This window comes from Pseudoalteromonas sp. SCSIO_11900, assembly GCF_000576475.1.
GTDB lineage: Bacteria > Pseudomonadota > Gammaproteobacteria > Enterobacterales > Alteromonadaceae > Pseudoalteromonas > Pseudoalteromonas tetraodonis.
The window spans coordinates 226,289-341,631 of record NZ_KK070025.1 but is presented as its reverse complement, the minus strand read 5'-3'; the positions used below and the strand labels follow the sequence as shown (position 1 = coordinate 341,631).

94 protein-coding genes and 5 pseudogenes (1 of these 99 cut by a window edge) are annotated in these 115,343 nt (G+C 39.5%); 50 read left to right on the top strand and 49 right to left on the bottom strand.

The genetic code is table 11. The features are described 5' to 3' along the window. Positions 1-1,267 carry the 3' portion of an IS1182 family transposase gene (locus BG00_RS15745; protein ID WP_036981679.1) on the top strand. The gene continues 176 nt to the left of window position 1, outside the view, so only the last 1,267 of its 1,443 coding nucleotides appear in the window; the start codon falls outside the window, past its left edge; the stop codon is at positions 1,265-1,267. Between the two features lie 730 nt (positions 1,268-1,997). Here the strand turns inward: BG00_RS15745 and arsJ are convergent. From arsJ to BG00_RS15720, 5 genes are read right to left on the bottom strand one after another with little or no spacing between them, the layout of a single operon-like run. Then, positions 1,998-3,224 carry an organoarsenical effux MFS transporter ArsJ gene (gene arsJ / locus BG00_RS15740; RefSeq protein WP_036983849.1) on the bottom strand — a complete coding sequence of 409 codons (1,227 nt, stop codon included), beginning with the start codon at positions 3,222-3,224 and terminating at the stop codon, positions 1,998-2,000. A gap of 9 nt (positions 3,225-3,233) precedes the next feature. Beyond that, the gene (locus tag BG00_RS15735) at positions 3,234-4,244 is read right to left on the bottom strand and encodes an ArsJ-associated glyceraldehyde-3-phosphate dehydrogenase (protein ID WP_036983848.1); all 1,011 of its coding nucleotides are present in this window, start codon (positions 4,242-4,244) and stop codon (positions 3,234-3,236) included. Between the two features lie 2 nt (positions 4,245-4,246). Beyond that, positions 4,247-4,750 (bottom strand): phosphatase domain-containing protein, encoded by a 504-nt coding sequence (locus BG00_RS15730; RefSeq protein ID WP_036983847.1) that lies wholly within the window; start codon positions 4,748-4,750, stop codon positions 4,247-4,249. Between the two features lie 16 nt (positions 4,751-4,766). Then, positions 4,767-5,786, bottom strand: coding sequence for an ACR3 family arsenite efflux transporter (arsB, locus tag BG00_RS15725; RefSeq protein WP_036983846.1), 1,020 nt, complete (start codon positions 5,784-5,786; stop codon positions 4,767-4,769). Positions 5,787-5,797: 11 nt separating this feature from the next. Further along, the gene (locus BG00_RS15720) at positions 5,798-6,559 is read right to left on the bottom strand and encodes a metalloregulator ArsR/SmtB family transcription factor (RefSeq protein WP_036983845.1); all 762 of its coding nucleotides are present in this window, start codon (positions 6,557-6,559) and stop codon (positions 5,798-5,800) included. Between the two features lie 410 nt (positions 6,560-6,969). Here BG00_RS15720 and BG00_RS15715 point away from each other — a divergent pair, with 410 nt between their 5' ends. Continuing rightward, the gene (locus BG00_RS15715; protein ID WP_253861421.1) at positions 6,970-8,508 is read left to right on the top strand and encodes a methyl-accepting chemotaxis protein; all 1,539 of its coding nucleotides are present in this window, start codon (positions 6,970-6,972) and stop codon (positions 8,506-8,508) included. A 102-nt stretch (positions 8,509-8,610) separates the two neighbouring features. On the opposite strand, the gene BG00_RS15710 is transcribed toward BG00_RS15715, so the two are convergent. Further along, positions 8,611-8,922: a hypothetical protein gene (locus BG00_RS15710; RefSeq protein WP_013463090.1), complete on the bottom strand. Its 312-nt coding sequence runs from the start codon at positions 8,920-8,922 to the stop codon at positions 8,611-8,613. Between the two features lie 364 nt (positions 8,923-9,286). On the opposite strand from BG00_RS15710, the gene BG00_RS15705 reads away from it, so the two are divergent. Further along, entirely contained in the window at positions 9,287-9,844 is a 558-nt protein-coding gene (locus tag BG00_RS15705) for a TMEM165/GDT1 family protein (RefSeq protein ID WP_036983842.1), read from the top strand. Positions 9,845-9,950: 106 nt separating this feature from the next. Here the strand turns inward: BG00_RS15705 and BG00_RS15700 are convergent, their stop codons facing one another. The 3 genes from BG00_RS15700 to BG00_RS15690 all read right to left on the bottom strand — a co-directional run bounded on the left by BG00_RS15700 (position 9,951) and on the right by BG00_RS15690 (position 12,611). Continuing rightward, the gene (locus BG00_RS15700) at positions 9,951-10,475 is read right to left on the bottom strand and encodes a DUF6436 domain-containing protein (RefSeq protein ID WP_013463088.1); all 525 of its coding nucleotides are present in this window, start codon (positions 10,473-10,475) and stop codon (positions 9,951-9,953) included. Continuing rightward, positions 10,459-11,925 carry a methyl-accepting chemotaxis protein gene (locus BG00_RS15695; protein ID WP_036983840.1) on the bottom strand — a complete coding sequence of 489 codons (1,467 nt, stop codon included), beginning with the start codon at positions 11,923-11,925 and terminating at the stop codon, positions 10,459-10,461. Before BG00_RS15695 ends, BG00_RS15700 begins: the two co-directional genes overlap by 17 nt. Positions 11,926-12,056: 131 nt before the next feature. Then, the gene (locus tag BG00_RS15690; RefSeq protein WP_036983839.1) at positions 12,057-12,611 is read right to left on the bottom strand and encodes an isochorismatase family protein; all 555 of its coding nucleotides are present in this window, start codon (positions 12,609-12,611) and stop codon (positions 12,057-12,059) included. A gap of 159 nt (positions 12,612-12,770) precedes the next feature. Here BG00_RS15690 and BG00_RS15685 point away from each other — a divergent pair. Beyond that, positions 12,771-17,269, top strand: a pseudogene (locus tag BG00_RS15685) (EAL domain-containing protein). Positions 17,270-17,311: 42 nt separating this feature from the next. Here the strand turns inward: BG00_RS15685 and BG00_RS15680 are convergent. Continuing rightward, complete coding sequence (locus tag BG00_RS15680) at positions 17,312-18,205, bottom strand: cation diffusion facilitator family transporter (RefSeq protein WP_036983838.1); 894 nt, start codon at positions 18,203-18,205, stop codon at positions 17,312-17,314. Positions 18,206-18,428: 223 nt separating this feature from the next. On the opposite strand from BG00_RS15680, the gene BG00_RS15675 reads away from it, so the two are divergent. From BG00_RS15675 to BG00_RS15665, 3 genes are all read left to right on the top strand, one after another. Beyond that, on the top strand, positions 18,429-19,853 hold the full coding sequence (locus BG00_RS15675) for a diguanylate cyclase domain-containing protein (RefSeq protein ID WP_036983837.1): 1,425 nt from the start codon (positions 18,429-18,431) through the stop codon (positions 19,851-19,853). Positions 19,854-19,979: 126 nt separating this feature from the next. Then, positions 19,980-20,933 (top strand): SPFH domain-containing protein, encoded by a 954-nt coding sequence (locus BG00_RS15670; RefSeq protein WP_036983835.1) that lies wholly within the window; start codon positions 19,980-19,982, stop codon positions 20,931-20,933. A gap of 17 nt (positions 20,934-20,950) precedes the next feature. Next, on the top strand, positions 20,951-21,403 hold the full coding sequence (locus BG00_RS15665) for an NfeD family protein (protein ID WP_036983833.1): 453 nt from the start codon (positions 20,951-20,953) through the stop codon (positions 21,401-21,403). Between the two features lie 69 nt (positions 21,404-21,472). Here BG00_RS15665 and BG00_RS15660 read toward each other — a convergent pair whose 3' ends face one another. Beyond that, positions 21,473-21,667, bottom strand: a complete 195-nt coding sequence (locus tag BG00_RS15660; protein ID WP_253861420.1) for a cysteine hydrolase family protein — start codon at positions 21,665-21,667, stop codon at positions 21,473-21,475. A gap of 30 nt (positions 21,668-21,697) precedes the next feature. Here BG00_RS15660 and BG00_RS15655 point away from each other — a divergent pair. From BG00_RS15655 to BG00_RS15645, 3 genes and pseudogenes are all read left to right on the top strand, one after another. Next, a pseudogene (locus tag BG00_RS15655) lies at positions 21,698-22,378 on the top strand (patatin-like phospholipase family protein); the annotation flags it as partial. A gap of 189 nt (positions 22,379-22,567) precedes the next feature. Next, entirely contained in the window at positions 22,568-24,592 is a 2,025-nt protein-coding gene (locus tag BG00_RS15650; RefSeq protein WP_036983832.1) for a hybrid sensor histidine kinase/response regulator, read from the top strand. A 47-nt stretch (positions 24,593-24,639) separates the two neighbouring features. Next, a complete protein-coding gene (locus tag BG00_RS15645) occupies positions 24,640-24,831 on the top strand; it encodes a DUF3185 family protein (RefSeq protein WP_036983831.1) in 192 nt (63 codons plus the stop codon). Positions 24,832-24,926: 95 nt separating this feature from the next. Here the strand turns inward: BG00_RS15645 and ahpF are convergent, their stop codons facing one another. Then, the gene (ahpF, locus tag BG00_RS15640; RefSeq protein WP_036983830.1) at positions 24,927-26,504 is read right to left on the bottom strand and encodes an alkyl hydroperoxide reductase subunit F; all 1,578 of its coding nucleotides are present in this window, start codon (positions 26,502-26,504) and stop codon (positions 24,927-24,929) included. Positions 26,505-26,668: 164 nt separating this feature from the next. Further along, on the bottom strand, positions 26,669-27,238 hold the full coding sequence (gene ahpC / locus BG00_RS15635) for an alkyl hydroperoxide reductase subunit C (RefSeq protein WP_036983829.1): 570 nt from the start codon (positions 27,236-27,238) through the stop codon (positions 26,669-26,671). Between the two features lie 297 nt (positions 27,239-27,535). Here ahpC and BG00_RS15630 point away from each other — a divergent pair, with 297 nt between their 5' ends. From BG00_RS15630 to BG00_RS15620, 3 genes are all read left to right on the top strand, one after another. After that, positions 27,536-27,955 (top strand): DUF3429 domain-containing protein, encoded by a 420-nt coding sequence (locus tag BG00_RS15630; protein WP_016899606.1) that lies wholly within the window; start codon positions 27,536-27,538, stop codon positions 27,953-27,955. Between the two features lie 67 nt (positions 27,956-28,022). After that, positions 28,023-28,421 carry a hypothetical protein gene (locus BG00_RS15625; RefSeq protein WP_013463074.1) on the top strand — a complete coding sequence of 133 codons (399 nt, stop codon included), beginning with the start codon at positions 28,023-28,025 and terminating at the stop codon, positions 28,419-28,421. Between the two features lie 6 nt (positions 28,422-28,427). After that, positions 28,428-29,237, top strand: coding sequence for a class I SAM-dependent methyltransferase (locus BG00_RS15620; RefSeq protein WP_036983828.1), 810 nt, complete (start codon positions 28,428-28,430; stop codon positions 29,235-29,237). Here the strand turns inward: BG00_RS15620 and BG00_RS15615 are convergent. Continuing rightward, a complete protein-coding gene (locus tag BG00_RS15615) occupies positions 29,234-30,844 on the bottom strand; it encodes a GMC family oxidoreductase (RefSeq protein ID WP_036984065.1) in 1,611 nt (536 codons plus the stop codon). The two genes, BG00_RS15620 and BG00_RS15615, sit on opposite strands and share 4 nt — an antisense overlap. A gap of 89 nt (positions 30,845-30,933) precedes the next feature. Between BG00_RS15615 and BG00_RS15610 the strand changes: the two genes are divergently transcribed. The 3 genes from BG00_RS15610 to BG00_RS15600 all read left to right on the top strand — a co-directional run bounded on the left by BG00_RS15610 (position 30,934) and on the right by BG00_RS15600 (position 34,036). After that, positions 30,934-31,935 (top strand): AraC family transcriptional regulator ligand-binding domain-containing protein, encoded by a 1,002-nt coding sequence (locus BG00_RS15610; RefSeq protein WP_036983827.1) that lies wholly within the window; start codon positions 30,934-30,936, stop codon positions 31,933-31,935. Positions 31,936-31,972: 37 nt separating this feature from the next. Then, entirely contained in the window at positions 31,973-32,974 is a 1,002-nt protein-coding gene (locus BG00_RS15605; protein WP_036983826.1) for a Gfo/Idh/MocA family protein, read from the top strand. A 192-nt stretch (positions 32,975-33,166) separates the two neighbouring features. Continuing rightward, complete coding sequence (locus BG00_RS15600; protein ID WP_036983825.1) at positions 33,167-34,036, top strand: EamA family transporter; 870 nt, start codon at positions 33,167-33,169, stop codon at positions 34,034-34,036. Between the two features lie 74 nt (positions 34,037-34,110). Here BG00_RS15600 and BG00_RS15595 read toward each other — a convergent pair whose 3' ends face one another. Then, complete coding sequence (locus BG00_RS15595) at positions 34,111-35,205, bottom strand: NADH:flavin oxidoreductase/NADH oxidase (RefSeq protein WP_036983824.1); 1,095 nt, start codon at positions 35,203-35,205, stop codon at positions 34,111-34,113. Positions 35,206-35,578: 373 nt separating this feature from the next. On the opposite strand from BG00_RS15595, the gene BG00_RS15590 reads away from it, so the two are divergent. Together BG00_RS15590 and BG00_RS15585 are read left to right on the top strand one after the other, a co-directional pair. Beyond that, positions 35,579-37,993, top strand: coding sequence for a TonB-dependent receptor (locus BG00_RS15590; RefSeq protein ID WP_036983823.1), 2,415 nt, complete (start codon positions 35,579-35,581; stop codon positions 37,991-37,993). A 109-nt stretch (positions 37,994-38,102) separates the two neighbouring features. Then, positions 38,103-39,692 (top strand): tetratricopeptide repeat-containing sulfotransferase family protein, encoded by a 1,590-nt coding sequence (locus BG00_RS15585; protein WP_036983822.1) that lies wholly within the window; start codon positions 38,103-38,105, stop codon positions 39,690-39,692. A 388-nt stretch (positions 39,693-40,080) separates the two neighbouring features. Here the strand turns inward: BG00_RS15585 and BG00_RS15575 are convergent, their stop codons facing one another. From BG00_RS15575 to BG00_RS15535, 9 genes are all read right to left on the bottom strand, one after another. Then, entirely contained in the window at positions 40,081-40,446 is a 366-nt protein-coding gene (locus BG00_RS15575; RefSeq protein WP_036983818.1) for an energy transducer TonB, read from the bottom strand. Between the two features lie 865 nt (positions 40,447-41,311). After that, on the bottom strand, positions 41,312-41,641 hold the full coding sequence (locus BG00_RS15570; protein WP_138560769.1) for a hypothetical protein: 330 nt from the start codon (positions 41,639-41,641) through the stop codon (positions 41,312-41,314). A 140-nt stretch (positions 41,642-41,781) separates the two neighbouring features. Further along, positions 41,782-42,294, bottom strand: coding sequence for a hypothetical protein (locus BG00_RS15565; RefSeq protein ID WP_036983813.1), 513 nt, complete (start codon positions 42,292-42,294; stop codon positions 41,782-41,784). Between the two features lie 170 nt (positions 42,295-42,464). Next, positions 42,465-43,148: a GTPase family protein gene (locus BG00_RS15560; protein ID WP_036983811.1), complete on the bottom strand. Its 684-nt coding sequence runs from the start codon at positions 43,146-43,148 to the stop codon at positions 42,465-42,467. 1 nt (position 43,149) lies between these two features. Beyond that, positions 43,150-44,130 (bottom strand): GTPase family protein, encoded by a 981-nt coding sequence (locus BG00_RS18310; RefSeq protein WP_036983810.1) that lies wholly within the window; start codon positions 44,128-44,130, stop codon positions 43,150-43,152. Positions 44,131-44,473: 343 nt separating this feature from the next. After that, complete coding sequence (locus BG00_RS15550; protein WP_036983809.1) at positions 44,474-45,562, bottom strand: IS91 family transposase; 1,089 nt, start codon at positions 45,560-45,562, stop codon at positions 44,474-44,476. After that, positions 45,559-46,395 carry a tyrosine-type recombinase/integrase gene (locus BG00_RS15545; RefSeq protein ID WP_036983808.1) on the bottom strand — a complete coding sequence of 279 codons (837 nt, stop codon included), beginning with the start codon at positions 46,393-46,395 and terminating at the stop codon, positions 45,559-45,561. The genes BG00_RS15550 and BG00_RS15545 overlap by 4 nt, the downstream gene beginning before the upstream one ends. A 394-nt stretch (positions 46,396-46,789) precedes the next feature. Then, positions 46,790-47,644 (bottom strand): PA4780 family RIO1-like protein kinase, encoded by an 855-nt coding sequence (locus BG00_RS15540; RefSeq protein ID WP_036983807.1) that lies wholly within the window; start codon positions 47,642-47,644, stop codon positions 46,790-46,792. A gap of 269 nt (positions 47,645-47,913) precedes the next feature. Then, the gene (locus BG00_RS15535; RefSeq protein WP_036983806.1) at positions 47,914-49,899 is read right to left on the bottom strand and encodes a ligand-gated channel protein; all 1,986 of its coding nucleotides are present in this window, start codon (positions 49,897-49,899) and stop codon (positions 47,914-47,916) included. A 121-nt stretch (positions 49,900-50,020) separates the two neighbouring features. Here BG00_RS15535 and BG00_RS15530 point away from each other — a divergent pair, with 121 nt between their 5' ends. Continuing rightward, positions 50,021-50,905: a LysR family transcriptional regulator gene (locus BG00_RS15530; protein WP_036983805.1), complete on the top strand. Its 885-nt coding sequence runs from the start codon at positions 50,021-50,023 to the stop codon at positions 50,903-50,905. A gap of 266 nt (positions 50,906-51,171) precedes the next feature. Further along, entirely contained in the window at positions 51,172-53,730 is a 2,559-nt protein-coding gene (gene uvrA, locus BG00_RS15525) for an excinuclease ABC subunit UvrA (protein ID WP_036983804.1), read from the top strand. 120 nt (positions 53,731-53,850) lie between these two features. Here uvrA and BG00_RS15520 read toward each other — a convergent pair whose 3' ends face one another. Beyond that, a complete protein-coding gene (locus tag BG00_RS15520; RefSeq protein ID WP_036983802.1) occupies positions 53,851-54,738 on the bottom strand; it encodes a haloalkane dehalogenase in 888 nt (295 codons plus the stop codon). A gap of 180 nt (positions 54,739-54,918) precedes the next feature. On the opposite strand from BG00_RS15520, the gene BG00_RS15515 reads away from it, so the two are divergent. From BG00_RS15515 to BG00_RS15490, 6 genes are all read left to right on the top strand, one after another. Then, positions 54,919-55,431, top strand: a complete 513-nt coding sequence (locus BG00_RS15515) for a MarR family winged helix-turn-helix transcriptional regulator (protein ID WP_036983801.1) — start codon at positions 54,919-54,921, stop codon at positions 55,429-55,431. Positions 55,432-55,704: 273 nt separating this feature from the next. After that, positions 55,705-56,772, top strand: a complete 1,068-nt coding sequence (locus BG00_RS15510; protein WP_036983800.1) for a hypothetical protein — start codon at positions 55,705-55,707, stop codon at positions 56,770-56,772. 54 nt (positions 56,773-56,826) lie between these two features. After that, the gene (locus BG00_RS15505) at positions 56,827-57,663 is read left to right on the top strand and encodes a TonB-dependent receptor (protein WP_249929837.1); all 837 of its coding nucleotides are present in this window, start codon (positions 56,827-56,829) and stop codon (positions 57,661-57,663) included. Between the two features lie 67 nt (positions 57,664-57,730). Next, positions 57,731-58,516, top strand: a complete 786-nt coding sequence (locus tag BG00_RS15500) for an ETEC_3214 domain-containing protein (RefSeq protein ID WP_036983798.1) — start codon at positions 57,731-57,733, stop codon at positions 58,514-58,516. Between the two features lie 9 nt (positions 58,517-58,525). Next, on the top strand, positions 58,526-59,824 hold the full coding sequence (locus BG00_RS15495) for a transglycosylase SLT domain-containing protein (protein ID WP_036983796.1): 1,299 nt from the start codon (positions 58,526-58,528) through the stop codon (positions 59,822-59,824). Beyond that, entirely contained in the window at positions 59,814-60,374 is a 561-nt protein-coding gene (locus BG00_RS15490) for an LPP20 family lipoprotein (RefSeq protein WP_013463046.1), read from the top strand. Before BG00_RS15495 ends, BG00_RS15490 begins: the two co-directional genes overlap by 11 nt. Before the next feature lie 62 nt (positions 60,375-60,436). Here BG00_RS15490 and BG00_RS15485 read toward each other — a convergent pair whose 3' ends face one another. Together BG00_RS15485 and BG00_RS15480 are read right to left on the bottom strand one after the other, a co-directional pair. Then, positions 60,437-61,054 (bottom strand): LysE family translocator, encoded by a 618-nt coding sequence (locus BG00_RS15485; RefSeq protein ID WP_036983794.1) that lies wholly within the window; start codon positions 61,052-61,054, stop codon positions 60,437-60,439. Positions 61,055-61,122: 68 nt separating this feature from the next. After that, complete coding sequence (locus tag BG00_RS15480; protein WP_036983791.1) at positions 61,123-63,585, bottom strand: S9 family peptidase; 2,463 nt, start codon at positions 63,583-63,585, stop codon at positions 61,123-61,125. Between the two features lie 164 nt (positions 63,586-63,749). Here BG00_RS15480 and BG00_RS15475 point away from each other — a divergent pair, with 164 nt between their 5' ends. From BG00_RS15475 to BG00_RS15455, 6 genes are all read left to right on the top strand, one after another. Further along, positions 63,750-64,397 carry a LacI family DNA-binding transcriptional regulator gene (locus tag BG00_RS15475; RefSeq protein WP_253861419.1) on the top strand — a complete coding sequence of 216 codons (648 nt, stop codon included), beginning with the start codon at positions 63,750-63,752 and terminating at the stop codon, positions 64,395-64,397. Then, positions 64,364-64,726: a type 1 periplasmic-binding domain-containing protein gene (locus BG00_RS18305; RefSeq protein ID WP_248532542.1), complete on the top strand. Its 363-nt coding sequence runs from the start codon at positions 64,364-64,366 to the stop codon at positions 64,724-64,726. The genes BG00_RS15475 and BG00_RS18305 overlap by 34 nt, the downstream gene beginning before the upstream one ends. Beyond that, positions 64,726-65,964, top strand: coding sequence for a glycosyltransferase (locus tag BG00_RS15470; protein ID WP_036983790.1), 1,239 nt, complete (start codon positions 64,726-64,728; stop codon positions 65,962-65,964). Before BG00_RS18305 ends, BG00_RS15470 begins: the two co-directional genes overlap by 1 nt. A gap of 106 nt (positions 65,965-66,070) precedes the next feature. Further along, on the top strand, positions 66,071-67,297 hold the full coding sequence (locus BG00_RS15465) for a threonine/serine exporter family protein (protein WP_028834183.1): 1,227 nt from the start codon (positions 66,071-66,073) through the stop codon (positions 67,295-67,297). 128 nt (positions 67,298-67,425) lie between these two features. After that, the gene (locus BG00_RS15460) at positions 67,426-69,474 is read left to right on the top strand and encodes a S9 family peptidase (protein WP_036983789.1); all 2,049 of its coding nucleotides are present in this window, start codon (positions 67,426-67,428) and stop codon (positions 69,472-69,474) included. Positions 69,475-69,626: 152 nt separating this feature from the next. After that, positions 69,627-71,294: an RluA family pseudouridine synthase gene (locus BG00_RS15455; protein WP_036984064.1), complete on the top strand. Its 1,668-nt coding sequence runs from the start codon at positions 69,627-69,629 to the stop codon at positions 71,292-71,294. Positions 71,295-72,031: 737 nt separating this feature from the next. On the opposite strand, the gene exaC is transcribed toward BG00_RS15455, so the two are convergent. Further along, positions 72,032-73,552, bottom strand: coding sequence for an acetaldehyde dehydrogenase ExaC (gene exaC, locus BG00_RS15450; protein ID WP_036983788.1), 1,521 nt, complete (start codon positions 73,550-73,552; stop codon positions 72,032-72,034). 195 nt (positions 73,553-73,747) lie between these two features. Here exaC and BG00_RS15445 point away from each other — a divergent pair, with 195 nt between their 5' ends. Both BG00_RS15445 and BG00_RS15440 read left to right on the top strand, forming a co-directional pair. Beyond that, positions 73,748-74,641: an AraC family transcriptional regulator gene (locus BG00_RS15445; protein WP_036983787.1), complete on the top strand. Its 894-nt coding sequence runs from the start codon at positions 73,748-73,750 to the stop codon at positions 74,639-74,641. Positions 74,642-74,722: 81 nt separating this feature from the next. Beyond that, positions 74,723-75,754, top strand: a complete 1,032-nt coding sequence (locus tag BG00_RS15440) for a LacI family DNA-binding transcriptional regulator (protein ID WP_016900594.1) — start codon at positions 74,723-74,725, stop codon at positions 75,752-75,754. A gap of 72 nt (positions 75,755-75,826) precedes the next feature. Here BG00_RS15440 and gtfA read toward each other — a convergent pair whose 3' ends face one another. Next, entirely contained in the window at positions 75,827-77,299 is a 1,473-nt protein-coding gene (gene gtfA / locus BG00_RS15435) for a sucrose phosphorylase (protein WP_036983786.1), read from the bottom strand. Positions 77,300-77,474: 175 nt separating this feature from the next. Here gtfA and BG00_RS15430 point away from each other — a divergent pair, with 175 nt between their 5' ends. The 3 genes from BG00_RS15430 to BG00_RS15420 all read left to right on the top strand — a co-directional run bounded on the left by BG00_RS15430 (position 77,475) and on the right by BG00_RS15420 (position 82,334). After that, a complete protein-coding gene (locus tag BG00_RS15430; protein WP_036983784.1) occupies positions 77,475-78,704 on the top strand; it encodes an MFS transporter in 1,230 nt (409 codons plus the stop codon). Positions 78,705-78,870: 166 nt separating this feature from the next. Further along, entirely contained in the window at positions 78,871-81,264 is a 2,394-nt protein-coding gene (locus tag BG00_RS15425; protein ID WP_036983783.1) for a TonB-dependent siderophore receptor, read from the top strand. A gap of 125 nt (positions 81,265-81,389) precedes the next feature. Further along, a complete protein-coding gene (locus tag BG00_RS15420; protein ID WP_036983782.1) occupies positions 81,390-82,334 on the top strand; it encodes a carbohydrate kinase family protein in 945 nt (314 codons plus the stop codon). A gap of 198 nt (positions 82,335-82,532) precedes the next feature. On the opposite strand, the gene BG00_RS15415 is transcribed toward BG00_RS15420, so the two are convergent. The 3 genes and pseudogenes from BG00_RS15415 to BG00_RS15405 all read right to left on the bottom strand — a co-directional run bounded on the left by BG00_RS15415 (position 82,533) and on the right by BG00_RS15405 (position 84,397). Continuing rightward, positions 82,533-82,934 carry a SpoIIAA family protein gene (locus tag BG00_RS15415; RefSeq protein WP_036983781.1) on the bottom strand — a complete coding sequence of 134 codons (402 nt, stop codon included), beginning with the start codon at positions 82,932-82,934 and terminating at the stop codon, positions 82,533-82,535. 120 nt (positions 82,935-83,054) lie between these two features. Then, positions 83,055-83,747, bottom strand: a complete 693-nt coding sequence (locus BG00_RS15410; protein ID WP_036983779.1) for a cupin domain-containing protein — start codon at positions 83,745-83,747, stop codon at positions 83,055-83,057. Positions 83,748-83,779: 32 nt separating this feature from the next. After that, positions 83,780-84,397: pseudogene (locus tag BG00_RS15405) on the bottom strand (glutathione S-transferase). A 176-nt stretch (positions 84,398-84,573) separates the two neighbouring features. Here BG00_RS15405 and BG00_RS15400 point away from each other — a divergent pair. Continuing rightward, complete coding sequence (locus tag BG00_RS15400) at positions 84,574-85,092, top strand: TetR/AcrR family transcriptional regulator (RefSeq protein ID WP_036983777.1); 519 nt, start codon at positions 84,574-84,576, stop codon at positions 85,090-85,092. A gap of 72 nt (positions 85,093-85,164) precedes the next feature. Here the strand turns inward: BG00_RS15400 and BG00_RS15395 are convergent, their stop codons facing one another. Then, positions 85,165-86,628 carry a carbon starvation CstA family protein gene (locus tag BG00_RS15395; protein ID WP_013463008.1) on the bottom strand — a complete coding sequence of 488 codons (1,464 nt, stop codon included), beginning with the start codon at positions 86,626-86,628 and terminating at the stop codon, positions 85,165-85,167. 348 nt (positions 86,629-86,976) lie between these two features. On the opposite strand from BG00_RS15395, the gene BG00_RS15390 reads away from it, so the two are divergent. Next, complete coding sequence (locus tag BG00_RS15390; RefSeq protein ID WP_036983776.1) at positions 86,977-87,459, top strand: putative 4-hydroxy-4-methyl-2-oxoglutarate aldolase; 483 nt, start codon at positions 86,977-86,979, stop codon at positions 87,457-87,459. Between the two features lie 116 nt (positions 87,460-87,575). Here BG00_RS15390 and BG00_RS18300 read toward each other — a convergent pair. From BG00_RS18300 to BG00_RS15375, 3 genes and pseudogenes are all read right to left on the bottom strand, one after another. After that, positions 87,576-88,013: pseudogene (locus BG00_RS18300) on the bottom strand (glycosyl hydrolase family 18 protein); the annotation flags it as partial. A 92-nt stretch (positions 88,014-88,105) separates the two neighbouring features. After that, positions 88,106-88,378, bottom strand: a complete 273-nt coding sequence (locus BG00_RS18295; protein ID WP_069439123.1) for a hypothetical protein — start codon at positions 88,376-88,378, stop codon at positions 88,106-88,108. 218 nt (positions 88,379-88,596) lie between these two features. After that, positions 88,597-91,104 (bottom strand): S8 family serine peptidase, encoded by a 2,508-nt coding sequence (locus BG00_RS15375; protein WP_036983773.1) that lies wholly within the window; start codon positions 91,102-91,104, stop codon positions 88,597-88,599. A gap of 570 nt (positions 91,105-91,674) precedes the next feature. Between BG00_RS15375 and BG00_RS15370 the strand changes: the two genes are divergently transcribed. The 4 genes from BG00_RS15370 to BG00_RS15355 are packed head-to-tail and all read left to right on the top strand — an operon-like array spanning position 91,675 to position 94,734. Then, a complete protein-coding gene (locus tag BG00_RS15370; protein WP_036983771.1) occupies positions 91,675-93,111 on the top strand; it encodes a curlin in 1,437 nt (478 codons plus the stop codon). A 41-nt stretch (positions 93,112-93,152) separates the two neighbouring features. Then, positions 93,153-93,545, top strand: coding sequence for a curli production assembly/transport protein CsgE (locus tag BG00_RS15365; RefSeq protein WP_036983770.1), 393 nt, complete (start codon positions 93,153-93,155; stop codon positions 93,543-93,545). Next, positions 93,539-93,961 carry a curli assembly protein CsgF gene (locus BG00_RS15360; protein ID WP_036983769.1) on the top strand — a complete coding sequence of 141 codons (423 nt, stop codon included), beginning with the start codon at positions 93,539-93,541 and terminating at the stop codon, positions 93,959-93,961. Before BG00_RS15365 ends, BG00_RS15360 begins: the two co-directional genes overlap by 7 nt. After that, a complete protein-coding gene (locus BG00_RS15355) occupies positions 93,961-94,734 on the top strand; it encodes a CsgG/HfaB family protein (RefSeq protein WP_024602690.1) in 774 nt (257 codons plus the stop codon). The genes BG00_RS15360 and BG00_RS15355 overlap by 1 nt, the downstream gene beginning before the upstream one ends. A gap of 52 nt (positions 94,735-94,786) precedes the next feature. On the opposite strand, the gene BG00_RS15350 is transcribed toward BG00_RS15355, so the two are convergent. The 3 genes from BG00_RS15350 to BG00_RS18285 all read right to left on the bottom strand — a co-directional run bounded on the left by BG00_RS15350 (position 94,787) and on the right by BG00_RS18285 (position 96,048). Next, entirely contained in the window at positions 94,787-95,476 is a 690-nt protein-coding gene (locus tag BG00_RS15350) for a helix-turn-helix transcriptional regulator (RefSeq protein WP_036983767.1), read from the bottom strand. Between the two features lie 103 nt (positions 95,477-95,579). After that, positions 95,580-95,690 carry a trehalase family glycosidase gene (locus tag BG00_RS18290; protein WP_250654183.1) on the bottom strand — a complete coding sequence of 37 codons (111 nt, stop codon included), beginning with the start codon at positions 95,688-95,690 and terminating at the stop codon, positions 95,580-95,582. Continuing rightward, complete coding sequence (locus BG00_RS18285; RefSeq protein WP_051498258.1) at positions 95,647-96,048, bottom strand: trehalase family glycosidase; 402 nt, start codon at positions 96,046-96,048, stop codon at positions 95,647-95,649. The genes BG00_RS18290 and BG00_RS18285 overlap by 44 nt, the downstream gene beginning before the upstream one ends. A 115-nt stretch (positions 96,049-96,163) precedes the next feature. Between BG00_RS18285 and BG00_RS17535 the strand changes: the two genes are divergently transcribed. Then, the gene (locus tag BG00_RS17535; protein WP_202807727.1) at positions 96,164-96,550 is read left to right on the top strand and encodes a transposase; all 387 of its coding nucleotides are present in this window, start codon (positions 96,164-96,166) and stop codon (positions 96,548-96,550) included. Positions 96,551-96,745: 195 nt separating this feature from the next. Here BG00_RS17535 and BG00_RS15335 read toward each other — a convergent pair whose 3' ends face one another. The 3 genes from BG00_RS15335 to BG00_RS15325 all read right to left on the bottom strand — a co-directional run bounded on the left by BG00_RS15335 (position 96,746) and on the right by BG00_RS15325 (position 99,083). Beyond that, a complete protein-coding gene (locus BG00_RS15335) occupies positions 96,746-97,456 on the bottom strand; it encodes a VC0807 family protein (protein ID WP_016900505.1) in 711 nt (236 codons plus the stop codon). Between the two features lie 666 nt (positions 97,457-98,122). Next, the gene (locus BG00_RS15330) at positions 98,123-98,455 is read right to left on the bottom strand and encodes a metalloregulator ArsR/SmtB family transcription factor (RefSeq protein ID WP_036984063.1); all 333 of its coding nucleotides are present in this window, start codon (positions 98,453-98,455) and stop codon (positions 98,123-98,125) included. Between the two features lie 199 nt (positions 98,456-98,654). Continuing rightward, positions 98,655-99,083 carry an organic hydroperoxide resistance protein gene (locus tag BG00_RS15325; RefSeq protein ID WP_036983765.1) on the bottom strand — a complete coding sequence of 143 codons (429 nt, stop codon included), beginning with the start codon at positions 99,081-99,083 and terminating at the stop codon, positions 98,655-98,657. A 128-nt stretch (positions 99,084-99,211) separates the two neighbouring features. On the opposite strand from BG00_RS15325, the gene BG00_RS15320 reads away from it, so the two are divergent. Next, on the top strand, positions 99,212-99,670 hold the full coding sequence (locus BG00_RS15320) for a MarR family winged helix-turn-helix transcriptional regulator (protein WP_036983764.1): 459 nt from the start codon (positions 99,212-99,214) through the stop codon (positions 99,668-99,670). Here BG00_RS15320 and BG00_RS15315 read toward each other — a convergent pair. After that, a complete protein-coding gene (locus BG00_RS15315; RefSeq protein WP_036983763.1) occupies positions 99,659-100,558 on the bottom strand; it encodes a LysR family transcriptional regulator in 900 nt (299 codons plus the stop codon). The genes BG00_RS15320 and BG00_RS15315 overlap by 12 nt on opposite strands. Before the next feature lie 173 nt (positions 100,559-100,731). Between BG00_RS15315 and BG00_RS15310 the strand changes: the two genes are divergently transcribed. The 3 genes from BG00_RS15310 (at position 100,732) to astB (ending at position 104,607) form a co-directional block, all read left to right on the top strand. Next, the gene (locus BG00_RS15310) at positions 100,732-101,742 is read left to right on the top strand and encodes a zinc-binding alcohol dehydrogenase family protein (RefSeq protein WP_036983760.1); all 1,011 of its coding nucleotides are present in this window, start codon (positions 100,732-100,734) and stop codon (positions 101,740-101,742) included. A 2-nt stretch (positions 101,743-101,744) separates the two neighbouring features. Further along, entirely contained in the window at positions 101,745-102,848 is a 1,104-nt protein-coding gene (locus BG00_RS15305) for an L-dopachrome tautomerase-related protein (RefSeq protein WP_036983758.1), read from the top strand. A 412-nt stretch (positions 102,849-103,260) separates the two neighbouring features. Further along, positions 103,261-104,607 (top strand): N-succinylarginine dihydrolase, encoded by a 1,347-nt coding sequence (gene astB / locus BG00_RS15300; RefSeq protein ID WP_036983756.1) that lies wholly within the window; start codon positions 103,261-103,263, stop codon positions 104,605-104,607. Positions 104,608-104,845: 238 nt separating this feature from the next. Here the strand turns inward: astB and BG00_RS15295 are convergent, their stop codons facing one another. After that, positions 104,846-105,703, bottom strand: coding sequence for a mechanosensitive ion channel family protein (locus BG00_RS15295; protein ID WP_036983755.1), 858 nt, complete (start codon positions 105,701-105,703; stop codon positions 104,846-104,848). A gap of 283 nt (positions 105,704-105,986) precedes the next feature. Between BG00_RS15295 and BG00_RS15290 the strand changes: the two genes are divergently transcribed. Together BG00_RS15290 and BG00_RS15285 are read left to right on the top strand one after the other, a co-directional pair. Further along, positions 105,987-106,667, top strand: coding sequence for an SDR family oxidoreductase (locus BG00_RS15290; protein WP_036983754.1), 681 nt, complete (start codon positions 105,987-105,989; stop codon positions 106,665-106,667). 182 nt (positions 106,668-106,849) lie between these two features. Next, complete coding sequence (locus BG00_RS15285) at positions 106,850-108,937, top strand: bifunctional diguanylate cyclase/phosphodiesterase (protein ID WP_036983753.1); 2,088 nt, start codon at positions 106,850-106,852, stop codon at positions 108,935-108,937. Positions 108,938-108,963: 26 nt separating this feature from the next. Here the strand turns inward: BG00_RS15285 and BG00_RS15280 are convergent. The 5 genes and pseudogenes from BG00_RS15280 to BG00_RS15260 form a co-directional block, all read right to left on the bottom strand. After that, positions 108,964-109,610, bottom strand: a pseudogene (locus BG00_RS15280) (response regulator). Between the two features lie 120 nt (positions 109,611-109,730). Beyond that, the gene (locus BG00_RS15275; protein WP_036983752.1) at positions 109,731-112,658 is read right to left on the bottom strand and encodes a TonB-dependent receptor; all 2,928 of its coding nucleotides are present in this window, start codon (positions 112,656-112,658) and stop codon (positions 109,731-109,733) included. A gap of 255 nt (positions 112,659-112,913) precedes the next feature. Then, the gene (locus tag BG00_RS15270; protein ID WP_036983750.1) at positions 112,914-113,729 is read right to left on the bottom strand and encodes a TlpA disulfide reductase family protein; all 816 of its coding nucleotides are present in this window, start codon (positions 113,727-113,729) and stop codon (positions 112,914-112,916) included. Positions 113,730-114,084: 355 nt separating this feature from the next. After that, positions 114,085-114,801, bottom strand: coding sequence for an SIR2 family NAD-dependent protein deacylase (locus tag BG00_RS15265; protein ID WP_036983748.1), 717 nt, complete (start codon positions 114,799-114,801; stop codon positions 114,085-114,087). Between the two features lie 27 nt (positions 114,802-114,828). Beyond that, positions 114,829-115,155 carry a cyclic-phosphate processing receiver domain-containing protein gene (locus BG00_RS15260; protein ID WP_036983745.1) on the bottom strand — a complete coding sequence of 109 codons (327 nt, stop codon included), beginning with the start codon at positions 115,153-115,155 and terminating at the stop codon, positions 114,829-114,831. Positions 115,156-115,343: the final 188 nt, after the last annotated feature.

Sequence of the window (115,343 nt, the reverse complement as noted above, 5' to 3'; positions counted from 1 at the left end):
GTATCATCCAGCCACATTATTAAAACTGTATCTTTATGGTTACCTCAACCGTATTCAATCATCCCGCCGATTAGAAACCGAATGCCAACGCAATATTGAACTGATGTGGCTACTTGGTAAGTTGGCACCCGACTTTAAAACGATTGCTGATTTTAGAAAAGACAACGGAGATGGTATAAAAAATGTGTGCAAAACGTTTGTTGAAGTCTGCCGTCGTCTGAATATGTTTGAGAAACCAGTTGTTGCCATCGATGGTAGTAAGTTTAAAGCTAGCAACAACAAAGGCAATAATTTTACGCCAAGCAAAGTTAAATTCCACATCGACCGAGTCGAAAAGAACATTGAACGTTACCTTGAATTACTTGATGAAGCCGATAAAGAGCAAGCTAACGTCACAAAAATTAAAGCCACAAAAGATAGGCTAGCTGACTTTCGCAGCCAGTTAAAAAAACTACACGAGATTAAAGAACAAGTTGAAGCTCATCCTGACAAGCAAATATCCACTACTGATCCTGATTCACGTTTAATGAAAACTCAAGGTTTTACAAGAGTTGTGAGTTATAACGTGCAAAGTGCGGTTGATACCAAGCACCACCTTATAGTGGCGCATGAGGTGACCAACGTGCCAGATAGAGGCCAGCTTGCGTCAATGACAAAACTCGCACAAAAAGCATTGCGCAAGGAAGATATAAGGGTATTAGCAGATAAAGGTTACTTCAGTCAGCCCGATATAAAAGATACTATCGATTTGGGTGCAGAGCCAATCATGCCCAAGACGGATACATCGTCCTCTGAAAAGAAAGGGATATTTAACCGCTCACTCTTCAAATACGATGCAAATAAAGATATTTACTTATGCCCCGCTGGTAATGAACTTCAAAATCGAATGCAGGTATTTGAGCAAGGTAAATACCTTGATGTTTACTTCAATCACATTGCTTGTCGAGATTGTAAAATAAGAAGTCAGTGCACTAACTCTAAAAAAGACCCTAGGCGAATAAGGCGGTGGGTGCATGAGATTCTGACAGAAGAAATGCTTCAAAAGCTAAAGAATGAACCTGAATTGATGCTTCATCGCAAGCAAACTGTTGAGCACCCCTTTGGCACAATTAAACTCTGGATGGGAGCTACCCACTTACTAACACGAGGTTTAAAAAGCGTGAGTACAGAAATAAATCTTCATGTTCTGGCTTACAACTTCAGAAGAATGCTCACAATTATGGGAGTTAATGGTCTAAGTAAAGCGATTAGAGTAGCGTTGCTATAGCAGTTTCGCTCGCGCGGAGAAAATTGTGATACTGAGAAAAAATCGATCGCAACCATCCTAGATGGTTTTAAACTAAGAACATACCCAAGACAATTTATTAAAAATTAGTTTTTACACAGTCTGTGCCATAAGCAGACATTGGTAACGCCCACCACAGCCTCTTGTTAGGCATTCGTGATAACAAACTCGTGGTAGCCTTCTGTTTCAGGAGGGTCAACTTTATCAACACGCAAACATTTAATTTAGCAAACAAACTATTCCAAAATAGTGTCCATTTTATACCTATTTCCTTATATGTGGTCCGGCATTAGCTTTCATTAAAGGATGAAGATTCGCCAGTAGTTATCTTTAAAAAATATCATGTTATTAAACGAAACTACTCAAAAATAACAACAAAATAAATTTTAAGAATGGATTGAAAAAACGCCATTACGCTAATAGCTATACGGATAAAACTTCACGTCAAACAAAGAAACCCGACTGACTGCTTATCGCCAAACAGTCGAGGTTCGGCTCAGTGCCAATTTCAATCATGCGGTATACCTTCTCTCTGCCTCAAAACGCTTTAGGGTAAATACTTTATAGGTGCCTTTGAGCTAATTTATACGTTCACTTATTTTAGAAAAGCAGTAGTTTTGTGTCACAATGCAACCATTAAGCTAAAAGCTTATTACCATCATGGAGTGGTTAACTATCCCTGACGGATGAGTGCCATAGGATAGTTATTAAATCAGCTATATGCGTATTTAGTTGCTGTTGTTGGTAACTTTGTTGAGAAAAGCCCAGCCAGTGCAATAAATATAAACGATATCGCTAAACAAGCCGCTAATCCGTATAGCTGGAAAATCCAGCCTGACAATACTGTACCAATCAAACGCCCCATCGCATTAGCCATATAGTAAAAACCAACATCGAGAGAAACACCGTCGGCATCGGCCATGCTAACAATCAAATAACTGTGCAGCGATGAATTAATAGCGAACAGTACACCAAACAACATTAAACCAGCAATGAGCACTGTTTTTACTTGCCAATTAAAATACAGGGATAAGGCTATACCTAATGTAACCAGTGCCAGTAAACTCGCCCATTTGGTTGTTTCTATAGCAGGCGAAAACCCTTCTTTGAGATTCATTACCTTAGGTGCGATAGATTGTACGAAACCGTAACCAATCACCCATAGTGCCAAGAAGCCGCCTACCGTCCAATGATCCCAATTAAAGGCTTGCGACAAAAATACGGGCAGTGCAACCACAAACCAGACATCACGGGCACCAAATAAGAATAGTCGTGCAGCCGACAAGAGGTTAATTGAACGACTTTTTGAGAATATATCGGTGAACTTAGGTTTGCTCTTCGCTTTTCCTAAATCACTTTTTAAAGCGTAAAGGCTGTAACACCATACAAGTGCTAAACCACCCGTCATCAGCAGCATTGCACCTTTAAACGATAATAAGGTTAACAGTAAACCACCTAAGAAAAAGCCCACACCTTTTAAAGCATTTTTAGAGCCTGTTAATATTGCCACCCATTTGAAAAGCGTGCCTTCTTGCCCATCGGTAACCAACGACTTGATAGCACTTTTAGCACTCATTTTATTTAAGTCTTTGGCAATACCAGAAAGCGCTTGGGCAATCATCACATATACAACTGTTAACCATTCAGAGGGAACAGCTAGCATGAGCAAGGCAACAATTTGAATAGCCAAACCAATGTTCATGGTTTTATTTAGCCCTAAACGAGCACCTAAGAAGCCGCCAATCAAGTTGGTTACAACGCCAAAGATTTCATAAAACAAAAACAGCATAGCAATACTAAGCGGGCTATAACCTAAAGCATGGAAATGAAGCACTACTAACATACGTAGTGCGCCATCCGTTAAGGTAAATGCCCAATAATTGCCTGTGACCACGAGGTATTGTTTAATATCGTCTGATAATGATGCCAAGCGCTTCATAGTGTCACTTTACCCTTTTATTGATAGACCCACTTTACGAGTAAGCTCAGCTGTTCTATTGGCGTATCCCCACTCGTTGTCATACCATGTATACAGCTTAACCTGAGTGGTGTTGACGACCATTGTTGATAGCGCATCGATAATGCTTGAACGCGGGTCAGTTTTATAATCAATTGACACTAGCGGCTTTTCTTCATAGCCCAAAATACCTTTTAGCTCGCCTTCAGCCGCTTCTTTCAGCCAAGCGTTAATTTCAGCTTCAGTTGTTGGACGTTCCACTTCAAATACACAATCAGTTATTGATGCATTTGCCAGTGGTACGCGAACGGCATGACCATTTAGCTTGCCTTTTAGTTCAGGGAAAATATGGGTAATAGCCGTTGCTGAGCCTGTAGTGGTTGGAATAAGGCTCATGCCACAGGCACGCGCTCTACGTAAATCTTTATGCGGTGCATCTAAAATCGTTTGAGTATTAGTTATATCGTGGATGGTTGTCATTGAACCATGTTTGATACCGATTTTATCCTGTAATACTTTTATCACTGGTGCTAAGCAATTTGTGGTGCAAGACGCAGCTGTTACAATGGCATGTTGTTCAGCATTATAAAGGTGGTCGTTAACCCCCATCACCACATTGAGTACGCCTTCTTCTTTCACTGGTGCAGTGACCACTACTTTCTTAACACCCTGATCTAAGTAGGCTTGCAGCAGATCGATTTTTTTCATTTTACCTGATGCTTCAATGACGACATCACATTCAGACCAATCCGTATCATTAATTACTTTATTTTGAGTGACCCGAATAGCTTGACCGTTGATTATCACATTGTTGTCATCATTAGATACATCATGTGACCAAGTGCCATGCACTGAATCGTATTTTAATAGGTGTGCCAGTGTTTCTGCGTTGCCAGCAGGATCGTTGATTTGCACAAACTCAATATTTTGCCAACCAAAGGCTGCTCTAAGCGTTAATCGGCCCATGCGGCCAAAACCGTTAATACCAATTTTAATTGTCATGGTTAAACTCCTACTTTTTGATATTCATTAAAAAATGAAAGTTGCACAGGGTTAGAAAGCGCCTTAGGGCGTACTTTCTGTACTTGATTAATAATACTTGTCTTGTTGTAACCTAGCTCATACATCAGTATGCCAATCACTAAGCCCGTGCGACCTGAACCGCCTTTACAGTGCACAGCTATCGTGCCCTGATTACGCAAAATAGCTAACACATCATCAAGGTGAGATCTGAACGCCGTTGCAAAGTCATCATTAGGCGCATCATCATCTAAAATAGGTAACTGAAACCATTTTATGCCTTGTTCGTTACAAACTTGAGGAAGTGTTTCGGCCTCGTTTTTCTTTATTTCTATATCATACATTAAAGTGACAATCGCTTGCGCTCCTGCACCTTTCAATTGCTTTACTGATGTCGTTAAGTCTACGTCTTTCGTTCCTGGGCATGGCGTGAAAATAAAGCTAGCGCCGTTATCAAGTGTCAGTTTGTCAAATGGGTGAGTTTGCATAAAGATCCTCTAATAATTAGTTAAACCAATGTTTTGTTCTGTTAACTATGGCAACAAGAGATAGCATCACAGGCACCTCTACAAGTACACCAACGACTGTAGCCAGTGCTGCACCGGAATGGGGGCCAAAAAGAGAAATAGCTACAGCTACAGCTAACTCAAAGAAATTTGATGTACCAATTAAGCACGATGGAGCTGCAATGTTATGTTTAAGCTTGATTTTTAGCGCAATAAAATAGGCAATGATGAAAATGCCATAAGTTTGAATAACCAGCGGAATCGCGATTAGCAAAATATTGAGTGGTTGCTCTAAAATAGTGTTAGCTTGAAAGCCGAACAGCAGCATAACTGTGGCTAGTAAACCAATGACAGAAAATGGTTTTAACTTTTCTAACAAGGTTGTGATAGTTGTTTCATCACGACCTGAGGCATTTAGGTGCTTTCTGGTCAATATCCCTGCAATTAAAGGCAGTAATACGTACAATACAACAGAGGTAAACAAAGTTCCCCACGGTACATGAATATCCGATACCCCCAGCAGTAATCCTGCAAGTGGGGCGAAAGCAAAAATCATGATAATGTCGTTAACCGATACCTGAACCAAGGTGTAGTTTGCGTCACCTTTAGTAAGTTGGGACCAGACAAATACCATTGCTGTACATGGCGCTACGCCAAGTAAAATCATTCCTGCGATGTATTCTTGCGCGGTTTCTGGCGAAACAAAATCGGCAAACAATCCTTCGAAGAAAAGCCAACCCAATGCAGCCATAGAAAATGGTTTGATAAGCCAGTTAATCACTAAAGTTAACACCAGTCCTTGTGGATTTTTACCCACCTCTTTAATTGTTGAGAAATCTATTTGTACCATCATTGGGTAGATCATTACCCAAATGAAGATGGCAACGACGATATTAACATGCGCCACTTCGAGCTCTGCGATTGCTTCAAAAAACGGCGGGTAAATAACCCCCAATGAGACACCTGCAGCAATTGATATAGCGACCCAAACAGATAAATAGCGTTCAAAAATTCCCATAACAATACTCCCTAGTTACAGCAGCTTGCTACACGCGTGGGACGATCACCCATCGCATTTAATCTGGCTAGCTCTTGTTCAATGAAAATGGGATCATTCACTACCGTTGATGTAATAGTTTGCTTCATCCACTCTGGTAGTGTTGGATTTATCGAATAAAAAACCCATTGCTGGTGTTTTCTATCGGATAAAATGCCCGTTTTTCTGAGTTGTGCTAAGTGACGAGAAACTTTAGGTTGGCTCTCTTCACTCAGAGCAGTCATTAGCTCACAAACACATGCTTCACCCTCAACAGCAATAATTAATAGACTTTTCAAACGAATATCATCAGCTAGCGCTTTGTAAAAAGTAGTTGGTGTGATTGGCGCTAGTTTTTGCTTTTCTTTTGTTAGCAAAAACATTTTGAGCCGTTCATTTAGCTCTTGTAGTGTTTTTTCAAACGGATTGGCTTCTTTGCGGGAGCGAGGCTCAGGAAAATCCCATGCAAGGCAATTAGTGCCATTAACTCGGCTATCGCACTCTTTTGCCGCTTTATCACACAGGGTAATAACAAAATCAAAATGGATATTGCTAACTTCATCAAGGTGTTTTGAGCGTAAACCATCGGTACGCAACCCAAAGTGTTCAATAGCTGACAGCGTTCGGCTGTCCACATTATTTGGCTCAGTACCAGCACTGTAAACCTCGTACTCACCTTTACCATGATGTTTTAACAACGCCTCGGCCATGATAGATCTAGCCGAGTTTTCAGTGCATAAAAATAGAACTTTCATAACCACCCCATAACAAATTGGTTATATAATAAATTAATTATATAGTAAGTGCGATAGTAATCATTAAAAAAGAAATTAATAGGAATATTGTTTGAACGATACTGTCAGTCTGTGCTCAATCATTTTTTCATTAAAGTTTAATGAACGCCTTCTTTGAGTAAGTTTTTCATTATTAAATTGATGCTTAGAAACTCTGTTGGGTGGCGCCTTCGGCTTAACCAACCTCCCTTTTGACGTAGGTCAGATAAGTAGCGAAGCCATGCGATCCATAATCACCTTGGCAATGAGAGTTCACGAAAAATACTAGAATACGAAACACCTGCGCAGCGATTTAAGCTGTGTGTTGCATAGAATGGTTTAACTCACAGCGCTAAGCGGAACTTCAATCAAAACATAACTTGCTTGGCGTCTTGCAAACAATAGGAAGGTTAGTAGCAGGGATTGATAGTTTATACGACGATCGTGTCGTACCACTTAAGCAAATTAAACATGTGTCTGATGATTACGCTGTAAATATTGTTGACTTACTTCACAAGTATCGTGCTGAGTCTATTACCAAATCAGCGCTTTTAGCGAATATTAATTATGCTAGAAATACGGCTGATAATGAATGGAAAGCCTACCTGAGCACACAGCTAACAGCTGAAGAAAAGCGCTTAGTAGATAATGTTGAAAGTAAACTACAGCCTGTGCTTACGCACTTGAAAAATTTAATTGTAAGTATTAATAGTGGTGAGTTTTTATTAATCCCACAAAAGCAATTTGTTTATGAGCTTTACCAATTATTTGATCCGCTGAGTGCCAGCTACCAAGCTTTAATTGATTTACAACTTAAAGAAGCAAGTGATTTTAAAGTTAAAGCTGATGAGAATTATCAATTTATAAAATTGATAATGAGTGTGATAATCGCGATATTGATTTTACTGTTACTGATTGTTGCTTACTTTATTTATTCTTCGATACAAAACCCATTAATGTCATTACGCGATACCATAACGCACATTGCGACCAATGCTGATTTAACAGCTAGTGCTGAGGTTCAAGGTAAGGATGAGATTGCAGATACCGCATCTAACTTTAATGATATGCTACTTCGGATCCAAGGTTTAGTAAAAGATATGGCAGGCGCAACACTGACACTTGCCTCTGCAGCTGAAGAAATGAACTCTATTAGTATTCAGGTTGCCAGTTCAGCAACGCAGCAAGAGCAACAATCGGCTATGATTGCAACTGCAATTACTCAAATGAGCAGTGCAATAGAACAAGTTGCTCAAAACGCGCAAACAACCTCAGACAAGGCAACAAGTGCCGACATTAAGGCAGGTCAAGGGCAACAAACTGTTGCTGATAATATCGAGTCAATAAATACGCTTTCAACTTTGGTTAATACTAATACGCAGCTCATTACAGATCTAAATACACAAACCAATGATATAAACCAAGTTGTTATGATGATTCAAAGCGTTGCTGAGCAAACTAACTTGTTAGCTTTAAATGCAGCTATTGAAGCAGCAAGAGCTGGCGATTCTGGTCGTGGTTTTGCCGTTGTAGCCGATGAAGTAAGGCAACTTGCCCACAATACTCAAAAGGCAACTGCTAGCATTAATGAAATGATCACTAAACTACAAGGCATGGCTCAGCAAGCAGTTAATGCCATGGGTAACGCTGAAAGCAGCGCTAAAGAGAGTGTTGACCATGCTAATTATTCTTCGCAAGTGCTCAGCGAAATTAACCGTGAAGTTACTGAAATTGCAGATATGAATACTCAAATATCAACCGCAACACAGGAGCAAAAAATGGTCGCAAATGAACTAAGCAGTACTATTAATGAGTTTAGCGCGAGTATCACGTCGGTTAGCGAAAACTCACAGCAAAATGCACAGGCATCGCAGGAACTCGCACAGCTTGCGGCAATGCTACAAGGGCAAGTTAATGTATTTAAAGTTTAGGTACTTTCATTTTGCCGCATATTGCAGCTGATACCTAAATGAAAACATCATTTGCCATCATGCAATCATTTACAATGAGTAAATGATGGCATGCTTGTTACTTTAAGCACTAGTTTGATTTGACAATATATTTATCCAATCACTGGGGTTTGAGAGTATAAACTGATACGAGCTGCCATCTTGCGTGAAAACCTCTATCGCATCAGCTGTTATTGGAACAAGGCCTGCGCCTTTGCCTTTACATTCAACCACTTTTAAAATTGTATCACGGGCAATTGTATATGGTTCTAACCCTAATTTTTCATTAAAAGGTTCAAAATTTAAGTCGGTTTGCGTAATCCAAAACTTTCCGTCCGCTTTCATAACTCCATTTTGAATAGTTGCCATTGTTGATTTAACGACTGTTGATTGCATATTTAAATTCCTTTACACGTTCATATAATTTCAAATTGTTCAACTTCCTTCTGTTTATTATTACAGCTAACTTGATAGCCAAAAGCAAGTTTATTTGTGCACTAACGCCACAAAGCCACCTTTTAAATTTAAAAGTTACCCGAATATATTTACCTGCTTTAAACTTTGTGGAATAATCGCTTCCCTCTTAGGGGAGTAGCCCGCTCAGTAATGAGTAAACTTATCAACATAATTGCATCTCATATGCATGGTAAGTTTGTAATGTTGTAGCAAGCGTTATCGGCGAGACCTAGGTAGACACTATCCTCATGGCGGGAGATAGCTGTTTGCCTTGGTTTAGTATTCCCGCCTGAAGATTATATTAATGGATATTTTTTTAACCTCTACCGTCACTGTTGCCCTTGCTGAAATAGGCGATAAAACCCAGCTTTTATCTTTACTATTAGCTGCTCGCTTTCATAATAAAATTGCACTTATTTTAGGCATTCTCACTGCTACTATTATTAATCATGGTTTATCTGCATGGTTTGGTGATTGGCTAAGCGGGAACTTTGCCGTCGAATACTTACCTTGGATAGTCAATATAAGCTTTATTGTGGTAGGGCTGTGGCTACTTATTCCAGATAAAGATGAAGAAGTGAGCCATAAATACGACCGCTATGGTGCATTTTTAGTGGCCTTAATCTTATTTTTTATTGCTGAAATTGGGGACAAAACACAAATTGCAACCGTGTTGCTCGGTGCACAATATCAATCAGTACTTTGGGTTACGGTGGGTACTACAGTAGGCATGTTAATTGCCAATGTCCCTGTTATTTATGCCGGTAAGGCGTTACTAAAAAGAATTCCATTAAATACCGTAAGAGCGATAGCAGCCAGTGTTTTTGTACTGTTGGGTATTTATGGTTTAGTGGCTATATAATGATTAAATAACGTTTAAATCACTCTTTAATCTTTAAACAATAAAAAGCGCTTACCTACTTTTATACAAGTTAGTTGTAAGCGCTTTTTATATAAGGGTATATGATTTAGGCGTTATTTACACAATAGCAGCCTTTTGTATCCGCTATTAATAATGATGAGTTAAATCCGGCCTGTAAATTACTAATAACGGTTTCCACAAAGCCACTACCTTGAGAGCATGCCAGCCCTTCAGATAAAGGCCCTGCATAAACAAACTCACCATTTTTATCAATTAAAACGGCGGCAGGTGTGGCAGGGATCACTGACTTTAACTCATTATTTAATACAAAATTTTGCACTTCAACGCCTTGGTTTGTAGCAAAGCGTTGCAGGGCTGATAAATGAGGCTGTGCTTGAATTGTACAGCCGCAATTTTCTTGCGTAATAATCACAAGTTGAGCACTGTCTTTGTTTTGCCACAGTACTTGGTTTTTAAATTGCGAAAACCAGTTTTGTTGTTTAAGCATATTACCCTCATCAAAGGGCTTTAGCTGCCCTAGCTGAAAGTAAACAAGTGCCGACACAACAAAAGCAAGCCATATACAAATTAAGCTAATGGTGAAATAACGAGACTTACTTAAATTTTGCAATACTTTGCTCTAATACATCAATACTTACGTCTATCAGCTGTACTTTAGCCGTTAACTGCTCAACTATTTTAGTCTCTTGATACTGATTTTGGCGCATTTGATCTGTACTCATTGCTATTTGCTCTGTATTTCCAGCCTGCTCGGCAACCACTTGAGCGACTGAGTTAGTACTGGCAGATACCGCTTGAATTTGATCACTCATTGACGAAATTTTTTCTTTCATCGTTGCGCTTATTTTTGTTAAATCAACCACAAATTCTACACATTGATTCATAGATTGAGTTGACGTGCGACTATTATTTACCAGATCAGTAAGCGTAGACGCTATTTTGGTTGTTGTTGCTTGGCTGCTATTTGCAAGCGAGCGTACTTCATCGGCAACAACAGCAAACCCTTTGCCATGCTCCCCCGCTCGTGCGGCCTCTATTGCAGCATTAAGGGCTAATAAATTAGTTTGGTCGGCTATGCCTGAAATCTCATTGAGTAAGCTAGTAATAACATCGCCAGCGGCCACTAAATGGCTTAACTGCTCTTCAGTATTTGTTAACAAGGTGAGTAGCTCGGTGCTTTTTCTGTCGGTTTGTGATACTTCTTCCAGCGCAACATTGGCTGATTCAGTAATACTATTAACTTGTTGTTTTAAAGTATCGCTTTCTTGTTCAACTAACTTAAAACCATGCGCAACTTGTGAGCCTGAATTAGCAATATCATCTGTTTGCGCGTTTCGTTGCTGCGCGCTATTGGCTAACTCATCATGAACATGAATAAGTTCTTTAGAGTTATTTTTTAAAGAGTCAGACTGTACTTGAACTTGCTTAATCACATCTGATAAGTACCCAAGTAAAGTATTAAAACCAACTACCGCTTTGCTTGTTGTGTCATCTGCTCGCATAGAAAGCTTAACTTGATTTGGATCTTGCATTATTTGCTCTGTGGCATAGCTTAACGATAAACCAGCACGGCGTTCAAGCTGCAGTGTTTTAGCAATAAAACCGGCCACAAGCGCTTCCACAATGGCATACGCTGCGTGAATAAGCACAGTTGAAAAAGCGAGTCGGTCTGGATCAAATACGTAAAAACCAGTATTTTGTGTTTGCAGGTAGTAAAAAGATAAATGGTGTATAGCTACAAACACAATAGCGGTAATAAACACTCGCCACTGTATGAACATTATTAGCATGGCTAAGAAAATGAATATTTCGAAATGCACTTCAATAAGGCCATAGGCTTGTTGAATATGTAAAAATGAAAACATCATAATTGCAGCCGCAACAACATGCGGGGTCATTTTGCTATCAGGTTGGGTTTTTAAAAGCCAAATGGGGAGCAAACATAACGGTAAGCCGACAAGAAATGCTTCTGTCAGGGTGCCAAAATAAAGACCAATACCTATAGACTCAATAAACAAAAGACTAAAAATAATTGTAAATAACCGACTTACACTAGACATAAAAACCTTAAATTAATTGTGTTCTAAATTAAACACGTTCAGCCGTTACCTGAACTCAAAACAGCTCGCTGTTTATTATTTTAAATCAAACAAAAGTACAAATTATTTGATTTAAAACCGTTTTTAATGCGCTACTTAACAATTGGTAGTATTTGTTTAAAGGTAGACGTCCCTGCTTTTGTTGTCCATTGAAATATGATGGTCTCTACGCAAGACACTATAGCACCGGCTTGACGAAGCTGTTCTAGTGCAATAGCTTTGTGCTCTGTGTTTCTTGATGCTACTGCATCAGCTGCCACAGTGACCGCATAACCCTGCTGCAATAAATCTAAGCATGTTTGTAACACACAAACGTGCGCTTCAGTGCCAATAACAACTATGTGCGGGCGCTTTAACTGCGCAAGAGTATCTAAAAACCCCTCTTGCACACAGGCACTAAAGTTAATTTTTTCAAAATAGTGTGCATTAGGTAACGCAGATTTTATTTTCTCATCACTTTCACCTAGTCCTTTTTTATAATGTTCTGTAATTATTGAAGGAATTTGATGAATAGCACTTGCTTTTGCTAACTGCAGAGCACAATCTAGCGTGTCGTTAAACGAAGCAATCGCTGGTGCTAACTTACTTTGTAAGTCGATAACTAAAAGTAAACTGTGCTCTGCTTTAATATTTCCTGCGTAATTCATACTATGTCCTTACGTTATAATCAGATTAACTTTGTAACATACCAACAAAAATACAACAAACAGTTTACATTTAATGCTTTTTGTAATTTTTGAATTAAACTCAAGTTATATCACGCCAATATTTAATACCAACCTTGTTCATTGTAAGGGTAAGTGCTTTTGAGTAAGTTTTTCTTTATTGTTTATATGTTTTTATTTGTTTGCTCGCAGCATAGCTTTGCTTCACAAACTTATTCAGAACAATTACAACGTATCACTAACAACGAACAATTGTCGCAAAGCTTTATAGTGAAATCACTCCAAGATGACATCGGCTATGTATGGATTGCTACAACTGAAGGTTTATACCGATTCGACGGATACCAAGTCACGCCTTACGAGAGCGAATTGGGTTTAAAAAATAACTACATTAATAGTATTTATAAAGCAATTGACGGCCAAATTCTGGTTAATACTCAACTTGCAGGAAGTTATTTGATTAACCCTAATACCTTGCAAGCAGAGCTAATATATTCAGGGCACTTAAACCAAAATCAAGAAAAGTTCTCTCCTGTTCAGGCTGTTGCTGAACAACCGGCGCATTTTTATTTTTCTATTGATTCGCACATCTACCGATATGGTAAAACATCAAAAGATCTAACACTCATCTCATCTTTGCCCGATGAAAATATGTTTATTAGAGCATTATCATTATACCAAAACACATTGTATATTGGTGCCGAGCAGGGGCTATATGTTTATAACTTTGCCAATAACGACCTACAACAAATAACACTTAACGACATTCAAGAAGTTACAAACGATAGCAACAATGTTAAATTTTTATCCATAGATGATGAGCTCGGTTTGCTAATTGGTACGGTTGAAGGAATGTATCGGATTGCTTTTGATGAAATTAAAAATATAAACCCTTCAGCATTAACAACTTTGATAAGTGACTATAATATTTGGGATTATATAAACACACCGTATGGTGAGTTTATTGCCACAGAAAGTGGTTTATTTGAATTCGATAGAAAAAACACAAGCATTAGCCCTATTTTAAACTTCAAAGATAGTAACTACAACGTAACAGAGAACACGATAAACGATATTATGTTTGATGAGTCGGGCTTACTTTGGTTAGGCTCTAGAACACATGGAATATTTACTTGGGCAGCACAAACAAAAAAGTTTAAAAAAATAACCTTACCTGAAAATAATATTGTAAACACTATTTACCAAGATAATAGTAAATTACTGTGGATAGGCACTGACGATGGGCTTGTTCAGTATAACTTAGAAACCCAAAAGAGTGACTTATATCTACAATCTAAAGATAGCAAAGCGGTTTATGGCCTATCGGCTATAGGTGATATTTTCCCTGCATATGGCAAAGGCGATAACTACCTATGGCTAGCAACTTCTTCCGGGCTCGATCTCTTTAATAAAGAAACAACAACATTTGAAAAAAACAAATACATTACTCAGTACAAGTTAAATACCAACTATACGTTCGGCATTGCACAAGTTGCACCCGATACTTTTGCTTATATAAACAATGATAACTTTTATATATTTAATGGTAACACAGGCGAAAACCGAGTTATTAATGGACTAAAAGATCAGGTATCGCCCATGCTTGCATATACGTTTCATACCCCCTCTGAGGCTTTCCCTGGCGAATTACTGTTAAGTACCTCTGACACGCTTTATCGATACAACGAAGAAACAGCGACTCTAATTACTATTTTTAAATCTAAAACAGCAAAAAACAATCTTTACCATACAGTAGAGAATTATTATTACGATGCTCAGCGAGAGCTGCTGTGGTTAGCCACCACCCAAGAAGGCTTAATTGCAGTAAACGCTAAAACATATCAGCAAGTGCATGTATTTGATAAACACAACTCATTAAATACTAACTCTATTTTTAAACTTATTGCAGATAATAAAGACTTTTTATGGATAAGTACTGATAACGGTCTTTATCAACTTAATTTAGATACGCTTAACATCACCACGTACACAATAAAAGATGGCTTAAATAACAATCACTTTACAGCACTAGCAGCATTAAGGTTACACAACAACGAGTTAGCGTTTGGTAACCGTAGCGGCGTGCTAATGTTTGACCCAGAACAGTTTGATAATGAACAGCGAAAAATCAATAATAACTTAGCAATTACTAATATTAGTTTGTTTTCACAAGCCCTTAATTACTCCCCTTCAAAATACAGCACTGATCCATTAATGCTTAAGCACGACGATATGGGCTTAACGGTTCGGTTTTCAAATTTTGACTATAAAAATATTAATAAAACCTACTACAAAGTTGAGCTTACAGGCCCTTCATCTTTGAGCTACAACGATTTAAAATCTAACCAGGTGTTTTTTACTAAATTACAACCTGGTGATTATATTTTGTCTGTGTCTACTCAACAGCGAAATGGAGTGATCACAAGTGACCCCATTCAGTTAAAATTTAGTGTAGCTTACGCCCCTTGGCAGTCTCCTATTGCATATACTTTATATTTTATTGCTATTGTTGTTATTTTGTTTTTATTTTTCTGGCAATACCGAAGCCGTAAAATTGCAATTGAACAAGCTCACCGCGCCGCTGTGCACTCTAAAACACAAACTGAGCTGGCACTAAAAAGTAATAAAAGCGGTGTATGGAACTATAGCTTTGCAGATAACTCCGTAAATACAGATAGATGCGCAGAGCTTGGCTACGAGAACTTACCTGAACGCATCGATATAAGTAGTTTTTTTAATATTATGCATCCTGATGAGCGTCGCAGGCTACAAAGTAAATGGAATACTTTTACAAACCAAACAAAGCAAAAACACTGGCAAGCTACTTATCGTTTACGGCACAAGGATGGGCACTGGTTATGGTTTCATGATTTGGGGCAAACTATTCATAATGAAGACACTAAAGAGCCTCTTTATGTGTCGGGTATTTTTACTAATATTACCGAGCAGCTGGCAAACGAACAACAAGCCAAAATATTAGGCGAAGCATTTAGTCAAATAAATGACTTTTTACTAATTTTAGATGAAGACCTTGTGCCATTTTCAGCCAATAACAGCTTTATGGATGTGTTTTCTGATGAAGGCAGAGAGGGGATTATTACCTCAAAATTATTTATTAATGCCATTGGTCAAGCTAAGTGTAGAGAGTTTGCAACAATTTTAAAAGCACTTAAACCAAAAGAAAACTGGCAAACAAATGCTTATGTAAAGACCACAAAAGCTGAAAAACACCCTATTCATTTAAGTGCCACAGCCGTTGCTAATAAAAAAGATAAAGTCAGTTATTATGTTATTGTTATTACCGATTTAACAGAGCAGAAACGCGCTAAAATGAGTTACGCTATCTTGCTAATTACGATGCGTTAACGGGCTTACCTAATCGTAGTTTAATGAATCAAAAAATCGAAAATGCCATTACAAGCGCCGCTAAAGACGATTCGCAATGCGCTGTTATATTTATAGATTTAGATAAATTTAAACCCGTCAATGACTCTTTTGGCCATGCAGTGGGTGACAAACTATTGTGCAATATTACCGAGCGAGTGAGCCAATACTTAGGTGATGACGCTACACTTGGCCGCCAAAGTGGTGATGAATTTTTAGTGTTAGTTGAAAACGTTACCTCAATGGCCTCTTTACAACACACCCTCAACGAAATAAGCAAAGAGCTGGCTAACAAGGTTATTATTGAAGACTTCGCTATTAATATATCAGCCAGTATTGGTATTGCATTGTACCCATACGATGCAACATCGACCGATGCCCTCATACGTAACGCAGATATTGCCATGATGCATGCTAAACAAGCAGGCAGAAATGGATTTCAATTTTTTAATGAAAAAATGAATGAGCAAATTAAACAAAAGCTTATTCTTGAAAACGACTTAAAAGATGCTGCTAGGGATAATCTGTTTTTTAATCACTATCAACCTATTGTTAATACACTAGATAAAACAATAAGTGGGGTTGAATTACTCATGCGCTGGGAAAACCAAGGCAAACCGGTTTCTCCCGCTTTATTTATCCCTATTGCTGAAGAGACTGGCATAATTGATATGTTAACTGAGCAAGCTTTACAGCGTGCAATTACTGAGCTTGCTCCACTTTTGAACATTAACCCGTTGTTTTACATATCGTTAAATTTGTCTCCAAAACATATTTTAAAGGCCAACATAACGCAGCAGCTCAGCTCCATACTAGAAAAAGCACAGATAAAACCACAACAACTTCGTTTAGAAATTACAGAAAACACGCTATTAGAAGATAAATACAAAGCGGCTAAGCAACTAAAAAGCTTACAGGCTGCTGGGTTCAAACTGTTTCTTGATGATTTTGGCACTGGCTATTCATCGTTAACTTATTTGAGTCAATTTCCAATTAATGTGATAAAAATAGATCAAAGCTTTGTTAATAGTATTGGTATTGATAAAGGGGATGAATCTATTATTAAAACGATTTACTCACTCGCTGAAAACTTAGAGTTATATTGTATTGCAGAAGGGGTAGAGACGCGGGAGCAGCTAGAGTTTTTAAAAAATATAGGTTGTCATAAGCTACAGGGATACTACTTCGCTCGTCCTATGAGTGCTAACGATTTAATGAGCCCGGAGTGCTTCGAAAAAATTATTGATTTGATATGAAACTAAAAGCGACTTAGTTAAGTCGCTTTTAGGTTTAACGCATTAGTGTATGTGCTTGCATTCGTAGCTTTCTATTTGTAATACGCTGTTGCGCACATTAAATTTATCTGCAAGCAGTTTAATTACCTTTAAGCGGCACTCTTCATCATGCTTTTCTATAGTGCAATGTTGCTTTAACACCACATGAGCCCCCACTATCACCTTTTTATTTTTACGAACAACAGTCACATTGTGCACATTTTCAACATGTTCCATGGTGGCTATTTCTGTTTCAATATCGGCCACTTTAGGTAACTTAGCTTTATTTGAACGCAGCCCTTTGATACAGCTAACAATGACCTTAATACCGGTAAACAAGACAAAAGACGCAATTAACATGCTCGATAAAATATCAATTACATTCCAGCCTGTTAAGTATATAAGTACACCAGCAGCAAAAGTAGAAACCGTTGATATTAAATCAAAAAACGAGTGTAAAAACACGGCATACACATTAATGCTCGCCTTACGGCCTTTATAAAGCACCCATGCCGCTGCGCCATGAAATAAAAAACCAATAGCAGCAATTACCGACATTAAGTAACTATTAATAACCAGCTCATGTCCCCCTTTATGATGCATAAAGCGCTCAGTGCCCTCATATAAAATAAGTGAACTAATGGCTAGGTATAAAACGCCGTTGATCAACCCCCCTATTAGCTCTGCTTTTTGATGGCCATCGTTATAGGTTTTAGCTAAATGAATAGCAAAGCTAGACGCAATGAGAGCAATGAACAAAGAGCTATTATGAACAAACAAATGCCCTGCATCAGCAAGTACTGCAAGTGAGTTTGCGTAATACGCACCCACTAATTGAATCACCATAAATGAGCAGGTAATTGCAAGTGCAATTAACAAACGGCGACGAGAAGCGTGATGTGTGGTTATTTCTGTCATGAAATATAATAGACCTTCACTAAAAATAAAGTAAGCTTATGAAATAAAGCAAATTGGGAAATACGTAATGATATACAGTCACAATTGTAATACGTAGGCCAAATAAACGCACTAAAAACTTAGTAAAATACAAAAAACTGTACTAAAAGTAACTAAGCGGATACAAAAATAATAATTAATTCATAAATATGGGTAGTTTTCATATTTTAATGCGGAGAAACCAGTGAGCCATGACTCAAACAATACAATTTGGCAGATTTTTAATCTAATTAATTTAGCGGTGATTGTTTATGACAATAAAACACATAATTACATCTTAAACCAACATGCCAAAACGTTACTTAACATAAATAGTGACGACGCGCTTAGCAGCGATGTTTTTAACAATATTACGCTTCGCGACTTTAATGATGATACGGTGATAACCATTGAGCAATTATTTTCATCAAATATCACAGCTGTTTTATTAGAGTGTGAATTTTCGCCGCAGCTTCTAAATGTTAACCACTCAATAGTTAATGACTCTGTGTCTATGATCACTTTAGAGCAAGATCGTACACTTACAGAACAATATAACTTTGATCAAATTATCTCTAAAATTTCTACCAAACTCATTGATATACAAAATGACAATATAGACCAGCAAATTAACTTTGCCCTTAAAGCCATTGGCACTGTTTTGAAAGCAGACCGCAGTTATTTATTTGAATTCAACACCGACAACGAAACTATCACCAATACTCACGAATGGGTCAATACGGGCATTATCGCTTGCAAAGACAGACTACAAAATGTACCCAAAGTTGAGCTACCCTACTTTTTTGAAATAATGAATGAGAGCCATCTATTTCAAGTCAATGATATTGAACAACTACCAACAAAAGCCGACGCTGAAAAAGCTGAATTTAAAGAGCAAAATATTCAATCTGTTTTGTGCATAGGCCTACGTTTTGATGAAGAGCTAGTAGGGTTTATTGGTTGTGATTGTGTTAAAACAAAACGTCATTGGAGCAAAATAGATTTAATTAGAATAAAGCTCGTAGGCGAAATCATTAATAATGCACTTAAAAATATTAACTATAAAAAAAAGCTACAGTTAACCCAACAGCAATTAATTAACGCCAATATAAAGCTCAATAAATTAGCGAATACCGATGCGCTAACTAATATTGCTAATCGTCGTTTTTTTGATACTTCCCTAAAGAGCGAAATTAAACGCTCTGCAAAACAACACCAACCAATTAGTTTAATTATGTGTGATATCGACTTTTTTAAGCGCTATAACGACAATTATGGCCACCACAAAGGCGATGAAACGTTAAAACACGTTGCTCGTGCTTTAAAAAGTTTATGTAAGCGTGAGGGTGACATAGCAGCTCGCTATGGCGGTGAAGAATTCGCAATCATTTTACCTGCTACGAATATAGAGCAATGCCATAAATTTGCTTTGTTAATTGAGCAAAAAATAAAAGCACTTAATATTACGCATGAGTTCTCTCCTATTGCCCCTTACATAACACTTAGCTTTGGTTGCTTTTGTAGTTATCCAAATGCAGATACACACACAGAAAGCTTAATAAAAAGCGCTGACATCGCTTTATATAAAGCAAAGAAAGCTGGCAGAAATCAAATATGTATTTTTGAATAATCTATCTATAAAACCTACCTGCTGTTTTTATAGTACAAATTAAAAACTAATGATAATCTGTAGCTTGTTGAAATTATAAGCATCGTGCAGTTTTTGAACTGAACGTAATTAACAAGGAAAAACCCTATGGATCCCATCGCAGAAATTATAAATATTGTTTTTACTGTTGAAGCGTTTTTACTGATTTTTGTTTTAGTGCTGCTAAAGAGTAGCGTTAAATTTGTACCACAAAACCGTGCATGGCTGATTGAGCGTTTTGGTAAATACCAATCAACCAAAGAAGCGGGCTTAAATTTTATTGTTCCCTTTATTGATCGGATTGCTGCCGACCGTAGCTTAAAAGAGCAAGCCCAAGATGTCCCCTCACAGTCAGCTATTACCAAAGACAATATTTCGTTATCTGTTGATGGTGTACTGTACTTTCGTGTGCTTGACCCATACAAAGCCACTTATGGGGTTGACGATTACGTATTTGCAGTAACGCAGCTAGCACAAACCACCATGCGTTCTGAACTGGGTAAAATGGAGCTTGATAAAACCTTTGAAGAACGTGATGTCCTCAATACTAATATCGTAACCTCTATCAACCAAGCAGCTGAGCCCTGGGGTATCCAGGTTTTACGTTACGAAATAAAAGACATTGTACCACCACAATCCGTGATGGAAGCGATGGAAGCGCAAATGAAAGCCGAACGTGTTAAACGTGCGCAAATTTTAGAATCAGAGGGTGATCGTCAAGCAAACATCAATGTTGCCGAGGGTAAAAAACAGGCTCAAGTTTTAGGTGCTGAAGGTGAAAAAGCTGAACAAATCTTGCGCGCAGAGGGTGAAGCTAAAGCTATTATTGCTGTTGCAGAAGCGCAAGCTGATGCGCTGCGTAAAGTAGGTGAAGCTGCAGATACTGAGCAAGGCCAAAAAGCGATTCAACTCGATTTAGCAACCAAAGCCATTGCCGCTAAAGAAGCTATTGCGAAAGAGTCGTCTGTTGTTTTATTACCCGATAGCGCCACTGATGCAAGCTCATTAGTTGCACAAGGCATGTCAATTATTAACTCACTAAATCAAAAGCAAAAACTTTAATCTGTTGAGGATAAATAATGACGCTTATTACTAACAACTTACCTGAAGCACTGATGATTTTAGGTGTGCTTGCGCTCATTATCGAAGTGGCTGTGTTAGGTATGTCTACCTTTATATTATTATTTTTAGGTATGTCTTTGTTTACTAGTGGTTTAATGATGAACTTTAACTTGTTAGATGACTCTTTAACTACCGCATTGTGGAGTAACACACTTATTACAGCTGGGTTTGCGCTATTTTTATGGAAACCATTAAAGCGTATGCAAAACAATGTGGACAAAAAAGGTGTACAAAGCGACTTTGCTGAGCTTGATTTTGTCTTAGCTGACGATGTTGATGAAAACGGTCTCACAATGCATCTTTACTCTGGAATTAGTTGGAAGTTAAAAAGTAAACAGCCACTTTCTGCAGGTACACATGTTAAGGTCGTAAAAAAAGAAGTAGGCACTATGTGGGTTGAAGCCATTTAGCCAACTAGAATCACATTAGATTTTAAGGGCTGTAATATCACTATTACTGCCCTTAAAATTTTTTATTTGTTAGCTCAAGTCATCAGCACTTAGGATAACCACGCCATATAAGTCATTAATGGTTGCTAAAGCACTTTTATGTAGATCAGATGCCAACACATCACTTACTGAAGTTTGTAATGGTCTTGAAGCGCACGCGTCAGCGACTACCGTTTCGTGGTTACCTCTTAAAAATGCACCTTGCGCTGTAAATGTCACACACATGTGGGTTATAAACCCAACAATGATCAATTTATTATTACCGATTACTCCTGCAGGCCAGAATTTATCAATCTCGCACGTTTTATCAAAGGCGGTCATCTATTTGATTTAGATTGGCTATGGCAAGAAACAGTTCGTGAAATCCCCTTGAATACCGACGAATTCTCGCAATCTCTTTACGATTTTTATATTGTTGCAACGGGAATAGATTCAGGTAAAGCTCACTATTTGCAAGCAACGGGCAATGAAATGGTTGAGCAATTAAAAGCCTCTTGCGCCATCCCAATCGCTTATCGGGATTACCCAACAATAAACGGGATCGCCATGACCGATGGTGGCGTTGCCGATTCTATTCCGGTAAAAAAAGCCTATGAAATGGGTGTATCAGAAATAACAGTTATCCTTTCCTAACCTTTAGGCTATCGTAAAAAAGACAACAAAGTACCGTGGTTAACTAAACAACTCTATAAACAGAACCCAGCGCTTGCAGAGGCCGCCATACAGCGTTCTAAAAATTATAATGACAGTATTGATTTTTTGCACCATGCTCCGTCAGATTGCAAAATAAATATTATTGCACCACCAACAGGGTTTAAAGTCGGCCGCACCACCAAAAATCGAGCTATACTCAATTCAGGCTATCAAATGGGCATAAGTGAAGCTATAAGTTACTTGGATAACCCTAGATTTGGTAGCAATGGTTATGAGCGTTAAAACCATTACAAACAGATTGCTCGAAGTCAAAATTGCATTTACATCTAATTCAAGCTATTAATTTTTAAACCCGCGAGTTAATGTAATAAGGAGTTATGTGATAATGGCTTATTGTCAAAAAATAGATTATGTTTAGGCATAGTGTTTGCATTTGTTCTTGTGTACGTACTAAATAAAATAAGGTTTTTTGTGAATTTTCTTCGATGCTTTCATAATATAGTCTCTGATCAACAGCTTAGCTTTGATCAAAAAATTGCAGACTTACTTGCTTTTGGGCTCGATGTTTTTCAGCTCGATTTGGCTATTATCAGCCGCGTAAAAAATAATTCTTACACTGTTTTACATGCTATTACCCCTGACAATTCTCTTGCTATTGGTACTGAGTTTGAGTTAAGCGGCACCTATTGTACACATACTTTGTTAGCCAACTCTGCACTGGCATTTCATAATGCGTCGCAAAGTAGTATTGCAAATCATCCTTGCTATATTAATTTCCAATTGGAGGCGTATATTGGAGCGCCTATACGAATAGGTACAGATGTATTTGGAACTGTTAACTTTTCATCAGCTCAAGAATGCGCCCCTTTTAGCGATGAAGCTTATGATTATATTGAATTATTGGCTCAGTGGTTGGGCTCAGAATTTGCGCGCAATCAGGATAAAGTTAATCTCACTAAAAATAGTGACACCTTATTGAAACTTGAAAGCGTTGCAAATATAGGCACATGGGAAGTCGACCTAATAGACAATAGCATTTTTTGGAGCCAGCAAACTCGACGTATTCATCAAGCCGAAGAAGGCTATACTCCAAACATGGAAACAGCCATTGAATTTTATAAAGCGGGTAAAAGTCGAGATAGCATTAAAAAAGCGGTAGAAAATGCGGTATCTAAGGGTGAAAAATGGCATTTAGAGCTGGAAATAGTTACCGCAAAGCAGCAAAACATTTGGGTGTCGACTTTTGGTGAGGCCGAGTTTAACAACGGCAAATGTGTGCGATTATTTGGTACTTTTCAAGATATAACTGAAGCCGTTAAGTTACGCGAAGAGTTAAAACAAAAAAAAGCACTTGCAGAACAACTTCTCCAAGACCGAAGTATGCTGTTTGCCAAAATTAGTCATGAGCTTAGAACCCCGCTTAATGGTATTACGGGAATGTTAGCGACTCTCATTGATGAACACGATTATGACAAGCGAGCAGAAAAAATAAAAGTAGCCCTTCGAAGTGCTGACATTTTATTAAGCATTATTAATGAAGTACTCGATTTTTCAAAAATAAATCATGGTGAGTTAAAACTGGAGCCACACCACTCTCTACTTAAAACGGTATTTACCGATTTGGTTTCTTTATATTCGGTATTGTTTAGTAATAAAAACATTGAACTACTAACCACAAACAACATTCCTAATGATGTTTGGGTATACTGCGACACCTCTCGATTAAGTCAAATTGTATCTAATTTACTGAGTAACGCGCTAAAATTTACAGAGCATGGATCTGTTTCTCTTGAATCGCAGTTAACATTAGATACAAAGTCCCCTTTACTTACCATTAAAATAACCGACACAGGTCGCGGCATGAGTAAAGCGTATTTAAACTCATTATTTAAGCCTTTTACCCAAGAGGTTGATGCTAACAACAATAAAGATGGCACTGGGTTAGGCTTAGCCATTGTTAAAGAGCTCGTTGGTTTTATGAATGGCAAAATTAAGGTAACCAGTGAGATTAACGTGGGCACATGTTTTACCTTAACTATCCCGATTGAACTTGGTAAACAACAAAAACAAACACCTAGCCTTAAATCTATTAATAATCACAGTAATAAGTTATCTGTTCTGGTAGTTGATGATAACGAAATAAATCGCCTGGTATTAGAAGCGGCACTGGATAAGTTTAATATAAAATCAGACTTTGCTATAGACGGCCAAGATGCCTTGTTAAAATGCAAGCAAAAGCATTTTGACCTTATTTTTATGGACTGCATCATGCCTATCATGGATGGTTTCGAGGCCACTAGGCAACTAAAAGCACAAGGTATTTGTGACCCGCAACAAACCTATATTGTGGCGTTAACTGCTAATGCTTCCTCACAAGATAAACTAAACTGCCAGCAAGCGGGCATGGACATGTTTATAGCCAAACCGTTTAAGCTTCCAGCGATAGAAGAAGCAATTACAAATACACTAAAAAGACTGGGCGTAGCCACACCATAACAACAAATGTCGCTCAGATTAACTTGCATAAAAAACAAAGGATCATTATGACAAATAAAATCATTGGTATTGTACTTATTGTTATTGGCGTAGCGCTTGGTATGTGGGGTTATGATGTTTACGATTCTGCATCTTCACAAGTTACCCGCGCATTAAATGGCGAAACCCCTATAGAAGCATGGCTAGGCTTTATTGGCGGGGCAGTGTGTATTTTAGTGGGTATTACCCGACTTAAATAGCGCTCAAAAAAGCCGCCTTTGGAGAGGGCGGCTTGGGTGAACAAACAGCTATGGGTGAGAGCTGTTATATCAAGAGACTTTAAGCTAAAACACTATTAAGCAGCGCTTTGCTCTGCATCGGGCGTTTGACGAATTAAATAGTCAAACGCACCCAGACTTGCTGTTGCGCCCGCCCCCATCGCAATAATAATTTGCTTAAATGGTGTAGTGGTTGCATCACCTGCAGCATAAACGCCTTGTAACGATGTTGCGCCTTTGGCATCAATGAGTATTTCACCAAATTGGCTCAGCTCAAGGTCGCTGTCTTTCAACCATTCGGTATTAGGTATTAAACCAATTTGTACAAATATACCGGCTAAGTTCAACTGCCTACTCTCGCCGCTAAGGCGGTCGGTATAACTTAACCCCGTTACTTTTTTGCCATCACCAAGTACTTCCGTGGTTTGGGCATTTTTAATAATAGTGATGTTTTTTAAGCTATTAGCTTTACGAATGAGTACCTCATCGGCGCGTAACGTATCTGCAAATTCAAGTACAGTAACGTGTTCAACTATATTGGCTAAATCAATTGCCGCCTCAATACCTGAATTACCACCTCCAATAACTGCAACCGATTTACCTTTAAATAAAGGCCCATCACAGTGCGGGCAGTATGCAACGCCATGGCCTTTATACTGTTGCTCACCGGGTACATTCATTTCGCGCCAGCGTGCACCGGTTGCTAGTACGAGTGATTTTGCCTTTAACACAGCGCCATTTTCTAGCGTAATATCATACCCATTACTGCCTTTTTGCAGGTTTGCCGCGCGTTGGTTGTGCATAACATCAACATCGTATTCTTTAACGTGTTCTTCCAACTGAGCCACCATTTTTGGCCCTTGCGTTGCTTTAATTGAAATAAAATTTTCAATCGCTAATGTATCAGCAACTTGACCGCCAAATCGCTCTGCTACAACCCCAGTATTGAGCCCTTTACGTGCTGAATAAATAGCTGCCGAAGCACCAGCTGGCCCACCACCGACGACAAGTACATCAAACACCGACTTTTCATTGAGTGATGCTGCTTGGCGCTGTGCACCTTTGCTATCCACTTTATTTAAAATATCAGTGAGGCTCATAGCCCCTTGGCTAAAGGGTTCACCATTTAAATATACAGCGGGTACAGCCAGTATGTTTCTTTGCTCTACTTCATCTTGAAATAATGCCCCATCAATCATGGTGGCTTTAATATTGCTATTTGTTGCTGCCATAGTATTGAGTGCCTGCACAACTTGCGGGCAGGTTTGGCAACTCAAGCTAATGTACACTTCAAAATTAAGTGTTTGCTCAAGTGTTTGTATTTGTTCAATGTCATCTTTACTTGCTTTACTAGGGTGACCACCCGTATGTAATAGCGCTAACACTAAACTAGTAAATTCGTGTCCCATAGGAACACCTGCAAAGGTAATATGAGTGTTTTTTTCTGGTGAATACACCACCATAGAAGGCCTGCGGGCGTTAGTATCGGGATTATTTATTACACTGAACTTATCACTTAGTGACGCTAAATCATTCGCTAAACTTTCTACTTCTGTTGATTTTTTGCTGTCGTCCAAGGCGATAAGCAGCTCAACAGGCTGAGTCAGCGATTCAAAATGGCTTTTTAGTTGGTTCTTTATGTTGTTGTCTAACATGGCTTAGCCCCTTAAGGAAAATTAAAACAGCAAGGTTCCCATGCCATCAGTGCATGTGCGAAATTTTAGAAACGTGTGATGGCGTGGGAGAGTGCCCAGTGAACCTATACAGGCTCACTGGTATTAGAGTCATGTTCTACTCTAAATTTAGTTAGTGGTAAGGTTTAAATCTTACCAACTAGGTCTAGTGAAGGTGCTAATGTGTCTTCACCTGGCTGCCAAGATGCAGGACAAACTTCGCCATCATGTGTTGCAATGTATTGCGCTGCTTGTACTTTACGAACTAACTCTTTAGCACTGCGACCAATGCCTAAGTCATGTGTTTCAACAACTTTGATTTCGCCCTCTGGGTTCATTACAAATGTACCGCGAAGTGCAAGGCCTTCTTCTTCAATCATAACGCCAAAGCTGCGTGTAATGCGCCCTGTTGGGTCACCAATCATTGGGTAAGTAATTTTACCGATGGTGTCTGACGTGTCATGCCATGCTTTGTGCGTAAAGTGTGTATCAGTTGATACTGAATAAACTTCAACGCCCATTTCTTGTAACTGTGCGTAATGATCTGCAAGGTCACCTAATTCAGTTGGGCATACAAATGTGAAATCTGCAGGGTAAAAGAAAAAGATAGACCACTTACCTAATACGTCTTTTTCAGTGAGTTCTACAAAGTCACCATTGTGGTAAGCTGTTGCATTGAAAGGTTGTAATTTTGTGTTAATCAATGAAGTGCTCATAGTATTCCTCATTTATGTTTAGTGTATTTAAAAAGTTAACGCCTTGTGCGTTGGCTTGATTAATACAATAAGGCCATTGAGAAATTAAATAAAATTGATTGTTTAGATTAAAACAATCGATTTTTAAGATTAAAAACCCAAGGAGTGATCTACTGCTTACTTTTAAGCGTTAAAGCAGTTACAACTCAACTACCACTCATAGTCAGTTGCGCTATATAGATTTTAATAAGATTACACTGCACATCCTTGCTACAATAACGTGGTTTACATTACACAACCTTTAAAGGCATTTCGTTTATGGAAAAATTCGTCAATCACATTCAACTTGGCTATTTGGGCTTATTGCCATTTTTAGGCTGTGTGGGCTGGCCACTCATGGTTGGCAGTAACAGTGTAAATTTAGAGTTTTTTAGTTTTTACAGCATTGCTATTTTAGCGTTTATGGCGGGTAATTTATGGCATGCAGGCCAACAAAGCTTTGCCGATGCGATTAAAGCAGTGCTACCGGTCATTCCTATTCCGTTTTTATCATTCTTACCGATTGAGTGGATGCTTGCGTGGTTAGGCGCGAGTTTTTGGTTAGTACTGATTTTTGAAAAGGCCACAATACAGTGGCAGGGTTATCATAAAGATTATCAAAAAATGCGTTTTGTGCTCACATCAGTGGTATTTGTGTGTCATATCTTAATTATTGGTATGAGTATTTACCCTAAATAACACGCCATGGCTTAACCATTAGTCTGTAATAGGGTAACATCCGCGCACTGTATTGAGAGGACACACCATGATAGACCAACTACGCCAACAGCTTACTGACCTTGGTGAGAATTTTGTAGAAAAAAACGCGGCTTTTAAAATTAAAGTGATCCCGTTTTTTTGCGCTATTAGCATAAAAAAAGATCATAAAAGTGAGGGGCGTCTTTCTTTTTATTCAAATCAGCTCATTGAAATATTTATGGTGGTGTTGTTTGTTTTATTTGGCTTAGCCATTTACGACCCTCAAGCCGGTTTTACTCATGGCCCTATTCATATTGTGTTTGCTATTTTGATTACCTTTAATTTAATTCTTAAACAAGTTGCCATTGAAGGGTTAAAAACGCGTTTAGCTATGTATAGGTTACATCAACAGCTGATTAGTACACCGCATCCTGACACATCGCCTGTTACTAATAAAAACATATAATTTAATATGTACTTAAACCCAAATTGGAACATACTCACGGTAGGTGATGGCGACTTATCGTTTTCAAACGCGCTTTACAACCACATTAAACCGCAAAAGTTAGTTGCCTCAACCTATGATGCAGCTGCAACTCTTACAGAAAAATACCCCGATAACGCGCTTGCTTCACTTAAAGCACATAAAGTTAATGTGCTTAATGAATTTGATGTCACCAACACACAATGTTGGCAACAACTAGCCGAGCACCTAAACAGCTTTGATGTGGTGATTTTTCAATTTCCACTTATTCCTGCGTTTATTGGTCGCGACGCATTTGAGAAAAATACACGTAATAACAGCATGAACGTGCTTAACCGTGCGTTACTGCATCAATTTATAAAATATGCCAATGAGTTTGCCTTGAACCCTCAAGGCCCTGGGTTATGTTATATAACCTCAAAAGATGTTAAACCGTATCGTGAGTGGAATATTGAGGGGAGTTTAAATACCCATTTAAACGCGGCATACCAAGGACAAATGCCATTCGATATCAGTCGCTTTGATGGCTATAAAATTCGCAATGTCAACCGTGACAAACACGTCAAAGACACCAGCGGTATTACCTATGTATTTAGTGAAAATACACCACCCGAATTAAGTGATATGTTAACAACCCCGAATTATCTAACGGATGATTATTGCCCGCTTTGTCGTGTGGGGCCGTTTTTAGCGGATGAGGATAAAAACAAACATTTTTCCGCTAAAAAACACCAGCAAATGCTCAAACTAGAACAAGACTGGCAGCAATGGTTAACCGCGTTTTATAAGTCAAATTAATCACAGATTGCGGCGAGCTTAATTAAATCAGCGGCTTTTTCTGCAATGGCTATTACCCCAGCATTGGTATTTCCGGTAATAATACTGGGCATAATAGAGGCGTCTACCACCCGTAAATTTTGCACACCGTGAACACGTAATTCGCTATCAACCACAGCCATATCGTCTTGGCCCATTTTGCAGGTTCCTACGGGGTGGTATTCTGTATCGGCTGTTTGCCTAATAAACTCAATAAGCTGCGTATCATCATTAATATCAAGCGGATATACCATATCTGCACGAATAATATCAAACGCTTTGCTTTGCATTATGCTCAATGTTTTTTTAAGCCCAAGTAGCATAACCTGTAAATCATCGGGGTGGCTTAAATAATTAGGATCAATGAGTGGCGCACTTAAAGGGTTGGCATCCGCTAAACGAATAGTGCCGCGGCTTTTAGGGTGCATTATGCTGCTATGAATACTGTATCCATGGCCATAATGCAGTTTACGGCTGTGATCGTCCACCAGCCCAATAACAAATTCAAGTTGCACATCGGGCACAATAGAATCTGTAAATAAGTTTATAAACGCATGCGATTCGGCAAAGTTACTGGTTAGCTTTCCTTCGCGTTTGGCAAACCAATCAACGCATCCTTTTGCAATATTAAACGCACCACTGGCACTTATTCCAAATGTGCCTTGCGAATATTTTGCTTTGTATAATGGCACAACGGTTAAGTGATCGTGCAAATTACTGCCTACACCTTCTAATGGCGTTACAAGCTCAATGTTATGCTGCTTTAAATGATCTGCAGGCCCCACTCCCGATAACATTAAAAGGTGTGGGGAGTTAATAGCACCGGCACTTAAAATAACTTCTTTATAGGCATTTAGCACCAAGCTTTTATTATTAACTGCAGCTGTTACACCAGTTGCAGATTTCCCGCAAAAATTAATTTTATGCACCTGCGCGTCAGTGAGCACGGTTAAGTTTTTACGAGCTAAATTAGGTGTTAAGTACGCTTTTGCCGCACTGCAACGCTCCCCTTTATGTTGAGTGACCTGCGATAAACGCGCACCTAGCTGTTGCTGCGCATTAATATCGTCATTAAGGGCCACGCCTTGCTCTTGGCATGCTTTTAAAAACAGCTGATTAACTGGGCTTGGTAAACTCAGCTCTTGCACATGTAAGGGACCGTTTACACCATGATATGGGCTGTTGGTAAAGGTTTTGTTGTTTTCAGCTTTGATAAAATAAGGCAGCAAACTGGTATAATCCCAGCCGGTATTTCCCATAGCGGCCCAGTTGTCGTAGTCTTTTTTATTCCCTCTTATGTACACCATGGCATTGATTGAACTTGAACCACCAAGCACTTTACCTCTGGGCATAAACCCACAGCGGTTATTAAGCTCTTTTTGTGGCACCGTATTGTAATGCCAGCTATTAATGCCATAAGGAACACTAGCTGCAACTCCCACAGGCATTTGCACCATAGCACTTTGGTCACGGCCGCCGGCTTCAATTAAACACACACTTACATTTTTATTTTCAGATAATCGCGAGGCAACAACACAGCCGGCACTGCCTGCGCCAATCACAATGTAATCAAATGAGGTGGTATGCATAAAAAATCTCCCATTAAAAAAACTACTTTGCATGGATTATCTACTGAAAACTTGATATTTTTAGACACCTCTCCACTAATGCAATTGTTATGAGCAGCCTGATTAAAGCCACTTCTTTGCAGGGAATTGATATATTAATTACCGAACTAGGTGGTGATACAACAAGCATTATGCGCCATTGCGCCATTGAGGTAGCGTTAAACTCCCTTGAAACACAAAGCTTAACTTATCGCCATTATGCTGAGCTTTTAGAATACTGCGCTCATAGCTTAAACTGCCCAAGTTTTGGCCTTAAACTCGCTAGCAAACAAAGCTTTGATATTTTAGGGCATATCGCTATCGCTGCTAAAAGTGGAACTGATTTAGGTGAAGCGCTAACGTGGGTAATTAAATACCTACACTTACATACACCCGCACTTAATTTAACCACGCATACACTTGAAGATGACCAAAATATATTTTTATCATTCGAAATAAAACTCAAGCCATTACCTGTTATAAATCAAGTTATTGAATTAACAATTGCACTGGCGCTCGCCACCTTAAAAAAAGTGAGCCAAAATCAATGCAAACCCATTAAGGTATTTTTACCGCAAAAGCTTGATGCAAATCTACGCGCTTACCATCAGCACTTTGGCTGTCACGTTATTGAACACAGAAACAGCGCCGGTATTTTAATCGCCAAAGACGATTTATTATTGCCGCTTAATGTTTCTGATCAACACAAAGTACAAGCCGCATTAAACTTTTTAGCCGCTAATAATGCGCATACTCAGTCGTTACCTTCGCAAGTAAGTGCACTTATTCGACCCATGCTACCCCTTTTTCAATGCTCAAACCAAACGATAGCAACGGCACTTAATATGCACCCACGGACCTTGCACCGTGAACTTAAAAAACATAACACCAGTTTTGTAAAACTAAAAGATGCCACTCGCCGCGCATTATGTGAACACTATTTAATGCAAAACCAATTTTCTATTTCACATATTTCCGAGTTGTTAGGTTATCAAGAACAAGCCACATTAAGTGCCAGTGTAAAACGCTGGTTTAACTGCTCTGCCCGCGCATTTAGAGCAAAACATTGTTAAACTGCAAAGCTGCGTAAAATACATAAAAAGGCTAAACATGAATTTTGTGATTGTAGGTACCAATTTTATTAGCGACACCCTACTCGATGCGGCAAGTACTCTGAGTAATTTTAATTTATACGGTATTTGCTCTCGCCAAATAAGCAGCGGCGAGCGCTTTTTAGCTAATCATCCAACAAATACCGACGCTAAAATTTTTACCTCTATTGATGCTGTGTGCCAAGATGAACAAGTAGACGCAGTTTATATAGCTGCGCCCAATAGCCTGCACAGTGCGTATGCAATACAGTGTTTAAAAGCGGGCAAACACGTACTTGGCGAAAAACCTTCAGCAGCAAATAGTCATGAGCTTACGGCTATTTTAACAGCTGCTCAAAAACATCAACGTTTGTACATGGAAGCGATGATGACAACGCATTTACCTAACTTTGCTGTTTTAAAAAACGCATTAAAAAGAATTGGTACACCGCGTAAATTTATTGGCCAATTTAGCCAATACTCGTCACGTTACGATAAGTTCAAAAACGGTGAGCGCCCTAATACCTTTTTACCTGAATTTGCTAACGGCGCATTAGTAGACCTTGGTATTTACCCGCTTTATATACTTATAGCACTGTGGGGCGCACCAAACAGTGTACACGCCAGTGGCGTATTGCTAGAAACCGGTGTTGATGGTGCCGGCGATGTACTTTTAAATTATGCAGATAAACAAGCGGTAATTAGTTATTCAAAAATATCGCAAGGCGAGAACATCACCGAAATACAAGGTGAGTTAGGTCGTATTCGTATTGAAGCTGTATCGCAGCTTAAAAAAGTGGAATTCATCGCTAATAATGGCCAAAAAGAAACAATAAGTGCAGATTTTGATGAGCATTTTATGAAGTATGAAGTTGCGCACTTTATTGAGATGATTGAGCAAAACACATTAGAGTCACATATTAACAACCACCAGCTTTCACGCGATGTGATGACGGTACTCGATACCGCCCGCGCGCAATTGGGCGTTATATACCCTGCAGATAGTAAAGCTGAACTATAAATTTTTACTCAATGAGTCAGCCCTCATTACCTGCCACCTCAATCTTAAAAAGAGTAACGCTTATTTTTTATTCAGCCCAGTGATAGCCTCTCATCACTGGGGACCCCATGTAAAACGTTAATTTACATTTACCTGCGTAGGTAAAAGCAGGTAATATGCGCCGCAATTAAGTGGCAATTTTTAAGGACGACCATGCAAAAATCAACCAAAGAGCTATTACTGGCTATTTTATGCATATTGCTTGCAATGATCACTATTCAGTCTGGGGCTTCACTGGCTAAGCAGCTTTTCCCTATTGTTGGCCCTGAGGGCACAACGGCCTTACGTTTAGGTTTTTCTGCCGCTATTCTTTGTTTAATTTTTAAACCTTGGAGACACTTTCCGGTTGCAAGCCAGCGTTTACCCATCTTAATTTATGGTTTGAGCCTAGGCGGCATGAACATTCTATTTTATTACGCCATTGAACGTATTCCACTGGGTATTGGTGTTGCGCTTGAATTTACCGGGCCCCTTGCCGTTGCGTTATTTTCATCAAGACGAAAGCGTGATTTATTTTGGGTTGCCTGCGCAATAACCGGAATATTATTACTGTTACCCGATATGAAAGGCCAAGAAAGTTTAGACCCAATTGGCGTGATTTTAGCGCTTGCAGCGGGTGCGTGTTGGGCAGGTTATATTTTATTTGGTAAAAAAACCGGCAGCCAAAGCTCTGGTGGAGCAACAGTAGCGATGGGTATGACCATTTCAGCTATTGTGCTTGTACCTTATGGTGGTATATCACAAAGTGCTGCATTTACTTGGGATATTATTCCGTTAGGTATTGCCATTGCGGTACTCTCAAGTGCCTTACCTTATACTTTAGAAATGATCACGCTGCGTAATATGTCGCCGCAAGGGTTTAGCATTATGATGAGCCTTGAACCCGCTATTGCAGCACTCGCTGGCTTAGTTATTTTAGGTGAACTACTTAGCATTTGGCAGTGGCTCGCTATTTTATTAGTTATTATTGCCTCGGTTGGTAGCTCAACGTCAAACAGTAAAAAGCAGCCAACTCCTGCTTAATATTTAATTAAATATTAAGCTACTGAGACACAAAACCCACGCTATTTGCTTGGGTTTTGCAGTTAAGTCATTCACTATTTTATAGGGGATGGCTGACCATGTGGGCTTGAACGCAAATATTGCTTTGGTGCTTGTACTTGCGCGCCCAACTCGGCCGCAGCATGCCAAGGCCAATGTGGGTTATATAAAATCCCCCGCGCTAAAGCGACACCATCAGCACGTTCATCACTGAGAATACTTTCAGCTTGCTGCGCCTCGGTAATTAAACCCACCGCGATCACTGGCATATTCACAACCTGTTTAATGGCGGTTGCAAACGGCACCTGAAAATTCTTAGCAACAGGTATATCTTGCTCAGGGCTTAAACCCGCAGTGCTTACATGAATAAAGTCACACCCTAACGCGTCAAGCGCTTTTGCCAGTTCAATTGATTGCGGTAAATCCCAACCACCATCAACCCAATCGGTTGCTGAAATACGCACACCCAACGCTTTATTGCTTGGAAATGCCGCTCTTACAGCTTTAAATACGTCGAGTAATAATCGCATTCTATTTTCTAGGCTACCACCGTATTGATCATCACGTTTGTTTGTCAGCGGCGATAAGAACTGGTGTAGCAAATAACCGTGCGCGCCATGTATTTCAATTAAATCAAGGCCCAACTCGTCAGCGCGCTTTGCCGCATTAACAAAGTCACTTATGAGCGAATCTATATCATCTTGGTTCATCGCTTTGGGAATGGGGCTGTTTTCATCATAGGCAATGGCTGATGGCGCAACCGTTTGCCAACCATTGAGGTGATCGGGCATAAGTGCCCCACCGCCATCCCATGGTTTATCGGTTGACGCTTTACGACCTGCATGGGCTAATTGAATACCAATAGGCATTGGGCTGTATTGTCTTACGGCCGTTAAACTTTTTGCTAATGCAGCTTGGGTTGTATCATCCCATAATCCTAAATCGGCGTAACTAATTCGCCCTTCGGGATTAACGGCCGTCGCTTCTAAAATAAGTAAACCCGCTCCACTTAAACTCAATTGACCTAAATGAATGGTATGCCAGTCACTTGCAGCGCCATTGTTAGCCGAGTACTGGCACATGGGTGCAATAATAATTCTATTCTCTAGGCTTAACTTACCAAGTGACAATGGTGAAAACAGCTTTGACATTATAAATCCTCATATAACTGACTCACAGCCACAACTAAATTGTGCTGTTCGTGTTATCAATAATTAAACATGTACTATAAAGATTATGGGGGGGAATATTCATTTTTATAGTGTTTATAAAAATATAAGTAATGACGTTTTAAACTATACATTATCCAGTTTTTATCTATATTAGGCACAATTATTATTTTGGTTGATTTTAAAGCAACGCCTTTGTTTATTTAATATACAGCGTGAAACACTCAAACCCACCTTTATATTTTTATTCTAAAAAAGTGAATTAAAATTCATATTTTTATTTCCATCACTAAAACACCCTGATACTATTAGCGCTCATTTATAAACACATTTTATTGAACTAGGATCACTTTTTATGTTTAAACCAAGCCTATTAACCTTGGCTGTATCAAGCGCACTGAGTGGTGTATTATTTAGCAGTAATGCAGTGGCTCAAGAGCAAGTTATTGAAAAGAACAAATCGCTTGAAGTTATTGAGGTTACAGCAACGCGCCGAAGTGGCTCAATTCAAGCTGCGCCTCTTAACATTACCGCGCTCGATGCTGATGTAATGAAAGATCAAAACATCAGTGAGCTGGCCGATGTAGCACGTTGGGTGCCAGGTTTAACAATTACAGATCAAGGTGGCCGTGCCGGTTCACCTATTATAGTCCGTGGTTTGAATACTAATTCATCAGGCCCTTCATCAGATGGTGGCACTGTTGCCACATATATTAATGAAATTCCAGTATCGGTCGATATGCGCCTTGTTGATGTAGAGCGCGTGGAAGTGCTTATTGGGCCACAAGGCACATTATATGGAGCTGGTACATTAGGCGGCGCTATTCGCTATATGCTTAAAGAACCAGAGCTTGATTTCACCTCAGGTGAAGTATTTGGTGATGTTTTTCAAACTCAAGAAAGTGATTCGGTCGGTGGCGAAACTGGTTTTATTTTCAATTTACCATTGATTGAAGATAAACTGGCGGTACGTACCAGTTTAAATATTTATGAAGACCCAGGGTTTATTGACTACGCCTACACCGTTCGTGAACCAGGTGTATCGATTACCGACCCTGATTGGACAAACCTTGATGCAGTCAACAGCAATCTTAAAAATGTAAAAGACGCCAACGGTGAAACAACCACAACTGGCCGTATTTCATTGCGTTACAAAGCAAATGAGTCATTTGAAGGCACATTAAACTACTTCTATCAAAAGCAAGACACCGAAGGCCGCTCAATTGTTCATCACAACAGCCTTAATGCTAACAATGGCTTAAATGATCGCATTGGCAAATACGAGTCAGCGTACCGTTATGAAGAGCCACGGATAAAAGAAGATCAATTACTGAGCCTTGAACTAAAAGCCGACTTAGGTTTTGCTGAGCTGGTCTCAGCCACCGGTATTTCTCAATTTGACGCCGATGGTCAACGCGACCAAACTGACCTTTTAATTCGCTTAGACTATGGCTACGAAGAGTTTCCTTCGTTTTCAGCCTTTACTCGTGAAATTGACGAAAAAGACACCTTTACCCAAGAACTGCGTTTAGTATCACAAAGTGATGGCGATTTAAGCTGGATTGTTGGTGGTTTTTACAACAAAACTGACACCGATGCATCAAGCAGAGAGTACACACCAGGGTTTGATCAGTTCGCGGTTGATAATTTCGAAGGCGCACAACTTAGACCAGACTCTTTAGAATATTTAGAAATTACTGGCAGCAATGTCACTGAATCAGCGCTTTTTGGTGAAGTGGGTTACCAAGTAACCGATAAACTCGACATTACCATTGGCGCGCGTTTTTACGAATACGATGTTGAGTCAAAAGCGGCTTTTGACTTCCCATTAGCAAATACCTTGTATGAAGGTGCTGCACCTGATGCAATCTCAATTAATTTTGAAGAAAACAAAGCAGGCGACAACGGTAACCTATTTAAATTTAATGCTAAGTATCAGTTTACTGATACTGTAATGGGATACGCCACTGTTAGCGAAGGCTTTAGAATTGGCGGCTCAAATGGCCTAGTGCCTTGTCCTGTGCCCTTACCTGAGGATCAACAAACAGGCTGTGGTACACCTGATGAAATGCTGTATGAAGCAGATACCACAACTAACTATGAGCTAGGCTTTAAAAGTACATGGTTTAGAAGCCAACTACACTTTAACGCCGCGCTATTCAATGTTGATTGGGATAACGCACAAATTGCAGGGGCAACAACAGTAGGCCAACTACCGTATTTATCAAATGCTGGTAGCGCGAATGCGAAAGGGATTGAGATTGCCACGCGTGCAATTTTATCAGACTCATTTACTGCCTATGCAACTTATGCCTATACAAAAGCAGAGCTAACTTCAGATGCACCGTATTTATTTAATGCTGACGGAAGTGATGGCGCGGTAGATGGCGACCGTTTACCAGGCTCGCCAGAGCATCAGTTTTCTATGGGGATTAACTACCAAACAGACGTGTTAAATGATAAAACCTTAGATATTAACTACGGTTTAACTGCACAAAGTGATGTAATTTCAAAAGTAGGCCTACGTGACAACGGTGAAGCACTCCCGGGTTATAGCTTAAGTAATATTTCAGCTAAATTAACCGCCGATGCGTGGTCGACTACTTTATATGTAGATAACCTATTTAATAAATATGCGGTTACCTCTGTTCGTCGCTCAGATGCAGATATTACAACAGCGAATGGCGCAGACATACAACGTAACTATGGTTACTATGTTAATCGCCCGCTTACTGTAGGCATTAAATTTAACTATAAGTTTGAAATATAATTAAACGATACGTTGGAAATATAATTAAACGATAAGTTTAAGTACAATAAAAAGGCTCAAATTAATTTGAGCCTTTTTATTTGTAAGTACATTATTTATAAGAGTATTCATGCAGCCAAACTTAAAGCAACTACACCAAAGCGCTATAAACAACTTAAACCAAGGCAACATTCAGCAAGCGCATAAAGCACTGGTTGAGCTAGTGACACTGCAGCCTGACTTTGCTGATGGCTACTTTTTACTCGCCATGGTTAATTTACAGGTTGGTCAAATTTATAAAGCGATAAAGCTAATTGAAAAAGCATTAAACTTTACTCAGTCTATTGAATATACAGCGCAACTTGCCAAGTGCTACGCTCTTACCGGCGATTTACAAAAAGCGAAAAGCACCGCCCTCAGCGTTAAGCTTGAACATATTAGTAAAGCACTTGATGCCGATACATTAGGCGTGGCGCTCACCCAAGCGGGTTTACATCAACAAGCAGCTGATTACTTTATATGCGCATTAAGTATAGCTGAGAGGAGTAATACTCGTCAGCCACAGTTTTATTATAACTATGGGGTATGTGCTAAATTTTTAGGCCAGTTTGAAAAGGCGCAGCACGCGTTTGAAAATGCCATTGCACTGAATCCGCTTCATCATCAAAGTCATTTTGCTTTAGCTGATTTAACTAAAGTCACTAGGCAAAACAACCACATAGCGCGATTAAAAAACGCATTTGAACAGGTCAATCACCCTGACGCTAAACTGCATATAGGTCATGCGCTCGCAAAAGAATATCAAGACCTAGGCGACTTTTCAGCAGCCTTTGCCGCGTTACAACATGGTAAAGCAGCAAAACTCGCTAATAAGGCGTTTGATAACCAAGCGTCTGAGGCACTATTCGCACACATTAAACAGCTCAGTGATAAATACAAAAACCAACAAACAGCTGGCAACCAAAGCTGTGAGCCAATTTTTGTATTAGGCATGCCGCGCTCTGGCACCACATTAGTTGAGCGCATTTTATCAAGCCACAGCGACGTACAATCAGCGGGCGAGCTGCAAGACTTTGGCCTAAGTGTAAAAAAACTTAGCCAAACACCAACGCCTCAAGTACTTGATACAGACACCTTAAGCCAAGCTTACCAGCTTGATTTTGCAAAACTTGGCAGCACTTACCTTGAGGCGACCCGTGTAGTTACCGGTAACCATAAACACTTTATTGATAAATTACCGTTTAACTTTTTTTATATCGATTTAATTACCAAAGCCCTGCCAAACGCCAAAATAATCTGCCTACTTCGCGACCCCATGGACACCTGTATTGGTAACTATCGTCAGCTATTTACTATTAACAACCCGTATTATGCTTACTCGTTAGACTTACTCGACACTGCTAAATTTTACAGCCGCTTTTATAAACTAATACAGCACTTTAGCGCCCTTCACAGCAATATTAAACTAGTAAAATATGAAGAGCTCGTCGCAGCACCAGAGCAAAAAATAAAAGAGTTAGTGAGCTATTGCGACTTAGACTGGCAACCACAGTGCCTTGATTTTCACTTAAACACTGCACCGGTATCAACCGCCAGTAAAATGCAAGTACGCCAACCGCTTAACAACAAGGCCATAGGCCGCTGGAAAAAGTTTAAGCCCCATACTGATGAAGCGCAGACTTATTTAGTTAATCAAGGAGTTTTAGGTTTAATTAAATAACAAAAAATATTACGTGGACGGATAGTTCTGTGTGATTAATTTAAAAGTTATCGGATGGATATAAATTTTTAGGCTGAATGTATTAAAGGTTTTTTCTCTGTTAACTTACCCTACTCCACTTAAGGAAAAACCCAACGCTGCTACCATAAAAAACTAACAAAAAGTAATACACCAATTACTGCAGCAGCTATAAATAAGTATTTACCAAGCTTAGCATTATGTTTAAGAGATTCTTGGTGTTTAGCCTTAAGCATAAGTAATTGTGCTTCGTTTAAATCGGAACAATGCGTACATTTATCTAAGAATTCAGAATAATACAGTTCACACCTATCACATCGTTTTTGTTTAGGTTGCTTAGATCTCCATGATATGCTCATCCCTAAAGACATTATAACTTCCACTCAAGAGTACCAGCGTACTCAACCTTAACCAGCCTACCATTTAATAACGCAGGCTTAAATCGCCATAGCTTTAAAGCCCGTAAACCTTCCTTTTCAAATACACCTTTAGGAGCAGATTCAATTACTTCAACTCTTTTTAACGTACCAACTTCATTCACTATTGCTTTGAATTTTAAGTAGCCCTCTACGCTATTTTTAGCCGCATCTTCAGGATATTTTGGTTCAATCTTCACAACCCATTTAGCAGGTAAATCTGTTTGTGCATTGGTATATACAGTACTTGAATTTGCCGCTTCATTAGTACTATTACAACCAACCAGTAAAAGAACTAAAAATATAGTTATGTACTTCAAAGGCTACTCCTAAAAATATGCTCAGTAAAATAAACAACTAGTGGTTAAGTTTACTAAGGTGTTCAGCAACTCCAATACCAATGAAAAATATAACAACACTTAAAATTCCAAAACCTAGATATTTGAAGAATTTCTTCACCATAACTCCTTGTACATATAACCGCTTTATCAGTTAACACTTTCCAAATTCAAGCGTGAAAATGCCCTCATTTTATTAACTTATATTAATAAAAAATAGTGTAAGTTATTGCCAGCTATAAATTTTATGCTTAATGTAGGTTATTTCGCTATGTAAAAAAGGGAGGGTTTCTTTTTATTCTTACTAAGTTAAAAACGACTCACCAGAATGATCGTTCATCGCTCTTTGCCGAAGTATGCCTGTGTGCTATGAGAGGACATTGAGCACCATAGTCACTTGTTAGCATTAAAACTCTGATACTTATTCCGTGCGATAAAGAACCATACAGAAAAGCAGCCTGCGCATAAGTACCCGAAAAAAATCAAAAATGTAGCACTATTGATTTTCATACCTGTTGATACCGAGGCAACTATTAAGAGATTAGCTGTAAGCCCTGAGAATAGAATACCAACAAGTACATCATTAACGGGCTTTAAGTTTGACGCTGCTATAGAAACACCCAAAAAAGCAATTAAAAACCAATAATGGTTTTCATAAAATTCACCCTAAGATATCAGAATAAAGATCGCCACAACGGTATAAATTAAAAAATTAAGTAGCGATGTTATTTTCAATAGACTATCCAAATTAACTCCTTAATGCTAAGGGCAAAAAATTGTTAGCTAAAATATTGAACGGAGTGAAAATAGCCAACTGTATTTTTTCCGTTTTAAGCCCTTGTTAGCATTACACTTTTACCAAACTCGCATTTTTGAAATATTTCTCTGCACGTTCAGCAACATTACTGCAATATTTTTTAGGTAACCAAATATCTATGGCGTTATTACTTTCTGTGAATAAACTAACACAATTATTTGCGAGTTGAATTTTTGTAATATTAGATTTAGCTACAACTTTAGATGAAAAACCATAGCAGCGTGACAACATAGTTGGATTAATTATAACGTTATCACCATCTTCTATTAACGCTTTGTGCGAAGTAGATAAGTTTACTTTATGCTCGATAAACCAGATCACTAAGCAAGCGATAATTATATAAATATACGTTGATTCCACTACCATACTCCTTGTAAGGCTAACGCCGCTATAAATTGCGGCTTTGGAGTCGATTGTTTTGTGGTAGCGTAGCGTTAAGCCACAAAAGAAGCGACGGAAAAGCCGTCAATTTGATAGCTTTGTTATGCAATATTTTAAGCTTATTGAAGCTTAATGACTTCACCACCCTCAAACACAATAGCTGTAACACTAGTTTTAATTGAACCAGTACCATTTGTCACCGTACTCAGGAGCTTGTCATAATTCTCCCCATCAATAAACTGATTATCTTTAAAGACATAGAATAAATTAGCCGTAGATTTTTTCTTAGAATTGATTTTTTCTTCACTGTCGCCATTCATCTCTAATACCACCCTACCAAATGGATCTAAAAATTTAGTGGTGAATTTAAGAGCAATAATATTTTTATCTGACTTATTTGTGAAGATAGGCATAAAACGGATGGTTTTTTGAGAATACTTATCAACATTATGCTCGAAAAGATGAGAAGATACTTCGACCATGCTATCACTTGAACTAGTCTTTACACCTTGAATCTGATAAGTGCCATCCTTATTTAAAACTATTGTCCTCCCATCAGTTGTTGTAACAGTCTCTGCATATGCGATCGATATAAAAAGAGTTAACAACGTAGTAAATACTGCTCGTTTCATTTATTTTTCTCCGTAAGTGGGTGGACTCTAGTTGCATAACGCCCCCATAAGGGGCAACAAAGTGGAGCGGCGATTTTGTTAAAATTAACGTTCCACCAAACTAAATCGCCGCGTAGCTTTGTTGTCCCAGCGAGCTTGCGAGCGCCTTAATGGGTTTGTTATGCGTCATATCACACGTATACTAAGGTTCTTTTCTCTTTAGGCATATAATCAATGAATAAATCCATCAATTTTTCGATATTGTAATTATGCTCTGCGGAATAATAAATAGGCCTTATGATATCAACACCAGTAGCTTCTTTAACCCTACGTTGAATAGAACTAGCCTGCTCCTCCAAGTATTGTTTTAATTCAAACTTTGGAGAGTTACTATCATAACACCAATATCTGCCTTTCATTGCCATATCAGCTTGATTTATGGCAACAAACACCCGCTCTTTTTGAAAATTGGGAACAATAACATCATTTAATAGCTTGTAAGTTGTTCCCATGTCACGATTTGAGCCTTCAATAATTACTAAGACAAGATCAATAAATCCATATGACTGACCATTGCTGTCATAGTCTTTGTACAATAAGTCGACTATTTTTTTAGAATGCTCTTTGTCTTTGGCCACCCCATCTCCAAGGCCAGGGGAGTCCCACAACCTAAAAGAATCATTTAACCTAAAACTTTCTGTTTCCATAGTTTCAGGCTCGACGCCTTTACCAACCTTCGATACTTCCTTTGAAAAGATCGTATTTAATGTTGTAGATTTTCCGGCTCCTGTGACACCTGTAACCATGACATCGAAAATAATTCCTACTTCTTGAGATTTTCGTGAAAGATCACTGTTTCTATATTCTTTATACATATCACCAACCGAATAGACCACCAACAAATCCAATTGCAGCCCCTACAGCTGAGCCAATAGCGGTCCCAACTACCGGCACGACAGAACCGATAGCTGCGCCAGCGGCTGCTCCTGCAAGTGTATTTTTTGAGATATGTGAGGCAACCTCTTGAAAACTTTTCTGAGTTTCTTTTTTATAATCTTCCAACTCATCATCACTCTCCCACATTTCCTTTTCACTGGAAATATTCTCAATGTATGAAAGTCTTTTTTCTTCAGGGGTGTTTTTAACTATGAAATAAAGAAGCTTTGATAAGTTCCAAGGTTTTTGCTCTTCACCGAAGTCTTTGTATCCGGCAGAATAATAAATTGGTTCAACCTCAACAGAAGTGGCTTCTTTTACTCGTGTTTTTATTGAACTCACCTTTTGATTGAGAAAGTCAATTAAGTTGGGTTCTGGCTTGTTCTTTTCAAAGTTCCAATATCTTCCCTTCATAGCCACATCAGCTTGGTTGATTGCTATTAATATCCTATCTTTGGCGTTTTCACCTAAATTGGGAATTATGACTTGGTTAATTAATTCGTATGAGGTTCCTAAATCCCTGCTACTTCCATCCAAAATAACTAATACGAGATCAATGATTGGATTGCCATTATCGTCTAATTCATTTAGCTTGTTTATAATGCCCTTGGAATGAGCGATATCCTTTTCTTTTCCATCACCCAACCCAGGACTATCCCATAAAATCAGGTTGTTCAGCTCATACTTTTGTATTTCCATTGTTTCAGGATCAACACCAACACCCACCTTGGCAACTTCGGTGTTAAACATTGCGTTGATTGTAGAGCTTTTACCACACCCCGTAGCACCAGTAATCATTAAGTTGATTTTTTGACTCTTAAGCCTCAAAACCCCTTTCAGTAACTTATCTTTTTCCTCTTCTGAGATTTTTAGTGAATCAATTGAATCTTCTATTTTTTCGAAAACATTTTTCTCATTCATACGCACATATTCCTTGTTTGACGTATAACATTTTAGTATTTATGCGACACGCTGTTTGTGTTGCATAATCGCTTGTTGGACTGAGCCGCTACCTGCTCGGTGTGTCAGAGTTGGTGTTGTTTATGCTATGGGAATTTGCTTTTTGGAGGCTCTCACTTTCCTAGCTGATTTAATCAGCTTAGCTAGTGTTATGTAAGCTTTCCCTGCATTGCTCAGCGCTTATTATGTATTCATTACACCTAAATTTGCCTTAATAAGCAATTATATTTTTTACACGTACAGAGGCCGCTAGCCTGAGCAGTTAAGCAGGTTAACTAATTGATTTTAAGCAGCTACCTAGCTGCTAACTCGTTCGCTCTACTTTGGTCCTTGTTTCATATAACTGGAATACGCCAATTAACCGCAAGATACCTGCCTTACAATGCTGGCAAGGCCAATGCGGTATCAGTGTTACGTTTTCTGTCTTTAGCTTCTCCACTTTACCTCTGTGTGATTCTTGTGACCTTATTAATGCTAACTTTCGCTTGCGACACGCATTAGCTAAAAAGCCATAGTGGCGAATGCGCATAAACCCTTTAGGCAATACATGTTGAAAGTAGCGCCGTAAAAATTCATTACAACTCAGAGTCATGACTTTATCGCGGTTGTTATCTGCATAATCGCGGTATTTAAAGCTCACTGTTTCTTCAGTCGCTGACACTAATCGCGATTCTGACATCACGCCTTTTCGGGTATAACGAGCAAGGTAACTAACTAGCTTTTCACTGTACGTTAAACAGGCTTTGCTATACACGCACCATTTGGTTGGGGTGTTTATCTTCGCGAATGAACTATCGCATTCATTAAGCGCCGCCAGCATTTTCCCTCTGAACACTGTTGATAATGCTTTAACGGGGTATAAATAGCCTTTTTCTATTTCATGCCAGTGTGCTTTATCAAGCGCACCTGCGGGTATCAAACAATGCAAGTGGATATGCTGACCTAAGTTTTGCCCCCACGTATGCAGTACACTTGTCATGCCTAACTGACCATGCCTCTTTCGTTTCGCAAATTTACTCAGCGTTTGCCATGTGGCTTTGAATAAACACTGATACAACGCGTTTGGGTTGTAGTGCGCAATGATATTCAACTCATGCGGGAGTGTAAAAACAAGGTGGAAATACCTACATGGTAATAAATCCTCCTGCTGTTTTTGCACCCATTTAGCCGTAGCCATGCCTTGGCAACGCGGACAATGACGGTCTCGACAGCTACATCCAATCTTTTGCGACTCACCACAGTTATCACATTGCCATGCTTGATAACCGAGCTGACCCGTTCTGCATGATTGAAGGTGCTGACACACGCGCAGTTGTTGATAACTCACCGTATGATGTTGGCGATAACTCTCAAGGCTTGAGTTTAAAATATCAGCGAGGTGTAAGGCGTTCATTGTTTACTCCAGCTCGCAAGCAAATCAATGCCGCCATGACCTAACTCTGGTAACCAATGTAAGTAACTTTGTGTGGTTTTAATATCACTGTGCCCAAGCTGATGTTGCAGTTGATGAAGTGGCATACCTGATTCAAGTTGGTGTGTTGCATAAGCATGGCGTAAAGTATGTGGATTACAGTGCTTTAAGCCACACGCTTGTGCATGTTTTCTCAATGGCTTCCTGAAGGTTGATGCTGACATAGGTTTATCCATTAATAACCGTGAATAGAACATCCAACCTGTTGGGTGATACATTTTCCAATAACAACGTAATTGAGCCAGCACGCTATCTGATACAACCACATAGCGTGATTTATCCCCTTTACCTTGTTCAATTAAAATAGTTTTACGCTGTCCATCGATATCTTGCACTTTAATGCGTAGCAGTTCATTAATACGTAAGCCACACCCATAGCACACCATAATCAATGTTTTTAAGCGCATATCATCCGTGCAGCTCTCTATCAGCCGTCGCATGTCATCGCGCGATAAATACGTGGGTGCGCGAAGTTTTACTTTTGGCAGTACAATATCTAAGTTCAATGGCCGATGTAAAATATTCTTAAACAAGAACCAAATACTGTTTATCTGTATTTTTTGGCTTGCTCTAGAAAGTTTACGAATCGCAGGATCGTTAAAAAAGGCGTTAAGTTCCTCATCAGTAATCGAATCGAGCGGTTTATTAAAATAATGACTGAGTTTTAGTAAATGTTCACAGTAGCTTTTACATGTACTTTGCGAATAACCACGATAGGCTATTTCAGTTTTGACTTGTTCAATGAGTGTATTCATGACTTACCTCCAAGTTATGGGATAACCCCAAGGTAAGTGTGGCTCAAATGATAAGAATAGGATCTCCGCGTAGCGGCTTAGTTCAACAATTTAATAGTGCGCTCATCGCGCATATTTCTGCCGACTTAACGCTCATTTATCTAGCTTATATAGTTTTAACAAATAACCTAAGGTATTACTATCACTAAGTTTTCTAAAATCTCAGATAAATTTAAATAAACCAATATGCGCGCAGCGCTCATTTTCATGAATATATGAGCAAAGGGCTATTTAGCTAATTAATTAACGACGATTTTTTTTGCCAATCTCAATGCCCGGTTATCGCTCATACCTACATGCTAAGTTTAATCTAATAATAATGACTATAAACAAAACTTAGCACGTAAATTAAAGGTTATTGCTCATCGGCGTCGCGAATGCGTTCTTTACGCTCTTGCTCTTCATCAAAGGCGGCTTGAATTTCGCCAAGTACTGAATCTACATCTGCAGCTTCGCCATCGTCTTCAAATTCGCCACTGAGTTTTGAGTGCGGGGTTAAGTTAGCATCTGCAAACAGTGCCCACATTTCTTTGGCATATTGCGTATGTAATAACGCCGGTGCAAATTGGCCATAATAGCGGCGCATGTTATTTACATCACGGGCAAACATCGCCTCGGCACTATTATTAGCAGAGGCGTTAACCGCTTGGGGTAAATCAATAATTACTGGGCCGTTGCTATCAACAAGTACATTAAACTCCGATAAATCACCGTGAATAATCCCAGCGCACAGCATGAGTTTAATGTAGTGCATCATTAATGTATGTTGCTCAATGGCTTGTTGCTCGGTTAAATCAACTGCACCAAGCTGTGGTGCAACATCGCCTTCATCATCGCTTACTAGTTCCATTAACAAAACACCGTCAATGCAGCCGTAAGTTTGCGGTACCCGAACACCCGCTAAAGATAAACGCGACAGCGCGTCAACCTCGGCATTTTGCCAAATTTCTTCTTCTAATTGACGGCCATAGCTTGAACGCTTACCCATAGCACGGGCTTGGCGGCCACCACGTACTTTTCGCCCTTCTTGGTACTGTGCTGCCTTTTTAAAACTGCGCTTACTGGCCTCTTTGTATACTTTAGCGCAGCGAATTTCATCGCCACAGGCGACGACAAATACATCGGCCTCTTTACCGCTCATTAACCGGCTGATCACCTCATCAATAAAACCATCATCAACTAATGGCTGTAAGCGTTTAGGTATTTTCAAACGACACCTACTAAAAATACAGGGTTGGCTTTTTGTTTTGCTATGTGGTTCAAACGAGGCATACCTTTGGGGATTGAAGAAAGTTATAAATTATTAGTAAACTTTAAAGTTACATTTAATGACTAAATTACGCAGCTAGAATAAGCGACTACAGCTAAAAAGCCAACCGCCTTTTTTGCTTTTTAAACATTATTGAACAAGAGCCGAGATAAAACCAAAAAACGAGCACGGTTTAGCGTACTCGTTTACTTTATATTATTAAAAAGTGTTTAGAACTGCCACACCAAAGACGCCCAATAACGGCGGCCATCTTCAACATAACCATACTCTTGCTCTGTGATCTCTTTATCAAGCAAGTTGTAAATTCCAGCACCAAGTTTAACGCTGTCACTTAGCTGATAATTAGCACCTAAATTGGCAATGGTATAATCAGGAGCAATTAAACTACTTTGTGAAGGCCCTGTGGTAGGCTGGCTTTCTTCTCCACGATATTGCACACGTAACCATCCGCCTAACTTATCTGTTGGCCGCCAATTTAAAGACGTTTGCAAACTATGTTTTGGTAGCTGATTAAGTGGGCTCCCTTTATATTCACCGGTTTTTTGCTCTGAATCGGTGTAGGTATAACTAGCACTCACATCAATTTCAGTTGAAATATCGTAATCTACTGATAGCTCAATACCTTGGGTTATGGCTTCATCCACATTAATGTACGTAGTTGGCATGGAGCCAAACTGATTTGGGCCATCTGTGCACTGCGTTAATGGGCAAGCTATACGGGTTATTTTGTCATCAAATTCATTATAAAAAACGGTTGTCGATATGCTTAAATCGCGTCCAGAATCATAGTAAACACCCATTTCATAGTTAACTGATTGCTCAGGCTTTAAGTCAGGGTTACCATAAATATTCCCGCCACGACTCACTTGTCCCCATTGCGCGGTAGATTGGCGAATATTTGGCGCACGGAAACCGGTTGATATGCCGCCTTTAATAGTGATCGCTTTAGATGCGCTATAAACACCATACAAACGTGGGCTCCAATGACCCGCAAAGTTGCCATCATGATCGTAACGTAGGCCTGCGGTAAGCTTAAAGTCATCCGTAGCTGCCCACTCGTTTTCACCAAAAACTGACCATTGCTCGTTTTCTACATGGGTTAAGTCGCTAATTTTATTGCTTGTATAATCATCCAATGACTCTTTTAAATAGGTCGCACCAAACGTAGAGTTATGATCACTAAATAGCGGTAAACTCCATGTCGTTTGAATGTCGGTATTTTCGACAAACATTTCACGTGAGTTATTATCAAACTTATCGTACTTAATGTAACTACGCGACGAGCCAAAGTCGTAAAAACCGTTGTGTGACATAGAGTATGTTTGTTGCTCATACTCAGTAGTTGCTGATTCAGGGCAGCCACGTCGACCACAGTTTTCACCTGGCGCAAGCGGGGCAACTGTTTTACCAAGTGTTTCGTCTAATGTTTGTTTTGCCGAGCCAAGTTCAAACATTAATTCGTGACTATCATTAGGTGTTAATGTGAACTTGGCTTTTACGTTACTTTGTTCTTTACCTCGAAATCCTGCAGTAAACTCATCTTCATTTCGCTTTGAAAACTGCCCGTATAATTGCACGCCCAATAGATCTGGAATAATGCCACCAGAAGTGAAAAAGCTGGCTTGGTTTATATCACCTGACTGACTTTGCTCTTGAATGGTGCTGTCTAAACGCAGTTCACCGAACCACTGCTCTGGCGCTTTACGGGTAATAATGTTGATCACACCACCAATTGCATCAGAGCCATACAATGAAGACATAGGGCCACGTATTACTTCAATACGTTCAATCGCTGAGATTGGCGGCGTCCAAGCACCTTCTACGCCTGGGCCATCACTATTAGGTCGTGTTTCTCTTGAGCTTTGGCGTTGTCCATCAATAAGAATGAGCGTGTATTGGCTTGCCATACCACGCAAGCTAATATCTTTTCTGTCACCTCCGCCAGTCACTATTACACCCGGAATATCAGCCATTGCGTCGGTTAAGTCACGATAAAAGCGTTTTTCTAGCTGCGCTCTGTCGATAACACTAATACTTGCAGGTGCCTCTTTGAGCATTTGTTCGTAACCAGAAGCAGTGACAACCATTATTTCCATATCTTGTTTTTTTTCATCAGCAAAAGCAGGGTTAGCAATTGCAAAAGTACTTAAAATAAATGCAGTTACCGGCCTTAACTTACAACTTACCGTGTTCATGATATTTCTCCGTGACATTCAGCATGTAAATGATAATGATTAGCGCTTGCGATAATAGTGAGAAGTTCCCTTCTTCTCAACGCTATTTTTATTAAAGCTAATTTAAGTAAGGCTTAACGGTATGAGTGATAAGTTAACTAAAACCCTGAATATATTTGTTCGCACAGTGCAAACGGGAAGTATGAGTAAAGCTGCCGCAGACCTTTTAATGACAACCTCTGCAATTAGCCAGCAAATAAAACAAATAGAGCAAGATGTAGGTTTGAGTTTATTTAATCGAAGCCCTCGAGAATTAACGCTTACCGAGGCGGGTGAACTTTATTATAAAAGTTGTTTACAAATGCTTGCCGTTGCAACAGCTACATCAGAACAATTACAGCATTTACAAAATTGCCCGAGTGGGCAATTAAAACTAGCAGCCCCTGTCGGTTTTGGAGGTGGGTTACTAAGCGAGCCTGTAAAGCATTTAATTAGCCAATTTAATGATATAGATGTGCACTTAACGCTTTCTGACGAGCCCATTGATATGATCAGGACAGGTATAGATTTAGTGCTGGCGATTGGCCCTCTCGAAGACTCAAACTTAATTGCACGCCAGCTCGCTAGTTGGCCATTAATACTGTGTGTTCATAAAAATCATGTACTAGCACAGCAACCAAAAATCACACTGGATGACCTAAAAGCGCATAACCGCATTGCGCATATAGCTGTTGATCCGGCGCTTACGCACCTTACTCGCGGCGTAAATACAACACTACAAAAAGCGCGTATTACCATTAATAATATGCAAACTGTGATTCAATTTGTTCTCGATGAGTTAGGCTATGCTATTTTGCCTGAGCCTGAAGTACGTAATTTCTTAGCTACAGGAGAACTTTTAGAAATATGCACTGATTGGCAACTTCCCCATTACGATGTATTTGCTCTAACGCCTGCACGCGATACGTTAGCAGCAAAAACAAAAGCCGCAATTAAAGCACTTAACGCATCATTTTCAGCTATTTAAATAACCTAAGTTCAGATTAAATAACCTATGGCTTGTTTATAGCTAGTTAATTGCAAACAAAATTCCTACCTGCATCATTTAACTCCCCGCAATACGCTTCAGTTACTTAATGTTATTGCCTTTGGTTAAAGTTTATACTTGTAGTTTTTCTGTTATGTAAACGCAAAACAAGCATATAGCTAAGCGCTCATTCAGTAAGACTGCATTAGTATTAATACGTTGCGGCACGTTAATAAACACACGGTTATTAAACAGGAGTAAATTACATGGCAAGCACATCTAATAAGTCACACGAGGTTAGTAATGCACAATCGGCTTTATTAAACCCAGAGCACAGCATTCAAGTACGAGGCGCGCGTGTTCATAACTTAAAAAATGTGGATGTAAACTTGCCCCGTAATTCACTTGTTGTTTTTACCGGTATATCAGGTTCGGGTAAATCATCGCTCGCCTTTGGAACATTATTTGCCGAATCGCAGCATCGTTATCTTGATTCGGTATCCCCTTATGCACGCAGATTAATCGATCAGGTAGACGAGCCTGATGTAGATTCAATTGAAGGACTGCCACCCGCGGTAGCCCTGCAGCAACAGCGCGGTGCACCCTCGGTACGTTCATCGGTGGGTAGTGTTACCACTATTTCTAACGCGCTGCGAATGCTTTACTCTCGTGCAGGCGAATACCCCAATGGGCAAGGCATACTGTACGCCGATGCGTTTTCGCCCAATACGCCACAAGGCGCCTGTCCAGAATGCCACGGTATTGGCCGTGTATTTAACGTAACCGAAGAGCTGTTAGTGCCCGACCCTACTAAATCAATTAAAGAGCGCGCTATTGCAGCATGGCCGCCGGCCTGGCAAGGTAAAAACCTAAGCCGTATTCTTACCTCGCTAGGCTACGACATTAATAAACCGTGGAATACCCTGCCTAAAAAAGCCCGTGATTGGATTTTGTTTACCGACGACACACCCACAGTGCCCGTTTTTCCTGAGTACACGCTTGAGCAAACCCAATCGGCGATTAAAAATGAAGAAAGCCCCAGTTACATGGGTACATTCATAAGTGCTAAACGCTTTGTTTTACAATCGTTTGCCAGTACGCAAAGCCCACGCACAAAAAAGCGCGTATCGCAGTATATGCAAATATCACAATGCCCGCAGTGCGAAGGTAAAAAGCTTAAAAAAGAGTCGTTGTCGGTTAAAGTCGCGGGCCTTGATATAGGCGAAATTTCGCAATTAACGCTTAATGAGCTGGCAGATAAATTAAGGTTTGCCGCTAGTACCCCCGCTAAAAGTAATGCTGCAAACCCCGAAAAAGCCATAGTTGCAAAGCGCATCACGAGCGACATTATTAAACGCGTTGAAGCACTCACCAAACTTGGTTTAGGGTATTTATCGCTTGAGCGTACTACGCCATCTTTATCAGCCGGGGAGTTGCAACGCTTGCGCCTTGCAACGCAAATTCGCTCAAAATTATTTGGTGTTGTGTATGTGTTAGATGAACCCTCTGCAGGCTTACACCCTGCCGATACCCAGGCCTTATTAGCCGCACTAGATGAGCTAATAGCTGCTGGTAACTCCGTGTTTGTGGTTGAGCACGACGTAAGTGTTATTCGTCACGCCGATTGGGTGGTTGATGTAGGGCCAAATGCGGGCTCCCGTGGCGGTAATATAGTTTATAGCGGCCCTGTTGAAGGCTTAAAGCAAATTAGCAGCTCACACACGAGCCAGTACTTATTTAAAAATAACGAATCCCAGCAAGCTCAAATACAAAACAAACAACGCCAAGCAAAAGCATGGCTTACGCTTAAAAATGTTGAGCGTAACAACTTACAAAAGCTTAATGTAGAATTTCCGCTTGGAATTATTACAAGTGTTACGGGGGTATCTGGCTCAGGTAAATCAAGCTTAGTAAGCCAAGCGCTTGTTGAATTGATTTACGATGCACTAGGGCAAAAATCGCAGCCACAAATACCCATAGATGAAGCCGAGCTACTCGAGCAAGAACTCGATATAACAACCGGCGGGCAAATAACTGGGGGCATTGAGCACATAAAGCGCCTAATAACGGTTGATCAAAAAGCCATTGGCCGCACACCTCGCTCAAACCTCGCAACTTACACGGGCTTATTTGATCACGTACGTAAACTGTTTGCCAATACCAAAGAGGCAAAAGCACGTAAGTACGATGCCGGTCGTTTTTCGTTTAATGTTAAAAAGGGTCGATGCGAAAATTGCGAAGGTGTAGGCTTTGTAAGCGTGGAGCTGTTATTTTTACCTAGCGTGTATTCGCCTTGCCCTGTGTGTAACGCCAAGCGCTACAACCAAAAAACACTCGAGATTACCTATAAAGATAAAACTATTGCTGATGTACTTAATTTAACGGTGGAGTCTGCGCATACCTTTTTTGCCGATGAACCCGCTATTTTACGTGCGCTAAATGCGCTGCTACAAGTAGGCCTTGGCTATTTACGTTTAGGCCAACCTGCTACTGAGCTTTCGGGCGGTGAAGCCCAGCGCATTAAACTTGCCACTGAACTACAACGTACTCAGCGCGGCGATACGCTTTATATTTTAGATGAACCAACTACCGGCCTACACCCAAAAGATGTAGCCATGCTAATGGCCCAGCTAAATGGCTTAGTTGATGCGGGCAACACCGTCATTATGGTTGAGCACGATATGCAAGTTGCCAGTAACAGTGATTGGGTTATTGATATTGGCCCCGGAGCCGGCGATGAAGGCGGGGTAATAGTTGCTCAAGGTTCACCCGAAAAAGTGGCAAGCGTAAAGGCGAGTAAAACCGCACCATTTTTACTTAAATAGTTAATAGATGACGCTTTTAGTTGTATAAAAGCGTCATCTATATATGGTAGTTAACGCTGAAAATAACGGCTTGAGATAGATTAATTATCCAAAGTTCAGGTTTACTAATACAGCCCTTTTTTATCTAGGTAACCAATCTGAAATAGCTTTACCTATTTCGTGCGGTGAATCCTCTTGGATGTAGTGAATACCGCTTACGGTTACCTCAGTTAGGTTTGGCCATGTGCGCACAAAATCTCTTGCGTAACCAACTAAAAAAGCACCCGGTTCAGCATTAATAAATAGCTTAGGAATATCGTGAGAGTTAGCTAAATAGCTCGCATAGCTTTTAACTAAAGCCACGGTATCGGCAGGCTCTCCAGCAATGGGCAGTTGGCGAGGCCCTGCTAAAATTGCACGGCGATCTTCTCCTGCATTTATAAAGGGTCTGCGATACTCATCATGCTCTGCCTGCGTTAATTTGCGTGCAATGGTCGCTGGTAATATTGTTTCAATAAAAAAGTTGTCATCAAGCACCATTTTTTCACCCTCAGCTGAGCGCATAGTGCCAATGGGTCCGTGCAAATCTTTAGGAAAATCGTCCCATGTTGGAAAGTCAGTAACAATTGCTTCCATAAACGCAATTGCTTTTACAGCATCACGATGTGTATTAGCCCAGTTAAAACCAACGCCTGAACCCCAATCGTGCAGCACCAAGGTAACGTTATTATTTACACCCAACGCTTCTAAAAGTGCAAATGTGTATTTGCTGTTTTCAGCAAGTGAGTAGCTGCCCTCATGGGTGTTATCTAACTTTTGCGAATCTCCTAATCCAATCATATCGATAGCAATTAAACGCCCTTTTTCTTGCAAATAGGGCATAACGTTTCGCCAAAGGAAGCTAGATGTAGGGTTACCATGTAAAAAAACAATAGGATCACCTTCGCCTTCATCTATATAAGCCATTTTTTTATCTAATACAGTTTTAAACTTTTTTGCATAACGTAATGTTTCTGAATCATTTTTCATTTAATTATATCGCTTTATTTAACTGATGAGCTGGCGGTAAATCCTCGCTCATCTAATTTGTGTAATATTCGAAGTAGATTAACTAATTTCGAGTTAATATACATGACTGAGTCATACAATAAACGAACGGGTTTAATTTGTCACTATATTTATATGATCTAATCACATATAATTAAATTTATGAAAAATGAAAAATATATATCAAATTTAATCGGCACGTTTGCTACTTCTGTTTCTAATGACATTGAAAAACAGATTGCCGAATTAGGCGGGCGAAGCCTAAGCCACGAAGCGGCACTGGTCACTATTTACAATCATCCGAATGAAACCATTGATGTACTAAGCAAGGTTTTAGGCTTAACGCATTCTGGTGCTGTTAGATTAATAAATACACTTGAAAAAGAAGAATTTGTAGAAAGGCGAAAGTCAGTAAAAGATGCCCGCTCTGTTGTTTTATGCGTAACGGATAAAGGAAGCCAAAGAGTTGAACTAGTACTAGCCAGCAGAGAAACAGCCACCTCTAAAATACTAAACAACTTTAATGATGAACAAAAACAACGCTTTTTAAGTTTGATAGAAGTAGCACTTGGCAGCCTAACAAACGAGCAGGTAGAAGCACGTAAAATATGCAAATTATGTAACGAAGGTGTATGTAGAAAGCGTGGTTGCCCAGTAGAAAATGCTATTAAGTAAAGTACACCTCACTTAAAAATTTATCCAATAAGTTAAAGAATGATAACAGCCACTTTAGTCGTTTTTCTTACATGAAATTAGGTAAAGATGGATTCGATTATAGTTATAAAATTCATGCATCTTTTTAAATTGTAAAGGTATTCCCCCTTGTACCTTTTTTAAAATAAGAAAAAAGAACCGTTTTAATGAGAGTTTTTAGCTATAAGGTTGACTCATCTAGTTACAAGTGTTAAAAAGTGAAAATGAACACTAACTTAATAAAGGAATAATTGTATGATAAAGGGAATAAAAATCGCTTTAGTATCAAGTGTAATGCTCTCTGGCTGTGTAGTTACTGAAACTATTAATGTAGGTATTGCTAGTTTAAATAACTCTTTCACAACTGCTGAATTACCTATTACATACACAAAAGCGGCTAAAGAAAGTGGCACTGAGAAAATGAAGCGTCTTGCAGTTATTTCAAATAACAGAAACGCAGCTACAGGTATAATTGAAACAAACCTTTCAAATATTCGTGTGAATGGCCAACCTTACTTTACCTTTGTTGATAAAGCTTCTCTTAGTAAAATTATAGAACAACAACGGTTTAATGAAAGTGATATCAGTAACTCAAAAAACAGAACCCGCCTAGGTAAACTTACAGGCGCAGATACACTTATCACTGCTGACTACACTGCTGATGTAGATACCTCTACTTACTACGAAAAAGACAGTGAATGTATACAAAAAGGTGATAAATGGTACAAGTGTGAGAAGTCTAGAGAAATAACCATTAAGTGTTCAGAAAAAATTGCGAAAGTAAATTTTAAACCTAAGGCTGTATCTGTAGAAACAGGGCAAATTGTTTTTACTAAACAATATTCACGCCTATCAAGTAGTAAAGTATGTAAAGGTGACGACCCTCATCCATCTGACTCTGTATTACGAGGCAGAGCACTTGCCGCTGTAATAGAAGAATTAAAACAAGATGTTGCACCACACCAAGTGACTAAAAATGTAAAGTTGATGGAATCTGATGATTCAGATTTAACTGATAAAGCAGAAGAGTTATTAGACCTCGCTGTTGAATTTGCAGAAAAAGACATGCCTGACCACGCCTGCAAAACCTTTGCAAAAGCTCAAAGTCAGTATTCAGAATCACTGGCTATAAACTACAACAATGGTGTGTGCGCAGAAAGAGCGAATGATTTAGAATTAGCAAAAGCATATTATGAAAAAGCGAGCAACTTAACATTAGACGTTGACGAACTTAAGTTTGTTATTGAAGGCCAAACACGGCTTGTCGAGCGTGAATCGGATAACGCAAAGCTAACTCTAGCAACAACTTCAAACCGTTTGTAATTTAAGTTAAGGCCTACCAATTTTGTGTTAGGCCTTATTGCTGTTGGTAAAACTATGACTACTAGAACATCCTCACTACTATTAGCGGCAATAGCGCTAAGTCCTTTCCTTACTAATGCAGCATCACATTGTAGTTGCAGCTCATACTATGCAAAGAATGCCCAGCCTAAGTGGGTAGGAATAGATATTGTTGATGATGAAAAATTAGCTAGCTCAGGCTCTTCACAATGCTCTGGTTTAAAAACAATTGATGAACGTCGGTCAGCTAAAAATGCGCGTGAAGAGCTCGCAAAATTACTAAGTACTGATATTTCAGTGAAAGAAATAATTAAAAGCACCTCATCAAGCACAGTAAGCCATTCTGATTACAAATCGGTGATTGAGTCTCAAACCAATCAGCTATTAAAAAGCGCAAAAGTATATGATCGTTATGTAGACCCTATTAACTGTACTGTATATGCAGCTATTTCAATTAGTAAAGCCGATCTTGAAGAAGGCCAACAAGAAAAAATAAAACAACAACAAGCAATGCTAGGCGCAAAAAATAGTTGCTTAAAAGTAACGGGCGAAAATAGCTCTCAACTTACAGAGTTACTCACTGAGCAACTTTTACAGCATGGATATAAATTAACAAACTCGGCTTGCGAAGTGACCTATTTAGTTAAAAACTCGATAATAAAAGCACAAAGTAAACTTGTAATTACACAGTTAAAACTTCAAATAGATACACAAAGCAAAAAGTCTATTTGGCAACAACGTTTTGAAGGAAAAGGTTTGAGCTACTCTAAACGCTCAAAAACCGAGTTAATTCATTTAGCCAATCAAGACAGCACAACTAATTTAATAAATAGCATTGTAAAGTTAAAAAATACTGCTATCGATTCTTATTAGCGATTATATTAAGCCATGTTTTAAACAGTTATATTTAACACTGATAAACTATATTTTAAGGATGAAAATGTCTGTAGGAAATAACTTAGAGCCTGAGGCTAACACTGAAGAAAATAAATCTTTGTTAGCTAAATTGAAAGGTTACTTTATTTTACTTATGGTTGCTTTAATGGGTCTTGGAAATTGGGCCGATAGTAAAGCACTCATAATTGAAGGGTACAACGGATTCATTACTCACTTTACGAACCAAATCGAAGAAAAAAAGATTACTGCGCTAGATATTGGCAACTACTTACCTTACGCTGAAAAAAAAATAGGTATTCCGCAAGTAATTAAAACATCATCTTTGAATACTGATTACGAATATAGGTATTACAAAAATACGAAATATTTACTCACACTTATTAATAAAAATACTCGTATAGTCGGCATCGCCGTACATAGCTTAAAATACGATAAAGCTATGGTACCGGAATTTACACCCTTAATACCTTTTAATAAAAAAATGCTCAGAGTTAATAGTCTAAGCGATGTTATAAAATCAAGTAACGAATTTTATTTTGATTCTCATAATATTAAATATTATATGCTGTCAAAACAGTTAAATGCTCAAGGTATGTTTTTGAACCTTAGCGTTGGCTTTAGTAACTACGCACCATTACTTGATGAAACGCAAAAAGCTTTATTTAAACTTGATGAGTTAATGCTTACTCAAGATGACGAAAAAGCCTTAGCTAAAACAACCGAGATACTTGCTAACACTGCGGCTACATTTTATGCAGTATCTGAGCTATCTAGTGAATACATCTCTGATTCATTACTGACCAAGTATGAATTTAACGCTTATTTTTAAGGATAAAAAATGCGTCACACTTTATTATTTTTTGCTTTATTTACTGCTTACAGCGGGGCTACCACGCCGACGTTCGAAGAATTTAAAAAACAGCAACTTGCAAAACAAACCACTTTTAAAAACGATCATCAGTTAGAATATCAAGCATTCAGACAAGCATATCTCGAGGAATACGATAAATTTAGAGATAGATTATTGCAAAACTGGTCAAGACCTGTACAAAGCTCATTATTAGAACGTGTTGAATATAGTGCGGATAAAAAAACACGTATTATTATTGATGAACAAAATTCGACCGTGACTGTACAAACACTTGAAGACTCAAATGAAACAGGACTAAAAGCGACTTCTCAAGAAGAAGCATTAACAACAAATCAATTGTTAAATAATGTTAAATTATCGCCGGTTTTAACTGATATTTTTAAAGACCTTAGCTTACTCGATAAAGCAGTAAAAACAGCAAAAGTTGATATAAAAGCACAGCCAGACAAACATGAAAGCGAAGTCGCATTAATTAATGAAATTACTTCTCAACACGAGCAATCATTGAGTAGTTTAGATAAAAACGAGCAATTACCTAAAGCACAAATTGATATCCAAAAAGAGCAGCTTACCAAAGAAAAAGAACAACGTATTAGTAATTTAAATAATGCGCTAAAAAAAACAAAAGAGCAAAACCTTACCTACAAACGCATTAAGTCGTATACTTTCGCTCTACCCGATACTTATTTACAAAAAAAAGTAGCGCCTTTTGTTACTTATTATAGCCAGTTTTCTAAAGACCAATTATCTTTACTATTAGCTATTTCACATGCTGAGTCGTCATTTGATCCTAATGCAAAATCGCATATTCCAGCATTTGGATTAATGCAAATAGTGCCAAACTCAGCAGGCTTAGATGTTGCTCGCAAACAATTTAAAAAGGATATTGCTCCTACAGCTAAAGAACTATTCGACCCAAAAACTAATATAACTTACGGTGCTGGGTACTTAGACATTTTAACGACTCGATATTTGCGCAAAATTAATAATCCCATAAGCCGAAGATATTGTGCCATTGCAGCTTATAATACTGGCGCTGGTAACGTAGCTAAAGCATTTAACTTAAATAGAAGTACGAATGTAAATAAAGCGGTAGCCTTAATAAACCAATTAGATAGCGAGGGTGTATACGCACAACTTATAAATAATTTACCGTACGACGAAACAAAAAAGTACTTACAAAAGGTAAGTAAATTAGATATTCAATATCAAAAAAACTTAGAACAATGGAACCTTAACAATAAGGAAGTAAATCATGCGAAATAAACTTTTAATATTGGCAGTTGCTGGAGTTATTACAGCATGTGGTACAACACCACAAAAGTCTCAACCTCTTGCTGAAAACGATTCTGTTCCAAGCTGGGTTTTACAACCTACAGCACCCGAGGGCGGTTTGGCTTCATCTAGCTGTGTAGTATGGACGGGAAATATGGCTGCAAGTAGAGCACAAGCTATTGCCAATGCACGTGCCGATCTAGCAACTCAAATTAGTGCTAAAGCGCAAGTAATGGATACACTAATAAACAAACAAACCCAACAGCAAGACTCAACGACGACTAATTCATCATTTACGCAAATAAGTAAACAGGTAGCTGAGCAAAGCTTAGTAGGGGCTATTGCTAAAGAAATTGGTTTTGCTCGCTTAGATGGAAAGAAACAGTTATGTGCGCTTGTAACTATGGAAAATACTAAGCCTTTATTTGATAAATTAATCGAAACGTCAGGAAAGAATTTAAGCCCTAATGATGAAGATATGCTTTATCGTGAATTCAAATTAAAAACAACAACTGATGAGCTTAAAGCGCTAGATAAATAAGCGTTTCATAACAGCCCTAATATAAGTTGGGGTTGTTATATTAATTAAATAACTACAATAAATTACCCTAGTATTAACCAAACCCCCACTAGCACCATTAAGCTGCCTGCAATTCGGTTCATCCATTTTATGTTATCGCCTCGGCTTAAAAATAAACGTAGGCTTTTACCGCCTGTTGCATAGGCGAGCATACATAAAAATTCGCTTACCATAATAACTAAAACAAGCACTAAAAGTTGTGGGGCTACTGCATGCTGTACACTAATAAAGGGCGGCAATAGTGAGATCATAAACGCCCAGCCTTTAGGGTTTGCAATGGCCGTTACAAAGCCTTGCGTAAAAAGCGACTGTCGGCTTATATCGCTTGGGCCATGTGTATTAATTGACATTTTACCTTTGGCGCGCCACATATTTATGCCTATATAAATTAAATACCCACCACCTACCCATTTTAAAATAGCAAAGGCCTCTGGGTAATTGAGCATTACGCCTGCGACACCGAGTACCGCAGCAACGGCAACACTTGCGACCCCTAATAACTCACCTATCATCATCCAGAGTGTTCGGCGTACACCTATGCTCATGCCGAGTGTCATGGCAAGGGTCATACACATACCGGGGGTGATAGATACAAAAAAGAAGGTAGGAATAAAAACCGCAAGCGCTGCTACATCAATCATTAATTTACTCTCGTATTAAAACAAAACGCGGCTACTTATAGCCGCGTTTTGCTTACTTATGTTTATTGCTATTGCCCTGTACTTGCCTCTAGTTCAGTAATTGCCTCTACAGGCTCTGCTTTATCATTTAACAAATACTTATCTAACCACTGCTCTTGTTCCCACAGTACGTGTAATAAACTTTTACGTGCGCGATAGCCGTGGGCTTCGTAAGGCAGCATTACTAAACGAGCATCTTTACCTAAGCCTTTAAGCGCTGCGTACATGCGCTCACTTTGCATTGGAAAAGTGCCTGAATTAGGATCTTCTTTGCCGTGGATCATCAGCATTGGCTCGTTAATTTTTTCAGCATGAAAAAACGGCGACATATTAGCGTACACATTTTGTGCTTGCCAAAAATCACGCTCTTCCCCCTGAAAACCAAACGGCGTTAAGGTACGGTTGTACGCGCCACTGCGAGCAATACCAGTTTTAAATAAATCACTATGTGCCAATAAATTTGCCACCATAAATGCACCGTATGAGTGCCCAGCTATGGCTATGTTGTTTTTATCGGCAATGCCTTTTTTAACTAATACATCAACCGCTGCTTGCGCGCTTGCTACAAGTTGTGTTCTAAAGTTATCGTTTGGTTCGCTGCCATCAATACCTACAATCGGCATTTTAGGATCGTCAAACACGGCAATACCTTTAGCAAGGTAAGGCATAGGGCCCCAATAGCCTATGTAAGTAAATTCGTATGGCGATTCGCGCACTTGTGATGCTACGGCTTTATCTTTGTACTCGAGCGGGTACGCCCACATAAGTACCGGCAACGGACCTTGAGTTGCATCGTAGTCTGGCGGTAAATAAAGTGTGCCCGAAAGCTCTACGCCGTCATCACGTTTATAACGTAATTGCTCTTTTGTCACCCCTTTAAATGCAGGGTATGGGTGAGCAAAATTAGTTAATTGAGTAAGCGTATCGTTATCTAAATCACGTATAAAAAAGTTAGGCTGCTCAGTTTTAGACTCTCGCACAGTTATAAAGCGCTCGCCTTCATCGTCAAGCAAAGCACGAACACGTTCGTAGTATGGCGCTTGTGATTGCCATAAACGCTTGCTGCTATTCGTTTTTACATCGTACTGGTCTAAAAATGGAATATTACCTTGCTCTGATGCGCCGTTACCGCGCAAATACATATAACGCCCGCCAACAATTTTAATAACGTTAGCACCTAAATCGTTGCGCTCGTAAATAAAGTTACCTGGATCTTTATACGCATCGTTATAACTGCGCTCTGAAAACAGCACGCGGTTTTTATCGGCATTACGTGGTTGAATAACGTACGTGCGAACTTGACGGTCGCTAAAGCGCCAATCGCTCAGTATGGCAATATTTTGGTTAGCCCACTCAATACCTGCAAAACGGCGCTCTACTTTTGCAAACAGCTTAGGCTCGCGTTTAAACGGCGCACGTAGGCTGTAAATATAGTCATGGTGCTCAACGTCAGTTTTCATGTCGCCGCCATCTTGCGCCTCGGCCCAAATAACTTCTGCGCCTTGGTCGGCACGCCATTCAAAGTTGCGTCGGCCAGTGCGAACACTGTCGTAGCCTTGTGGAATATTATCGGCAAGGGGTTGTTTTGCAAGCTCGGCTAATGCGTAACCGCGCATTCCCCATATTTGCCAAGTGCTGGCAAAACGGCTGTACGGTACTTGATACGAAAACGGCTCGTTTATCGCAGCAACTAAAATATTGGTTGAGTCTGGCGATACCGAAAACGATTTAAACAAAGCAGGGCTACCAATGGCTTGTGTATTACCATCAAGCGTTACATAAGCTAATTGCCCTTGGCCGTAGAATTTAAATTGTGCTTCATCAAACGGACTGGTTAATAAGTTTTGATAAGTACGCGCTGGCGCTTTTTCGCCAGTGCTTTGCTGTATAACTGGCACAACATTTTGACTGCTGTTTTTAAGCGCGGGTTTACCTATGTTAACCGCTAAATTGGCAATCAGTGCACTTCCATCGGGTAGCCATTGGTAAGGCATAGCGGTAATAACAGAATTAAGCGCTGCGCTTGAGAGCATTTTTGCTTGTTTAGTTTCTACACTGTATAGCCATAAATTTGCTTGGCTTTGTTGCTCTACAACAAACGCTAAATATTTACTGTTAGATGACCATTTAGGCGAGCGAATAATACCACTTGGTAAATTATTAATATTAATAACGGTGCCGCTTTGCACATGTTTAAGCTCAATTGCGCTGTATTTAGCACTCACACGCGAACGTGAAAAATTAGCAGGGTTAAGCTTTATGCCGGCAAGCTTGAGCTCATCTTTGGCAAGCTCATCGAGCGTTTCCACGCGTTTACGCTCAAATAAAGCAAGCCATTGGCCATCGCTCGATAAAAAACTTGTAGGTGCTAATTTTGCATCGACCACAGCAGCAAGCTCAGGCGATGGTGTTTGATAACCTTGCTCAGCATAGCTGTTTGGCATTATTACAACACAACAAATAAAGGCAATTAAGAGCCTAAATGCGTTCATGTTTTTATCCTTATGTTATTTTTAAGATTATAAAAGGTATATAATCACGTTTTGACCTGTTCATAAAGTATTAAGCTTTAAATTGCAGAGTTAAAAGATGACTTAAATAGATTAAATACGCTACACTACGCAGCTATTTGTTTACTACTTCGCGCATAAATACCATGCCTAACAAAGCTAAATCGGTCACTATTTTTGATGTTGCCCACCTTCCGGGAGTGTCTAAATCGACCGTATCGCTGGTACTAACGCAAAGTAATAAGGTTGCTGACAAAAGCAAACAAAAAGTGCTACAAGCCATTGACGAGCTGGGTTATGTGTATAATCGTGATGCAGCGGCTATGCGCTCTGGGCGTTCAAACTTAGTGGCTGTTGTAATTGATGATTCAACAAACCCGTTAATGGCCGAACTGGCTGCCCACTTAGAGCTGCAATTAAATAGCGCGCATTTTCAAACCGTTATTGTGAGTAGTAATAACTCTGTTGAGCGCCAAACTCATACAATAAACAATCTAAAAGAATATAACGTAGCCGCTTTTATAGTATGCCCAGTGGCAAACACCTGCGCCCAATGGCTCGATAAACTAGCGAGCCATTACAATGTTATAACACTTATGCATGAAGTACCTTACAGTGCAGCGCCCTGTGTATTACCCAACTACAGCAAAGTGGGCCATTTAGTCACGTCAGCGCTTTTAACTAATACGCTTAACACACTTATTTTTATAGGTGATAACAGCCAAACGTCAAAAGCGCAGGCTGCAGGTTTTATAAGCGCATGCGAGCAAAAAAAGTTACTGAGTACGATGTAATAACAAATGCTGAAAGTTCAGTATTACAAGCAAAACAGCTTTTTAATGAGGCTTTAGTAAATCAGCCGTATATAAGTGCTGTTTTTTGCGCAAACGATATAGTTGCCCATGGCGTATTAGCAGCGGCTCCGCATTTGTTAAATAGCATAGTTAGCTGCCAGCATGTGCCTGTGCATACAGGCTTAGGTTACACCTTTACTTGCGCCAATATAAACACCCAAGAACTAGCTAAGCGCAGTATTTTAGTGCTGCAAGAGCAACTACAAAACAACACTACGCCAGTAAAAACACTGGTAAATGTAAACCTACAAATTAGAGAAACACCGTAATGAAAAAAGTGCTGGTAATTGGCTACGTATGGCCAGAGCCCAATTCGTCTGCTGCGGGTACGCACATGATGTCGTTATTAACCGCGTTTAAAGCGCAAGATTGGCAAGTAGAATTTGCTACCCCAGCACAGCGCACCGAACACATGGTAAATTTAGATGAGTACGGCATAAGCAGTCAAAGCATTGCCCTTAACTGCGATAGTTTTGATGAGTACGTTAAAGCCTACAACCCAGATATTGTTATGTTCGACCGTTTTATGATGGAAGAGCAATTTGGCTGGCGCGTAGATAAGCATTGCCCAAATGCAATGAAAATTTTAGACACCGAAGATTTACAATGCCTGCGCAATGCCCGCCATGAAGCCCATAAAGGCGAGCGAGAATTTACCACCAGCGATTTACATTCAGACATAGCAAAACGCGAAATAGCCGCTATTTTACGCTGTGACTTAAGCTTAATTATCTCAAGCTATGAGATGGAACTACTCAATGAAGTGTTTAAAGTTGAGCCTAGTGTGTTACATCATTTACCATTTATGGTTGATTTAAGCGCCTTACCTGAGCAAACTAAACCGTTTGAACAACGCCAACACTTTATGACCATTGGCAACTTCAGGCATGCCCCAAACTGGGATGCGGTACTGTATTTACAAAAAATTTGGCCGCTTATCCGCAAACAACTACCGCAGGCAGAGCTGCACATTTATGGCTCTTACCCGCCACCTAAAGCCACCGCACTCAATAACCCTAAAACCGGTTTTTTAATTAAAGGCTGGGCAGATGATGCCTATGAAGTAATGCAAAGCGCGCGCATTTGTTTAGCCCCGCTTCGTTTTGGTGCTGGCATAAAAGGCAAACTTTTAGAGGCCATGATCATGCAAACCCCAAGCGTCACCACGCCAATAGGTAGCGAAGGTATGCATAACCATTTACCATGGCCTGGTGCTATCACTCAAAATGCAGAAGAATTTGCAAACGCTGCTGTCTCAATTTATACCAATCAAGCTGAGTTTATAGCTGCACAAAAAGCTGGTAATGAGTTACTTCATACACTTTATGATAAAGCGCAGTTGAGCGACAATTTAATCGAAAAAATTCAATTAGTAAGCCAAAATTTATCGGCCCATAGAATGAAAAATTTCACCGGTCAAATGCTAAAACATCACACCATGCGCAGCACACAATACATGTCGCAATGGATAGCAGAAAAAAATAAAAAAACGGTGAGAAATGACTAGACAGACGGCGATTTGTGTTTAAAATCGCCGCAAATAAACTTGGGCAATTTTAGCATTATTGCCTATATTTTTAGCTTAGTTATTTAATAGTTGGTTCAAAACAAATTTGAAAACCGCAACGTTTACAGAAAAACGCAAATTTATCGTTAAATTGGGCAAAATGCTTCATAAGTACGGTACACCGGCATATCGCCTAGAAGCTCATTTAATGGAAGTGGCGACTTACCTCGGTCTCAAATCATCGTTTGTCATGTCGCCAACATCGGTTACCTTTGTTATTTGGACTGATGGTCACGAAGATGAATACACCCATGTTGCCCGTGTAGACCCTGGCGATCATGACTTAGGCTCACTTGCAGATACCGATGATCTCGTTAATAAAATGCTTAATGATGAATTAACGTTGCAAGAAGTTGATCAGCAACTTGATATCATTTTTGATGCCCCAAACCCTTACAATAGAGTGATTACAGGTATTGCCTTTGCTACCTCTGGCGGCGCATTTGCAATGCTTATGGGTACCAGTTGGAATGACGTGCTGTGGTCTGGTTTATTAACCTTTGTTGTTTATTTATTTGTGCTGTGGTCGGCACGTTCCAAGCGCGTTGCCCACATGTTAGAACCCTTAGTGGCCATTGTTTCAGCGGTACTGGCGTGTGCCATTAGCGTTCATTTAGATGCGCATATTAATATTCGTTTAATTGTTCTGTCGGCCATTATTGTGTTTATTCCAGGCCTAGCACTGGCACTTGGTTTAGCTGAACTCGCAGCGCGGCATTTAGTATCTGGCACAGCACGCGTTATGGACTCGTTTATGTTGCTGTTTAAACTTTATTTTGGTGCATTTATTGGTATTGCTATTGGCTTTGCTATTTTTGGCCAAGCTGATTTTGTACAGCCAGAGCCACTGCCTAAATGGACAGCTTGGTTAGCTATATTTTTACTATGTAGCAGCTTAATTGTGATATTTAGAACTAAGTTTAAACATGCTGCTTGGTCTATTGCTTCAGGATTTATAGCCTACGGCACCAGTATAGGCTCCGCCATGTATTTAGATTACACGCTGGGTACCTTTGTTGGCGCATTTTCTGTCGGTGTATTTAGTAACTTATTTAATCGCGTTGCAAATGCCCCAGCTTCTATTGTTGCTATGCAAGGCTTAATTGTACTGGTCCCCGGCAGTAAAACTTATATTGGCTTAAACTCGCTTATTGAAGGCCAAGACTTTGTTTATGCTGAACATATTGGGCAGCAAACGTTTTTAATATTTATGTCGCTTGTAGCGGGGCTCATATTTGCAAACGTGGCGCTTCCTCCTAAAAAGAGTCTATAAATGTATGCGCGGTATTGCACAAGAATCACTTCACTTAACGTCCTCTTTTGAGGATTAATCGCATTTTTTAGTATATTGGTTACACATTGTTATAATGAGATAAATCTTATAAAGCAAAGGAAATAACAATGCTAAAAACTAGCTTAGCGCTGGCAATTGGGCTTTCAAGCTCAGTTGCATTTGCGCAATCGGCCATCACTGTTGAAGACATTCCAAAAATTAAATCTGTGATCCAAACCAGTGTTAGCCCAGATGGCGACAACGTTGCGTTTACACGATCGTTACCGCGTACATTATATGTTGATGAGAACGGCAGTAATTACAGTGAACTTTATGTTGTGGATGATAAAGGCGTTGAACGTCCTTTCATTACCGGCTCGGTTAATATTAAAAGCATAGAATGGTCAAACGACAGTAAAACAATTTACTTTTTAGCGAAATTAAAAGACGATAAGTTTACCTCGCTTTACCAAATACCTGTTGATGGCGGCCAAGCACAACCTGTTCTTGCTTTAAAAGACACATCAATTTCAAGCTACAAATTAAGCCCAGACAACAAACAGGTGGCTATTTTAGCAATGCCTGCAGCAGACAAGTCAGAAAAAGAACTTAAAAAACTTGGCTTTAAAGCTGAAGTATATGAAATGGGCTTAAAGAACAAGCAGCTTTTTATTGTTGACTTAGCAAAATCGGATAAGCCACTTACCCCCACCGCACTCAACGTTGATAATTACGTGAGTGATGTTAACTGGGCTGCTAATGGCGAAAAACTACTGGTTAAAACTCAACCTACCGCATTGATTGATGATAAATACACAAAATCTATGTGGCATTTGTTTGATATTGCTAGCAATAAAGTCACCTTATCGTTTAAAACTGAAGGCAAGCTAGGTGATGCAGAGCTGTCGCATGATGGTAAATACATTGCTATTTTAGGTGCAGAAGATAAGCATGACCCTGCAACAGGCCGCTTATTTATTGCTGACACTAAAACCGCTGAAATCACTGAATGGTTACCTGACTTTATGGGTCATGTTGTTGATTTTGAATGGTCGCATAAGCGTAATACACTTAACTTTATTGCCAATGTAGGCACGCAAAGTTTTGTAGCGAGCATTAAAACGGGCTCTAATAAATACAAAAAATTAGTCAAAGAAGGTAAATTTATTGCCTCACAATTGAGTGTTTCAGATTCAGATAAAACACTCGCACTTCGTGGTAATACCGCAAAACACCCTAACGAAGTGTTTATTGTGCGCAGCAATAAAGCAACACGTTTAACCGATTCAAATAGCTGGTTAAATGATAAACACTTTGCCAAGCAAGAAACCATTACGCTTAAAGCACGCGACGGCGTTGAGCTTGATGGTGTGCTCGTTTACCCATTAAATTATGAAAAAGGCACACGCTACCCACTTATTATGTCGGTACACGGTGGCCCTGAAAGCCATGATAAAGACGGCTGGGTCACTAACTACTCACGCCCAGGTCAAATGGGTGCAGCACGTGGCTATGCGGTGTTTTATCCTAACTACCGAGGCTCTACAGGAAAAGGCGTAGATTACTCAAAATTAGGCCAAAACGATTATGCAGGTAAAGAATTTGACGATTTAGTTGACTTTAAAAATCACCTTGTTGATATGGGTTTAGTAGACACTAAACGTGTTGGTATTACTGGGGGATCTTACGGTGGTTATGCATCAGCATGGGGCGCAACAAAACTAACCAAACACTTTGCTGCCAGTGTTATGTTTGTGGGTGTCACCAACCAACTGTCTAAATTTGGTACTACTGATATTTCTAACGAAATGAACCTAGTTCATGCGCGTTCATACCCATGGGATAAATGGCAGTGGTACTTAGAGCGCAGCCCTATTTACTGGGCAGGCCAATCTGAAACACCTCTGCTTATTATGCATGGTAAAGACGACCCTCGCGTTCACCCTGCACAATCTATGGAGCTTTACCGCTACATGAAAGTGCAAGGTAAAGATGTACGTCTTGTTTATTACCCAGGTGAAGGTCATGGTAACCGTAAAGTGGCAGCGCAATACGACTACAGCTTGCGTTTAATGCGCTGGATGGACAACTATTTAATGGAAGGCAAAAAAGAGATGCCTGCGTTTGAAATTGACCATGCTGCTAAGTTAAAAGAAGTTAAAGACGCAAATAAATAAGCACTTATAAACGCTGTTTAATTTTAAAAGGCCAACATAAAAATGTTGGCCTTTTTTATAGGTCTAAATTGGCGCGCACGCATCCTTAGTGACATAGCACAGCTTATGTTAAACTCTCGGCAATTATTTTGTTAACTGCTAATTTTACTGCCATGTCAAACCCTGCTAGCTGCTTTATCGTTTTTGATGAAAACGTCGATTCCCTTACTCTGCCTGAGCAGTTTACATTTCCATTTTATTATAAACCGCACCCTTTGGCCGTTGCCGCTGCACAGCAATTACAACAGCAATTAAAAAAGCTAGATAAGGCTATTTTAGATACGGATGATATTGATGCGGGTAAAATGTTTGGTGTGCTAGTCGTTCAAAATCAGGCGCAACAACTGGGATTTATTAGCGCCTATTCAGGGCAAATAGCGGGCATAGATGAGCAACTGAATTTTGCACCTAATGTGGCACTTAAACACATAGACGATGCTGTATTTAGTCAGCAAAGCCAAATCATTAACGCCATTAATGCGCAAATTACGGCATTAGAAAATAGTGAAGATTATCAAGCCATTGAGCAGCAATTAGCCACAACACGTAAAAATTATGAACAGCAACTTGTAGCCAAACAACAAGCCATGCAAGTGACCCGCAAACAGCGAAAAGAGCAACGCCAAACTGGCCAAGAGCAACTCAATGCCGATGACTTTGAACAACTTAAAACAACCTTAGCTGGGCAAAGTATTGTTGAGAAAAAACAACTGCAGGCATTAAAGCAAGACTGGCAAACGCAAATTAAAGCGCTTGAGCAAACCCAAGCAGCTATGCTGGGTGAAATTAACGGATTAAAAAAGCGCCGCAAAACACTCTCAAAAAACCTACAAAAGAAATTATTTGCTCAATACCAATTTTTAAATGCACACGGTGAAGTGACCGATCTGAATGCCATTTTTGCCAAACTTCCTGAGCACACTCCACCTTCGGGAGCGGGGGATTGCGCCGCCCCTAAATTATTACAATATGCATACAAGCACCATTTAAAACCAGTGGCTATGGCCGAATTTTGGTGGGGTGCACCACCTAAATCAGCAATTAGGCATCACTTACATTATTACCCATCGTGTTATAGCAAATGCCAACCCATTTTAGGTCATATGCTAAAAGGCTTAAATGTTGAAGAAAACCCATTACTAACAAATCCAGCAAAAGGGAAAGACTTAACTATTGTTTATCAAGACGATGATTTACTGGTAATAAACAAACCCGCTGAATTTTTATCGGTGCCAGGGATTAATATTGATGACTCAGTGTACATGCGTATTAAAACTCAGTTCCCCGCGGCTTCTGGCCCACTTATTGTGCATCGATTAGATATGTCGACCTCAGGGCTGTTAATTATTGCGCTTAATAAGCGCGCGCATAAAGCGCTGCAAAAACAGTTTATTGAACGCACAATTGAAAAGCGTTACGTTGCTTTAGTGGCGGGCAATATCACTGAGAATAGCGGAGTGATTGATTTACCCCTTGTGCTCGACTTTGATGATAAACCACGCCAAATGGTGTGTTATAAAACCGGTAAACCGTCGTTAACAACATGGCATGTACTGGAGCGCAAAAACAACACCACCCGACTGCAGCTATACCCTAAAACAGGGCGCACACATCAGTTACGGGTGCATTGCGCTCATCAATTAGGTTTAAATACCCCGATAGTTGGCGATACTCATTATGGTGAAGAGGCAGAGCGCTTACATTTACATGCCGAGTATTTAGCCTTCACCCACCCTATTTCTCATCAACGTTTAGAATTTGAAGTAGCCGCTGATTTTTAAATCAGCGATACTAAAACTCCCCTCTGTTTTAAAAAGCCTTGCCATTTTTTATATTGCAAAGTCGGTAACCTTTACCGTTGCAATATAGAAAAATTTACCTGCACTATGCAAAGCTTCTAATTACAAATAATAAATAGTCATATATTTCAATGCATTAAAATCTGGCATTGGCTTTGCTTTTATAAAAACAAGTATTTATTACAGTCCACTTTATTTGATTAAAAGCGCCATTAAGTGCTTTTAATGACACACAGTAAATGGGTAACTAACCGTTTACTGCGTACAACAGAACTTCCTACACTCCCTGTGTACTTTATTGGTTATAGGCTAACGCTTATAACCATTTTTTTTTGCCTTTATTATTTGATTACTTATTTGTACCTCTAAAAGCGCAGCGTCTCTTTACCCTCTTTGTGCATAATTCACTAAATTTTTTTGAACTGAGAGAAGTGAATGAGCGGGCTTCGAGTGAGGAGCAGCGAGCTTGTGAAAACAACATGACACCTAGTCATAACAGCCCTTAACTATAACCTTTAACCTATTCTTTCAGCGCGCGCTTCTTTGCGCTCTTTATGCATAATTCACTAAGATTTTTTGCCTCACGAATAAGCCATTTCTTTATTGTTATAATTAGCCACTAATTTAATGCAATGGGTATTGGGTTTTAAAAACAAAGCGCTACAAAAATGTAGCGCTTTCATTACTTATAGGTTGTTTGTTTAAACTAAAACGCGTTATTAAAAAAAGCCAAGCGGATCTTCGCTGTAACTTACTAGCAAGTTTTTAGTTTGTTGGTAGTGATCAAGCGCGAGTTTGTGAGTTTCGCGGCCTATACCAGACTTTTTATAACCGCCAAACGCTGCATGTGCTGGGTACATATGGTAACAATTAGTCCATACGCGGCCTGCTTCTATTTTGCGACCAAAGTGATAAGCACGATTCATATTACGGCTCCATACCCCTGCGCCTAAACCAAATTCTGAGCTGTTAGCCAGTTCAAGTGCTTCGGCTTCGTCTTTAAAGGTCGACATTGAAATAACGGGGCCAAAAATTTCTTCTTGGAACACGCGCATATCATTACGCCCTTTTAATAGTGTAGGTTGAATGTAATACCCGCCGTTTAGCTCGTCGCTTAATTGCTCAACATGGCCGCCAGTTAATACTTCAGCACCTTCTTCTTTACCAATTTCAATGTAGCTTAAAATTTTATCAAACTGGGCTTTAGAGGCTTGTGCGCCTACCATGGTTTCGCTATCAAGCGGGTTGCCACGTTTAATTTGTTTAGTACGTTTTAAAATACGTTCTATAAATTGCTCATAAATATCTTCTTGAATGAACAAGCGTGATGGACAAGTACATACTTCACCTTGGTTAAAGTAGGCAAGAATGGCACCTTCAATTGCTTTATCTAGGTATGAGTCGTCTTTTTCCATAACATCGCTAAAGAAGATATTAGGTGATTTCCCCCCAAGCTCTACCGTTGAAGGAATAATATTTTCAGCTGCACATTTTAAAATATGTGAGCCCACAGGAGTTGAGCCTGTAAAAGCAATTTTAGCAATGCGCGTACTGGTTGCCAGTGCTTCACCTGCTTCTTTACCAAAGCCGTTTACCACATTTAAAACACCTCCTGGCAGTAAATCGCCAATAATTTCCATTAACACCAAGATTGAGGCAGGTGTTTGCTCGGCGGGTTTTAATATTACACAGTTACCCGCTGCAAGTGCAGGCGCTAATTTCCATGCGGCCATTAATAATGGAAAGTTCCACGGAATAATTTGTCCTACAACGCCTAGTGGCTCATGAAAATGATACGCCACCGTGGTTTCGTCTATTTCGCCAATGCTGCCCTCTTGAGCACGCAGGCAGCCTGCAAAGTAACGAAAGTGATCGGCGGCTAGTGGAATATCAGCGGCAAGGGTTTCGCGAATCGCTTTGCCGTTATCCCATGTTTCGGCCACAGCAAGTAACTCTAAGTTTTGTTCAATTCGGTCGGCAATTTTTAATAGTATATTGCTGCGCTCGGCGACTGAGGTGGTGCCCCACTGCGTTTTTACTTCATGGGCTTTGTCGAGTGCAAGGTTTATGTCGTCTTTATCTGAGCGCGGTACTTTACAAAATACCTTGCCATTTACTGGGCTTATATTATCAAAGTACTGGCCGTTGACTGGGGCAACCCACTCGCCGCCAATGTAATTACCATACTGCTGTTTAAATGTGACGAGTGCGTCTGCTGAACCTGGGTTTGCGTAAATCATATGTGTGTTCTCTTGTTGTTGTTAGCTAAAAGTCTAAGCCGAAATTTGTTAGAGTAATGTAGCAACTTGCTTTATATTTAATCGGTATTGATTGACATTAGACCAATAAGCGCTTAAAAACTTGCTTAGCTGTCCAAAAAAGTTGTCTGTGAGTCCACATTAAAAACGCTCTATAACGATTAAAAAAGGCTGAACATGCACACATCTCAGTTAAATAAAAAACGCCAACAACTTGATGTACTGATTGAAAACAAAGTGACCTTTGCTGCCGATAACTCTGAGCTAAGTATTTACGATACCTATAAAAGTGCGCAAAAAGTGGCGTTGCACTCAAACGAATTACTGTTTTGTGCCATGCTCAGTGGTAAAAAAATAATGCATGTTGAAAGCAGTCAATACCACAAAGCGTTTTTACCACATGAATCGTTTGTATTAGCACCTGAGCAAGGCGTACTAATTGATTTTCCGCATGCATCCTTAAACGCACCCACCACCTGTTTAGCCATTGAAATAAGCACAGATAAAATAACCAATGTGGCTAATGCGCTTAATATGCAGCAAAGTTTTGCAAACGATGCCTTGTTTGAATACTACCCTAATTTAGTGCATACCCAACATAATACTCAAACGCAGCAGTTATTAGAGCGCATGGTGCATTTATTTAGTGAGCAAGGCGCCGAGCGACACTACTTAATTGATTTATCGTTAAACGAATTGATCACCCGTTTATTACAACAACAGAGCCGTGATTTATTGCTGGCAAACTGTGATAAGCTGCGCCTAAAAAGTAACGTGAGTGATGCACTGCATTATATTGAAGAGCATTTAAGCGAAAACCTCGACATAAACACCCTTTGCAAAATAACCTGTATGAGTCGTAGTAAGTTTTACCAGCAATTTAAACTTGCTTTTGGTACTAGCCCTGCACTTTGGCAGCAACAACTTAGGCTTAAAAAAGCCCGCACGCTTTTATTAGAAGGCCACGCTATAAGCAAGGTGTGCTACGATCTGGGTTTTAATAGCGCCAGTCATTTTAGTCGTTTATTTAAGCAAACTTTTGGTATTGCACCAAAAGCGTGTCGCCACTAACCTAACACAACAGTTTTTGTTATATTAAACAGCCTAATATGCTAGATTGTTTGCAATGTTGTAAGTAGTAATGAGTCACCGATGAGTAAACCCACCCGCTGGACATTAAAGAGTATTGCCAAAGAATTAGGTGTGTCTAATGCTACGGTATCAAATGCATTTAATCGCCCGGATCAACTCTCTGCTAAACGCCGCGAAGCCATACTTAAAGCGTGCAAAGAGCTGGGGTATTATGGCCCTAATAAAGCGGCGCAATCTTTGCGAAGTGGCACGTTTAATATTGTTGCATTAGTCCTTCCTGATAGCGTGGAATACATGGTATCAGACCCTGTTGCGAGCAGCTTTATGCGGGGAGTAACCTCGGTACTTGAAAAAAATAATATTAATGTTTTATTGTTTTCAGGCAACAGTGACAACCTCAACAGCGTTGTTGATTTTGTCGATGGTTTTATTTGTTATGGTCGCCCGCGCAATAAAGCACTAGTAGAGCAACTAAAAACAGTCTCTAAACATGTGGTGACGGTTGATTTTGACATTGCCCGTAACGCCTCAATTAATGTTAATAACGAGCAAGCCAGTTATGAAATAGCCAAACATGTTTTGCATAATCAAGATGATAAAGTAGCTATATTAGGTTTAAGATTACTTGATGAAAATGTATTGTGCCGGGTATACGAACATCACGAATTTGAAACTGGCCAATCTATTTCGCATCAACGTTTGCGTGGCTATCAACGCGCCTTAAGTGAGGCCAATATAACGGTTGCCGACGACCGCATTTGGAATATTCCTGAAAGCAGTGAGCGCTTTGCAAATATTGCCGCAAAAGAGGTATTAACAGCCTCCCCTCGCCCTAACGTGATTATATGCATGAGCGATTTAATTGCCCTTGCCACCATGCGAGAAGCCATAAAACAAGGGATAAAAATAGGCAGTGAGCTGCGTATTGTGGGGTTTGATGGCATAGAAGAAGCCGCTCGTTTTGTACCTCGCCTCACTACAATTCATCAAAATAGCCAAGAAAAAGGCGTTATGGCTGCTAACTTATTTATTTCTAAAGAAGAAAAACAATATGAAGTAGGTTACGCACTCGATATTGGTGCAAGTAGCTAAGCACTGTGAATAAAGCAAATAAAAAAGCCAAGCAGAAACTGCTTGGCTTTTGGTTTTCAACAAATAAAGCTATTAAGCCAATAAACTTTGTAAGTTTAGAGTGCTTTCTTGAGCGCCATTAAGCTGCGTAATAAGTGCAGTACGGCTTGCAAAGTCAATCCTCAAAGAAATTGATTGTTGTTCAAGCTTCCACATTAAACAACAAACACTTGCGCCGCCTTGAGCCGAAAATTCACCTGCAAATGCGGGATGTTCATTACGCATTTTAATTAGCTCTATGAGCCCTTTTACTACCGGTTTATTAAGGGCTTGCTCTATTTTAGCCGCGTTCAAATATGGGCGATTTATATCACGGCCAACATTGGTTTTTGCTAACAGTTCCATATCGTTTTCACAGGCAAATAAGCCGCCGTAATAAACTTGTGGTACACCTGGCGCAAAAAATTGAATTGCGCGCGACAGCAAATAGTCAAAATCATTAGCGCCTAATGCATTGTAATAAGTACAGTTTACTTGATATAAATCGACATTACTGGCAGCCGCGCCTGTTGCTTGGCGGCTTTGATTGTTACTATTTGCATGCATGGTTTCTACTAGGTTATCAATTTGCTCTGCATTTAATAAGCCTGGTTTTTCGCCCATTGGGCCTGCATCAATTATGCCTATGCCATCATGGGTGTCTAGTACCGTTAAACAATTACGCGGCGATATTTTTAGCCATTTGAGTAATGCATCCGCATTGTTATTAAACAAGCTATGTAGAATAAGTGGTGGCAACGCAAAGTCATAAACCATATTAACGCGCTTAGCTACATCTACTTGTGTTTGATAATGGCTATGTATTTCTGCAATGGTTTCCATGCCTAAATCGTTGGCTTGCTTTGATAAGTTATCTAAGTAGCCAAACGTTTCATCTAGCATAAAACAATTAGTACCCGCCTGCTTAATGGCATAACCCGCTGCATCTAAACGAATAATATTAACGTTGTTAGCAGAGAACTTAGTAAGTACATTATTTAAATACGCAATTCCTGCCTCTACTTTTACATTTATATCAATTTGATTATCGGTAAAAGTGGTCCAAAAATCATACGTTTGACCATCACCGCATTTCATTGGCGTAAAACAACTGCCTGGGCGTGGACGGTAAATAGCTTGCTGCTCAGCCTCGCTCATGCCATTGGGGAACACGTCCTCTTTGGTTAAAAATAAATCCCAAAATGCTGACGCTTTACCTTTAGCCAGTACATCTTGAAACTGAAAAGATTGCGCCGACACATGGTTCACTATGAGATCGGCCATTAAATCATGGTCTTTACCGAGTGCCTTAATGTCGTCCCAAGTACCGATTCGAGAATCAACTTCACTATGATCAATCGGGTCAAAGCCTGCATCGCTGCCATCAATTGGGTTATAAAATGGCAATAAGTGCACACCACCAAAAACGCCCTCTAATGGGCCATGTAAAAGAGTGGTAAGTGCATTTATATCTTGGCCAGTAATTCGATCAGCGTATGTGATCAATTGAACTTTATTCTTCATCATTGTGTGATTACCATGTTGAAACTTAATCGATTAAGATATATCTTTAACTAGCACGTACGAATTTACAAGTTATTTTTATAAATTTTACATACAAATATCGTGGCGACATTAATACTATAATCAGTAACTGACTGACTTACTGGGTGTTAAGAACGCATTTAACGAGGAAAAGCACATGACAAAATCACACACACACGTAAGCAGCGATCCGTTGCAACAAATTCGCTGGCTCACATATATGATGTTTTTTATGTTTGCCATGACCTCCGATGCCGTTGGCATGATCATTCCCGAGCTCATAACTGAATTTGGTTTAAGCATGACCCAAGCCAGCGCATTTCACTATGCGCCTATGGCACTCATTGCCTTTAGCGGATTATTTTTAGGCTTTTTAGCCGATAGCCTCGGGCGTAAAAAAACGATTATGCTTGGGTTATTACTATTTTCTGCAAGTTGCTTTTTATTTGCCATTAGTAGCAGCTTTATATTTTTTATTTTTTTGCTTTGCTGTATTGGCTTAGCTATTGGCTTATTTAAAACCGGCGCTTTAGCGTTATTAGGTGATATTTCTCATAGCAACGCAGAGCACACTAAAACCATGAACAAAGTAGAAGGCTTTTTTGGTATTGGTGCCATTGTTGGGCCTGCACTTGTTGGTGTATTACTGGTACAAAATGTAAGTTGGACTTATTTATATATTATTGCCGGTATTATGTGCTTAATTTTAGCGTTTTTAGCGTGGCGTGCAGAGTATCCGAGCGTTGTTAAAAGCACTGAAAAGCCCGCTTCACTTGCTACCACCATGAAAATGATAAAAAACCCCTACGCGCTTGGCTTTTCGCTCGCCATTGCGCTTTATGTTGCAACCGAGGTTGCCATTTATGTATGGATGCCGACGCTGTTAAAAGACTACACGGGCTCTTGGCCCCTTTTGGCAACCTATGCACTCACCATATTTTTTATACTGCGTGCCGCAGGTCGTTTTATTGCGGTGTGGTTATTAAACCGCTATAGCTGGCAAGGTGTTATGGCTTACTTAAGTTTAGGTATCGCATTATGTTATGTGGGTACTTTAGTCGGTGGCGTTGATTGGGCTGTTGGTTTATTGCCGCTTTCAGGGTTATTTATGTCGATGGTTTACCCGACCTTAAACTCCAAAGGAATATCGTGCTTCCCGGTACAACAACATGGCGCAGTTGCTGGGGTTATATTATTTTTCACTGCACTTTCAGCCGCATTAGCACCTTTATTTATGGGTATGATCAGCGATTACTTTGGTCATGTACGTTATGGTTTTTATCTTGCAACCGGCTTTGCCATTATTTTATTTTTAGCGATGCTTTTTAACTATTTCCGTGACCCATCAGCCAGCGCTTTACAAGAGAGCAACCTAATAACTGAGTAAATCAACAAATTGGGTGCTAAAAAAACACTATATAAATCAATAGATGAGTAAAAAAACAGCAAATAAAGAATAAAATAATTTGCTTATTGTAAAAGATTTGTTATTTTTACTTAATCGATTAAGTAAAAATAACAACCCCTTCGGGCTCACAAAACGAGGCGTTCACATGACAACACACAACACACCTTTATATTTAATGAGTGCTTTAGCGCTGGCTGTAAGCCAAGGCGTTTATGCACAACAAGAAGAGCAAAACACACAAGCGCAAGCTAACAAAGGTCTTGAGACTATCGTTGTAACCGGTGTACCACGTCGTACAACCATTATGGCATCAAGCTCATCAGTGAGCAGCCTATCGCTTGCTCAAGTTGAAGTATCTACACCCCGTTCAACTGCTGAAGCGTTTAGAATTATTCCGGGCGTACGCTCAGAATCAACCGGCGGTGAAGGTAACGCAAACATTGCTGTACGCGGCTTACCTGTGGCCTCTGGTGGTGCTAAGTTTTTACAATTACAAGAAGACGGTTTACCCGTTATGCAATACGGTGATATTGCTTTTGGTAACGCTGATATATTTATGCGCCTAGATAATACCGTACAAACTATCGAATCAATTCGTGGTGGTTCGGCCTCGACTGCAGCAAGTAATGCACCGGGCGGCATAATTAACTTTATTTCTAAAAATGGTGAAAACGAATCAGGCAGTATTTCTACAACACTGGGCCTTGATTACGACACTATTCGTACAGACTTTGAATACGGCACTTACCTTAGTGATAGCGTACGTTTTCATGTAGGTGGTTTTGTGCGCCAAGGTGAAGGCCCGCGTGAAACAGGTTACACATCAAATAAAGGTGGGCAAATTAAAGCCAACCTTACAAAAGACTTTGAAAACGGTTACGTGCGTCTTTATTACAAACATTTAGATGACAAAAGCGTGGGTTACTTACCAATGCCAATGTATGCAAATGGTGACTCAATCCCAGGGTTTGACGCACAATCGGATACCCCGCATTCGGCATTATTTACTAAAACAGTACGTTTAAATGGCGAAAATCAAATTAGTAGCGGCGATATTCGCGATGGTATGAACCCGCAAGTTGACTCAGTGGGTTTTGAAGCCGTGTTTGACTTAGATAACGATTGGCGTATTGAAAACCGTTTTCGTAAATCCTCTGTGAGCGGTAACTTTAATTCACTTATTCCTGCTGAAGTAGGCAGCGCGACTGCTATTGCACAAAGTATTGGCGGCGCAGGTGCAACGCTTAGTAATGCAAATACCGGGGCTGCATTTAATGACGATTTAGCCATGCGTATTCATACGTTTGACGTCACAATGAACGACTTTGACTCTATTGTGAACGACTTCAAACTAACTAAATCACTAAACGATGATACAAGCGTTACGTTTGGTTACTACGCTTCAACGCAAAATATTGCTATGTCATGGTTATGGAACTCTTACCTAATGGAGCTTAAAGGCGATAATGCGGCGCTACTAAATGTAACAGCTGCTGATGGTACAGAGTTTTCTGAAAATGGTTTATATGCATACGGAACGCCTTTTTGGGGTAACTGTTGTCAGCGTGATTACGATACAGAATACGATACCCGCGCTCCGTACGTTTCATTTTCAACAAAAGTGGGGGATGTAAGTATTGACGCCAGTGCTCGTTACGATAGTGGTGAAGCACGCGGCAACTATGCAGGTGCCGTTACCTCAACGGTCGATATGAATCGCGATGGAGTGATTTCAGTTCCTGAACAAAATGTAGCAGGCATTGATACCGCAAATGCTAGCCCAGTAAATTACGATTGGGATTATGCATCCTATTCAATTGGGGCTAACTACCAAATAGACTCAAGCCTTGCGACATTTGCACGATTGAGTAAAGGTGGCCGTGCAAATGCTGACCGACTTTTATTTGGTAAAGTACGCGCTGATGGTTCGGTTGCTGATGAAGATGCCGTTGATGAAGTAAACCAGTATGAATTTGGGGTTAAAAAACGTTTTGATTCACTCTCAGTTTTTGCAACCGCGTTTTATGCAGAAACAGAAGAGCAAAACTTTGAAGCAACATCGCAAACCTTTTTTGACCGTGAGTACGAAGCAAAAGGGATTGAAATTGAATCAACTTACTTCATCGATGCATGGGATTTTCGTGGTAACTTAACATGGACTGATGCAGAAATTGCTAAGGATGCACTTACCCCTGAAGTGGTAGGTAATACGCCACGCCGCCAAGCTGATTTAATCTACTCTTTAATGGCTCGTTATAGCTTTGATAAAGGTGCTGCCGGTGTCAACTTTATTGGTACTACTGATGCTTACGCTCAAGACAATAACGACCTTAAATTTGACGGTTACACTCAAGTAAATGGCTTTGTAAGTTACGATTTATCTGAAAACCTTAATATTGCACTTAATGTAAATAACTTATTCGATACGGTAGGTATTACAGAAGCTGAAGAAGGCTCAATTCCAGATAATAACATTATTCGCGCCCGTACTATTAATGGCCGCACAACATCAATAACGCTTAAATACGCGTTTAACTAACCATCTTTAGTGTAACAAACGCTGAAGCTATGTTTTTCAGCGATTGTTACACTAACTTTAATTAGTTTTAATAATTCTCCCTTGAATTTTGACCTAGCTCTGCTGGGTTTTTTAGGATTTACACTATGACCAAATTACTTAGCCTTGGCGAGCTACTTATTGATATGCTGCCACAAGATTCTCAAAACAGTGCTTATTTGCCCATTGCAGGAGGTGCCCCTGCCAATGTAGCGGTAGGTTATGCAAAGTTAGGCGGCAAGGCTGCTTTTTGTGGCGGTATGGGTGATGACTACTTTGCTAAGCAATTAAGTAAATCGCTTGAGCAATATAAAGTAAGTACAGAGTACTTATTTACGATTAAAGACTCTCAAACGGCCGTAGTTATTGTGAGTTTAGATGAAACCGGTGAACGCAGCTTTAATTTTTATCGCCACAATACCGCCGATTTACTGTTAACGAGTGATCACTTAAACCATATCAAATGGGATGAATTGAGTACCCTACACTTTTGTTCCAACACGTTAACCAATCCAGCCATTGCAAACACCACCGTGTGTGCTTTAAAGCTGGCTAAAAACAACCATAAACTCGTTAGCTTTGATGTAAATTTACGCTATAGCTTGTGGCAAAATAGCAATGACATTGAACACAATGTACACGCGTGTTATGCCTATTGCGATATTGTTAAGCTATCGCGTGATGAGCTGAACTTTTTAGCTGAGCAAACACAGCATGCACCTGATGATTACTTACAATCTATTTTAAATATAGGTGTTAAATTGGTATTTTTAACCGATGGCCCTGCACCGGCAACGGTTTACCATAAGGCGTTTATATTAAACGAATCGGCGCCAATCATTAATGCTGTGGATACTACCAGTGCCGGTGATGCGTTTATTGCAGGCGTGTTATATTATTTAAATCACACCGATGAAAATAGCCTGCTCATCGAAAAAATTAATAATGAGCATCTAGTAAAACACGCTTTAAATTTTGGTTTGCGCTGTGGCTCTAAAGCCTGCTTAGCCAAGGGGGCATTTCCCGCATTACCTACACTTCAAGAGGTATAATACCAATCCGCAATAATACTTAATCATTTTATGGGGCTAAACGTGTCGCTATCTGCGTTAAAAAATTCTCATTTTGAACAACTAAATAGCAAACTTTTTGCCTAGCTATCAACACGTTTTTCCTGCCTCAAAATAGATCACTTAATTAAGCGAATTGGTATAAATACTTTAAAAATAAAGGCCGATTATGGCCTTTATTTAAGCATCCGCTTCTTCATCATTACTTTTTAACCATTCTAAAGCCGCAGTGGCGTTCTCAAAATATTGAATTTCACCTGATAGAAACCAACTGCCTAATTTAGCGATGGTAGATTGCCAGTCTTTGTTGCCGTATATGGCTATTTTTTTAAACTCTTTGTTGTGTTTTAAGCCAAGTTTTAAATCATCCCATGCGGCTCTAAGTTCCCAGCCATCAAGCTCAGTACCATCTATGAGTACATTAACAATAGGATGTTTAACTTCGCCAAGCGCAGAGTCTATCATCGGTGTGATCACTTCATAATCTTTATGAGTGAGTGTGCCTATGGCTTTTAAGGTTAAAAAAAACTCGCAACCAGAGCGCTCAATACCAATAGATAAGCCGTGTGTTAAATTTACCATAACCCGAACTCCGCAATAATATGAGCATCAAGTATAGGTGATAGCTTAGTAACCAATAGTGAAGTAGATCAAAAAACAGGCACATCACTTTTATTGTGCCCATTTTAATTAAATGCTTAATTATGCATTTTTAAGCCGTGCTATTTGGTTTTCAACATCTGTTAAATGACCGATTTTAAGCCAAACTCTGGCTCCTTCACTGCCTGCTGTTGCTTTAATTTCGCTGTTAAGCGGCACTCTTAACCAGCTGTGCTTTACTAATGTATCGCCCTGCTCTTCAAGCGAGCCTTCAAGAACTAAAAGCTCGCCCCCACCTAAGGCGTTTAACGATATTTCACTGTTAGGTGCAAATGCTAAAATACTCACCTCTTCAAAGGCATCTTTATAAAGAGGAGCTACATTTACATTACTAAACTCAGGGTGAGGAACACTGCACATGGTATTAGTTTGCAAGCGAACATGCTCTGTGTCCTCTGGCTGAAACTGCCATAATTTTACAAATATAACGCACCCGTTTTCAGAGCTTGGTGTATGTTTTGACTCAGGCGGATTACGAATATAAGAACCCTTGGGGAAATCACCATGTTCATCTTGAAAAACACCTTCAAGCACAATAAATTCTTCACCGCCGGTATGTGTATGAGCAGAAAAATGGCTGTTTGGCGCATAACGTACAATGCTGGTTGCGCGTGCAACCTCATCGCCCACTCTATCAAGTGGACGCCTATCAACACCCGCCATCGGTGAGGCTATCCATTCTAACGATTCGCTATGTACAACAACACGTTCGCTAAAATCAGCTGCAATTTTCATTAGTGGCTCCAAATTATATTATAAATTGATAACTAAGCGGCAATGCTTGGACGTTGAGCGACCTTTTCTTGCCATGCAATTAAATGTGATAGCTCACTAGGAATAGCAATTTTCGCAAAGCCTGCAAACACCAGACCGGCGTACAAAGTAATATCTGCAACACTAAAATTCTCACCGGCAACATAAGCAGAGTTGGCTAACACTGTATTAAAATAAACAAAGCCTTGGCGCGCTTTTTCACCTTGCTTTTCTCCCCAAGCAACATTTTGATAGGTTTCAAGCGCTGGGCCTAAACCATCCGTTGCATGATGAAAGTAAGTGGCTACAGCATCAAGCACCATAGACTCCGCACGCTTTTGCATCATATTAATCACCACGCGTTCTTTTGCCTCAACACCGGTTAATGAAGGGCCTGCAAAAGCGGTATCAATATATTCAGTAATCGCTGTGCATTCTGTTATGAACGTTCCATCATCTAGCTCTAAAACAGGTACGCCTGCTAAGGGTTTTTAGTTAAAAAAGCCTCAGTACGGTGCCACCATTTAATAAATCGACAGCAACAAACTCTACTTTATCAGTCGCCTTTTTTCAGCAAGCGCAATACGTACACGTAATGGATTAGGAAAGTTTTCTACGTCATAAATTTTCATAATTATCTCTTTATATTTTTACCACAGTTTGAACTAATACTGGCAAGAATAAATTACCTACCTCCTAATAGGTGACTTATATTAAGATCTCGACCTTTGCAAACTAAAAATAAAAGAGCTTGAAAATAACTACCTACTGGTTGATAATTTTTGCAGCGATATGAAGGAAGTTTAAAATGACAAAAAAAGCGGCCCTGTTAAAAGCAGCAGAAAATAAAGTTAGACTTGGTGGCTATAGCAATTTTAGCTTTAGAGAGTTGGCCAGTGAAGTTGGTATTAAAAGTGCCAGTGTGCATTATCACTTTCCAACTAAAGCTGATTTAGGTGCAGAGCTTGCGCATCAATATACCGATGCCTTTATCGCTGTACTTGGTGAACCAGAGGCACACAAAGCAAACGGTAAAAACCCTATTGATATTTACACTCAGTTATTTAGAAACGCGTTAGTTATTGATAAAAAAATGTGCTTATGTGGCTTACTTGGCGCACAAAGTGACAGCCTTCCTGATAAAGTGCGCGATGAAGTAAAACGCTTTTTCATTAAAAACTTAGCCTGGTTAACCCAAGCACACGCTGCGAATGGTGAAGAAAACCCTGCTCGCGCGGCAATACAAACAGTGAGCTTATTAGAGGGTGCGATGATGATTAGTAAAACCCTAGATGATATCAGCTACTTCGAACAAGCCACTTTTTAGCGATTGGCGATCAAGTATAAAAAAAGCGAGCCTTCATAAGGCTCGCTTTTACATTTTTGAGATTACGATTTATTAAGCCGTACGCACTTTATGCTTTGAATGCACAACAGCTAATACAATAAACCCTATAACAGCCACCGCTGCACCAATCGGTTTACCTAAATCACTTGATAAGTTTAACCCTATTGCCGCGGTCATTATGTATGACAAGGTCACTGCTGTAGCGATTACTGCTGGTATACTAGTGATCCAGTGGAATGTACCACGGTCAAATAAGTACTTGGTCGCAAGCCACAACACACTGGTAGAAAGCAGCATATTTGAGAATGCGAAGTAGCGCCAAATCACAGAGAAATCGAGCTTAGTCATAAAGTAGGCAATGGTTAAAATAGGGATTGCTAGCAATAAACGATTACGTAAACTTTGCGGAATACTAAACGCATCAACCACAGTCAAGCGCAGTGAACGAAACGCCGTATCGCCTGAGGTAATAGGGAAAACAGCAACAGCAATAATTGCCATAATACCGCCAAATACACCTAAGTAGCTGTTTGCAATATGGTTAACCACCAAACCTGGGCCACCAAGATCAAGCATAGCTTTTAAACCCGCATAGCCTTCAGGGAATGCAGCAATACCCGCTAATGCCCAAACACAACCTACAATGCCTTCACACATCATCGCACCATAATAAACTGGGCGTACGTATTTTTCGTTGGTTAAACAACGGGCAATAATAGGGGCTTGCGTTGAGTGAAAACCACTAATAGCACCACAGGTAATGGTTATAAATAGCAGCGGCCAAGTGGGCAGTCCATCAGGATTTGGTGCTAAGAAGTCATGAGCGTGATCAGCCTCAAAGTATGCTAAAAAGTCGCCCGCTACTGGTAAATGCGGTGCGTTTATTAGCAGTGATACCGCAATAGCTACTGTCATTACGATCATTAACAAACCAAAAATAGGGTAAAACTTAGTGATGATTTTATCAATGGGTAATAACGTGGCTAAAAAGTAGTAAGCTAAAATGGCCAAAACCCAAAAGGTATTATTTGCAAATATTGTATCCTTAAATATATCAAGGTTACTTAATAATCCTGCCGGGCTCATAATAAATACAACACCAACAAAAAATAGTAGCATCGCAGTAAAAATAAGCATAAAGCCTTTAAATACAACGTTGTAGTAGTGCCCAGCTATTTCCGGTAAGCTTTTACCGTCTTCTTTTATACTCATTACTCCTGAGAAGAAGTCGTGTACAGCGCCACCCAAAACATTACCAAGCACAATCCATACAAGCGCAACCGGACCATATAATGCACCCAATATTGGGCCAAATATGGGGCCTACGCCTGCTATATTTAAAAATTGAATCAAAAATGCACGAACAGGGTGAATTGCAACGTAATCAACACCTTCGCTAAAGCGTTTTTGTGGTGTGTCGACCGTTGAATCCATGCCCGCTTGCTTTTCAACAAACGGGCTATAAAACTTATAGCCTAAAATTAAAATAGTTAGGCAAATAAAAAAGATGATCATAAAGCACGCTTCTCTTTTTGTATGTGTGTATAGGGCCAAGTATTACAGCCCAAATTTTAAAATAACAATTGAACGTAGCATATGAAAAAGCACGCAACAATGAGACGTTTGGCTAATGCTCTGGCAAAATCAAATTTATTCAAAAAATAAAACTAAGTAACAGCATAAGTTACTTATAAAAAAGCGTTAAAAAACGTTAAAAGTACTTATATTGCGACTAAAATCTATACGCCAATTTGCAACAATAGCTACACCTGAATGATTAATTAGCCTACGATAAACATTATTACTACTTTAAATGTACTGCCGTTGGCCTACGTGGCTTTACAAAAAACAAGGATGCCCTCAATGACACAGTTTACTACGCCCGATTTATACGATGAACATCGCGACCATGTGCAAGTCGCTGACAGTGGCTTGCAACACTTTGGTAATAAAACTCTCTTTTATGGTCAAGTAGTGACTGTCACCTGCCCAGACGATAACTCATTTGCTGGCAATATATTACATGAAAATGGTGAAGGCAAAGTGTTGGTTGTGAATGGCTTTGCTAGTAAACGTTTTGCCTTCATTGGCGATATGATTGCAGAGCGAGCCCTAAAAAATGGCTGGCAAGGCATTATTATTAATGGTTGCTGCCGCGATATTGAAATTCTTGCCACGCTTGATTTACCCGTGATGGCACTAGGCGCTACGCCGCGCTGCACCACTAAGCGCGGTTTAGGTGCCAAAGATCACCCGGTTAATATGTTAAACACCACAATTAATACCGGTGATTGGGTGTATGCTGATGTCAATGGATTAATTATTAGTAATAAAGCCTTGTTTTGAACAATAAAAGTGACTGTTCGCGATAAAAAAAGCAGCTCGAAAGCTGCTTTATATAAAATCTAACATTAAGGTTTTACATTAAAGTGCTAACCATACATCGGTTACGCCTGGCTCGTGGTATTTAAATAACCAATCCCTTCAAACTCTTTAGTGCCGTATACGTTCCATTGTGTTAATTATGAGTCTAAACCGGTGTCAAATAAGGCAGCATTGTCCCCTACATGTGAGTTCCATGCGCCATGTAAGTCGTAAGACATAATGTTTACATAATCCAGATATTTAACCGCTTGAAAGGTTTCCATACCTCGTAATAAATAACCAGAAGATGGAGACGCAAAAGTGAGTAAATAGTGCTTACCTGCGGCTTCACCTGCACGATATAGCTCTTCACGTACTTTTTTCATTAGCACTTGGTATGAGGCATTCAATTCTGCACGGCGCGCGTTGGAAATAGGAAAATCATCGGGGTGACCTGAGTCGTTCATTGAAGATCGGTATTCGTAATCAATATCAACGCCGTCAAATCCATATTTTTCAATAAACTCAACGGTGGTTACCTCTCCATCGTTATCAATTGCTTGCGTCGATACGACAACGCTGTCTTTATCGGTTAGTTGAAAACCGTCTGCTGGCATTAACTCGATAATTAAGGGAATTTCATTTTAATGACAGCGTTGTCAAATGCACCCAGAATTTTCCAATCTTTATAATCACCAGCATTCTCCACTGGATTGGCTTGTGTCCACCAGCTAGCTTCATACGCTTGCACTTGCACTTGATCTCCAGCAACGTGTGTCTGGCCTGTTTGCCACTGTTCTAACGCACTGCAATCAATAGACGCGTGTACATTTAAACTAAGAAAACTTAACAATAAAGCACTTAGATTAAAGGCATTTGTTATTATTTTACGTGAGCTCATTGGCTCCTCCATTAACAATGTTTATACTCATTCTTTTTTACCTTTCAGGTACAAACTTAACATGGATATCGTAAATACCAAGAAAACAATGCACAAAAAACATACAAAATAGTTAAATTATAAAATCAACTAATCATTTATAACTATAAAGTTAAGAAGGGATATTCCATAAAAAAGCCCAGCATTGCTGGGCTTTGGATGTCTAAGGGGTAAACGTTTTATTCAGAAAATGAAACCGTAATAATATTCGAACATACGTTTTCAGATATACATAACTGGTAGTCGTATGCCGGTAATGTTGCTTTACGTACGTAATCACGGTAACGGCCATTATCCGATACGGTATCTACTAGTTCGCCATTTCGGTATAAGCTAAGTGACTCAGCCCCTACTTCTGCCCAGTTTAACTCAACACGCATAGTATCAAGACGTGACTTGTTAGCGCGTTTTAAGCTCAATTCAATTTCAACATCACTAACAACCACTGTTTGAGTGAATGTATCTGAGTTATTTTCACTATCCGTTACGGTTAATTCAACCTCATAACTTCCTGACTGAGCGTAAACATGTGTAGGATTTGGGTTTGTTGATGTTGAACCATCACCAAAGTTCCAGCTCCACTGTGAAATGTCATCATTTACATCACGACTTGTATCTACAAATGTAGCAGTTAAACCTTGTGCTGAAACACTAAAGCCAGCTTGTGGTGGTTGTGGGCTTACCTCACCGATAGCGCTAAATGTAAGTGACCAACCATTGATATTACCCGTATCTGCACCAGCTGTATCTTCAACATGAAGTGTCCAATCTCCAGTTGCCACTTCAGAATTAAATACGCTTGATGTAAATGACTTAACAATATCGTCTGCACTGCCACCTTCATTGCTTTGTAAAGTTACTTCTGTACCTTGCGCTGAAATAAGCGTAAGTACTAAGTCACCAGACCAAGTATGCGTAATATCTACATCAGCAGTGGTGCCAAAAATAGTTAAATCATCAGCAACCGTAATAACCGAGCTTGCGCCCTCTGGAGAATTATCCGGAATAGCGATGTTTTCATCACTGCTGTAAGTAAAGTCATTTAAACCAGCAGGTTGAAGCATTAAGCTAACAGTTTGTTCTTTAACTTGCTCGTCTGATGTCGCAGTTACAGTAAAGTCGTAATTTCCCCACTGAGTATCGCTGTTAGTTGCAACTGTTAGAACAACTTCATCGCCCGGACGAGCAGTAGTTGCGCTTAGTGATGCACCTGAAAGATCTGAAGCTAAAGCCAGTGAAACGTCACCATCCCATTGTGAAATTGAACCAATCGTAAAGGTATAAGTAACCGTATCACCTACAGTCGCTTGCTGAGAAACCGGAGATACAGATAATTTAAAGCCTGGAGTTGGATCAGCATCTATTAGCGCTTGATTAACATTTAGGCGTGTACCTGCAACCGTTTTACCATTTAATGCTGCATTAGCATCACCACTAGACATAAGTAATTCTTTAAGCTCTAGTGTTGTTAAATCAGGATTAACTGAAAGTACAAGTGCAGCAGCACCAGCTACATGCGGTGTTGCCATAGATGTACCTGAATAAGTAGCATAGCTATTACCAGGAACGGTCGACAAAATACCTGAGCCAGGTGCGCCCATATCAACACTTGTTAGGCCCCATTGAGAAAAACTAGACATATTATCTCTGCTATCAGTACTTGCTATCGATAATACGTTGTCGTTTTCATAGTTAGATGGGTAGTGTGGATTTTGATCGTTATCAACCGCATCGTTACCCGCAGCAGCAACAAATAAAATATCAGCTTGCTCACTAGCCGTAATCGCATCAGCTAACGCTTGGCTAAAACCACCGCCGCCCCAGCTATTATTTAACACACGCAGATTAACACCCGCATTTTTAAGGCCAACCATGTAATCGATACACTTAATAGCACCAGAGGTAGAACCTGTACCATCTGCGGCTAAAAACTTACAACCAACAATAGAAACATCATGATTTACACCAACAACACCGACACCATTGTTACCACTGGCACCAATTGTACCTGATACGTGTGTACCATGGCCTTGGTCATCCATCGGGTCACCAACATCAGTAATTGCATTAATACCGTGAACGTCATCAATATAACCGTTACCGTCATTATCGATACCATCACCAGCAATTTCACCACTGTTTACCCACGCGTTCGCAGCTAAATCAGGGTGACTATAATCTACACCGGTATCAATAACACCTACAACAACATCACGGCTACCAGTTGAAATTGACCATGCTTCTGGCGCATCAATATCTGCATCAGCAGTACCACCAGTTTGGCCTTCATTATTTAAGCCCCATAAATCATCAAAACGAGGATCATTCGTTGCACTTGCTATGCTCACTCGGTAATCAGGCTCAACATACTCAATAGCTTGATGCGATTTTAAGCGCTCAATTGCTTCTTTAGCGCTCATTCCTGATACTTTAAATTTAGCAAGGCGACCAGAAAACAACGAAGTGAAGTTATCATCAACTTCATCGTTATTTAGATCTGATATTTTTGCTTTTACTAACGAACGAGCTTGCTTACGCATTTCCGGCGAAGCATTCTTTTTATATTTAACAATAATCGAGTCACTGCTCGCAGTTACTTTTTGAGTTGTACTGTTAACATCAGGCAATTTAGCCGCAGCTAAACAAGGTAAAAGTGCAAGTGTAATAATAGATAATTTTGTTTTCATTGTTTTATCCGTAATTAAGTTAACTTAGCTTTACTAAGCGAAATATTTACGTTTATGAATTTAAGTAATCACGTGGCAAGCATTAAGAAAACGGGTAATCAGTCACTAACTCAAGTAAAAAAAACAAAATCAGGAACAAAACCATTATTTTTAACTAGAAATACAGTAAAAAAACACTAATAACAGCCATTTTAATGAATTAAACAACTTATTTTTAACATGTAATTAACTAATTATTTTTTACTGGTTTTTTTATGTAAATAGATAGAAAACACAAATTAAACGAGTAAGTAATTGAAATTTATGAATTTAAATTACCATTAAAAAAGATGATTCAAAATGAACTCATTGAAGAATATAGTGACTGAGCAGTTATGAATTAGTGAATGGCAAACCACCTTAACAAGTACTAATGACCAAACCCTAATTCATATTTAAAACAGCATTTTACGTTTAAGAATAAAAAGCTAATCACACATTATGGCAGCACGGCATGCTGCAACGAAAATACCTTTTTAAAACTTAATAAATAATCAAGGTATTTTATTTTATCTTTCAAGGAGAATAATAATGAAATTGAATAAATCACTTTTAAGCTGTGCAATTGCAATTGCAATGGGCGCCAGCTTTACAGCAAACGCAAACACAGAAACAAAAGCGGGTTCAACTTCTGAGCTTGCAGCTAAAGTATCTGTAAAAAGTATTGAGAATGCTGTAACAGTTAACCAATCATTTTCTGACAACACGGCATTAGTCTCTCAAGATGGCGATGGCAATACTGCACTAGCTACTGAAATCGGTAACAACAACGATGTTAAAATAGCTCAATTACAAAATGGTAATTACGCCGAAGTTGAAACAACAGGTGATAACAACCAACAAACTTATGCTCAAGATGGTGTTGCTAATGGGTTCATCACACGCATAACGGGTGATAACAACGGCGTTTATGTTTCTCAATTCGGCCAAGGATTATTTCAAAACAATGAATCAATCAATATTATCACTGGTAGCGATAATAATATTGACGTTGAACAAGGAAATGGCGGTCACTGGTTTTACAACATGGACATGAGAGGTAATGGTAACGAAATTATTTCATCTCAGTCTGGTATGTGGCAAGAATTTGAAGTACTTAGCTTATCAGGCGATGAAAACATTATTGAAATTGAACAAACAGACATCTGGAATGAATTTAAAGTAGGCTCATTACGCGGTAACAAAAATGAGATTGACGTTAGCCAAGATGGTTCACGTAACATCGTTACATTCACTGATATTGCTGGTAATGATAATGAAATAAAACTAGACCAAGAAGGTTCGAATAATGCTATTGAGTCTGGTCTTTTTGACGGTTCATTCAATGAAGTAACAGTTAATCAAATTGGTGATGAAAACCTTGCGACTACTGAGCTAATGGGCGATAACAATGAGCTTACAGCAATGCAAGTTGGTAACACTAATGAAGCATACATGGGTGTCATTGGTTCAAATAATGAATTTACAGTAACCCAGGTTAGTGATTTTAACTCGGTTCATTTAGCTAACTTTAATGGTAGCGGTAACGATGTTGATCTTAGCCAATCAGGTGGCGATGAAAACGCAATTTTAGTGCAGTCTTCATACCCTGATGTTTCTCTCACTTCAAACGATAACGATATTGATGTTAATCAAGTCGGTAATCAAAACGAGGCGATTGTTACACTAGCGGGTATCCTTGATAGTAACGCAAACCAAATTGATATTGCTCAAAATGGTGATATTAACGTTATTGACTTAATGGTAGAAGGCAGTAATCACTCTATTGATATTGCACAGCAAGGCGAAGGTAACTGGGTAGGTGGAACTGGAGATTCACCGTTTTTATTAGGCGGTGAAAACGTTTCATTCTCTGTTACTCAAACCGGTAACTACAACACTGTTGAAGGTAGCGCAATTGGCTTTAACAGTACATTCTCTGTCACTCAACTTGGTGATGGTAACACAGCAACAATTACACAAATGTAATTGATGAGATGGGGAGAGTAACCCTCTCCCTTATTTTAACTATGGAAAATAAACAATATATCTATCTTTTTATACTTTTAACTTTTTTTACTCCTTTGAGTAATGCCAGTGCTGATTTAGAAATCGATGGATTATTACTAAACAAAAGTATTAGTCGCTTTGGGTATCAATTTTACAGTGAATTTTCAAATTATTGGCGTGAACTGCCTTCAACAGCTGGCTTTAATGTAGAAATAAAAGAAACGGTTATACCCCGTGCTGGTACTAAATTAGTTTTGATAATGAATCATAAGATTATTTATGCAACCCATTTGGGACGAAAGTTAGAGCCTTTGGACGAGCGAGTAGAGCAAGCAGTGCACTCTGTAATGGACGCCATGGCGCGATCGAATATGCAAACAGCGAGTCCTGATATGGCATTGAATGGATGGTAACAATGAAAAAAATAGCATTAACAATAATAACAACTTTAAGCTTTTCAGTCTGCGCAACTGAAATTATTTATACCCCTATTAACCCGAGTTTTGGTGGCAACCCTCTCAATGCCAATATGTTGCTTAGTAAGGCACAAGCACAAAATAAACATAAAGCGCCGGTTGTCGAAAAAGGGTATGCAGACCAGTTTAAAGATTCATTAGAGCGGACATACTTAAATCGAATGGTGAGAGAAATCACCGACATGGCTTTTGGGGAAAATATTGAAGACAGTATTTTTAATCAAGACTCCATTTTTATGAGCGGTGATTATCAAATAGAAGTGATCACCAGTACAACCGACACTATCACGGTTAGAATAACAAATGTAATTGATGACTCGGTTGTGGTTATCGAAGTACCGAGGTTTGGATAATGTATAAATTAATAATAATAACAATCGCTCTTTCTCTTAGTGGTTGCTCTACTATGGGTAATTTAATCCCTCCGTCAAAACAAAGTGCGGTAACGTTAGAGCCAACAGATGTTTTTTCTGATTTAAAAAGCTTACCTAAACCTGCGGGCAGCATTCCAGTCTCGGTTTATTCATTTCGCGATCAAACCGGTCAATATAAACCACAGACTAATGTTAGCTCTTTTTCAACGGCAGTCACTCAAGGTGCAAACTCTATTCTAGTGCAAGCATTACATGAGTCTGACTGGTTTACGCCGGTTGAACGTGAGGGTTTGCAAAATATTTTGACTGAGCGAAAAATTATTAGAGCGGCACAAGCGACTAACCCTAATCAAGGCGAGCTACCGCCGTTAACCACTGCGAAAATCATTTTAGAAGGCGGTATAATTAGTTACGACACTAATGTAAAAACGGGTGGCTTAGGAATGGAATATTTTGGTATTGGCGCATCAGAGCTATATCGTGAAGATGCAATATCAATCTATTTACGTGCCGTAGATGTAAGAACTGGCCAGGTATTGTTATCAGTAGCCACCAGCAAAAAAGTATTGAGCCAAGAAATGCGAGCAGGTTTTTTTAGGTATGTTAGCTATAAACGTCTGGCGGAAGCTGAGGCGGGCTTTAGTGATAATGAACCAATGAGCATTTGCGTAACGCAAGCAATAGAAAAAGCGCTTACAGATCTTATCACCAAAGGTATTGATAAAGGCTTATGGGCTAAACAGGCAACTTAACGTACTCTTGTAGATGGCCACAACGTCATTGATGTGGCCAAACAGATAACGATTAGCTCTCAACGGGTAATAATACTGAAATATATCTTTGCGCCCAATTGGCCAATTCAACTCTATTACGCGAATTAGTTTTTTTAAATGCGCTATAAAGGTGAGTTTTAACAGTGTGGTCGCTAATGTTTAGTTTGTCCGCTATTTTATTATTACTCGCTCCTTGTGCTATTAAATGAATAACCGACTTTTCTCGTTTAGTTAAATGTTTATAGTCAGCTTCATTTAATGTGATGTCTTCGCTTAAGGAGCTAAACGAAGAGGCGACACTTAGAATATCATTAAAGACCTTAGAGATTACTTTACGAGTAAACCAAAGCTCACCAGTAGAAATTCTTACTAAGCCTTTAAATATATCTTCTGCTGCTGCCGATTTATAAAATACCCCATTAAAATGATTGATTAATAAGTTTTTTTCACATACTTGCTCTAGTTCTACATTAAAAAGCACAACTTTATGCTGTTTAGCCAAACAAATTAAATCTGCTGGGATCAAGTCCTGCCAATCATTTTTAGACCCATCAATTAGAAAAATGTCATAAGCACCACGCTGATCAATATGTGGGATAGTACTGTCCATTTTTATATCACCAAAAATGGCTTGAAGTGTTCTTAAAATAACTGTGTAGTTTTGAGAATGGAAAGACGATTGAAGCGTTGTCTTAATAAAAGCCGAGCTTTTTTTAAACATATAACCAACCCTTGAAACATTAAATTTACAACAATCGCCACATTACCTAAATTAACTACAAAACACAATGCTTCTTTGGTATGAGCCAATGAGTTTAGTTACCCTATAAAAGGGTATAAAAGCGTGATGTAACACCGTTAGTCCAACCAAATCCTTGTTGTACTTGATATTCACCCCCGCTCGCTGGCTTTTTGTTGCGGTGTGCATACGTTATATTTCTCCAACAAGCATTTATTTTCAATAAAATCTTGTTCTACCATTGTTAGCCAATTCTTCATTATGCGTGTAGCTAATTGATCAATACCATAATTACGCAAGCCTTTTACCGCAAACCATTGTAATGGAGCCCAGCCATTCGGGCTGTCCCATTGCTGTGGAGTATCAACAACCGTTGTTACAATACCACCTACTTTTAAAAACTGCTCGCTCAATACGTTTGCAACCAGTTCAGCTTGCTGTTGCGAGGCTAAATTAACAAAAAGCGGGGTACTTGCCGCTGCACTTAAAATAGCAGACGGCTTAGATACCTTATGATTATAATCAACAAAAAAACGCTGCTCAGGCCGCTCCACAGTGAGTTTATGTAGCCTTTTACACTGGTGGTATTTGCAGTCCCTTTCATGGTTAATAAAAGCGTTGTTATAAAATGCGCATCAACAAAGTCTCTTAATTGAGTCTTATTAAGGGGTGCTATTTGCTCATACTGTTTACAGGCACTTTGCCAATCAACACGCGCGGTTGCATCAGCTCACCTCATGCGCCTGTCCAGAAAAGTACCCGCTTAAAGCGCTACTCGATGTGTATTGGCAACGATGGGAAATAGAGCGAGGCTATGGTGAGCTCAAGCAATACCAACTCTCAAATAAACCAGCATTACGGAGCTTGAAACAGGAAGGTATTTATCAAGAGCTCTGGGGTATTCTGACATCATATAATATCGTGAGACTAGAAATGGCAGAGATGGCTAAAGCCCATAAAGTTGAGCCATTACGCATCAGTTTTATTAACGCATTATATCTCATACAAGACGAGTTTTTATGGTGTTCAGGTCGAAAGCCCAGGGACAATCCCTAAAAAGCTAAAAGAACTACGTGAAAACGGTAAACGGCTAATATTACCGGAGAAAAGAAAGCGAAAAGCTTATCCGCGAGCGGTGCTGGCAAAGACACAAAAATATCCGGTTAGATATAAACGAAATAACACCACTCGTTCTTAAACGAGTGGTGTTATTATTTAACAACGGCTTTTTATTATAGATTATGGATAACCCTATTCAGCATTAACCATGTCTTCAAACTTCATACCGGTTAATTTAGTTAGTACTTTAATTACATAAACAAAAATACCAATGAGCATGAGCATAGACGGAATAGCAATTACCGGATAACTCAGTAACGTCATTTCGCCAAGCTGTTCGTTAAATTCAACGGAGCCTGCAGGGCTGGTAACAATCCATTTAGCAAGGATGTAATTCATCGTAGATGAAAACACAAAGGTAAGCGCTAATAAGTAATTAGCATTAGTAATCTTTTGTTTAAAGCTTTGTGTATTGCCTCGTGCATCTAAGGCATCGTAAATAGTATCTAGCTTAAATAAAAGTGAGTTTAATAAAAGTTTGGCTAGCAGGGGTTTACCAAAAAAACCCGACATCAACACGGTAAAACCAATGATTGCCGGAATAGCTGCTTCTTTTATAGCTAACCACTCAACGTTTAGCTCAAACAAGGCAATACCACCGGTAAGCAAAGTACTTAAAAAGCCTAAAAGCGAGATGAAGTTTAATGAGCCCGCTTTTATAAAATCATAAATCCCATAGCTAATGGGGAATATAAGCGCGACAATTAAACCAGCCACACTGCCTAAATATTCAGGGCCAGAAAACTTCATTAAAATGACTGAAGGGATGATGATATTAAAGACTATTTCGATAAGCGGATTATTTTTTTTACGCTTATTTGTAGCTTGATTATTACTGGTCATTTTTAGTTCCAAAAAATATTACTGCTGCCATTAATTTCCCCTTATGTGGAATAAATAATGCTAAACATTGCTTCTTTGCATAATACTCGCAATACGCTCGCCATTCTAGCATGGCACTTAGTCGTATTATTTTATTATGTAGCGCTTACTCTGCAGTAATATAGGTATAAATTGAGGCGTTAATTAAATCACCAGTCGTATTTTAAGCCCTCAAAGACTATATTAAAGCTACAAAAAATGTAACTCTTCATTAAGACAAACTATTTTCTAAGGATCATTTTTAGCTATTTGCTGATCCTGCCAGTATGCCAAGCTAGAGCGATTACCCTATCGCTCTAGCTTTAATGAATTTAAACAGCATAAATATCACTAAAATAGTTGAGCAAACTAAAATTCAGTTACAAGAAGATAAAACACTCTCGCCAGCGTTGAAGATGTCTATTGAACTCATTCTTGTTGTCGTTGTTATGCTAGCTAACCTGAACTCCGGATAATAAATCCATCTCAAGCAGCTACTTTCAGCGCTAACTGCGTTGAATTTACTTGCAATAGGCGACTATTGACACGTAATTTCGCCTTGTTTTCACTAAAAATCTCTAGCTAGAGATAAATAAACACAAATATCTTTTATTGATTCAATGTGTTAGTAAATCTCTTAATCAGAGTTCAGGGACGCTTGGCCATCACATTTAAACGCTGTAATTGATACTCATAAAATGTAGGGGTGGCATGTAATGTTTTTGTAATTACATCTTTCGCCCAATCAGGTAGTGATTTATTTAAGCTATAGAACACCCATTGATTTTGCTTACGATCAGCAAGCAAACCGCATTGACGTAATACAGCTAAATGCCGTGAAATTTTAGGCTGGCTTACATCAAGTGCCGCCACTAATTCACATACACATAACTCATCTTCATGCGCAATAAGCAGTATTGTCTTTAAGCGGGTGTCATCAGCGATACATTTAAAAAAATGCAGAGGATTTAGTTTATTAATACAGTGTAGTCTTGTTTTGCATACAACAATATATGAAAAGAAAGACATATGGAGTAGTGAAAATATGAAATTTCATATATACAGGTAAAGTTATCTATTTTCCGCGTCAACTCAAGTTTGGCTTTTTAGAGATGTGCCCAATAAAAAACACGCAATGATCACTCATGGCGTGTTTTTATAAACAATATAAAGGGGTTAATTAAATAACCGACAACTCTACTTCAATATTGCCGCGAGTTGCATTTGAATATGGACATACTTGATGTGCTTTCTCTACCAAGGCTTGTGCCGCTGCTTTGTCCATATCACCTAGTGATACAGCCAATTTTACAGCAATACCAAAACCGGCATCAATCGCACCAATAGACACTTCAGAGTTAATGTAAGTATCACTTGGCAGGGCAATTTTTTCGCTACCCGCTACAAACTTAAGTGCACCAATAAAACAGGCAGCATAACCTGCTGCAAATAATTGCTCTGGGTTTGTGCCTTGTCCGTCGTCGCCACCTAGCCCTTTTGGGGTTGATAGTTTTACATCTAAACGGCCATCGTCAGATTTAGCTACACCTTCACGGCCACCGGTTGCAGTTGCTTTTGCCGTGTAGGCAACGTTTTGTAATACATTCATAGTGAACTCCAAAGTTTATCAATTAATTTAATTTGCATGCAAAATAATAGAGCGGATAATTAGAGATTGCAAATACTTTGCATGCAAATTAAAATGTTTTTTGAATTTAAGGTATTTAGGAGTTAGGTATGTCGTTTGAGCAATTAAAGTTAAAAAATCAGCTGTGTCATAGGTTATATATGGCATCAAATAGCATTGCACGCGCTTACCGTGAGCCTTTGGCTGCACTTAACTTAACGTATCCGCAATATGTAGTAATGATGGCACTGTGGGAGCAAGACAAAATAACCATAGCGCAGCTAATAGATAAAACCGCTATTGATGGCGGCGCTATGACCCAAATACTCAAAAAAATGACCGAAAAGTCTCTGCTGGCTGTTATTAAAGACGAACACGACAAGCGCAAGCGCCTAATTCAGCTTACCCATCGTGGGCAAGCCCTTAAAAACGAAGCCGCTGATATTCCAAAAAATATATTATGTAAGTTTGAAAGTGTAGACCCTACGCAAGCCAAACAGCTTATGCAGCTGCTTGATTTAGTAGTAAACGATTTAAATACTAAAAGCGACGATGAGTTAGCCAACTAACGCGGTTATTTTTTGTTGAATAAACGCCCTAAATGCGGTGATCACCGGGGTCATTTGGCGTCGGTCGGCGTACATCATATAAAGCGGTAGCGGATCGCTTTGCCACTGTGGGCATAAATGAACGAGCTCCCCGCTTGCTAAATTATCAATGACATCCAAGTACGATTTATACGCAATGCCTTTGCCCTCTAGCGCCCAGCGCCTCACCATTTCACCATCGTTTACTATATGTTGGCAATTTAGATGTACCTTTTGTACTGCGCCATTTTTATAAAAACGCCACTCTTTAAACACTTCACCAAAACGCATAAAGGTAATGGTGGTGTGCTGCGTTAAGTTAAGGGGGTGTGTAAGCAATCCATTTTTTGCTACATATTCAGCAGAGGCCACTAAAATACGCGCATTATTTAAAAATAGTGGCGCTGCAATTAACTGCGACTCTTTTGGTACACCAAAGCGCAGTGCAATATCAATTGATTGGCTATAAATGTCGCTTACTTCGTCACTTAAGTGCAGTTTAAGTTTTACATTCGGGTATTGCGCTAAAAACTCATTAAGCCATTCACTTAGTTTATTTCGCCCTAAATCACACGGGGCCGATACCTGTAGTGTCCCTGTTACTTCGCCTACTGCAGTTTGCACTGCGGCTACCCCTTGTTGAATAAGCGAAAGTGAATCTTTGGCATAAGTTAAAAACTGCTCTCCTGCCACACTTAAGCGTAAGCTGCGGGTTGAGCGAATAAACAGTACGTTTCCTAAATCTTTTTCTAGGCGCTTAATAGCTGCACTTACCGCCGCTGGGGTTTGCGCGTTTTGCCGTGCGGCTTCAGAAATACTGGCGCAACTAGCTACATCTATAAAAATTTGAATATCGTTAAATGATCGCATATTTTCAATTAAAATTTGAAAGTGCTTTAGTTTTTCATGTCTTTTTCTATTTTTCAACTGAGCTATAGTACTTATTAAGTTAAAAGTACTTAGGGCCTGTTTATCTTTCGAGGTTGAACAAATTTTAATCCTGAAAGGTCAACAAGCCCTAGTTAAAATCATCAGGAACGCACATGAAAGCATTTGGATACAGCAAAAACACTAAAACGCTTACAACAAGCTCTATACAAGAAATTGAGCTTGATACCCCAACCGCTACCGGGCACGACCTACTTATTGAAGTAAATGCTATTTCAATAAACCCAGTAGATACAAAAATACGTGCAAATGTAGCGCCAGAGCAAGGCTACAAAGTATTAGGTTGGGACGGCGTTGGCATTGTAAAAGCCGTTGGCGAGTCAGTATCGTTATTTAATGTGGGGGATCGTGTATTTTACGCCGGCGATTTATCGCGCCAAGGCAGTAATGCGCAATTTCAATTAGTTGACGAGCGCATTGTAGGGCGTGCGCCTAAAACATTAACCGACGCACAAGCCGCAGCACTGCCTCTAACCAGTATTACCGCCTACGAAATGCTGTTTGACCGCCTGCAAGTGCCTAAAAATAAGCAAAATACTCAGCAATCTATTTTAGTTATTGGCGCCGCAGGTGGCGTTGGTTCTATTTTAGTACAGCTTGCCAAGCAACTTACTGGGCTAAATGTGGTTGGTACTGCATCACGCGAGCAAAGCGTAACCTGGCTTAAAGAGTTAGGCGCCGATCACGTGCTCGATCATTCTAAAAACTTAAACGAGCAGCGCAAAGAGCTCGGTTTAGCTGAGTTTGATTACGTTATTGGATTAACTCATACCGACCAATACCAAGACCAAATAGTGGAGTGCATTAAGCCCCAAGGTAAATTTGCGCTAATAGATGACCCTACATCGTTCGATATTTTAAAATTTAAACCTAAATCTATATCGGTCCATTGGGAGTTTATGTTTACCCGCTCGCTATTTACTACACCCGATATAACAGCGCAGCACACCTTACTTAATGAAATTAGTGAGCTGATAGACTCAGGTACGCTTAAAACCACACTTGGGCAAAATTTAGGCCCAATAAACGCCGCTAATTTATATAAAGCGCATCAAATTTTAGAATCGCACACCTCACGCGGTAAACTTGTTTTAGAAGGCTTTTAAACATGCTCAAGATTAAAAAATTACTTTTAATTGCAGCCTGCAGTGCAGCGTTTTTAACCAGCAGTGTGTTTGCTAATACCGCTAATCAAAATGCTGATTTAAAAACAGTCGCCACATTTGGCACGCAACACCCACCGGGTAATATTGCTATTACGCCATCGGGTCGTAAGTTTTTATCGGTACATGGTTTTTACGGCCAAAAACAAAAAATTATGGAGCTATTAAGTGATGGCACCACCAAACCCTACCCTAATGAAGAATGGGCATACGCGTATAAAAACGGCAAAGGGTTTTACGATGTACTTGGCATAAATGTATCAGCCGATGGCGTATTATGGATGCTTGATACATCAGGCCCTGATCATGCTGGGCGTTTAATCGGTTGGGATACCAATAAAGAGCAACTATATAAAATAATTTACTTAGCTAAACCCACCATTACCGACACCTCGTTTTTAAACGATTTAGTCATCGATAATAAACACGGTGTTGTATACATTGCCGACACCGCACAAGGCAGCCAAGCCGCTATTATTATCGTAAATTTAAAAACTGGTGAGGCGCGCAGAGTATTACAAAATAGCTCATACACCACAGCCGAAAACATCGACATGGTCATTGAAGGGCGCACCATGAAACTAGGCGGTCAACCAGCTCGTTTAGGCGTAAACCCAATCACACTCGACCCAAGCGAACAGTGGCTTTACTTTGGCTCTATGTCTGGCACGTCGGTTTACCGTATTGCCACAAGCGATATTAACAATAAAAGCCTGAGCGCAAGCGCCCTTGAGAGTAAAGTAACGCGTTACGGCTCTAAACCCATGTCAGATGGCATTATTGTTGATGGCGGTGGCAATGTGTATGTTACCGACATAACCAATGGCGCAATTGGCGTAGTAAAGCCAAGTGGTAACTACCAAGTATTATTTAAAGACGAGCGCTTAAGCTGGCCAGATGGCTTTAGTTATGGCGCCGATCATAAAATATACTTTACCGTAAATGAGCTACATCGCTCGCCAGTATTAAATAACGGTAAAAATGCCAGCCAAGGAAAATTTAGTGTGCTGTCGTTCGACCCGCTAGTAAAAGGTAAGGTAGGGCGCTAATTACAGCGTAAAAACCCAAGCCACGCACCTGCTGCGTGGCATTTTGGTGCAACTTTTAGGCCTTTTAGCCCCAAAGTGGTGCTAAACGTTTAAAAGTTATTTTTTAGTTGTTTAATAAATACCTGATTTATATTCATAAAATATTTAATTAACAGTTGGCATAATTCTTCCACAGTAACAATGTGTTCAGTGAAACTTTCAAGGAAAATACCATGGCTAACCTATACCACACCCTCTACCTACTCTGGCGTTTAGACATTAGCGTATGGCAGGTAAACGATCCGAGTAATACCCATACTACGTGCGACAAAGAGCGAGTTTACAGCCAATAGATTTGGTATTTATATACTTTGCAAGCACAGCCATTGCGTTGTATTGTTAAGTAACTAAAAACAATATAATTGGAACGTGTATGCACGCCTTAGAAGTAAGCTTTGATGGCTTAGTTGGCCCTACTCACAACTATGCGGGTTTATCGTATGGTAACGTTGCCTCGTTAAACAATGCGGCGAGTATTTCAAACCCACAAGAAGCTGTGTTACAGGGCCTTGAAAAAATGAAAGCCATGCACGACAAAGGCTTAACACAAGGTGTGTTTGCACCCCACGCACGCCCCGATTTAAACGTACTACGTCGCCTAGGTTTTACTGGCAACGACTCGCAAGTTATTCAAAAAGCATTTAAAGCCGACCCTATTTTATTGCGCGCGTGTTATTCGGCCTCTGCAATGTGGACCGCCAATGCCGCCACTGTGTCACCTTCGCCAGATACCCTCGATGGCAAAGTGCATTTTACTTCAGCTAATTTAAACAATAAGTTCCATCGCTCGCTAGAGCCAGCTACCACTACCCGCTTACTAAAAGCCATGTTTAATAACGATAGCTACTTTGCACACCATACACATTTACCCGATCAGGGCTTTTTTGGCGACGAAGGGGCAGCTAACCACACCCGACTTTGCGACAGCCACGGCGAGCAAGGCCTAGAAATGTTTGTATTTGGCGCAAGTGCCTTTAACAGCCAACTACCAAAACCGGTTAAGTTTCCTGCAAGGCAAACATTAGAGGCCTCAGAAGCCATTTGCCGATTACATAATTTAAAAGAATCGAGCCAAATACTATTACAACAAAACCCTGATGTGATTGACCAAGGGGTGTTCCATAATGATGTAATCGCGGTGGGTAACGCCAATGTTTTATTATGCCATCAGCAGGCGTTTTTAAATCAAACGCAAGCATTAGACGATATCCGCGAAGCTTATGTAGGTAACAAACAGCTTTATATTATTGAAGTGCCAACCAGCAAAGTGAGTATTCAAGATGCTGTTAGTAGCTATTTATTTAATAGCCAACTGGTTAGCCTTAGTGACGATAAAATGTTGCTCGTTGCTCCACAAGAATGCCAGCGTAATCCTGCTGTAAAAGCGTATATTGAAGAAATGATTATTGCCGATAACCCCATAAATCAAGTACAGTTTTTTGATTTACGCCAAAGCATGCAAAATGGCGGCGGACCTGCTTGTTTGCGTTTACGTGTGGCGCTTAATAGTCAAGAATTAGCAGCGGTAAATCCAGAGGTTATTTTAAATGAGCAAAAGTACACCCAATTATGTGATTGGGCTACGCGCCATTACCGCGATAAACTCGGTGCTAACGACTTTGCCGATCCAGCGTTATTAACCGAAAGTTATCAAGCGCTTGATGAGTTAACCCAACTGCTTAATTTAGGCTCAGTGTACGACTTTCAATTAGAAGGTTAATACATCAACCAACACAAAGGTTAATACAAAAATAGCGAGCCAAGGCTCGCTATTTTTATTTATGCTTATGCTAATAGAGTTTAAACGTTTTTTATACCAATTCGCTTAATTAAGTGATCTATTTTGAGGCTGGAAAAACGTGTTGATAACTAGGCAAAAAATTCGTTATTTAGTTATTCTAAATGAGAATTTTTTAACGCAGGTAGCGACACGTTTAGCCCCGCAAAATGATTAAGTATTATTGCGGATTGGTATTAACCGTTAGTGCCGATGCCATCGACTCAGATATATGCAGCGTTCGCTGCGGAAACGGAATACTCAGCCCCGCGCCTTCTATGGCCTCTTTAACGCGTTTATTTAAATCCCACACGGTTTGCCAGTAATCGCCATTTACAGCCCAAGCACGTAATTGTATATTTACTGCGCTTTCGCCTATTGAGGTAACCATTACTTTAGGTGCAGGCTCTGCGAGTAGTCGGCTTTCTGATTCGGCGAGTTCTTTAAGTACATTTAAGCCTACATCAATAGAGTCGGCGTACGAAATTCCCACCACTATATCCATACGCCTTTTACCGTTACGGGTAAAGTTTTTAATGTTGCCGCCCCATACTTTACCGTTAGGCGATGCGATATAAAGGCCGTCGGTGGTTTTAAAAATGGTCGTAAATAAGTTTATTTCTTTTACTGTGCCAAGCGTGCCGCTTGCATCTACAAAATCGCCTATTTTAAATGGCCTAAGTATTAATAGCATAATGCCAGCGGCAATATTACTTAAGGTGTTTTTAAGCGCCAAACCTATGGCTAAACCCGCCGCGCCCATTAGCGCTATTAAGCTTGCCGTATTAACACCAAAAATATCTAAAATAAACAGCCCTGCAATTATGTAAACTAAATACCCCGCAATGCTCGATAACAGCGGCATAAGTGTTTCGTCTACCTTTTTTAATGGCGACTTAGAGTTTTTTATCGCTTTTTTAACCGAGCGCGCAATAAGTGCACTCGTAACTAAAATAGCCAAGGCTAACACCACTTTGTAACCCAAAGTGATAATGGTTTCTGAATGGCTTTGCCAAAACACAATAAGTTTATCTTTCATACATATTCCAAAAAAATGGGCTGACACTCAGCACTATTTAACAAGGAGCAAAGCTAAATACGCTAACCCCACAAATTAACCTTAATGACTAAAAACGGCGCGAGTATATAGCTATAAATCAGTTATACCTATTGTTTTTATATTAAATTAAAGCATTAAATAAAGGTTAGGTTTCTCTGATGTATCTATTCAATTTGGGTTAATCGCACACTGTTAGTGTTAGTATAAAAGTTACTGTAAATACTGTCCTCATTTTGAATATGTAAACATAGGAGAAATAATCATGGCGAAAGAGAAAATAGTCCTCATTACAGGTGCTTCGAGTGGTATAGGTAAAGCAACCGCTAAAACATTAGTTAATAATGGCCACAAAGTGATCTTAACCGCGCGCAGCGAAGATAAACTCAATAAACTAGTTGACGAGTTAGGCCATGAAAATGCATTTAGCGTTTCAGCCGATGCCACTGCATTTAATGAACTTGAGAATGTAGTGAGTAAAGGCGTTGAAAAATTTGGCCGATTAGACGTAGCATTCGCTAACGCCGGCATGGGGGTGTCATCACCTGGTACAGAGAATGGCGACCCCAATGAGTGGTCAGCCATGGTTGACCTTAATATTAAAGCATTGCTTTGGACTGCTAAACTCACTTTGCCTCATTTACGTGAAAACCAAGGACATTTTATTTTAACCAGCTCTGCAGCAGGGCGAAGACCCATTGACGGCTCTATTTATGGTGCCACTAAATGGTTTGCCCATGGCTTTGGTCAAAACCTTGCAGAAGAAATGAAACCTTGGCATGGCCGATGTACAACCATAGCCCCAGGCATGGTGAATACACCATTTTTTGATGAAGCAAAACCAGATAAGCTCGACCCTCAAGACGTGGCCGATGCCGTTTTGTTTGCCATTGAAGCTAATCAGCGTAATAGCGTACGCGAAATCTATTTAATGCCCACCAACTAATAATAAAATGTAAAGGCCAATGTTTATTGGCCTTTACTATAAAAGTGCTTACCTGTGTTTTATTCAAATCACTATCTATTCAATCAATAAAAAATCACTTATTGAAACGCCGCTTACCATGCTAAATCACAATTTTATGTCTATTATATAAATAAAGTAATTCAATAACTGGAACCTATTTAATGGCTCCCAATAAAACTAATAATATACCGACTCATCAATATGTTACAAATGACCCATTGCACCAGCTTTTTGATGCTGTCGATTCTATCTCAGTACAAGGTTACGATGAGCAAAGAGGTGTTATTTATTGGAACAAAGGCAGTGAATTGCTTTATGGGTATACACACCAAGAAGCCATTGGCAAAAAACTCGAAAATTTAATTATACCCGCACCAATGCGAGAGCCCGTTATTAAAGCGCATAGTAATTGGATTAAGTATGATATTGAAATTCCCGCATCAGAACTCATACTCAGACATAAAAATGGCAATGATGTAGCCGTATTTTCAAGCCATGTTATGTTTACCAATCAGTACAATACCAAACAAATGTACTGTATTGATATTGATCTGTCTGAGGTTCACAAAGCACAAGCAGAAGCCGTATTTAATGCCACCATGCTCAAAACTTTATTTGAGGCAATTCCTGATTTATTTTTTGTACTAGAGCAAAATAGCACTATTACTGACTACCATGCAAACAATGAAAACGATTTATATATTTCACCTAACCAGTTTATTGGTAAAAAAATGGTGGATGTATTACCTGAAAAAATAGCGCAAAAGTTTCAGGTTCATATAGAAAAAACGATAGCACAAGACAGTATGGTCAGTTTTGAATACGAATTAAGCATGCCTGAAGGCGTAATTTATTACGAAGCGAGATTGCGTTTATTGCCCAAAACAAACCAAATTATGGTGATTATTCGTGATATTAGCGAACTACACCGCTCCGCTGAACTAATTCGCCATCAGGCCCACTTTGATAGTTTAACCGATTTGCCTAATCGCTTTTTATCTCTAGACCGCTTATCACAAATATTACTGGAAGCACAAAAGAGCCACGAAAAAGCCGCCGTGTTCTTTTTAGATCTTGATGACTTTAAAAAAGTAAATGACTCTTTAGGCCATGAAGTGGGGGATAAATTATTAATTGCGGCAGCAGCAAGATTACAGCAAACACTTAAAAAAAATGACACAATAGGCCGATTGGGCGGCGATGAGTTTATTGTTTTAATATCCAATTTAAATGATGAAAGCGATGCTTTAGCGATTGCTGAGCGGTTACTTCAAGCATTTAAGAAACCATTTAAACTTGTAGGTAGAGACTTAATACTGACATTAAGTATTGGTATTGCTATTTCCCCTAAGGATGGCACCTGCGCCTCGGTGTTGTTACGAAATGCCGACACCGCTATGTACCAAGCAAAAACCATGGGGCGAAACACGTTCTCTTTTTTCACCCCACAAATGAACGTCGCCATGCGTCGCCGCTTTGAAATAGAAGAGCAAATGCATGGTGCACTAGAGCGTAATGAATTTGAGCTTTATTACCAACCACAAATAGATGTAAAAACAAACACTATCGTTGGCGCTGAAGCTTTGCTTCGTTGGCATAATATAGTGTTAGGGGAAATCACCCCAGATGAGTTTATCCCAATTGCAGAGCAAACCGGCTTAATTGCGCCTATTGGTGTATTTGTTCTTCAACAAGCCTTACGCTTTTTAAATGAATGGCAATCAATTAACAAGCAAAACTATACCATGGCGATTAATTTATCACCGCGCCAATTCAGAGACCCGGAACTGGTCAATATAATTAAACACACTCTGCATAAAAATAGTATTAATAATGAATGTTTAGAGCTGGAAATTACCGAAGGGGTGCTGATGAATAGCCAAGCGTCAATTCATGATGCCTTATTGCAAATTGATGAGCTGGGCATAAAGCTGTCAATGGACGACTTTGGCACAGGCTATTCATCATTAAGTTACTTACGAGAATACCCTTTTGATGTGCTAAAAATTGACCGCAGCTTTATTACTGGCATAACAGATAACAAGGCAGACTGTAATTTAGTGAAAGCGGCCATAGCTATGTCACACAGCCTAGAAATAAAAGTAGTGGCTGAGGGGGTAGAAACCAAAGAGCAGCTAGATTTACTCAACGAGCTAAACTGCGATATTGCTCAGGGATTTTATTTAAGTAAGCCCTTGCCGGCCGCCAAGCTGCTCAATTTTTCATTGCGTTACTTAAAAGCACTTTAGTTAAAAAGTGCTTTTATAGTTATGTTTTAGCTCATGATTTTAAAGAGTAAATCGCGCACCGTAGCAGGCTCAAACGGTTTGTCACATATTGTATCCACACCCGCTTGAGCAATATTAGCTAAATGGGTATCGTTAGCTTCTAAGCTCACCATCAGAATTGGAATAGGCGAGTATGCATTCGATTGCCTTACCGTTTCAGCTAATTCTTTACCATCCATTTCTGGCATATTGTAGTCTGTAACAATTAAATCAAATGATTGGCTGTTTAACATTTCAATCGCTTGTTTAGCGTCTTCGGCCTCTACCGGTGCTAGAATTCCCATCCCCGCCAAGACACGTATTATATGTTTTCGCGCAAAACGGCTGTCATCAACCACAAGCACTCTAAGAAGCGTCACATCAAAGTGCTCTAGTTCCACTTGTTGCTCGGTATTACTATTACTGCGTATTGCCTGTAATAAAGAATCAGCTGTGCCATCACTTAAATACAGGCTGCTAATGACTAAATCAGGGTGATAATTTGATAAAGCAGCCAGCGCGTTTTCTTGAGTGCTGGCCGTTTCAATTTGTGTAACACCGCACTGAGCCAGTGATTTTTTATTAGCTTTTACTGAACTTCAGAAGGCTCAACTAATAAAATAGATAAGTTGGCTATTGCCGTTAAATCACTCATTTCAATTCTGTTATTATTAATTCTATAATTTTTATAACGCTCATTATAAAGTAATAACTTACAAGAAAAAGCTAAAACAGCAACAAAGCAGCTTGTTTACCCAAACTCAACACACTCAGCTTAAAAACGGTAGTTTATGCCCGCATAATAACGTCTTCCCGAATAGCTTGAGTTTAATAACCGAGACTCTGTATCATTACCTAGGCGCTTTACCGACTCAGATTTAGTTAAATTAATAACTGCAGCGGTCAAACTCAAATCCTCTAATAAATTAATCGAAGCATTTACATCAACTTGCTCGTATGGGTCTTGGTATACATTTAAGCCGCTGTTTAAACCCAACACGGTTTCACCGCGTTTATTATAAGAAGCACGAACATTAAAGGCATCTCCCTCATAATATATCGAGGTATTGTATTGATACTTAGCACTGCCTATTAATGGTGATTGGCCAAACTCTTTACCATTAACACTTACATCGGCTTTATTGGTTTTGTTATAAGTGTAGTTTGCATAAAAACCAAAACCACTATCAAAGGCATGCTGTATAAATACTTCCGCCCCTTTAGATACGGCATCAGTGCCATTACCTACTGTGCTATATGGCGATACAGTAATATTTCCTGCCTCAACTATGCCCTCTTTACCAGCAAAATCTTGTTGTACGTCAATAACTAAGGGAACAACAAAATTATCAACAGTTTTATGAAACAATGCTAAACCAATGGCAGAGCCTTCGCTGTAATAATATTCAATAGATAAATCAGCTTGCACCGACTCAAATGGCTTTAAGTTTTTATTACCGCCACTGCCACTAAAACCCGGGATTTCATTAAACTCAGCTCTATCGTCTGCCCACTCATCTGAGACAAACGTAATGCGTTGTTGTGCGCCTAAATCGGCATAATCAGGTCGTGACATCACTTTAGCAACCGCGCCTCGTACCACTACATCATCACTTATATCCCATGCAATATTAAAGCTAGGAAGAATTTGAGTATCGGTACTCTCTTGAGTAATAAGTTGATAGTCTTCAACAAATCGATCATCTCCGGTTACCGGCTCGCCGCTGTCATCATTGGTATGATCTAATAAATAAGTATATAGGTCGGTTGATGATGTCATGGTTTTAGTGCGCACCACCCGCACCCCTAAATTACCTCGCACGCTATTAAACTCAAAGTCACCTTGCAGATAAAACGCCGCTATTTGCTCTTCAATATCATAAATAAAGTTATCTTCTTTGCGTGTATACGGCACATAATGACTGGTCACAATATCGCGGTATTTTTGCCAATCAATACCAGGCATTTGGTTTATATTAAAACCACCCGCAATGTTACCTTCGTTAATAAACACGTCTTGTGCTAGTGGCATACCGTTGTTCCACTGATAACTGTCAAAACGTGTGATCCCCCCCTCGCTGGCTTCTGCTGCAGCAATATCAAAGTTAGGATCTAAAAAGAAGGTATTACCGGTTTCGCGATGCAGTGTAGCTTCTCGATACTTAACCCCTGTTTTAATTGTTCTTAAAATTCCCCAATCGGTATAAATATCAAAGTCAGCTTGATAGTAATCTTCTTCGAGTTCACTGCGCACAAAGCTTGAATTTGACGAGCCTGGATCGCGCCCACCGCCCACACCATTTAGTAAGTTAGCTAGCGTATTAGGGTCTATATTTAAACTAATATCGTTTTCATTAATTTGCCAACCCGCTTTTTGCGATGCATTTTCTATACGGCTTTCATTTTCACCGGCGTTTGAACTTTTATACGCCGCTTCCCAACTCTCCTTTGGCCCGCCTTCAGAGCGCGTATTGCCCGCCACAAAACGGGCTTTAAAATAATCGCCTTCATAGGTTAAATTAAAATCAAAGGTGTCTGAGGTCGACTCTTCACGCACATAAGAGCCTCGCATCCACGGCAATTGCATATCATTCTCTGCGCCACTCGCAGCTGCATCAAATTGCATCCCATTGATAATAGTGCCCGACTCATCCAAACTTACATCGGTTAAAAAGTCTGGATTTAAAGACCATTCAGGTATATCAATCACCGACTCAGTTCTATTTTTATCAAGTGAAAATCCAAAATAGTTAAAGCCAATTTCAACACGGCTGGTTGGGCGCCACTGCGTGCTAAATTGCACTCCTTCTCGCTCACGTAATTCGTTTACAATTGAGCCACGAACCACTTGAGGAAACCAAACATCGTCATAACTATTACCCTGAGCATCACTTATTGAGCCCCACTGATTATTATTATCAACCAGCTCGCCATTGGTATCTATCGGGTTATCACCGACAAAGCGCCATACGTTTGCATCTGTGCCTCCTGAGAGAGTTCGGTTAGTGCGTTTTTGTGAGGTGTAACCAAACAACACACCAAAAGTATCAGCCTCATTCTTCCAAGAATAAAGTGCGGTTACTTGGGGCTCAGACTCTTCAGTCACATCGGCATAAGTGCTTTCAATATTAATCACCCCTGAGTTTGCATCCATACTTAGCGGCTTACGACTATGCATTAATACCGTGCCGCCCACGCCACCTTCATCTAAACGTGCCTCTGGTGATTTATACACTTCCACGCTTTCAATCATGGCTGAGGGCAGTAATGCATAATCAAACGAACGAGATGGCTCACCTGGTGATGACGCAATAAAATTACCATTTAGCTGAGAAAAGGTTAGCTCAGATGATAACCCCCTAATACTTACCGATGAGCCCTCGCCTCCGTCACGGTCAATCACGACCCCTGGTACGCGTTGTAATGAATCTGCGACATTTTTATCAGGGAACTTACCAATATCTTCTGCTGTTATGGCATCAACCACAGAGCTCGATAAACGCTTTATATCTAAATTAGCCGCCATACTGGAACGAATACCACGCACCTCAATGACTTCCATATCTTTGCTTTTTAATGTTTTATCTTCTGCTTCATCAGCATATGCATGATTAATCACAGATAAAATAGAGATGCACAGCGTTGATTTAATAAAAAGTGGAAGAGAGTGATGTACAGCGTGGGTTATCCGATGAGCGGTCATAGTTTTAACAGTTCCATTTAAAATACAGTTAATACTTAAAGATGATCGTACTAGCTAAAGATGGTACGAAAAAAGTAGCTGTATTTTACATAACCAAGCTTAATAGTTTGTTAATGCAAACTGATAAGTAACTGAATAAACTATCAAAAAACAGTCAATTCAAATAAAGGTAGGAAGTTAAGCAGCAAAATTGCTATTTAGCTGCTTTTTAAAAGGGCATAAAAAGGAATGACGCGATTAAACAGCAATACACCGTTATTTATTATCACTAATAGCTTGAATATAATAGCCTAAACTCGCATGAGAAAGCTCTCCCATATGACTGGTGACTAACTCACCTTGGCTGTTATAAAACAAAGTGGTTGGTAAGCCCGCAGCACCTGATTCGCGACTCACATTACTACTTTGATCAAAAAACACATGATTAAGGTCGAGTTGCTGTTCATCAAGGAACGCTTTTACCGTGTGTAAGTCTTCGCCTTGGTTTACAAACGCCACCGTAATATTTGGATTATTTTTTTGAGCCGCTTGTAGCACCGGCATTTCTTTTCGACACGGCGGACACCACGACGCCCAAAAGTTAATCACCACCGGCTTACCTTTAAAGTTTTGTAAGTTAACTTGCTGCCCTTGAATATTATGCACAACAGACTGCGGTAACTGCACACCCGTTTGGTAAATAGACAGCGCAAAATTAGGAATAATCATTGAACAAAAACCAACAAACCCAGCAATAGCGTAGTGTTTCATTACCGCTTTTTTACCACGGGCATAAAACGCTAAAACCACTATGCCGCTGAGCCAACCATAATAACCAATAAAACCACCGTCGCTAATATTAAAAAGCTGCCACCAATTACCTTGATAAGCATCCCACATAGTAAACACAAACGCTAAACGCGAGACTAAAAAGCCCACCACAATTGCTTTAAAAACCGTATCTAAAATCGCTTTTTGTAATGGATGTTGGCGCGTTAATAAATAGGTAAGCCCCCAAAAAATGCCTAACCCTAAAAAAATAATTAACTGAGAAATGGAAATAACCAAAGGTCCAAGAGAAATACTTAACATTGCTACCGTCTTCTTAATAATGTATTTAAGTACCTAAAATAACGAGTACCAGCGTGAATTAAATACCAACAATAACATAATGTAAGTTGTACTGATTATTAATAACGCATAATAGGTTATGTATACCAGCAGCAATACATAACCTATTTAACCTGAACTTTGGTTAAGAGATTTACTAACGTATTGAATCAAAATTGATATTTATGTTTATTTTCTCTAGCCAGAGATTTCCAGTGAAAACAAGGCGAAATTACGCGTCAATAGCTCGCCTATTGCAAGTAAATTCAACGTAGTTAGCGCTGTAAATAGCTGCTTGAGATAGATTTATTATCCAGAGTTCAGGTTATTTACCTAACTAACCTTGTTGCTGTATGTACTCCAATGCAGTCATTTTTTTATAGCTTACGTTTGTATGCATAACGTGAACTGGATCAGGGTCAACAATTTCAATTGGAATAGCATAATTACGCGCAATATCCAGCGCCATTTGAGTAATGTTCACGCTAAACGAAGTACCCATAAACACCATTTTATCGGCATCAATCATTCGCTGTTGTGCTTCAGTAATACGGTAAAGTTCCGTGTAATATTCATCAAATAGCAGCACATAGGGTTTAAACGAGCGATTGACCTTAGGATTATTATTTTCAATGTTAAACAGCTCAAGTAATGAGTCATTTAAACGATTTTCATCGACCTTATCCCAAGGTGCTGTTTGCGGTTTTACCAGACCATTTTTATGAAATAAGGTCATTTGATCAAGCCGCCCATGAATAGCAATATAATTTTTATTACCGGATTTGCCGTCTAGCCCGTCAATATTTTGGGTAATTAGGTTTTTGTCGCTAAGCCAATGATGCACCTCGTTAGGGCCATGATTACGATAGGTAGCAAAGCGATGATAATACCAAGCTAAAAATTCTCGCGGATTATTTTTATACATGGCACGGGTTGCCATTTGCATGGGTGTATAATTTTTACTGCCAATGGTCCAAAAGCCATCCTCACCACGAAAAGTTGGAATACCACTAGCAGCACTCACACCAGCTCCTGTAATGTATAACGTATTCATAAAAATATTCCTGTTTACTTGCAAAGCTCACCACTCGCCATCACAGCGTTTAGAACCCTTTTGATTTTTAGCCAGTAAATTAATTTGTGTAATTGCGCGTTCCATTTTAATTCGTGCTGAGCTATTGGCTGAATGAACGGCTATTGTTGGCGGTACAAAGCCATCAATAAACACTGCCTGCTCAATCCAAAGTAAAACGTCATAGCCAGTGCCTTTATTATCATTCCCTAAATCATGGTCAAGGCTAAGCAGCTTTACTTTACCAGTCTTCAAAAGTTTAATCACTTCACTAGGCCAAAAGGCTCTGAACCAACCGGTTGGTGTTTCTCTTTCATCATCTAAATATACATTCATAGGGTTATCTCACTGAAAAATGTATTCAGACTCTCAAAGCAGTAACTAGGGCCTGTTTATCTTTCGAGGTTGAATTTGCAGCAGTCTGTTTGGTAATTAGGCAAGACAGAGCCTATGTAGTGTGGTTGTTCCCCATAAATAGGCGATAACGTAGCATAAATGCCAAACAGGCGCTGCCCGAAGGGTTT

Bases quoted from the DNA above. Each gene is read 5' to 3' on its own strand.
- BG00_RS15455 (WP_036984064.1), top strand. From the start codon at position 69,627: ATGTCAAACCCTGCTAGCTGCTTTATCGTTTTTGATGAAAACGTCGAT.
- BG00_RS15595 (WP_036983824.1), bottom strand. From the start codon at position 35,205: ATGTCAAAGCTGTTTTCACCATTGTCACTTGGTAAGTTAAGCCTAGAG.
- BG00_RS15310 (WP_036983760.1), top strand. From the start codon at position 100,732: ATGAAAGCATTTGGATACAGCAAAAACACTAAAACGCTTACAACAAGC.
- BG00_RS15530 (WP_036983805.1), top strand. From the start codon at position 50,021: ATGAGTGATAAGTTAACTAAAACCCTGAATATATTTGTTCGCACAGTG.
- BG00_RS18295 (WP_069439123.1), bottom strand. From the start codon at position 88,378: ATGAGCTCACGTAAAATAATAACAAATGCCTTTAATCTAAGTGCTTTA.
- ahpF (WP_036983830.1), bottom strand. From the start codon at position 26,504: ATGTTAGACAACAACATAAAGAACCAACTAAAAAGCCATTTTGAATCG.
- BG00_RS15665 (WP_036983833.1), top strand. From the start codon at position 20,951: ATGACGCTTATTACTAACAACTTACCTGAAGCACTGATGATTTTAGGT.
- BG00_RS15615 (WP_036984065.1), bottom strand. From the start codon at position 30,844: ATGCATACCACCTCATTTGATTACATTGTGATTGGCGCAGGCAGTGCC.
- BG00_RS15400 (WP_036983777.1), top strand. From the start codon at position 84,574: ATGACAAAAAAAGCGGCCCTGTTAAAAGCAGCAGAAAATAAAGTTAGA.
- BG00_RS15645 (WP_036983831.1), top strand. From the start codon at position 24,640: ATGACAAATAAAATCATTGGTATTGTACTTATTGTTATTGGCGTAGCG.
- BG00_RS15390 (WP_036983776.1), top strand. From the start codon at position 86,977: ATGACACAGTTTACTACGCCCGATTTATACGATGAACATCGCGACCAT.
- BG00_RS15370 (WP_036983771.1), top strand. From the start codon at position 91,675: ATGAAATTGAATAAATCACTTTTAAGCTGTGCAATTGCAATTGCAATG.
- BG00_RS15585 (WP_036983822.1), top strand. From the start codon at position 38,103: ATGCAGCCAAACTTAAAGCAACTACACCAAAGCGCTATAAACAACTTA.
- BG00_RS15430 (WP_036983784.1), top strand. From the start codon at position 77,475: ATGACAAAATCACACACACACGTAAGCAGCGATCCGTTGCAACAAATT.
- BG00_RS18305 (WP_248532542.1), top strand. From the start codon at position 64,364: ATGCGAGCAAAAAAAGTTACTGAGTACGATGTAATAACAAATGCTGAA.
- ahpC (WP_036983829.1), bottom strand. From the start codon at position 27,238: ATGAGCACTTCATTGATTAACACAAAATTACAACCTTTCAATGCAACA.
- BG00_RS15660 (WP_253861420.1), bottom strand. From the start codon at position 21,667: ATGTGTGTGACATTTACAGCGCAAGGTGCATTTTTAAGAGGTAACCAC.
- BG00_RS15680 (WP_036983838.1), bottom strand. From the start codon at position 18,205: ATGACAGAAATAACCACACATCACGCTTCTCGTCGCCGTTTGTTAATT.
- BG00_RS15445 (WP_036983787.1), top strand. From the start codon at position 73,748: ATGCACACATCTCAGTTAAATAAAAAACGCCAACAACTTGATGTACTG.
- BG00_RS15735 (WP_036983848.1), bottom strand. From the start codon at position 4,244: ATGACAATTAAAATTGGTATTAACGGTTTTGGCCGCATGGGCCGATTA.
- exaC (WP_036983788.1), bottom strand. From the start codon at position 73,552: ATGATTTACGCAAACCCAGGTTCAGCAGACGCACTCGTCACATTTAAA.
- arsB (WP_036983846.1), bottom strand. From the start codon at position 5,786: ATGGGAATTTTTGAACGCTATTTATCTGTTTGGGTCGCTATATCAATT.
- BG00_RS15695 (WP_036983840.1), bottom strand. From the start codon at position 11,925: ATGTCTAGTGTAAGTCGGTTATTTACAATTATTTTTAGTCTTTTGTTT.
- BG00_RS15420 (WP_036983782.1), top strand. From the start codon at position 81,390: ATGACCAAATTACTTAGCCTTGGCGAGCTACTTATTGATATGCTGCCA.
- BG00_RS15510 (WP_036983800.1), top strand. From the start codon at position 55,705: ATGATAAAGGGAATAAAAATCGCTTTAGTATCAAGTGTAATGCTCTCT.
- BG00_RS15295 (WP_036983755.1), bottom strand. From the start codon at position 105,703: ATGAAAGATAAACTTATTGTGTTTTGGCAAAGCCATTCAGAAACCATT.
- BG00_RS15265 (WP_036983748.1), bottom strand. From the start codon at position 114,801: ATGAATACGTTATACATTACAGGAGCTGGTGTGAGTGCTGCTAGTGGT.
- BG00_RS15440 (WP_016900594.1), top strand. From the start codon at position 74,723: ATGAGTAAACCCACCCGCTGGACATTAAAGAGTATTGCCAAAGAATTA.
- BG00_RS15730 (WP_036983847.1), bottom strand. From the start codon at position 4,750: ATGCAAACTCACCCATTTGACAAACTGACACTTGATAACGGCGCTAGC.
- BG00_RS15460 (WP_036983789.1), top strand. From the start codon at position 67,426: ATGCTAAAAACTAGCTTAGCGCTGGCAATTGGGCTTTCAAGCTCAGTT.
- BG00_RS15670 (WP_036983835.1), top strand. From the start codon at position 19,980: ATGGATCCCATCGCAGAAATTATAAATATTGTTTTTACTGTTGAAGCG.
- BG00_RS15620 (WP_036983828.1), top strand. From the start codon at position 28,428: ATGTACTTAAACCCAAATTGGAACATACTCACGGTAGGTGATGGCGAC.
- BG00_RS15605 (WP_036983826.1), top strand. From the start codon at position 31,973: ATGAATTTTGTGATTGTAGGTACCAATTTTATTAGCGACACCCTACTC.
- BG00_RS15480 (WP_036983791.1), bottom strand. From the start codon at position 63,585: ATGAACGCATTTAGGCTCTTAATTGCCTTTATTTGTTGTGTTGTAATA.
- BG00_RS15375 (WP_036983773.1), bottom strand. From the start codon at position 91,104: ATGAAAACAAAATTATCTATTATTACACTTGCACTTTTACCTTGTTTA.
- BG00_RS15720 (WP_036983845.1), bottom strand. From the start codon at position 6,559: ATGAAAGTTCTATTTTTATGCACTGAAAACTCGGCTAGATCTATCATG.
- BG00_RS15520 (WP_036983802.1), bottom strand. From the start codon at position 54,738: ATGAAAAATGATTCAGAAACATTACGTTATGCAAAAAAGTTTAAAACT.
- BG00_RS15290 (WP_036983754.1), top strand. From the start codon at position 105,987: ATGGCGAAAGAGAAAATAGTCCTCATTACAGGTGCTTCGAGTGGTATA.
- BG00_RS15545 (WP_036983808.1), bottom strand. From the start codon at position 46,395: ATGAATACACTCATTGAACAAGTCAAAACTGAAATAGCCTATCGTGGT.
- BG00_RS15490 (WP_013463046.1), top strand. From the start codon at position 59,814: ATGCGAAATAAACTTTTAATATTGGCAGTTGCTGGAGTTATTACAGCA.
- BG00_RS15625 (WP_013463074.1), top strand. From the start codon at position 28,023: ATGATAGACCAACTACGCCAACAGCTTACTGACCTTGGTGAGAATTTT.
- BG00_RS15270 (WP_036983750.1), bottom strand. From the start codon at position 113,729: ATGTTAAGTATTTCTCTTGGACCTTTGGTTATTTCCATTTCTCAGTTA.
- BG00_RS15260 (WP_036983745.1), bottom strand. From the start codon at position 115,155: ATGAATGTATATTTAGATGATGAAAGAGAAACACCAACCGGTTGGTTC.
- BG00_RS15365 (WP_036983770.1), top strand. From the start codon at position 93,153: ATGGAAAATAAACAATATATCTATCTTTTTATACTTTTAACTTTTTTT.
- BG00_RS15355 (WP_024602690.1), top strand. From the start codon at position 93,961: ATGTATAAATTAATAATAATAACAATCGCTCTTTCTCTTAGTGGTTGC.
- uvrA (WP_036983804.1), top strand. From the start codon at position 51,172: ATGGCAAGCACATCTAATAAGTCACACGAGGTTAGTAATGCACAATCG.
- BG00_RS15500 (WP_036983798.1), top strand. From the start codon at position 57,731: ATGTCTGTAGGAAATAACTTAGAGCCTGAGGCTAACACTGAAGAAAAT.
- BG00_RS15395 (WP_013463008.1), bottom strand. From the start codon at position 86,628: ATGATCATCTTTTTTATTTGCCTAACTATTTTAATTTTAGGCTATAAG.
- astB (WP_036983756.1), top strand. From the start codon at position 103,261: ATGCACGCCTTAGAAGTAAGCTTTGATGGCTTAGTTGGCCCTACTCAC.
- BG00_RS15550 (WP_036983809.1), bottom strand. From the start codon at position 45,562: ATGAACGCCTTACACCTCGCTGATATTTTAAACTCAAGCCTTGAGAGT.
- BG00_RS15565 (WP_036983813.1), bottom strand. From the start codon at position 42,294: ATGAAACGAGCAGTATTTACTACGTTGTTAACTCTTTTTATATCGATC.
- BG00_RS15630 (WP_016899606.1), top strand. From the start codon at position 27,536: ATGGAAAAATTCGTCAATCACATTCAACTTGGCTATTTGGGCTTATTG.
- BG00_RS15425 (WP_036983783.1), top strand. From the start codon at position 78,871: ATGACAACACACAACACACCTTTATATTTAATGAGTGCTTTAGCGCTG.
- BG00_RS15320 (WP_036983764.1), top strand. From the start codon at position 99,212: ATGTCGTTTGAGCAATTAAAGTTAAAAAATCAGCTGTGTCATAGGTTA.
- BG00_RS15535 (WP_036983806.1), bottom strand. From the start codon at position 49,899: ATGAACACGGTAAGTTGTAAGTTAAGGCCGGTAACTGCATTTATTTTA.
- BG00_RS15705 (WP_036983842.1), top strand. From the start codon at position 9,287: ATGGATATTTTTTTAACCTCTACCGTCACTGTTGCCCTTGCTGAAATA.
- BG00_RS15710 (WP_013463090.1), bottom strand. From the start codon at position 8,922: ATGCAATCAACAGTCGTTAAATCAACAATGGCAACTATTCAAAATGGA.
- BG00_RS15305 (WP_036983758.1), top strand. From the start codon at position 101,745: ATGCTCAAGATTAAAAAATTACTTTTAATTGCAGCCTGCAGTGCAGCG.
- BG00_RS15315 (WP_036983763.1), bottom strand. From the start codon at position 100,558: ATGCGATCATTTAACGATATTCAAATTTTTATAGATGTAGCTAGTTGC.
- BG00_RS15470 (WP_036983790.1), top strand. From the start codon at position 64,726: ATGAAAAAAGTGCTGGTAATTGGCTACGTATGGCCAGAGCCCAATTCG.
- BG00_RS15485 (WP_036983794.1), bottom strand. From the start codon at position 61,054: ATGATTGATGTAGCAGCGCTTGCGGTTTTTATTCCTACCTTCTTTTTT.
- BG00_RS15335 (WP_016900505.1), bottom strand. From the start codon at position 97,456: ATGACCAGTAATAATCAAGCTACAAATAAGCGTAAAAAAAATAATCCG.
- BG00_RS15560 (WP_036983811.1), bottom strand. From the start codon at position 43,148: ATGTATAAAGAATATAGAAACAGTGATCTTTCACGAAAATCTCAAGAA.
- BG00_RS15515 (WP_036983801.1), top strand. From the start codon at position 54,919: ATGAAAAATGAAAAATATATATCAAATTTAATCGGCACGTTTGCTACT.
- gtfA (WP_036983786.1), bottom strand. From the start codon at position 77,299: ATGATGAAGAATAAAGTTCAATTGATCACATACGCTGATCGAATTACT.
- BG00_RS15475 (WP_253861419.1), top strand. From the start codon at position 63,750: ATGCCTAACAAAGCTAAATCGGTCACTATTTTTGATGTTGCCCACCTT.
- arsJ (WP_036983849.1), bottom strand. From the start codon at position 3,224: ATGAAGCGCTTGGCATCATTATCAGACGATATTAAACAATACCTCGTG.
- BG00_RS15360 (WP_036983769.1), top strand. From the start codon at position 93,539: ATGGTAACAATGAAAAAAATAGCATTAACAATAATAACAACTTTAAGC.
- BG00_RS15410 (WP_036983779.1), bottom strand. From the start codon at position 83,747: ATGAAAATTGCAGCTGATTTTAGCGAACGTGTTGTTGTACATAGCGAA.
- BG00_RS15285 (WP_036983753.1), top strand. From the start codon at position 106,850: ATGGCTCCCAATAAAACTAATAATATACCGACTCATCAATATGTTACA.
- BG00_RS15415 (WP_036983781.1), bottom strand. From the start codon at position 82,934: ATGGTAAATTTAACACACGGCTTATCTATTGGTATTGAGCGCTCTGGT.
- BG00_RS15495 (WP_036983796.1), top strand. From the start codon at position 58,526: ATGCGTCACACTTTATTATTTTTTGCTTTATTTACTGCTTACAGCGGG.
- BG00_RS15600 (WP_036983825.1), top strand. From the start codon at position 33,167: ATGCAAAAATCAACCAAAGAGCTATTACTGGCTATTTTATGCATATTG.
- BG00_RS15350 (WP_036983767.1), bottom strand. From the start codon at position 95,476: ATGTTTAAAAAAAGCTCGGCTTTTATTAAGACAACGCTTCAATCGTCT.
- BG00_RS15590 (WP_036983823.1), top strand. From the start codon at position 35,579: ATGTTTAAACCAAGCCTATTAACCTTGGCTGTATCAAGCGCACTGAGT.
- BG00_RS15505 (WP_249929837.1), top strand. From the start codon at position 56,827: ATGACTACTAGAACATCCTCACTACTATTAGCGGCAATAGCGCTAAGT.
- BG00_RS15325 (WP_036983765.1), bottom strand. From the start codon at position 99,083: ATGAATGTATTACAAAACGTTGCCTACACGGCAAAAGCAACTGCAACC.
- BG00_RS15610 (WP_036983827.1), top strand. From the start codon at position 30,934: ATGAGCAGCCTGATTAAAGCCACTTCTTTGCAGGGAATTGATATATTA.
- BG00_RS18310 (WP_036983810.1), bottom strand. From the start codon at position 44,130: ATGAATGAGAAAAATGTTTTCGAAAAAATAGAAGATTCAATTGATTCA.
- BG00_RS15275 (WP_036983752.1), bottom strand. From the start codon at position 112,658: ATGACCGCTCATCGGATAACCCACGCTGTACATCACTCTCTTCCACTT.
- BG00_RS15690 (WP_036983839.1), bottom strand. From the start codon at position 12,611: ATGAATTACGCAGGAAATATTAAAGCAGAGCACAGTTTACTTTTAGTT.